This is a genomic window from Staphylococcus nepalensis (assembly GCF_014635045.1).
Lineage (GTDB): Bacteria > Bacillota > Bacilli > Staphylococcales > Staphylococcaceae > Staphylococcus > Staphylococcus nepalensis.
Genome location: NZ_BMCF01000009.1, coordinates 1 through 109,958, shown reverse-complemented (window position 1 = coordinate 109,958; position 109,958 = coordinate 1). Strand labels below are relative to the sequence as shown.

Annotated in this window: 106 protein-coding genes, 1 rRNA gene and 1 pseudogene; 38 read left to right on the top strand and 70 right to left on the bottom strand. The window is 32.6% G+C overall.

The genetic code is table 11. From position 1 onward, the window contains the following. Window positions 1–660: 660 nt before the first annotated feature. The 3 genes from perR to IEU88_RS12180 all read right to left on the bottom strand — a co-directional run bounded on the left by perR (window position 661) and on the right by IEU88_RS12180 (window position 2,620). Window positions 661–1,113, bottom strand: coding sequence for a peroxide-responsive transcriptional repressor PerR (perR, locus tag IEU88_RS12190; RefSeq protein ID WP_096808978.1), 453 nt, complete (start codon window positions 1,111–1,113; stop codon window positions 661–663). A gap of 94 nt (window positions 1,114–1,207) precedes the next feature. Beyond that, on the bottom strand, window positions 1,208–2,158 hold the full coding sequence (locus tag IEU88_RS12185) for a phosphoglycerate dehydrogenase (RefSeq protein ID WP_103373318.1): 951 nt from the start codon (window positions 2,156–2,158) through the stop codon (window positions 1,208–1,210). Between the two features lie 6 nt (window positions 2,159–2,164). After that, window positions 2,165–2,620, bottom strand: coding sequence for a peroxiredoxin (locus tag IEU88_RS12180; RefSeq protein ID WP_103373319.1), 456 nt, complete (start codon window positions 2,618–2,620; stop codon window positions 2,165–2,167). 82 nt (window positions 2,621–2,702) lie between these two features. Between IEU88_RS12180 and IEU88_RS12175 the strand changes: the two genes are divergently transcribed. Next, entirely contained in the window at window positions 2,703–3,992 is a 1,290-nt protein-coding gene (locus tag IEU88_RS12175) for a glutamate-1-semialdehyde 2,1-aminomutase (protein WP_103373320.1), read from the top strand. Window positions 3,993–4,067: 75 nt separating this feature from the next. Then, a complete protein-coding gene (locus tag IEU88_RS12170; RefSeq protein ID WP_096808969.1) occupies window positions 4,068–5,162 on the top strand; it encodes an FUSC family protein in 1,095 nt (364 codons plus the stop codon). 104 nt (window positions 5,163–5,266) lie between these two features. Here the strand turns inward: IEU88_RS12170 and IEU88_RS12165 are convergent, their stop codons facing one another. From IEU88_RS12165 to mutY, 3 genes are all read right to left on the bottom strand, one after another. Next, window positions 5,267–7,003 carry an ABC transporter ATP-binding protein gene (locus IEU88_RS12165; protein WP_096808967.1) on the bottom strand — a complete coding sequence of 579 codons (1,737 nt, stop codon included), beginning with the start codon at window positions 7,001–7,003 and terminating at the stop codon, window positions 5,267–5,269. Window positions 7,004–7,201: 198 nt separating this feature from the next. Then, the gene (gene ntdP, locus IEU88_RS12160; RefSeq protein ID WP_096808965.1) at window positions 7,202–7,744 is read right to left on the bottom strand and encodes a nucleoside tri-diphosphate phosphatase; all 543 of its coding nucleotides are present in this window, start codon (window positions 7,742–7,744) and stop codon (window positions 7,202–7,204) included. Between the two features lie 66 nt (window positions 7,745–7,810). Further along, window positions 7,811–8,857, bottom strand: coding sequence for an A/G-specific adenine glycosylase (gene mutY / locus IEU88_RS12155; RefSeq protein WP_103373321.1), 1,047 nt, complete (start codon window positions 8,855–8,857; stop codon window positions 7,811–7,813). Between the two features lie 123 nt (window positions 8,858–8,980). Between mutY and IEU88_RS12150 the strand changes: the two genes are divergently transcribed. Next, on the top strand, window positions 8,981–9,958 hold the full coding sequence (locus IEU88_RS12150) for a metal-dependent hydrolase (RefSeq protein ID WP_103373322.1): 978 nt from the start codon (window positions 8,981–8,983) through the stop codon (window positions 9,956–9,958). A gap of 106 nt (window positions 9,959–10,064) precedes the next feature. Here the strand turns inward: IEU88_RS12150 and IEU88_RS12145 are convergent, their stop codons facing one another. From IEU88_RS12145 to IEU88_RS12115, 7 genes are all read right to left on the bottom strand, one after another. Continuing rightward, window positions 10,065–10,919: a sugar ABC transporter permease gene (locus IEU88_RS12145; protein WP_176579746.1), complete on the bottom strand. Its 855-nt coding sequence runs from the start codon at window positions 10,917–10,919 to the stop codon at window positions 10,065–10,067. Window positions 10,920–10,928: 9 nt separating this feature from the next. Beyond that, window positions 10,929–12,461, bottom strand: coding sequence for an ATP-binding cassette domain-containing protein (locus IEU88_RS12140; protein ID WP_103373323.1), 1,533 nt, complete (start codon window positions 12,459–12,461; stop codon window positions 10,929–10,931). Window positions 12,462–12,476: 15 nt separating this feature from the next. Beyond that, entirely contained in the window at window positions 12,477–12,791 is a 315-nt protein-coding gene (locus IEU88_RS12135) for a YfhH family protein (protein WP_096808958.1), read from the bottom strand. Further along, window positions 12,769–13,587: a recombination regulator RecX gene (recX, locus tag IEU88_RS12130; RefSeq protein ID WP_096808956.1), complete on the bottom strand. Its 819-nt coding sequence runs from the start codon at window positions 13,585–13,587 to the stop codon at window positions 12,769–12,771. The genes IEU88_RS12135 and recX overlap by 23 nt, the downstream gene beginning before the upstream one ends. A 444-nt stretch (window positions 13,588–14,031) precedes the next feature. After that, window positions 14,032–14,844, bottom strand: coding sequence for a monofunctional peptidoglycan glycosyltransferase SgtB (gene sgtB / locus IEU88_RS12125; RefSeq protein ID WP_096808954.1), 813 nt, complete (start codon window positions 14,842–14,844; stop codon window positions 14,032–14,034). A 297-nt stretch (window positions 14,845–15,141) separates the two neighbouring features. Beyond that, window positions 15,142–15,660 carry a type 1 glutamine amidotransferase domain-containing protein gene (locus IEU88_RS12120; RefSeq protein ID WP_096808952.1) on the bottom strand — a complete coding sequence of 173 codons (519 nt, stop codon included), beginning with the start codon at window positions 15,658–15,660 and terminating at the stop codon, window positions 15,142–15,144. A gap of 88 nt (window positions 15,661–15,748) precedes the next feature. Further along, window positions 15,749–15,919, bottom strand: coding sequence for an SE1561 family protein (locus tag IEU88_RS12115; RefSeq protein ID WP_096808949.1), 171 nt, complete (start codon window positions 15,917–15,919; stop codon window positions 15,749–15,751). 177 nt (window positions 15,920–16,096) lie between these two features. Between IEU88_RS12115 and yfkAB the strand changes: the two are divergent. After that, window positions 16,097–17,257: pseudogene (gene yfkAB / locus IEU88_RS12110) on the top strand (radical SAM/CxCxxxxC motif protein YfkAB). A gap of 150 nt (window positions 17,258–17,407) precedes the next feature. Here the strand turns inward: yfkAB and IEU88_RS12105 are convergent. The 3 genes from IEU88_RS12105 to IEU88_RS12095 all read right to left on the bottom strand — a co-directional run bounded on the left by IEU88_RS12105 (window position 17,408) and on the right by IEU88_RS12095 (window position 19,564). Next, window positions 17,408–17,929, bottom strand: a complete 522-nt coding sequence (locus IEU88_RS12105) for an acyl-CoA thioesterase (protein ID WP_096808945.1) — start codon at window positions 17,927–17,929, stop codon at window positions 17,408–17,410. Window positions 17,930–18,104: 175 nt separating this feature from the next. After that, window positions 18,105–19,346 carry an aminopeptidase gene (locus IEU88_RS12100; RefSeq protein ID WP_096808943.1) on the bottom strand — a complete coding sequence of 414 codons (1,242 nt, stop codon included), beginning with the start codon at window positions 19,344–19,346 and terminating at the stop codon, window positions 18,105–18,107. Between the two features lie 14 nt (window positions 19,347–19,360). Beyond that, a complete protein-coding gene (locus tag IEU88_RS12095; RefSeq protein ID WP_096808941.1) occupies window positions 19,361–19,564 on the bottom strand; it encodes a DUF1128 family protein in 204 nt (67 codons plus the stop codon). Between the two features lie 132 nt (window positions 19,565–19,696). Here IEU88_RS12095 and IEU88_RS12090 point away from each other — a divergent pair, with 132 nt between their 5' ends. From IEU88_RS12090 to IEU88_RS12080, 3 genes are all read left to right on the top strand, one after another. Next, complete coding sequence (locus IEU88_RS12090; RefSeq protein ID WP_096808938.1) at window positions 19,697–20,161, top strand: low molecular weight protein-tyrosine-phosphatase; 465 nt, start codon at window positions 19,697–19,699, stop codon at window positions 20,159–20,161. Between the two features lie 6 nt (window positions 20,162–20,167). After that, window positions 20,168–20,452, top strand: a complete 285-nt coding sequence (locus IEU88_RS12085; RefSeq protein WP_096808936.1) for a YtxH domain-containing protein — start codon at window positions 20,168–20,170, stop codon at window positions 20,450–20,452. 305 nt (window positions 20,453–20,757) lie between these two features. After that, window positions 20,758–21,849 (top strand): YihY/virulence factor BrkB family protein, encoded by a 1,092-nt coding sequence (locus IEU88_RS12080; protein ID WP_103372574.1) that lies wholly within the window; start codon window positions 20,758–20,760, stop codon window positions 21,847–21,849. Between the two features lie 72 nt (window positions 21,850–21,921). Here the strand turns inward: IEU88_RS12080 and vraR are convergent, their stop codons facing one another. From vraR to map, 5 genes are all read right to left on the bottom strand, one after another. Then, window positions 21,922–22,551, bottom strand: coding sequence for a response regulator transcription factor VraR (gene vraR, locus IEU88_RS12075; protein WP_096808931.1), 630 nt, complete (start codon window positions 22,549–22,551; stop codon window positions 21,922–21,924). Beyond that, window positions 22,541–23,584 (bottom strand): sensor histidine kinase VraS, encoded by a 1,044-nt coding sequence (gene vraS, locus IEU88_RS12070; protein WP_096808929.1) that lies wholly within the window; start codon window positions 23,582–23,584, stop codon window positions 22,541–22,543. Before vraS ends, vraR begins: the two co-directional genes overlap by 11 nt. Next, complete coding sequence (vraT, locus tag IEU88_RS12065) at window positions 23,581–24,282, bottom strand: cell wall-active antibiotics response protein VraT (RefSeq protein WP_096808927.1); 702 nt, start codon at window positions 24,280–24,282, stop codon at window positions 23,581–23,583. The genes vraS and vraT overlap by 4 nt, the downstream gene beginning before the upstream one ends. Before the next feature lie 16 nt (window positions 24,283–24,298). After that, window positions 24,299–24,685 (bottom strand): hypothetical protein, encoded by a 387-nt coding sequence (locus tag IEU88_RS12060; protein WP_103372573.1) that lies wholly within the window; start codon window positions 24,683–24,685, stop codon window positions 24,299–24,301. A gap of 104 nt (window positions 24,686–24,789) precedes the next feature. Continuing rightward, window positions 24,790–25,542 (bottom strand): type I methionyl aminopeptidase, encoded by a 753-nt coding sequence (gene map, locus IEU88_RS12055; protein WP_103372572.1) that lies wholly within the window; start codon window positions 25,540–25,542, stop codon window positions 24,790–24,792. A gap of 177 nt (window positions 25,543–25,719) precedes the next feature. Here map and IEU88_RS12050 point away from each other — a divergent pair, with 177 nt between their 5' ends. Next, complete coding sequence (locus tag IEU88_RS12050; RefSeq protein WP_096808922.1) at window positions 25,720–26,706, top strand: FUSC family protein; 987 nt, start codon at window positions 25,720–25,722, stop codon at window positions 26,704–26,706. Between the two features lie 100 nt (window positions 26,707–26,806). On the opposite strand, the gene gatD is transcribed toward IEU88_RS12050, so the two are convergent. Together gatD and murT are read right to left on the bottom strand one after the other, a co-directional pair. Further along, on the bottom strand, window positions 26,807–27,532 hold the full coding sequence (gatD, locus tag IEU88_RS12045) for a lipid II isoglutaminyl synthase subunit GatD (protein WP_096808920.1): 726 nt from the start codon (window positions 27,530–27,532) through the stop codon (window positions 26,807–26,809). Beyond that, complete coding sequence (gene murT / locus IEU88_RS12040) at window positions 27,529–28,848, bottom strand: lipid II isoglutaminyl synthase subunit MurT (protein WP_103372594.1); 1,320 nt, start codon at window positions 28,846–28,848, stop codon at window positions 27,529–27,531. Before murT ends, gatD begins: the two co-directional genes overlap by 4 nt. A 171-nt stretch (window positions 28,849–29,019) precedes the next feature. Here murT and ftnA point away from each other — a divergent pair, with 171 nt between their 5' ends. Further along, on the top strand, window positions 29,020–29,526 hold the full coding sequence (gene ftnA, locus IEU88_RS12035) for an H-type ferritin FtnA (RefSeq protein WP_096808915.1): 507 nt from the start codon (window positions 29,020–29,022) through the stop codon (window positions 29,524–29,526). A 487-nt stretch (window positions 29,527–30,013) separates the two neighbouring features. Continuing rightward, window positions 30,014–30,568 (top strand): 3'-5' exonuclease, encoded by a 555-nt coding sequence (locus IEU88_RS12030; protein ID WP_096808913.1) that lies wholly within the window; start codon window positions 30,014–30,016, stop codon window positions 30,566–30,568. Window positions 30,569–30,600: 32 nt separating this feature from the next. Here the strand turns inward: IEU88_RS12030 and dinB are convergent, their stop codons facing one another. The 7 genes from dinB to gatC all read right to left on the bottom strand — a co-directional run bounded on the left by dinB (window position 30,601) and on the right by gatC (window position 38,446). Further along, the gene (gene dinB, locus IEU88_RS12025) at window positions 30,601–31,671 is read right to left on the bottom strand and encodes a DNA polymerase IV (RefSeq protein ID WP_096808911.1); all 1,071 of its coding nucleotides are present in this window, start codon (window positions 31,669–31,671) and stop codon (window positions 30,601–30,603) included. 199 nt (window positions 31,672–31,870) lie between these two features. Next, window positions 31,871–32,425: a DUF3267 domain-containing protein gene (locus IEU88_RS12020; RefSeq protein ID WP_096808910.1), complete on the bottom strand. Its 555-nt coding sequence runs from the start codon at window positions 32,423–32,425 to the stop codon at window positions 31,871–31,873. A 202-nt stretch (window positions 32,426–32,627) separates the two neighbouring features. Then, complete coding sequence (gene rlmD, locus IEU88_RS12015) at window positions 32,628–33,989, bottom strand: 23S rRNA (uracil(1939)-C(5))-methyltransferase RlmD (protein ID WP_103372595.1); 1,362 nt, start codon at window positions 33,987–33,989, stop codon at window positions 32,628–32,630. 138 nt (window positions 33,990–34,127) lie between these two features. After that, on the bottom strand, window positions 34,128–35,045 hold the full coding sequence (locus IEU88_RS12010; protein ID WP_096808906.1) for a diacylglycerol kinase: 918 nt from the start codon (window positions 35,043–35,045) through the stop codon (window positions 34,128–34,130). 199 nt (window positions 35,046–35,244) lie between these two features. Continuing rightward, window positions 35,245–36,672 carry an Asp-tRNA(Asn)/Glu-tRNA(Gln) amidotransferase subunit GatB gene (gatB, locus tag IEU88_RS12005; protein WP_096808904.1) on the bottom strand — a complete coding sequence of 476 codons (1,428 nt, stop codon included), beginning with the start codon at window positions 36,670–36,672 and terminating at the stop codon, window positions 35,245–35,247. Between the two features lie 12 nt (window positions 36,673–36,684). Next, window positions 36,685–38,142 (bottom strand): Asp-tRNA(Asn)/Glu-tRNA(Gln) amidotransferase subunit GatA, encoded by a 1,458-nt coding sequence (gatA, locus tag IEU88_RS12000; protein WP_103372596.1) that lies wholly within the window; start codon window positions 38,140–38,142, stop codon window positions 36,685–36,687. Between the two features lies 1 nt (window position 38,143). Then, window positions 38,144–38,446, bottom strand: a complete 303-nt coding sequence (gatC, locus tag IEU88_RS11995) for an Asp-tRNA(Asn)/Glu-tRNA(Gln) amidotransferase subunit GatC (RefSeq protein ID WP_096808899.1) — start codon at window positions 38,444–38,446, stop codon at window positions 38,144–38,146. Window positions 38,447–38,830: 384 nt separating this feature from the next. Here gatC and putP point away from each other — a divergent pair, with 384 nt between their 5' ends. Next, window positions 38,831–40,366: a sodium/proline symporter PutP gene (putP, locus tag IEU88_RS11990; RefSeq protein WP_103372597.1), complete on the top strand. Its 1,536-nt coding sequence runs from the start codon at window positions 38,831–38,833 to the stop codon at window positions 40,364–40,366. 91 nt (window positions 40,367–40,457) lie between these two features. On the opposite strand, the gene IEU88_RS11985 is transcribed toward putP, so the two are convergent. From IEU88_RS11985 to IEU88_RS11940, 10 genes are all read right to left on the bottom strand, one after another. After that, window positions 40,458–41,669, bottom strand: coding sequence for a CamS family sex pheromone protein (locus IEU88_RS11985; protein WP_096808896.1), 1,212 nt, complete (start codon window positions 41,667–41,669; stop codon window positions 40,458–40,460). A 12-nt stretch (window positions 41,670–41,681) separates the two neighbouring features. Beyond that, window positions 41,682–43,685 carry an NAD-dependent DNA ligase LigA gene (gene ligA, locus IEU88_RS11980; RefSeq protein WP_103372598.1) on the bottom strand — a complete coding sequence of 668 codons (2,004 nt, stop codon included), beginning with the start codon at window positions 43,683–43,685 and terminating at the stop codon, window positions 41,682–41,684. Between the two features lie 3 nt (window positions 43,686–43,688). Further along, on the bottom strand, window positions 43,689–45,893 hold the full coding sequence (pcrA, locus tag IEU88_RS11975; RefSeq protein ID WP_103372599.1) for a DNA helicase PcrA: 2,205 nt from the start codon (window positions 45,891–45,893) through the stop codon (window positions 43,689–43,691). Next, window positions 45,890–46,582, bottom strand: coding sequence for a heptaprenylglyceryl phosphate synthase (pcrB, locus tag IEU88_RS11970; protein WP_103372600.1), 693 nt, complete (start codon window positions 46,580–46,582; stop codon window positions 45,890–45,892). Before pcrB ends, pcrA begins: the two co-directional genes overlap by 4 nt. A gap of 301 nt (window positions 46,583–46,883) precedes the next feature. Beyond that, window positions 46,884–47,186 (bottom strand): YerC/YecD family TrpR-related protein, encoded by a 303-nt coding sequence (locus IEU88_RS11965; RefSeq protein ID WP_019469593.1) that lies wholly within the window; start codon window positions 47,184–47,186, stop codon window positions 46,884–46,886. A gap of 85 nt (window positions 47,187–47,271) precedes the next feature. Then, window positions 47,272–48,567 carry an adenylosuccinate lyase gene (gene purB / locus IEU88_RS11960; protein WP_096808889.1) on the bottom strand — a complete coding sequence of 432 codons (1,296 nt, stop codon included), beginning with the start codon at window positions 48,565–48,567 and terminating at the stop codon, window positions 47,272–47,274. Window positions 48,568–48,914: 347 nt separating this feature from the next. Next, complete coding sequence (locus tag IEU88_RS11955) at window positions 48,915–49,100, bottom strand: NETI motif-containing protein (RefSeq protein WP_103372601.1); 186 nt, start codon at window positions 49,098–49,100, stop codon at window positions 48,915–48,917. Further along, window positions 49,097–49,675: a DUF2179 domain-containing protein gene (locus IEU88_RS11950; protein ID WP_096808887.1), complete on the bottom strand. Its 579-nt coding sequence runs from the start codon at window positions 49,673–49,675 to the stop codon at window positions 49,097–49,099. Before IEU88_RS11950 ends, IEU88_RS11955 begins: the two co-directional genes overlap by 4 nt. Window positions 49,676–49,744: 69 nt before the next feature. After that, window positions 49,745–50,581, bottom strand: coding sequence for an NAD(+) synthase (gene nadE, locus IEU88_RS11945; RefSeq protein ID WP_096808886.1), 837 nt, complete (start codon window positions 50,579–50,581; stop codon window positions 49,745–49,747). Further along, a complete protein-coding gene (locus tag IEU88_RS11940) occupies window positions 50,574–52,043 on the bottom strand; it encodes a nicotinate phosphoribosyltransferase (protein ID WP_096808885.1) in 1,470 nt (489 codons plus the stop codon). The genes nadE and IEU88_RS11940 overlap by 8 nt, the downstream gene beginning before the upstream one ends. 245 nt (window positions 52,044–52,288) lie before the next feature. Between IEU88_RS11940 and IEU88_RS11935 the strand changes: the two genes are divergently transcribed. Beyond that, the gene (locus IEU88_RS11935) at window positions 52,289–53,356 is read left to right on the top strand and encodes a nitric oxide synthase oxygenase (protein WP_103372602.1); all 1,068 of its coding nucleotides are present in this window, start codon (window positions 52,289–52,291) and stop codon (window positions 53,354–53,356) included. Between the two features lie 41 nt (window positions 53,357–53,397). Next, entirely contained in the window at window positions 53,398–54,207 is an 810-nt protein-coding gene (locus tag IEU88_RS11930) for a prephenate dehydratase (RefSeq protein WP_103372603.1), read from the top strand. 206 nt (window positions 54,208–54,413) lie between these two features. Here IEU88_RS11930 and IEU88_RS11925 read toward each other — a convergent pair whose 3' ends face one another. Together IEU88_RS11925 and IEU88_RS11920 are read right to left on the bottom strand one after the other, a co-directional pair. Then, a complete protein-coding gene (locus IEU88_RS11925) occupies window positions 54,414–55,973 on the bottom strand; it encodes an SLC13 family permease (RefSeq protein ID WP_096808882.1) in 1,560 nt (519 codons plus the stop codon). A 130-nt stretch (window positions 55,974–56,103) separates the two neighbouring features. Continuing rightward, the gene (locus tag IEU88_RS11920) at window positions 56,104–57,192 is read right to left on the bottom strand and encodes a glycosyl hydrolase family 28-related protein (RefSeq protein ID WP_103373135.1); all 1,089 of its coding nucleotides are present in this window, start codon (window positions 57,190–57,192) and stop codon (window positions 56,104–56,106) included. Between the two features lie 138 nt (window positions 57,193–57,330). Here IEU88_RS11920 and IEU88_RS11915 point away from each other — a divergent pair, with 138 nt between their 5' ends. From IEU88_RS11915 to IEU88_RS11905, 3 genes are all read left to right on the top strand, one after another. Further along, a complete protein-coding gene (locus tag IEU88_RS11915; protein ID WP_096808880.1) occupies window positions 57,331–57,882 on the top strand; it encodes a cysteine hydrolase family protein in 552 nt (183 codons plus the stop codon). A gap of 54 nt (window positions 57,883–57,936) precedes the next feature. Next, on the top strand, window positions 57,937–58,863 hold the full coding sequence (locus IEU88_RS11910) for a manganese-dependent inorganic pyrophosphatase (protein WP_096808879.1): 927 nt from the start codon (window positions 57,937–57,939) through the stop codon (window positions 58,861–58,863). A gap of 148 nt (window positions 58,864–59,011) precedes the next feature. Then, complete coding sequence (locus IEU88_RS11905; protein WP_103373134.1) at window positions 59,012–60,391, top strand: aldehyde dehydrogenase; 1,380 nt, start codon at window positions 59,012–59,014, stop codon at window positions 60,389–60,391. Between the two features lie 58 nt (window positions 60,392–60,449). On the opposite strand, the gene pglS is transcribed toward IEU88_RS11905, so the two are convergent. After that, a complete protein-coding gene (gene pglS, locus IEU88_RS11900; RefSeq protein ID WP_096808877.1) occupies window positions 60,450–61,487 on the bottom strand; it encodes a 6-phosphogluconolactonase in 1,038 nt (345 codons plus the stop codon). A 349-nt stretch (window positions 61,488–61,836) separates the two neighbouring features. Between pglS and IEU88_RS11895 the strand changes: the two genes are divergently transcribed. Further along, window positions 61,837–62,253 (top strand): YolD-like family protein, encoded by a 417-nt coding sequence (locus IEU88_RS11895; protein WP_096808876.1) that lies wholly within the window; start codon window positions 61,837–61,839, stop codon window positions 62,251–62,253. A 365-nt stretch (window positions 62,254–62,618) separates the two neighbouring features. Here IEU88_RS11895 and IEU88_RS11890 read toward each other — a convergent pair whose 3' ends face one another. Beyond that, a complete protein-coding gene (locus tag IEU88_RS11890; protein ID WP_017723456.1) occupies window positions 62,619–62,789 on the bottom strand; it encodes a hypothetical protein in 171 nt (56 codons plus the stop codon). A gap of 439 nt (window positions 62,790–63,228) precedes the next feature. Here IEU88_RS11890 and IEU88_RS11885 point away from each other — a divergent pair, with 439 nt between their 5' ends. Next, complete coding sequence (locus tag IEU88_RS11885) at window positions 63,229–64,269, top strand: C45 family autoproteolytic acyltransferase/hydrolase (protein WP_103373735.1); 1,041 nt, start codon at window positions 63,229–63,231, stop codon at window positions 64,267–64,269. Between the two features lie 93 nt (window positions 64,270–64,362). Here IEU88_RS11885 and IEU88_RS11880 read toward each other — a convergent pair whose 3' ends face one another. The 3 genes from IEU88_RS11880 to IEU88_RS11870 are packed head-to-tail and all read right to left on the bottom strand — an operon-like array spanning window position 64,363 to window position 66,343. After that, complete coding sequence (locus tag IEU88_RS11880; RefSeq protein WP_103373734.1) at window positions 64,363–65,214, bottom strand: DUF4097 family beta strand repeat-containing protein; 852 nt, start codon at window positions 65,212–65,214, stop codon at window positions 64,363–64,365. Beyond that, on the bottom strand, window positions 65,211–65,771 hold the full coding sequence (locus IEU88_RS11875; RefSeq protein WP_096808873.1) for an HAAS signaling domain-containing protein: 561 nt from the start codon (window positions 65,769–65,771) through the stop codon (window positions 65,211–65,213). The genes IEU88_RS11880 and IEU88_RS11875 overlap by 4 nt, the downstream gene beginning before the upstream one ends. A gap of 50 nt (window positions 65,772–65,821) precedes the next feature. Next, a complete protein-coding gene (locus IEU88_RS11870; protein WP_096808872.1) occupies window positions 65,822–66,343 on the bottom strand; it encodes a hypothetical protein in 522 nt (173 codons plus the stop codon). 163 nt (window positions 66,344–66,506) lie between these two features. Between IEU88_RS11870 and IEU88_RS11865 the strand changes: the two genes are divergently transcribed. Continuing rightward, window positions 66,507–67,067 (top strand): thioredoxin family protein, encoded by a 561-nt coding sequence (locus tag IEU88_RS11865; RefSeq protein ID WP_103373598.1) that lies wholly within the window; start codon window positions 66,507–66,509, stop codon window positions 67,065–67,067. 77 nt (window positions 67,068–67,144) lie between these two features. Here IEU88_RS11865 and pmtD read toward each other — a convergent pair whose 3' ends face one another. The 7 genes from pmtD to IEU88_RS13730 all read right to left on the bottom strand — a co-directional run bounded on the left by pmtD (window position 67,145) and on the right by IEU88_RS13730 (window position 71,380). After that, entirely contained in the window at window positions 67,145–67,873 is a 729-nt protein-coding gene (gene pmtD / locus IEU88_RS11860; RefSeq protein ID WP_096808870.1) for a phenol-soluble modulin export ABC transporter permease subunit PmtD, read from the bottom strand. Next, complete coding sequence (gene pmtC, locus IEU88_RS11855) at window positions 67,873–68,745, bottom strand: phenol-soluble modulin export ABC transporter ATP-binding protein PmtC (RefSeq protein WP_103373597.1); 873 nt, start codon at window positions 68,743–68,745, stop codon at window positions 67,873–67,875. The genes pmtD and pmtC overlap by 1 nt, the downstream gene beginning before the upstream one ends. An 18-nt stretch (window positions 68,746–68,763) precedes the next feature. Next, window positions 68,764–69,426, bottom strand: a complete 663-nt coding sequence (pmtB, locus tag IEU88_RS11850; protein WP_096808868.1) for a phenol-soluble modulin export ABC transporter permease subunit PmtB — start codon at window positions 69,424–69,426, stop codon at window positions 68,764–68,766. A gap of 15 nt (window positions 69,427–69,441) precedes the next feature. Next, the gene (gene pmtA, locus IEU88_RS11845) at window positions 69,442–70,329 is read right to left on the bottom strand and encodes a phenol-soluble modulin export ABC transporter ATP-binding protein PmtA (protein ID WP_103373596.1); all 888 of its coding nucleotides are present in this window, start codon (window positions 70,327–70,329) and stop codon (window positions 69,442–69,444) included. After that, window positions 70,326–70,706 (bottom strand): PSM export ABC transporter transcriptional regulator PmtR, encoded by a 381-nt coding sequence (gene pmtR, locus IEU88_RS11840; protein WP_096808866.1) that lies wholly within the window; start codon window positions 70,704–70,706, stop codon window positions 70,326–70,328. Before pmtR ends, pmtA begins: the two co-directional genes overlap by 4 nt. 147 nt (window positions 70,707–70,853) lie before the next feature. After that, window positions 70,854–71,048: an SE1626 family protein gene (locus IEU88_RS11835; RefSeq protein WP_096808865.1), complete on the bottom strand. Its 195-nt coding sequence runs from the start codon at window positions 71,046–71,048 to the stop codon at window positions 70,854–70,856. A 233-nt stretch (window positions 71,049–71,281) separates the two neighbouring features. Then, window positions 71,282–71,380 (bottom strand): Trp-rich small protein, encoded by a 99-nt coding sequence (locus IEU88_RS13730; RefSeq protein ID WP_096808864.1) that lies wholly within the window; start codon window positions 71,378–71,380, stop codon window positions 71,282–71,284. Between the two features lie 199 nt (window positions 71,381–71,579). On the opposite strand from IEU88_RS13730, the gene IEU88_RS11830 reads away from it, so the two are divergent. Beyond that, window positions 71,580–72,872, top strand: a complete 1,293-nt coding sequence (locus IEU88_RS11830; protein ID WP_103373305.1) for an aminotransferase class I/II-fold pyridoxal phosphate-dependent enzyme — start codon at window positions 71,580–71,582, stop codon at window positions 72,870–72,872. A gap of 46 nt (window positions 72,873–72,918) precedes the next feature. On the opposite strand, the gene IEU88_RS11825 is transcribed toward IEU88_RS11830, so the two are convergent. The 3 genes from IEU88_RS11825 to groES all read right to left on the bottom strand — a co-directional run bounded on the left by IEU88_RS11825 (window position 72,919) and on the right by groES (window position 75,752). Next, window positions 72,919–73,386, bottom strand: a complete 468-nt coding sequence (locus IEU88_RS11825; RefSeq protein WP_096808862.1) for a DinB family protein — start codon at window positions 73,384–73,386, stop codon at window positions 72,919–72,921. Window positions 73,387–73,792: 406 nt separating this feature from the next. Next, complete coding sequence (gene groL, locus IEU88_RS11820) at window positions 73,793–75,415, bottom strand: chaperonin GroEL (RefSeq protein ID WP_096808861.1); 1,623 nt, start codon at window positions 75,413–75,415, stop codon at window positions 73,793–73,795. A gap of 52 nt (window positions 75,416–75,467) precedes the next feature. Beyond that, complete coding sequence (gene groES / locus IEU88_RS11815; protein WP_096808860.1) at window positions 75,468–75,752, bottom strand: co-chaperone GroES; 285 nt, start codon at window positions 75,750–75,752, stop codon at window positions 75,468–75,470. Between the two features lie 175 nt (window positions 75,753–75,927). Here groES and mroQ point away from each other — a divergent pair, with 175 nt between their 5' ends. After that, window positions 75,928–76,671, top strand: a complete 744-nt coding sequence (gene mroQ, locus IEU88_RS11810; protein WP_096808859.1) for an intramembrane glutamic endopeptidase MroQ — start codon at window positions 75,928–75,930, stop codon at window positions 76,669–76,671. Between the two features lie 206 nt (window positions 76,672–76,877). Here mroQ and IEU88_RS11805 read toward each other — a convergent pair whose 3' ends face one another. Continuing rightward, window positions 76,878–78,644, bottom strand: a complete 1,767-nt coding sequence (locus IEU88_RS11805; RefSeq protein WP_103373160.1) for an SdrH family protein — start codon at window positions 78,642–78,644, stop codon at window positions 76,878–76,880. Window positions 78,645–78,835: 191 nt separating this feature from the next. Here IEU88_RS11805 and IEU88_RS11800 point away from each other — a divergent pair, with 191 nt between their 5' ends. The 6 genes from IEU88_RS11800 (at window position 78,836) to agrA (ending at window position 83,916) form a co-directional block, all read left to right on the top strand. Further along, window positions 78,836–79,465: a nitroreductase family protein gene (locus tag IEU88_RS11800; RefSeq protein WP_096808857.1), complete on the top strand. Its 630-nt coding sequence runs from the start codon at window positions 78,836–78,838 to the stop codon at window positions 79,463–79,465. A gap of 160 nt (window positions 79,466–79,625) precedes the next feature. Then, window positions 79,626–80,411 carry a carbon-nitrogen family hydrolase gene (locus tag IEU88_RS11795; protein WP_103373159.1) on the top strand — a complete coding sequence of 262 codons (786 nt, stop codon included), beginning with the start codon at window positions 79,626–79,628 and terminating at the stop codon, window positions 80,409–80,411. A 745-nt stretch (window positions 80,412–81,156) separates the two neighbouring features. After that, the gene (locus IEU88_RS11790) at window positions 81,157–81,726 is read left to right on the top strand and encodes an accessory gene regulator AgrB (RefSeq protein WP_103373158.1); all 570 of its coding nucleotides are present in this window, start codon (window positions 81,157–81,159) and stop codon (window positions 81,724–81,726) included. Window positions 81,727–81,728: 2 nt separating this feature from the next. After that, window positions 81,729–81,866 carry a cyclic lactone autoinducer peptide AgrD gene (gene agrD, locus IEU88_RS11785; protein WP_103373157.1) on the top strand — a complete coding sequence of 46 codons (138 nt, stop codon included), beginning with the start codon at window positions 81,729–81,731 and terminating at the stop codon, window positions 81,864–81,866. 25 nt (window positions 81,867–81,891) lie between these two features. Further along, complete coding sequence (gene agrC, locus IEU88_RS11780; RefSeq protein ID WP_103373156.1) at window positions 81,892–83,187, top strand: quorum-sensing sensor histidine kinase AgrC; 1,296 nt, start codon at window positions 81,892–81,894, stop codon at window positions 83,185–83,187. 12 nt (window positions 83,188–83,199) lie between these two features. Beyond that, window positions 83,200–83,916, top strand: coding sequence for a quorum-sensing response regulator AgrA (gene agrA / locus IEU88_RS11775; protein ID WP_096808852.1), 717 nt, complete (start codon window positions 83,200–83,202; stop codon window positions 83,914–83,916). Window positions 83,917–84,119: 203 nt separating this feature from the next. Here the strand turns inward: agrA and IEU88_RS11770 are convergent, their stop codons facing one another. From IEU88_RS11770 to IEU88_RS11745, 6 genes are all read right to left on the bottom strand, one after another. Continuing rightward, the gene (locus IEU88_RS11770; RefSeq protein ID WP_096823774.1) at window positions 84,120–85,085 is read right to left on the bottom strand and encodes a carbohydrate kinase family protein; all 966 of its coding nucleotides are present in this window, start codon (window positions 85,083–85,085) and stop codon (window positions 84,120–84,122) included. Beyond that, complete coding sequence (locus IEU88_RS11765) at window positions 85,086–86,567, bottom strand: sucrose-6-phosphate hydrolase (RefSeq protein ID WP_103373155.1); 1,482 nt, start codon at window positions 86,565–86,567, stop codon at window positions 85,086–85,088. It lies immediately after the preceding gene. 78 nt (window positions 86,568–86,645) lie between these two features. Continuing rightward, window positions 86,646–87,608: a LacI family DNA-binding transcriptional regulator gene (locus tag IEU88_RS11760; RefSeq protein WP_096808849.1), complete on the bottom strand. Its 963-nt coding sequence runs from the start codon at window positions 87,606–87,608 to the stop codon at window positions 86,646–86,648. A 371-nt stretch (window positions 87,609–87,979) separates the two neighbouring features. Then, entirely contained in the window at window positions 87,980–88,204 is a 225-nt protein-coding gene (locus IEU88_RS11755; protein ID WP_096808848.1) for a sulfurtransferase TusA family protein, read from the bottom strand. A gap of 27 nt (window positions 88,205–88,231) precedes the next feature. Next, window positions 88,232–89,326 carry a YeeE/YedE family protein gene (locus tag IEU88_RS11750; protein WP_096808847.1) on the bottom strand — a complete coding sequence of 365 codons (1,095 nt, stop codon included), beginning with the start codon at window positions 89,324–89,326 and terminating at the stop codon, window positions 88,232–88,234. A gap of 204 nt (window positions 89,327–89,530) precedes the next feature. Further along, window positions 89,531–90,172: a redox-sensing transcriptional repressor Rex gene (locus IEU88_RS11745; RefSeq protein ID WP_103373154.1), complete on the bottom strand. Its 642-nt coding sequence runs from the start codon at window positions 90,170–90,172 to the stop codon at window positions 89,531–89,533. A gap of 151 nt (window positions 90,173–90,323) precedes the next feature. Here IEU88_RS11745 and IEU88_RS11740 point away from each other — a divergent pair, with 151 nt between their 5' ends. Further along, window positions 90,324–92,252 (top strand): ABC-F family ATP-binding cassette domain-containing protein, encoded by a 1,929-nt coding sequence (locus tag IEU88_RS11740; protein ID WP_096808845.1) that lies wholly within the window; start codon window positions 90,324–90,326, stop codon window positions 92,250–92,252. Between the two features lie 343 nt (window positions 92,253–92,595). Then, window positions 92,596–94,188: a MutS-related protein gene (locus IEU88_RS11735; protein WP_103372893.1), complete on the top strand. Its 1,593-nt coding sequence runs from the start codon at window positions 92,596–92,598 to the stop codon at window positions 94,186–94,188. A 272-nt stretch (window positions 94,189–94,460) separates the two neighbouring features. On the opposite strand, the gene IEU88_RS11730 is transcribed toward IEU88_RS11735, so the two are convergent. The 5 genes from IEU88_RS11730 to tsaE form a co-directional block, all read right to left on the bottom strand. Continuing rightward, complete coding sequence (locus IEU88_RS11730) at window positions 94,461–94,883, bottom strand: VOC family protein (RefSeq protein ID WP_103372895.1); 423 nt, start codon at window positions 94,881–94,883, stop codon at window positions 94,461–94,463. 292 nt (window positions 94,884–95,175) lie between these two features. Beyond that, on the bottom strand, window positions 95,176–96,204 hold the full coding sequence (gene tsaD / locus IEU88_RS11725; RefSeq protein ID WP_103372896.1) for a tRNA (adenosine(37)-N6)-threonylcarbamoyltransferase complex transferase subunit TsaD: 1,029 nt from the start codon (window positions 96,202–96,204) through the stop codon (window positions 95,176–95,178). Next, window positions 96,197–96,661: a ribosomal protein S18-alanine N-acetyltransferase gene (gene rimI / locus IEU88_RS11720; RefSeq protein ID WP_096808841.1), complete on the bottom strand. Its 465-nt coding sequence runs from the start codon at window positions 96,659–96,661 to the stop codon at window positions 96,197–96,199. Before rimI ends, tsaD begins: the two co-directional genes overlap by 8 nt. Further along, window positions 96,634–97,296, bottom strand: coding sequence for a tRNA (adenosine(37)-N6)-threonylcarbamoyltransferase complex dimerization subunit type 1 TsaB (tsaB, locus tag IEU88_RS11715; RefSeq protein ID WP_103372897.1), 663 nt, complete (start codon window positions 97,294–97,296; stop codon window positions 96,634–96,636). The genes rimI and tsaB overlap by 28 nt, the downstream gene beginning before the upstream one ends. After that, window positions 97,277–97,738 carry a tRNA (adenosine(37)-N6)-threonylcarbamoyltransferase complex ATPase subunit type 1 TsaE gene (tsaE, locus tag IEU88_RS11710; RefSeq protein ID WP_096808839.1) on the bottom strand — a complete coding sequence of 154 codons (462 nt, stop codon included), beginning with the start codon at window positions 97,736–97,738 and terminating at the stop codon, window positions 97,277–97,279. The genes tsaB and tsaE overlap by 20 nt, the downstream gene beginning before the upstream one ends. A 654-nt stretch (window positions 97,739–98,392) precedes the next feature. Here tsaE and ilvD point away from each other — a divergent pair. The 9 genes from ilvD to ilvA all read left to right on the top strand — a co-directional run bounded on the left by ilvD (window position 98,393) and on the right by ilvA (window position 109,362). Further along, window positions 98,393–100,081: a dihydroxy-acid dehydratase gene (ilvD, locus tag IEU88_RS11705; protein WP_096808838.1), complete on the top strand. Its 1,689-nt coding sequence runs from the start codon at window positions 98,393–98,395 to the stop codon at window positions 100,079–100,081. Window positions 100,082–100,093: 12 nt separating this feature from the next. Further along, complete coding sequence (gene ilvB / locus IEU88_RS11700) at window positions 100,094–101,884, top strand: biosynthetic-type acetolactate synthase large subunit (protein ID WP_096808837.1); 1,791 nt, start codon at window positions 100,094–100,096, stop codon at window positions 101,882–101,884. Further along, the gene (gene ilvN, locus IEU88_RS11695) at window positions 101,881–102,354 is read left to right on the top strand and encodes an acetolactate synthase small subunit (RefSeq protein WP_096808836.1); all 474 of its coding nucleotides are present in this window, start codon (window positions 101,881–101,883) and stop codon (window positions 102,352–102,354) included. The genes ilvB and ilvN overlap by 4 nt, the downstream gene beginning before the upstream one ends. A gap of 44 nt (window positions 102,355–102,398) precedes the next feature. Beyond that, complete coding sequence (gene ilvC / locus IEU88_RS11690; RefSeq protein ID WP_096808835.1) at window positions 102,399–103,403, top strand: ketol-acid reductoisomerase; 1,005 nt, start codon at window positions 102,399–102,401, stop codon at window positions 103,401–103,403. Window positions 103,404–103,528: 125 nt separating this feature from the next. After that, entirely contained in the window at window positions 103,529–105,064 is a 1,536-nt protein-coding gene (locus tag IEU88_RS11685; RefSeq protein WP_096808834.1) for a 2-isopropylmalate synthase, read from the top strand. Then, window positions 105,061–106,101, top strand: coding sequence for a 3-isopropylmalate dehydrogenase (gene leuB, locus IEU88_RS11680; protein ID WP_096808833.1), 1,041 nt, complete (start codon window positions 105,061–105,063; stop codon window positions 106,099–106,101). Before IEU88_RS11685 ends, leuB begins: the two co-directional genes overlap by 4 nt. A 17-nt stretch (window positions 106,102–106,118) precedes the next feature. Further along, the gene (leuC, locus tag IEU88_RS11675; RefSeq protein WP_103373572.1) at window positions 106,119–107,489 is read left to right on the top strand and encodes a 3-isopropylmalate dehydratase large subunit; all 1,371 of its coding nucleotides are present in this window, start codon (window positions 106,119–106,121) and stop codon (window positions 107,487–107,489) included. A gap of 1 nt (window position 107,490) precedes the next feature. After that, window positions 107,491–108,066 (top strand): 3-isopropylmalate dehydratase small subunit, encoded by a 576-nt coding sequence (gene leuD / locus IEU88_RS11670; RefSeq protein ID WP_096808831.1) that lies wholly within the window; start codon window positions 107,491–107,493, stop codon window positions 108,064–108,066. 27 nt (window positions 108,067–108,093) lie between these two features. Continuing rightward, window positions 108,094–109,362: a threonine ammonia-lyase IlvA gene (gene ilvA, locus IEU88_RS11665; RefSeq protein WP_103373571.1), complete on the top strand. Its 1,269-nt coding sequence runs from the start codon at window positions 108,094–108,096 to the stop codon at window positions 109,360–109,362. A gap of 472 nt (window positions 109,363–109,834) precedes the next feature. On the opposite strand, the gene rrf is transcribed toward ilvA, so the two are convergent. Continuing rightward, window positions 109,835–109,949, bottom strand: a 5S ribosomal RNA gene (gene rrf / locus IEU88_RS11660). Window positions 109,950–109,958: the final 9 nt, after the last annotated feature.

Genomic DNA, 109,958 nt, shown 5'->3' with positions numbered 1-109,958 from the left:
TGATGTTTGATTAGCTCATAAAATACTAATTTGTGTTATCAATAACACGTTGTTTTTGAATCAACATTTAATGTTGAATTCGGAATTAACGTTGACATATTGCAATTCAGTTTTCAATGTTCATTGATGCGTTACAAGAATTAATTATAACATTAAGTTTTTGTTAAGTCAATAATAAATTTTGTTTATTTTTATTTAACTTTATTTCGTTTGTTAACTCAACATTTAATATTGTATAACCATTCAAAGGTTTTAACAAGTGTCAAATTTACACTTTGTAATTTTTTTTGTTTGGTTTGTTTTTGGTTGCCATCTCGTTTTGACGACTTTTATATAATATCAAGTTTAATCACAATCGTCAATTCAAATTCTAAATCTTTTTAGTTAAATTTTACCTTAGAGATAACTATTTATTTTTAATATGTATTAAAATATTAAAAAGTGTAAGTATTTTGATGAATTATAGGATGATTTTGAGTATATCCATTCAATTAAGTTTCCAAAATGGAAGTATATTGGAACCATTTAACTGCGCTTATAAATCAATTTACTTCTTTCATTTGTTGTTTCTTCTATATTATAGATAAGAAAAAGGCTTCGTTAATAAAACGAAGCCTCACACTTTAGTAAATTAATTTTTATAAATTTTAATCGATGCTATTATTTTTCATTATCTTGGCAATCTTTACATAAACCATAAATTTCCATACGGTGGTGCGTTACATCGAAGTTTGTTACGTGCTGAGCTAACTGTTCAACTTCATGGAGTTGTGGATAGTGGAAATCTACGATCTTGCCGCAATTTTCACATATAACATGATAGTGATTATGTGTGTTGAAGTCGAAACGGCTTGAAGCATCTCCATAAGGTAATTCTTTTACAATACCTATGCCTTTAAATACACGTAAGTTATTATATATAGTTGCAACACTTATATTTGGAAAATCAGGTGAAAGTGCTTGATAAATTTCATCAGCTGTTGGATGCGTTTCTGAAGCAATTAAAAACTTTAAAATGGCTTGTCTTTGTGGCGTTATTCTAATGCCATTATCTCTTAACGATGCTATTGAATCTTCTAATTGATGTTCAACTGTTTCCATCTCTGCACTCATTTCCCTCACCATCTTTCTATTTAATAATAATTATTACTTAATATTAATATAACGGTTGAGTTAAGGAAATGTCAATAACTAAAGCTCATTTCAATCAATATCCTGCTTGAGGGTTAACCACATTCTCAATTAGCTCACGGTTATTGAGAAAATATACTAGATTTCTTTGGAAAATATCAGTTACTTCTTCCTGATTTTCTATCCCATTCCCCGTAATGTGCGCTGTTATTGAAATGTTATCTAGGTTGTAGAGTTGATTATCTGGATTTAATGGTTCATTTTCAAACACGTCTAAATATGCATGTCTTATCAATTTGTCTTTTAAAACGTTAGCTATAATATTTTCATCCACGATAGTGCCTCTGCCTACATTAATAAACAATGCAGTATCTTTCATCGCCTCGAAATGGCTTCTTTGAAGTAAATGAATCGTATCTTTTGTTTCCGGTAATGTGTTTACAACAATATCCGCTTCAGGTAGAGCTGATGTCAACTCATCAATCGCATATACTTGTGAAAAACCGTCTACTGAATGTCCTGAAGTATTGACGCCTTGAACAATTACATCTATTGCATTTGCTATTTTCGCTGTTTTTTGTGCAATACTACCTGTTCCTAAAAATAAAACTTTTTGTCCACTAACTCTTTTACCAGTTAATTTAGAATCATAATATTTATGTTTTTGATTAATGAAAGAAGTGCTCATATGCTTATAATCGTCTAAAATAAAAGCTATGATGAATTCGGACATTTGTTTAGCGTGCACACCCTTCCCATTAGTAAGTAATATGTTTTGGTTATCAATGTACTCTAATGGTAGCTTATTAACCCCAGTGGAATACCAAGCTAGCCACTTTAAATTTGGACATTCCTCTAAGAATGTTTGATCTATTGCACTATCATATCCAAATAAAATATCTAGATCTTTTTTATCGTTATCATTTATTTCCGAAATACCACTCGTAAATACAAAATTTACATTTGGAAAAGTATCAACTAAATCTCCTTCTAATCCATCCAATCGTTTTAAACTGACAGCCTTCATCTAATCTCACCCCAAAATAGCTTTTAGTTCTTCCATTTGTGATTTTACTTTAACCTTTTCAATTACATCTATAATAATACTATTTTCATCTAAGACAAATGTAGTTCTTACTATCCCCATAGATTCTTTACCAAAAGATTTTTTTAATTGATACACACCAACTTCATTAGATAATTGATAATCCTCGTCTATCAGCAAATCAAAATTCAAGTTAAGTTTATTGCTAAAATTTTGGTGTTTTTTCTTTGTATCTCCACTGATACCATATACTTGTGTATCAAGTTTATTAAAATAAGATAAATTATCTCTAAAATCACATGCTTCTGTAGTACAAGTTGGCGTATTATCTCTAGGATAGAAGTAAATTACTGCTTTACTTCCTTTAAGCGTTTCATTAGAAATAATGTCCCCATTTTGATTTTCTAGTTTGAATTTGGGAAATTGATCTCCTTTTTTTAACAAATAACTCACCCTATTTCTTTTTAATATTAATTATATGATACGATAATAAACGAAAATATTAAATTAAAAGAGGTTGATATTAATGAAATTTACTGAAAGTGAAAGACTTCAAAATTTTTCAAATGAATATATATTAGGTGGCGTCAATTCGCCTTCTCGTTCATATAAAGCTGTAGGAGGTGGTGCTCCAGTAATGATGCAATCTGGAGAAGGCGCTTATCTATATGATGTAGATGGAAATAAGTATATTGATTATTTACAAGCATACGGCCCAATTATAACTGGTCATGCGCATCCTCATATTACAAAAGCAATTCAAGACCAAGCTGCACTGGGTGTTTTATATGGTACACCTACAGAGTTGGAAATAGACTTTGCCAAAAAATTACGCGATGCAATTCCTTCATTAGAAAAAATTCGTTTTGTAAACTCAGGGACAGAAGCTGTGATGACAACCATACGTGTAGCCCGCGCATATACTAGAAGAAATAAAATAATCAAATTTTCAGGTCAATATCACGGTCACTCAGACCTAGTATTAGTAGCAGCTGGCAGTGGACCTTCCCAATTAGGTTCTCCTGATTCAGCAGGTGTGCCTCAAAGCGTTGCGCAAGAAGTTATCACAGTACCTTATAATGATATCGACGCATATAAAGAAGCTATTAATTATTGGGGGGATGACATTGCGGCAGTTTTAGTGGAACCGATTGTTGGAAATTTTGGTATGGTCAAACCTAAACAAGGTTTTTTAGAACAAGTAAATGAAATCACACATAATAATGGAAGTTTAGTAATTTATGACGAGGTCATTACTGCCTTTCGTTTCCATTATGGTGGTGCGCAAGATCTTTACAAAGTTTACCCCGATTTGACTGCTTTTGGGAAAATTATCGGCGGTGGCTTGCCAATAGGCGGTTATGGCGGCAAACAAGAGATAATGGAACAAGTCGCACCATTAGGTCCTGCGTATCAAGCTGGAACGATGGCTGGTAATCCATTATCGATGAAAGCAGGTATTGCTTTATTGGAAGTATTAGAACAAGAAGGCATATATGAACATCTCAACGATTTAGGAAAACGCTTAGAGGAAGGCTTGAATGAACTAATTCAAAAACACCATATAACTGCAACTGTTAATAGAGTATATGGTGCATTGACGCTTTACTTCACAAATGAAGTTGTCACACATTATGACCAAGCTGAAAATTCAGACGGAGAAGCGTTTGCTAAATTCTTCAAACTCATGTTACATCAAGGAATTAACCTTGCACCATCCAAATTTGAAGCATGGTTTTTAACAACTGAACACACTAAAAAAGATATAGATCAAACATTAGCAGCTGTAGATTATGCATTCAGTCAAATGAAATAAACTTGAATTTTATAGGGAATCGTTGTATAACAAGTATAAACATTATTTTATTAAATATACGAAGGAGCGGTACATTTGAAATTAGGAGCACGTATTCTGAAGACAGGTATAGCTATTATACTTGCTTTGTTTATCGCTTCTCTGTTCCCTGATGAAGCAGGATTAAAAGCAATCGCTGCAGTCAGTGCGGTAATCGCGATGCAACCAAGTGTTTTTCGTTCCATTAAAACAATTTCAGAAAGAGCAATTGGTAACCTCATAGGTGCATTACTTGCAGTTGTTATGGTTACAGTTTTTGGTAATAATCCAGTAATCATGGGTGTTACCGTTATACTATTAATTGCCATTTTATTCCGTTTTAATTTGGAACATGTAGCTACACTTGCAAGTATAACTGCATTAATAATTATGGGAACACATACTGGTAACTTTTATGTTTCTGCATTTTACAGATTTGTACTTGTTATGGTAGGTGTAATTAGTTCTTCTGCAGTTAATCTTTTATTTTTACCCCCTAAATTTGAGTCGAAAATTTACTATAACGCTTTGAATATTTGTTCAGACATATTTGTATGGTTCAAACTTGTTTTAAATGACACATCTGAATATCATCATATCAAAGAAGATAGAGGCCTAATTAGCAAACGTATTTCGAAGTTAGAGCAAACATTTGAGTATTATGAAGAGGAAAGACCTTGGACTAAAAAGCAAATGTACGCACAAAACAGAAAAAAAATACTCTTCAAGCAAGTTGTTCGAAGTACACGTCAAGCTTATGATGTATTAAAACGAATGAATCGATACCAAAATGATCTTCATAATTTAAATAATGAATTACTACTACAAATTAAATTAGAGATTGATTTGCTAATCGCTTATCATGAACAAATTTTTATCAGTCTTTCAAAAAAAGCACGTTACGACGTTAGCCACTTCGACAGTCAAATTGAGAATCCGCAAAAAAAAGATTTAATGGATGCCTTTCAACGTGAAATTATCAAAGATCCTTACCAAACAACATATTCTTTCGCTAATATCATGCAGATTATTTCATCCATAGAAGAATATCGTTATACTTTAGAACATTTAGATCGGTTAGTTATTAGTTTCTTTTCTTATCATCAAAATGATAATGAAATTGAAATTGAAGAAGAAGATTTCGATTTATAAATAAAAAGAGGCCGGACGTCATATTGTCCTAGCCTCTTTTTTATTATTAACTGGCGTTGTCTCAAAAAGCAACACAATAGATTTTTTGCTCACTTTTCTACCTATTATAAATTTTGAATACTATATAGGTGTTCATACGTTCCGTTTTTAGCTAATAACTCTTGATGCGTACCACTTTCTACTATCTCACCATTTTCAATAACTACTATTTTATCTGCATGTGTAATTGTAGATAATCTATGCGCGACAATCAATGTAGTACGATTTTCACTTAAGATATTCAATGCTTCTTGAATAATAGATTCGCTTTCTAAATCTAGTGCACTCGTCGCTTCATCTAATATAATAATGGGTGGATTATTAAGGAAAATACGTGCTATAGAAATACGTTGTTTCTGGCCACCAGAAAGTTTAACGCCTCTTTCTCCAACTTCTGTATCATACCCTTCTGATAATTCCATAATAAAATCATGTGCGTTAGCCATTTTTGCAGCAGTAATGACTTCCTGGTCTGTAGCATTCGGTCTACCTAATAAGATATTTTCTTTAATCGTATCTGAGAATAAAATATTATCTTGCTGAACTAACCCAATTTGATGTCTTAAACTACCAGTTAAATATGATTTAATATTAGTACCATCTATTTTAATTTCACCATCTGTTACATCGTAAAATCTTGGGATGAGATTAATCAGCGTAGATTTACCTCCACCACTCATACCAACAAAAGCGACAGTTTCGCCCTCTTCAATATCTAAATTAATATGATTTAATATAGTAGATTCTTCATTATTGTATTTGAAACTAACATCATTAATTTCAATACGCCCTTCTTTAATCTCTAAAGGTAAAGCACCCTTTTTATTTTTAATATCATAACCTTCGTCCATCAATTGGAAAACACGGTCCATAGACGCAAAACTTTGAGTTAATGTAGTAAATGAAGAAACTAGTCTACGTAAAGGGCCGAAGAGTTGTTCAAGATAACCGACAAATGCAGCTAGTGTCCCTACTGTAATAGACCCATTGATAGCTAAAACAGCGCCTGAGCCTATAATGATAAGTGGTCCTAAATCTGTTACTGTATTAATCGCTGAAAAAGAATAGGCATTCCATCGTGTATGTGTAAAGGCACGCTGTAAAAAATTACTGTTATGTTTATCAAAATTAGCTGCTTCGTTATCTTCGATAGCAAAACTTTTAATAACTGACATACCTTGTACACGTTCATGTAAAAAGCCTTGTACTTCTGCTAATGCTTGAGATCTTTTTCTTGTTAAGTTTCTTAAGCGTCCAAAGAAGAAATACACTGTTAAAATATATATTGGGAAAATAATGATTGCTGCTAACGTTAATTTCACATCTAAAACAAACATAATAGATAAAGCGATAACGATAGTGATACAGTCAAGCCAAATATTCATTAACCCTGTTAAAATAAAATCTTTGGTCTGCTCAACATCATTAATCACTCTTGAAATAACTTGGCCCGCTTGATTATTAGCATAAAATCTTGAGCTCAAAGCTTGCAAATGGTTATATAACTTTTTACGAATGTCATATAAAATTTTATTACTCGTCCATTGCGCTAAGTATTGTCTTAAAAATTCTATCGGTGGTCTAACAATCACAAAAATGAATATTGCTATACCTAATGCAATTGCTAATCTTGTAAATTTTTCTTCAATAGTGATTGCCCCATTATTAATAATGTTATCAATAACATATTTAATTAATAATGGAATCAGCATTGGAATACCAAATTTTAATATACCAACAAGTATAGTGGCAATGATCCGCCATTTATATGGTCTTACGAATTGTAAATATCTGCGAATCATATAACTTACTCCTCCCTGCTTATTTCAGCAAATGAAACAGCCTTCGTTGAATTTCAACAAGGCTGTTAATACAATTTATCTTTGACTAGGTGATTATTATCGTGCATTTGCTGTGATTTTCAAAATTAAATAATTATTTTGTATTGTTTATACCTATCTAACTATATACGATAAATCACTTAAATACATTAAATCTGCTTAATAATCTCTAATCTTTTTAAATCTTTCACGCCAGACTTTAATAAAATCTGGAGCAAAGGGACCCTTTTTCTGTTCGATCCATTGTTGTAGAATATCTACATTTCTTCTTAAAATAATATCAATATCAGAAGAATAATTCATTTGCTTCATATGTTGCTCATATTCATCTTCATCTAAAAGATGATATTTACCATTAGGATAGACTTTAATATCTAAATCGTAATCAATGTATTTCAAAGCTTCCTCGTCGCATACAAATGGTGAGGATAAATTACAATAATAATAAACGCCATCTTCCCTAAACATACAAATAACATTAAACCAGTACTCAGAATGGAAATACACAATTGCTGGTTCTCTTGTAATCCATGTGCGATTATCACTTTCTGTTACTAATGTATGGTCATTGCCACCAATGACTACATGATCCGTACCCTTTAAAATAGTCGTTTCAGACCAAACACGATGTATATTACCATCATGTTTATAACTTTGAATTTTTATTGTCTGACCTTCTTTAGGTATGGATTCTTTCACCATGCTCCACACCACCTTTTCTTATTTCACACATTGAATTATAACATAATTATGCTTAACAGAACGACCCTAACTGTTGGTTATCAAAAATTTATATATTTTGGACATACTTACTGGAAAATTATAATTCTCCCTATCTTCTAATTTCATCCATACCATATTTTCAGATAAAGTAACTTCTTGTGGATTAACTTGGGTTTTTGCTAAGTACACGTTGATATCCCAAGTTATATGCGTAAATTGGTGTTTCAATGAATAAACAGGTTTATGTTGAAACTGAATATTCGTTGATAATTGTGCGTTTACACTTTCATTACCTGTAGCTTCAAACATTGGGAATTCCCACATATTGTTTAACAGCCTTTGTGTTCGTTTTTCAATAAGATAAGCGCCGTCTGTGTTTTTTATAATATACACATTTTGTTTTATATGTTTTTTCTTCACTTGTGTAGTTTTCACCGGTAATTGTTCAACTGTTCCTTGTTCAAAAGCTTCGCAATGTGCTTGAACGGGACAAAATAAACACAATGCGTTTTTTGGAGTACAGATTAACGCACCTAATTCCATCATAGCCTGATTAAAAGTACCAGCCTTTTCTTGAACATAAGGCGCTAACTCATTTTCAAAAGCTTTTCTTGTAGATTGTAATTTAATATCTCGATCATCATTATTTAGCCTAGACCAAACCCTAAAAACATTACCGTCAACAGTTGCTAATGGCTTATTGAAAGCAATACTCATTACAGCTGCTTGAGTATAAGGTCCTACGCCTTTAAGTTTTCCAAAAAGTTGCGGATCATCTGGGACTTCCCCATTATAGGATTCATAGACATCTTTTATAGCGGTATGAAAATTACGTGCTCTACTATAATAACCAAGCCCTTCCCAATATTTAAGTACTTCATCTTCGTGAGCTTTGCTCAATTCATAAATAGTCGGGAACCTACTGATAAATTTGTGATAGTAATCAATTACAGTTTTAACTTGTGTTTGTTGTAACATAACTTCACTTAACCAAATATAATACGGATTAGTGGTTTCTCTCCATGGCATTTGACGTTGATTTTCTTCAAACCATGTAACGAGATTATTTTTAAATTGCGATTTATTTAACATGTTATACATCTCTTTCTATGCGTCATTCTAAAACTTTTTTTCTTAATTTTAGTATGTTAATTTTATTATTTAGTATATTAGATTATAATAGATATAATATCGAAATGAAATGAGAGGATACTTATGGATACAGGTACGCATATTGTCATGGGTATCGGTTTAACAGCTTTAGCAACACAAGACCCTGCAATGACCGGTTCATTTGCAGCTACAGCCACCACATTAATTATTGGTTCTTTGATACCTGATAGCGACACAGTTTTAAAGCTTAAAGATAATGCCACTTATATATCAAACCATAGAGGGATAACACATTCAATACCTTTTACAATTTTATGGCCGTTACTTATAACTTTATTTATATTTACGTTTTTTAAAAATATTGATACTGGCCATATTTGGTTGTGGGCACAGCTTGCAGTATTTCTTCATGTTTTTGTAGATATATTTAATTCTTATGGTACTCAAGCGCTTAGACCAATTACAAATAAATGGATTCAACTCAGTGTAATTAATACGTTTGATCCAATCATTTTCTCCTTGTTATGTATTGGTATCATACTTTGGATAATAGGTTTACATCCTTACATTTCATTCTTCCCTATTGTTGGAATACTCGTTGTCTATTATATTATTCGCTTTAGAATGCAAGCAATAATTAAGCAACAAGCATTAAAACAAATTAAACAAGAGCATAACCCAGTCAAAGTTTTCGTTGCGCCTACAATGCGTTTTATGGAATGGCGTGTAGCTATTCAAACAGAAGCACATGATTATGTGGGGCGTAGTTACGGCCGCAATATCGTTTTTAGTGATAAATCAAAACGTCATTCATTTCCAAGTAACGATTTAATGAAGTATGTAAAAGACGATAAAAATATCAAAACATTTCTTAACTTTTCATCTATCTATCGTTGGCAAACAAGAAAATTGGATGATGATACAACGGAAATTAGATTAATTGATTTACGTTATTTAAAAAATGGACATTATTCTTTCGTAGCGATTGCTCATTTAGATGAATGTATGAATATTGATCATTCTTATATCGGTTGGGTATTCAGTGAAGATAAATTACAAAAAAAATTATTTGCAAAGTAAACGTTATAAATTAAAAAAATAGGAAGTAATCATGTACTATATCATTGATTACTTCCTATTTTTTAATCTTTTATTAGCGTAAACTGAACTAAATAAAATCAGTTTTCTAATGTTTTTTCATGTCTTTAGATGTTTCAATATGCCCATTCTCTATTTCGTTTGTTGTACTGTTTTCTTTAGATTGATTCATTATTGGAGCAAAAAATCGGAATTTTTTGTATGCTGTTATTCTATACATTGCAAATATCATAATACAAACTGTTGCTACAAAAAATAGGTAATAGAAATGATAGGGGACATTATTCAAACTTAATGCGCCTAAAACGACAGATTGTGAAATACCATCAACGAGATAAAATAATGGGTTTAGCATTAAAATATGAGTGAATAATGTTGAATAACTTGACGGTATGAAAATAATCGGTACAATAAAAAACATTATAAATGATAGGACATACATTATCATATCTACATTTTTTCTAATGACTGTAAATAAACCAATCAGTGTGGAAGTTATCACTACAAAGATTGTAGACATGACCACAAAATACAATGCAGATGGTATAGAACTTTCAATATTTACTGGAGTCATAAAGATAATGAACATTAGTGCAATAAACATTAAGAGATTAGAAATAACAGCTATAACAATATTTTGAAATATTGGGTTTAAATTATACAGTTTAGTAGTAAAATATTCTTTTTTAAACAAATGAACGCTGTGATAAATTGCCATCCAAATAAATATGAAACTTGTTAAAGCTGCTAATCTAAAATAGCCTCGAGCTTGTTTTATTTCTTCTGTACCATTTATTTTAAAAATAAACATTAATATCCATAATAAAAGGATGCTTACAACAAAAGGTATTACAAACCATTTCCATTGTCCTTTTAAGCGATGAAACAAATGTTTACTTAAATATGGTGTGTTTTTATAAAAATTAATTATATTATCTATCATTTACTACACCTACAATTCAATATATATCCATTTATTATTTTTGAAGTCTGCCATAAAATAACCTTCGTCTGATTTAGTTATCCAAAAATTATTATCTATATTAAACTTATTTTTTAATTTTTCCTTATCTTTCATTGGGATAGTAAAACCTGCTAGTTTATTTTGGTCATTAAATATCATTGTTATTGGCTGTTGCGTAATTGGCACAATAAAACGATCATTTCCACCTGCTTCTGGTACAAGTGAATCTGTCACAGTACTGTGTTTTTTATGTAAGTGACTATTATAAAATTCATAGTAATTGCTATAATTATTACTCATAAATGGTGCAAGTGATTTACCACTGTGTTCCTCAAATAACCCAGCTGGGTCAAAATAACGTATATCTTTTTTACTAACTTTATAAGACTGGTTATCAACAGTAACTTTATAACTTTTACTGTTTTCCCCAGTAATTGTAATAAAAGCATATTTAGTCGCTTTTAAATCTTTATCACTTTCCATGTTTTCAAGTTTGATTGAATCGTCTAAAACAATGCCATAAGCTAGTTTTTCTTCATAAGGATTTTTCGATTGATTTTGTATAGAAGCTTGGTCTTCGTTCTGACCAATTTTAATTTTCCCTATATCGTTAAACATTAACAACGCCGTTAAAACCATTCCTAAAATAAAAATACTAACCCATATCCAAATTCTTACTAGAACAACAGGGGGTTTGACGTGATTATATCTATCTACACGTTTGAAGTTATAGGTTAATTCAGGTGTACGTGTTCTATTTTCTTTCCAATCTAGATCAAAATTCTTTTTTTCATCATCTGTTTTTAAAGAATTTCTATCTCTTTCATGATCTTTAAATAGAGGGATAACTTGTTTAATGGAGCCTTCCATTCTAAATTGTCCATGAGAAATCCAAGCTATATAATTACTTGCTTTTGTAATTCTTTCTACATTGTCATCTATCATAACAATGGTTAAATTATTGTTTATGTATTCATTTGATAGCTCAATTGCTTTTTCAAAATATTCATCAGTTAAATTTTGCAGTATTTTATTAAAAATAATAATATTTGCTTTCGAAGTGCGAGAAAGCGTAAAAAGTAAACGCGCATAAGCTTCATCTGAGAGTTCACATATAGGTGTATCGCTTTGTTCTTCTATATGAGCATATTTTAAAACCTGTTCGACTTTATGAGTATTTGTTTTATAAGGAAATAATGTGACTGCATGTGATACATAATCTACCACTGAAATATCTTGCAAATATTTATCATCTATATCTGCATAAAACACATCCATTTTGCGAATAACTTTCCCCTTATCAGGCTTAACTTCACCGCTTAATATACGTCCTATAAGTGATTTTGAAGAACCAGGTTCACCAATAATGCCTAATGATTCACCTTGATAGATATGTAAGTTAATATTATTCAATTCTATATTCTCTGCATCATAACCAAAAGGCTGATACCATTTTTTTGACTTTTTATCTCTATAATAGTGCGTTACATTAAGTAACTTTAAAATAATTGAACTACCCATGCTATCTTCATCCTTCTACAGTTTTAATAATGCTAGAGGCAAACCTTCTTCTGGTTCTGAACTATTAATTCTGAACCCCCATGCAAAAACGCCTTTAAGCCGTTCTACCTTAAAATAATTTCCAGTTCCGTCATTTAATTGATATATTTTACCAAGTTCTACTTTATTTCTATCTATTAAATAACTCTCAGCTATAATGGCTTTACTAGCATATACATCATACTCATTATATATACCGTTCATTTCTGCTTTACGCATTTGTTCTTTATACCCTTGAATTTCATGACGTAATTCTATTTCGCTCATTTCACTCAATTTCTTCCGTTCCATCTTCTATACCACTCTCTTCTAGTTTAGATTTTATTTTATCATATTGGTAACCTTTTCTCATAAGCGTTTCAATTGTTTTATTAATTATTTTTTTACCTGAATATTTTTTTGAAAATTTATTATACGCTTTCTCTAACTCATCTTGTAGCAATATATCTAATGTTTCTTCGGATTGTGAGAAATCCAACGCTTCTATAACTAGGTTAATGGTGTCAAACGTATAACCCTTTTGCATTAGAGATTGTGTTAGTTTTTCTTTTCGTTTTATTTGAGGGCCCTTCTTCTGTTTTAAAATTTTTTTAGCTACTTTTAAAATGTCATCTAACGGCTGTTCCTCAATATAAATAAGCGCATATTCATCAATTAATTTTTGTTCGATACCAGCTTGATGCAATTTTTGTTTGAAAATCTCAGGACCTTTGTCTGTCGTTAAAATCATCGTATTTTTCAAACTATTAGCATAATCTTTATGATCTATTAGTTTTTGTTTATGACAGTATTCTAAAACATTTGCAATAACAGGTTCAGATATATCTTTTTTAGATAAATGTTGCGCTACTTCGTGTTCAGTTCTTTTTCTATAAGATAAATACTGAATAGCTATATTGATAGCTTGTCTATATTGTTCATAGTTTTGAATTTTTTCCATATCTTGTGCTTCAACTATTTGGTCTTTTTTGAGGTTGAAATAGACAAAAGTATCAATATCGATACCCATTTCAAATTCATCATCTAAATATAAATTAAAACGTTCTTTATTATTTTTTTGTACTTCAATTTTTGTGATTTTCGGCATTGTATTCACTCCACTTATAAGAATAACTTATATCGATTATGAATGGAATTATAGTGGTTTTTATATTTAAACATCTACTGAAAAATATGTACTTAATTAAATTATAACATTAAAAAGAAGCGGAACAGAAATCACTTTTCTCAAAAAATGGTTTCGTTGTCCCGCTCCATTAAGGATGGCTAAAAAAGAATAACGTACTGGAGCCTTACATTAAGAGAGGCTCATCTGCACAGCGGATTAAATGAGCTAAAATCCAAATCAAATCATAAATAGTACCAAGAATTAATGAGGACATATGAGTCAAACCACATGGATACACGGTGCTTTAGCATAAATAGCGTTAAAACGGATTGATATAAATTTTTCCTTTATTGTCATTTGATCTGATGCAAATACTAGAAATCAAAACATTACTTACGCTTCAATTCAGAACACCTATGCTGTTTATACACCTAACTCTAATAAAGCATTTTTATATTGATCATTAGAGATATACCCCTGTTGTTTCATCTTTTCTAAATCTATCTTTACTCGGTTTATAAAATTGTTTGACATGTCATTAATATTATAAACACTGGGTGCGTTAATTTTACTTGCTAATATAGCACTTTGTAATACTGAAATTTGAGGCAAATTTTGATTATTTTTATCTGTAGTGACTCCAAAATAATAATTTGCGGCTGCTTCAACTGAATAATTATCACTTCCAAAGAATATATTATTCACATAAAAACTGAGTATTTCATCTTTGCTGTACGCTTTTTCAACACGATGTGCAACAAATAATTCTTTGAGTTTACGTGTTATCGATTGTTCATTATCATAAAAATAATTTTTTACTACCTGCTGTGTAATTGTACTTCCACCTTGTACATTTCTATCGCTCAAAGTAGAGAAAATAGCACGTGATGTTCCCTTAATATCAAATCCATGATGCTTATAATATCGTTCATCTTCCATAGCTATAAAAGCGCCTTTAGTATAATCTGGCATATTAGATACAGAAACAAAAGTATCTTTATCTTCAATATTTTGCAAATCATCAACGTCTGCTCGAGACGATAACGCATACATAGCACCTATAAAAATGCCTACTATAACTAATAGTAGAATTAGGAGTTTAAAAAACAGCCCTTTTCCTCTTTTTGTCTTTTGTGATTTTGTGACTGGTTGAAAATAAGTATTGTATTGAGGTTCATTTACAGTATGAGTTTGGGATTTTTTGTGTGTTTGCTTATAACGATCGCTTCTTTTCATGCGGTAGCTCCTTTATATTGCTCTCATATCATTATAAGTGAGTTTATCAATTGTTGGAATTTTTATCTATAGTAAATAGTAAAAATCAGTCCAAGGGTGTATGAGTATATCGTTTTAAGGTTTTATAATAAATAGTTTACTCATCTTTAGGTATATTAACATGACACGCTATTACTTATAAATTACATTTATCAATGAAACGCCTAAGAGACAACAAAAAAGTTAACTCATTCATATAATGAGTTAACTTCTAATTCTAAACTATCTATTCAAACGAATGTTGCTTAATTTAATAAATTAAGCGTTTAGTTGATCTACAATTGCTTTATTAAAATCATCTAAATCGTCGGGTGTACGACTTGTAACAATATTATTATCGACTACTACAGATTCATCGACAACTTGAGCACCTGCATTAGCAAGATCTTTACGAACGTTTAACACCGCTGTTAACGTTCTGCCATTTAAATCATCAGTATCAATTAATATTTGTGGTCCATGGCAAATTGCGAATGTTGGAACATCATTTTTAGTGAAGTATTTAGCAAATGTACCGTATCTACCTTCTGAATCACCACGTAAATGGTCAGGTGAGAAACCGCCTGGTATTAATAAAGCATCATAGTCTTCTGCTTTAGCATCAGCAATACTTACATCTACTGTTTCTTTTGCACCGTGTTTACCTACCACTTCACTATTAGCCTCGTTACCAATAATAACTGTTTCATGTCCTGCTTCTTCAATTGCTTCTTTTGGACTTGTTAATTCCACATCTTCAAATTCATTAGTTACAATAATTGCTACTTTTTTAGCCATGAATTATCACCTTTCTCTATTTGCGTTCTATAAAGTGTTTAGACTAAAATTTAAATTTTAAACATATCTGATTGAATTTCGTTAACTATTAATCTGACGTATGAGATACTGTCTTAACTTTTTCTTCTAATTGATCCAACAAACCAATCCATTCATCTATATCTTCTACTTTAACTTCATCAGGGTTCACATGATCAATATCATCAATAAATTTCTCTAATCTTTTCTTAATTTGATCAATTGTTTGATTTTCATCCATAATATTTGTAACTCCTTTTTTTCATATATTCTTATATTAACATGGATTTGACAAATTTTGGTAATGTCTGAATAATATTAAACTGAAATAAAAACATCACGTTTTAGAAATGATGATACACATAGTTACGGATCACTTTCCTAATCACAACGAAACCATTATAAAAGGATGTTAAAAATGACTAGTTCAAACTCTGCTTTACCTCATTTTAAAAAGCCTATATCTATATCTCACGGCCCTTGGGAAGCCTATAATGACTTTTCAGAACATAATCAATTAACATTAAGTAATATTGAATTTACAACCACTAATTTATTCAATATGCGTTGCAGCCATTGTGCAGTAGGTTATACGCTACAAACTTCAGACCCTACGCCATTGCCAATGGATTTAATTTATCGTCGATTAGACGAAGTGCCCAATTTAAAAACGATATCCATAACCGGTGGCGAACCTATGTTTTCAAAAAAATCTATTAAAAATGTAGTTAAACCCCTGTTGAAATATGCTTTTGACCGTGGCATATATGTACAAATGAATTCTAACCTAATATTGTCATTAGATAGGTATCTAGAGATTGCTGAATATATAGATGTAATGCATATCTCTCACAATTGGGGAACAATTGATACGTTTACTGAAGTGGGTTTTGGTGCTATGCAAAAACAACCACCTTTAAAAGCAAAGCTAAAGTTATATGATCAAATGTTATTAAACACTCGTACACTTTCCGAACAAGGTATGTTTATATCAGCAGAAACCATGTTAAATAAAAGTACACAACCTCACTTAAATAAAATACATAATGAAATTGTTTATGATATGAAATGTCAGAGACATGAAATACATCCGATGTATCCTGCTGATTTTGCAAGTCAACTAGAAGTACTATCATTGAGAGAAATAAAAGAAACTATACATTATCTTTTAGATCATCGTCATCCAGGTACATGAATGCTTTTCGGGACGCTACCAATTTATCCTTGTATTAGGGATGAGGAGGACCAAGCCCTACTTCAAAAGCTTAGAAATGCTCAAAACGTTTCATTGAGAAATGATCCAGATGGGAGAAATAGACTAAACGTCAACGTATTTACTGGTAATATTATTGTCACAGATTTTGGGGATGAAAACGGCACGCTATCTAATATTAAAAATGACAAACTAACAGATGTATTTAGCACATGGCTAAAATCGCCCTTAGCTCAATCCATCAACTGCCATTGCGCTCAATTTAGTTGTTTAGGTCCCAATATACTTGTTAAAAATATGTATTACCCTCAATCAGATTTTAAAGAAAATGAATCAAACATGCGTCGTATATATACTATGGATTAAATAAAGCTGCAATTCAATAAGTTAAATAAAGAGAGCATATCATTTGAAATGTCATAACCTAATCCATCACTCATGACATTTAACTTGATATACTCTCTTTGTTTGTAAGCAATTCGCTTTTATATGTAACTCTCACGGATTTAATACACTTCATTCTATATGTTGTACATTAGCTAAAAATTCAATTGTCTCTTTACTTTCTTGTCTTCTTTCTTTGCGGCGTTTCACCCTTGCTAATGCTGTTTCATGAAACCATGTTTCCGTTTTTGTTTCTGGATAGACTTGTGGCACAGATATTGGTTTGCCAACATCATTCAATGCAACAAATGTTAAAAAGCTAAGTGCTGCTAAATGTCTTTCATTTTTCAATACATCTTCAATTGTAATTTGCACACAAACCTCCATCGAAGAAGTACCTGCATATGACACCATAGCTTCATATGAGACAACGTCTCCTGTTTTGATTGGTTTTAAAAAATCTACGGAGTCTGTAGATGCAGTCACAACTTGTGCGTTACTATGTTTCATTGCGGTAATCGCAGCGATTTCATCTATATTTGCCATAAGCATCCCACCAAACATAGTATGATGATGATTAGTGTCTTGTGGAAATACTTGTCTTGTTTTAATGCTTCTAGATTTTGACATTGCTTTACTATTAGTAGTTCCCATAAAATAACCCTTCCCCTTTTAAAAGCTTAGATAAAACGTATTAAATGAAAGGAGTGGGACAGAAATCGCATTTTTCTTAAACAATTTCATTGTCCCGCTCCAGCAGGCATGAGTAGAAAAAGAATACAAGCGTTAAGACGCTTGCATAAGAACTACTCGTTTTCGTAAATTAATTTTAATCATTAGTCCAATTACCATTTTCAAAAATCAATTCTTGATCACCATTTTCCAGAATACCATAAATAGTTAAATCTGGGCTGCCAATCATAAAGTCTACATGGATTAACGAATCATTCAAACCATGTGCTAGTTTTTCTTCTGTAGTCATGGTCGTGCCGCCTTCAATATTAAAACCGTATGCTGAACCTAATGCAATATGACAAGACGCATTCTCATCAAATAATGTGTTATAAAATATCGTATTACGGTTTGATATTGGAGAATCATCTGGAACTAAAGCCACTTCACCTAAATGTTTGGCTCCTTCGTCTGTATTTAATAAATCACGTAGCACATCTTCACCTTGTTCAGCAGTAAAATCAACTACTGCACCATCTTTAAATGTCAAGGTAAACCCATCAATAATATTGCCATTATGACTTAACGGCAATTTGTTTGTCACGTACCCATTTACATTTAAACGATCGGGCGCAGTAAATACTTCTTCTGTTGGTATATTAGCAACAAATGCTTGTCCGTTTTCGGTATAACTTGTTGCATCTTCCCATATATGTCCTTTAGGAAGGCCAATTTTTAAATCAGTCCCTTCCGAAATATAATGTAAAGTTTTATAATTCTTATGTTGTAATTTATCAGCATGTTTACTTAAATTAGCAATATGTTCTTCCCAGTTTGTTACTGGGTCATTACCATCTACTCTGACAATATCTAGAACTTCATCTATAAATTTAACATATGCTTCTTCTACAGATAAATCTGGATATACACGTGCCGCCCACGCTTTAGAAGGAAAAGCAGCTACACACCAAGGAAATTGGTTTTTTTGACTTGCTTCCATATACCCTTTATATGCCGTAGCATATTGCTTTTGAAATGCAGATAATTTATCCCTATCAATACCATTTAATAAATCTGGGTCTTGCGTGATAAGCGCCAAGTTAGCTGCACCACGTTGAACGTAATCCATACGTTTAGCCACTTCGTAATCTTTAACCTCATTAAGTTCGAAATGCTCAACTGGTTCATATTCAAATTTCAAACGCGATAACCGATCATCGCTATACTCAACTTTCACATCAGAAGCGCCTCTTTTATATGCAGCTTCAACTATGTAATGTGTTAATTCCAAAGCATCTACACTTGAACGTATAAATACTGGTTGTCCTTTTTGTATATTCATACCTACTCCAGCTAGAAGCTCGGCGTATTGTTTCAATTTATCTTGTAATTGAACCATGTTTCAACACTCCCTTATTTACGAATTTGTCCAAGTGCGTCTGCAATTGCTGATGCTTCGCTTGGTGTAAATGACGCTTTAGATGTAACATAATCATATACTTCTTTCACTTCTTGTTCATCTGCAGATTTATACTTTTCAGGGTCAATTAAACTTTGATTAACTAAATTTAAACGTTCCCTAATTTCACCGATCATTTCTTCATTGTTCTTTGTCATTACGCTCACCTCTTTTTTATTCATTTTATCAAATTTACTAACCTTGTAAAACTTTTATCCTAATTCCTCTTTAGAAATGATTGAAAAAGCATTAAAATGGGAAATAGGATTATATAATTTGGAGGTACACACATGATTACAGTTGCATTTGTTTGTCTTGGAAATATTTGTCGATCACCTATGGCAGAAGCTATTATGCGACAAAGATTAAAAGATAGAGATATCAATGGTATAGAAGTAACTTCAAGAGGTACTGGTAAATGGAATCTTGGCCAAACACCCCATGAAGGGACACAAAAAATACTAACAGAACACAATGTCCCATTTGATGGCATGATAAGTGAGTTATTTGAATCAGATAACGACTTTGATTATATTATTGCCATGGATCAAAGTAACGTAAATACTATTCAAAGCATTAATCCAAATATTAAAGGACAATTGTATAAATTGTTAGAGTTTAGTGATATGGATGAGACTGATGTACCTGATCCTTATTATACAAATAATTTCGAAGGCGTATATAAAATGGTACAATCATCTTGTGATAATTTAATTGATTTCATTATTAAAGATGCTAATTTAAGAGAGGAGTAACACATCATGCAAAACAAATTAATTCCAGGTATATTATTAGGTGCTGTAATCGGAGGCGCAGCAACACTCGCTGACAAATCTACACGCCAATCATTAAAACAATCAATTAAAGATATTAAAGAAGGCAATCGTTCTCAAAAACCTTCAGCTATTTCAAACATTAAAGATGAAGTCGTATACTGGAAAGATGCAATTGAAGAGATTAGACGCAACAATCCAGAATTAGAACGTTCTTTAAAAAATGCCAAAGACACTTTTGTTGAACGCAAAAACAATCGATTAAATGACTAACGCAAATAGCACTTCATTACTAAATTAATATAGTATAGGTAGAGCATAGCTGATGACTAATTTTAAATCCTATCCTAACTAAAAGATTATTGAAACTATCATCACGCTAACAATGGGCGAGAACAAGAAATCAACTTTCAAATTTCGATTTCTTTCTCGCCCTTTATATATTGATTATTTTCAGCATTTTATTTTTAAAAATTTACTATATCTTAAAAGAATATAGCAACACATATTTACCTTTTATATAATTTAAAGTATATTAAACTGTATACTTTAAATATCAATACATAAGGAGATTTGATATGTCTAAACACGATAAAACTACTTCTAATTTTCTAAATGAAATCAAAGATGATGAAGAAAATAAGAAGCAAAAACACAAGAACGATCAAATTGAACGTGATCGTGTATATATTACACCTAATGAATTTAAATCTAAAACACCAAAAAAAGACAATCAAGCATTTTTTGTATCACGTATCAATAAACCAGCGAAATATACTAAAGATTCGAATTTTTTCTCTTATTTAGTATACAGAATTGGAAAAGATGATGCATCTGGTTTATCAGCACAATTATCGTATTATTTCATGCTATCATTATTTCCAATGCTACTTTTCTTATTATCTATCGTCCCATCTCTCGGCATTAACCAAAAAACGATTAGAAATATGATTAGTGATCATGTGCCGCAAGATTATGCACCTCAAGTAACATCAATCGTTGGTGATATTATGAATAATGCAAGTGGCGGCATTTTATCTGTCGGATTAATTTTAGCACTCTGGTCCGCATCTAACGGTATGACAGCTTTGATGAACTCATTTAATGTGGCCTATGATGTGGAAGATAGCAGAAACTTTATTGTCTCCAAATTATTAAGTGTTCTATTCACGCTTGCGTTAATCATTGTATTACCATTAGCAATCATTTTGCCAACATTTGGTGAACAAATTAGTTCATTACTTTTTGGACCAATAGGTTTAGGCGATCAAATCAAATGGGTATTTAATCTAGTTCGTTTCGCTTTACCTGTCATTGTAGTACTCATTGCATTCATTGTCCTTTATACATTAGCGCCAAATGTTAAGATTAAAATGCTTTCAGTTATACCAGGCGCTATATTTGCAACTATCGTATTTTTAGGTGGTTCATATTTATTTGGTATTTACATTTCAAATTTTGCTAATTACTCTAAAACATATGGTAGTATCGCCGGTATCATTATACTCATGTTATGGTTGTATATTACTGGATTCATCATTATTATCGGTGCGGAAATCAATGCAATTATGCATCAAAGAAAAGTTGTAGCTGGAAAAACACCAGAAGAAATAACAATTGCTCAAATTGAAGACGACCAAAATGATGATGACTACCAAAAAGACAATTAATTTGATTATAATAAACATAAAAGCTAAAACCTAGGCAGAGCTCGTCGTATTTCTGCTTAGGTTTTAGCTTTTTTATTGTATTAAATTATGTTGGAATGCATAAATAACAGCTTGTGTTCTATCTTGTACCTCTAATTTGCTTAATACATTACTCACATGTGTTTTAACCGTCTTAATCGTAATGTGGGAAGCGCTAGCTATTTCTTGGTTTGAATATCCTTTTGCAATTAATAATAAGATTTCCATTTCTCGCTCAGTTAACATTTCATACAATTCAGCACGTTGTTTCATGCGATTTCTCATTTTAACTAATACTTCAGCTTCAAATACAGACTCATTGTGATATGTTTTACGAATAGCTTCAGCAATGTCACTCGCACTTGTCGTTTTTAAAATATAACTATCGACACCTGAATCTAAAGCGCGGTACACTTCATTATCTTCAATATAACTTGTTAACATAACCACTTTAATATGCGGCAAATCTTTTTTTATTTGTTCTGTTGCTTCTACGCCATCCATATCATCCATTAATAAATCCATTAAAATTAAATCAGGATGTAGTTCATGTGCTTTTTTTATTGCATCTTTTCCTGATTGCCCTTCTCCAACTACTTCTATGTCTGATTGTGTAGATAAATAACTAGAAATTCCGATTCGAACCATTTCATGGTCATCAACAAACAATACTTTAATCGGCATTTGAATCCTCCTTATTTAATGGGGCCTTGACTTCAATTCGCGTGCCTGAATCTGGCAGAGATACGATATGGAAAGTTGCACCAATTTCAAGGGCGCGTTCTCGCATATTTTTCAAACCATAACTTTGTTCTACCTTATCATCTACGTTAAAGCCTTTACCGTCATCTTGTATACGTAATAATAAATATTCTTCTCTATTAAATAATTCAATTGTAACTTTAGTACCTTTCGAATGTCTTAATGTATTTGAAATTGCCTCTTGGGTAATCCGAAATAAGTGATCTTCAATACCTTTGGGTACTTTGAAGTCTTCAATATCGTGTACGACTTTCATGGGTACTTTTTTCTGCAAGTCAACAACTAAATCTTTGATACCTTGGCCTAGTGATTTATCCTTCAAACCAATTGGTCTTAAATGTAATAGTAATGCGCGCATTTCTAATTGTGAATCTTGAACCATTTTTTCGAGTACTGGAATTTGTTGATCTAAAGGCGCTTGTAATTCAGTTTCTTTAATTGCTGAAAGCATCATGCTTGCTGCAAATAATTGTTGGCTTACAGAATCATGTAGTTCACGAGCCAACCTTTGTCGTTCGTCTTCTATTATTTTTTTAACTTTCACGTCATTCATATTATATGATTCGTTTGTTAAATTTTGCGTTTTCATACGCAACTTGTGAACTTCTTGATTAAGTGGTACCAGTGCTTGATATAATTCAATGGTTTCATTGTACAACTCTATATTTTGGTCATTGATACCTACTGTTTGGCCTTCTATGGAGCGCTCAATTTGATCTTGTAACCAATGATTCTGTTGATTAATTTTATATGCTAATACAGATCCAACGATGATACAAAGTAATATAACTAACAAGTTTATAAATAATAAAACTGGTATGCCAAATATTTGTGTGTAAATCATGCCTTGGAAATATATGATATTAACAAATACTTTGTCTATAAAAAACATGGCGAAAAAAGTACTATATACTAATATCAACATTGACCCTATTGCTCTTATGTAGTGATTCATTTATAAATCACCTCAACATCACCTATAAATGTTGATACATAAATATTAACAGCATAGTTATCTTCTTTTGTTTCTTCTACGACCTTAATATTATTATTTTCTACTTTATATGAGGTCTCGTTAACATAGGCATTACCATAAAGTGTCGAAAAATGTAATTTAATATTGTAATTGAGTGGTACAATTATTTGCACTTTACCTAAAATATGTCTAATAACTACGGTGTTATGCTCTCTGATATTGGCAGCTTTAGACATATCTATGTGAATGTCACCGATGCCATGTTGAATTTGTAAATCCTCCCATTTATACACATAAACAGGTGTCCGTTGTTCGCCAAACCATTTTTGTTTGATAAACTCCGGAGATTCAACAGCTTCTTCAGTCGCAATAACCTTTAAAGGCTTAAACCTATAAAATATATACCTAACAATTAACACAATTAAAAAGACAAATAATATGATAATCGTATACTTATTGGATAATAAGGTAAAGGCGATGAGTAATACGCCTATCCAAAATGATAATAGTCCTCGTACTTTATGGAAATATAAATAGCCCACATAAACTAAAATACAACCTAATAACAATACAAAAATAAAACCAATTTTTTCAAAGAAAATATAATAGAAGTTAGCTATTATCATTAATGCTGTAAACACAATTAGCATCTCAGTTGATATATATTTATGAGTCATGTTTCGCCACCTTTCTTCAAGCGACTAAACTAATGCGTTCGATTAAATCACATTCTGTTTCAACATTCACTTTTTCTTTTGCTTGTTGTGACAAATCGGCTACAATTCGAGCGTAGTCTGCTTCCATTTCATTTAATTCGTTTTTAATATGTTCAATATCATGATGCTCTACCTCTTGAGCGCATTCGATATATGTTTCATCTAATATATCAATATATTTATTCTCTAAAGACAATGTCAAATGATCGATTAATTTTCCTACATACATTTTTCTTTCGAATAGATATTTTATGTACATTTCTATACTTCTTAATTTTTTATCAAGATATTGTCTGTATTCAATTAAACTTGAATAAAATGTTTGTTTAGTCACTTTTTCTAAATAAGTCGTAATATAATTCATAGAATCACCTCATGATTGATTAAATTCTATTATAAAAAATATCCGGAACCATTAGTATAGGCTCCGGAACCATCTTATATTAGGACTTTAGACCGAAACTTATTTTAATCTATTTTAGTAGTTAAAACTGGTCCTTCTTTTGTGACTATCACCGTATGTTCTATTTGTGCAACAAAACTTTTATCTTGCGTTTCAAATGCCCAGTCATTTTTGCCTTCAGTTACAAAAGTTGCATTAGTAGAGATAAATGGTTCTACTGCAATAACTGTACCTTCTTTTAGTAATGTTTTGTCTTTTGGATCGTAATAATTTAAGACATGACTTGGTGCTTCATGAAGTGATTGCCCTACACCATGTCCAGTTAAATTTTTAATCACTTTCAAATCATTTTTCCGTGCGGTAGCATGCACTGCTTTACCGATTTGACTTAATTTTGCGCCTGGTCTAACTTTTGTCATAGCTTGTTCAAACGCTTCTAAAGCAACATCACAAACTTTTTGTTTTAAAGGATTATCCGCTTCACCTACAACAAATGAAATACCAGTATCTGCATAATAACCATTTTTCAATGCAGAAACATCGATATTGACTAAATCACCTTCACGGATTTTTCTTTTTCCAGGTATACCATGCGCAACTTCTTCGTTCACGCTTATACAAGTTTGGCCTGGAAAGTTTTCATCATGGATTGGTGCTGAAATTGCATCATGTTCTTCAAACAATGCTTTAGCAATGTCATCTAATTCTTTAGTAGTGATACCTGGTTTAGTAGCTGCTTGCATTTTATCTCTTACTAATGCACAGATATAACCAATATCTTTTAACGCTGTTAATTCTTCTTCAGTTTTTACAATCATTTTATCCCGTTCCTTTTTGTAAATTATATTCTTTCTTATTATAGCAGACTTTTTTTGATATAATAAATTAGAAAATTTTTATCATATATAGTTTAACATTTTAAACTGATAATGACATAACCACTTTTACTATTCTGGTTATTTCGATTAATGTATAAATTTAATAGGAGTTTTTTTATGAATGACATCTGGTATAAAAAAATTGTAGGCGCTAGAACAATTAAAACTGGCTTAGCGACCTTTTTAACAGCCTTCTTTTGTTTGGCTTTAAACTTAAATCCGATTTTTGCAATTTTAACTGCAATCGTTACCATCGAACCAACTGCGAAAGCATCTTTAAAAAAAGGGTATAAGAGGCTTCCTGCTACGGTTATTGGTGCATTATTTGCAGTAATATTTACGTTTGTTTTTGGTGATCAATCTCCATTCACATATGCATTTAGCGCAACATGCACAATCATTTTATGTACAAGATTAAATTTACAAGTAGGCACAACCGTAGCGACATTAACTGCTATGGCTATGATCCCTGGTATACATGATGCTTATTACTTTAATTTTTTTTCCAGATTATTAACGGCTATCATTGGGCTTGTTACGGCGGGATTAGTAAACTTTATTATCTTGCCCCCCAAGTATTATGACCAACTAGATGACTCTATTAATTTAACTGAGGAAAAAATGTATGCATTATTTAACCAGCGAATGCGTGAACTCGTAATGGGCAAGTTTAATAAAGGAAGCACGTATCATCAATTAAATTCATTATTAGATTTAAACCAAAAAGTAGAAACATTATTATCTTACCAAAAAGATGAACTCAGTTACCACAAACACCATAATTCTGAATGGATGCGATTAAAGTCATTAACAACTCGCACCCATACAAACCGATTATTTATAACGCATCTATCCAATTTAGTTTACTTGCCTAAAGATACTTATGTTACTTTTACAAAAGATGAAAAAGTTGCCATTTTAAGCATTGCACAAAGTATACATAAAATTCATAGTTCTGGGCACTTCGAACGTCAACCCAAATCTGCATCGTTACTTAAATCGACTGTTAAGGGTCTAGATGAATTTGATAAAAATCAATTAAAAAGCCATATCGTATATGAAATATTATTGATTTATAGAATATTAAATAATCGTTTTGCCTAAACCTGTTTTTTTATAAAATTGTCATTACATAAACTAGAACATTAAAAGCCAAAAGCTGATTTGAATCAATCAACTTTTGGCTTTTAATATTATGGTAATGCTATTTGCTTTGCTGTGAAACACGTTCTATGATCACATTTTTTGCTGCTTCTTCCTCAGTATTATCCACATTTTTTGGTTCAAAAACAATCCCCTTACGATCACAGGCCTTTTCTAATAAATAGTCAGTAATTTCATGATTTTTAGGTAATATGGGACCATGTAAATAGGTGCCAAGTAAGTTTTTATAATGTATGCCTTCTTTTGCATCTTCATCATTATTACCATACCCATAAGTTACTGAACCCAGTGTTCCAAAATCATGATATGTACGCCCACCATGATTTTCGAAACCGACTATAGTACCAAAAGTATCGCTTTCTATAACAATATCTCCAGTTAAGCGATCTTTTTGTGATTCTGTATAAAAATCTAAAATATTTAAACCTTCTAACGCTATACCATCTGGCGTGATATATTTACTTCCTAAAAATTGATATCCTCCACAAACAGTTAATCCAGGCATACCATCTTCAATTGCAGCTTTCAAGCTCTCTTTTATCTTGCTTAGTTCTTGAGTTGCTAATGCTTGTTCTCTATCACTGCCACCACCAATGAAGAAAATATCACATTCTTCAAACGTCACACCTTCTGTTTGATTGATATCAATTACATTTAAAGTGATATTTCGTAATTTTGCACGCTGTTTCAAAGCAATAATGTTTCCAATATCACTATATAAATTTAATTTATCAGGCATAAAGTGATAAACCGTTAACTCATTCATTTTGTTTTATCCTCCTCAAAAGAGTGATTTAATTGTTTTAACATAGGTGATAGCGAAGTATAATTAGGGATTGCCACAGTAAAACTATTTGCATAGTTCATTGTTTTGGCCGTCGCTTTATAAATATCTTTTTCTAAAATAATAGGTGCTTCTACCCCTGCTAATTTTAATCTTAACTGTAATTCTTCTGCGCGAGTACCAGTAACAATAATGGTTTCGATTTGTTGATTTACTAATTTTTCAAAATCTGCATCATAAATCCATGAAGTATCACGGCCATCTGCAGCGTAATCATTTAAACTTATAACGTAAATTTTATTCCCTTCGATTTGTTCTCCTACTGAAAGACTTGCATTCATTCCAGCAGGGTTTTTAGCTAAATTAATCATCGCCTCTTTTTTACCCTTTTTGAAATATTGCATACGCCCATTATCGGAAGTATAACTTTCAAAACCCTTTTGAATAGATTCATCATTCAACCCTAATTCTCTTAACACAGTGTAGGCAGCAATTGCGTTATATGCATTAAAATCACCTGCAATTTTCATATTAAATGTTGTAGTACCAACATTTAGGTTGATAAAAGGTGCCAAATCAAATTGTGTCACCTCATACTTTGTTTCTTCTCGCTTAAAACCACATTCACAATAATAATGTCCTAACTGGTTGTAGTGAATATAATCATAATGTAGCAAACGACCACAATTAGGACAATATCTGCTTTCATTCATTAAACTTTGCTCAAAATTGTGCGCGTTCTTTTTCATACCATAATAAATTACAATATCGCTAGCTGTCTTTAACCTACTTACAAACGGATCGTCAGCATTTAATAATAATTTAATCCCTTTATTATTAATTGCATTTGCAATATTATTTACCATAATATCGATTTCCCCAAATCTATCCATTTGATCACGGAAGAAATTCGTCACAACCATCATTGTTGGTGTAACTTCATTTAACACTCTCGGAATAGAACCCTCATCTATTTCAATAACAGCAATTTTAGTTTCTTTTTTTATTTGTAAAATAAATGCTGATGTAATACCTGCAGCCATATTTGCACCTTCATTATTATGTATGATTTCAATATGATTCTCTTTTAAAGTATGGCCAATTAAATTTGATGTAGTTGTTTTCCCATTTGTACCACTTATAAATACAATCTCATCTACATGAGACGCCAATTCTCTTAATATATTTTTATCCACTTTTCTAGCAACTTGACCTGGTAAATCAGTGCCCTTTTTTCCAGCAGCTCTACTCACTTGTCTTGCCAGTTTTGCTAAGCGGGTTGCAGTCCATTGTCTCATTTATTTCCTCCTCTACTATTCACTAAAATATTATAACACGATTAAGTTGTATTCCAAACAATTCTCAATGCAAAAGACTCCATCTTTTTTTCAGATTATAATAATTATTATTTACGAATGAGAATAACTTTGCTATACTATTTAAAAACTAATACATGGAGGCTATTTCTTATGTTAAATAAAGAATTATTAGATGCATTAAACGAACAAATGAATCACGAATATTTTGCTGCACATGCATATATGGCTATGGCTGCATACTGTGATAGCAAGTCTTACGAAGGCTTTGCGAATTTCTATATCCAGCAAGCCAAAGAAGAAAGATTTCACGGTCACAAAATCTATGACTATATTAATGATCGTGGCGAACAAGCAAAATTTGATTCTATCCCAGCACCTAAATCTGAATTCTCAAGTATTTTAGAAACATTTGAAGATGGTTTAGCACAAGAACAAGACGTAACACGTAGATTTTATAACTTGTCTGACCTAGCCAATAAAGATAAAGACTATGCTACTATTTCATTTTTAAATTGGTTCTTAGATGAACAGGTGGAAGAAGAATCAATGTTCGATACACATATTGATTATTTAAAACGCATCGGCGATGACAGCAATACATTATATTTATATGAAAAAGAATTGGCAGCACGTTCCTTTAATGAAGAGGAAGCATAGTTCAACCATGCCATTATTTACTCGTAAATTCAGTTTGAATTGAATACAAAAGAGAGTAAACAGAAATCATATTTTATAAAATGATTTCCTTGCACACTCGGCAAGAATGATTAGAAAAAAGCATGCAAAAACAAAGACTCACGCATAAGTGCTACTAAATTCAGTACATTGCATGAACTTAACCTTAATACTAAGCTTCATAGATGAAGAAGTTGCTCTTTAGAACTAGCGCTTTAAAATTTGCACTTAGATCTAGTTTTTAAAGAAGTGCGTTTTTATATTTTCTTTCCAGTCATCTATTGCCAATATGATATCTAAGGCTGACACATTATTTATGTTTCAGCCTCTTTTCGTTATTTTTAATACTACGAATATCAAAGCATCAACAAGTACTGACATAGTTGAAAACAGTATGACTCGCTTGACTTCAAAAACAGAATTATATAAAGTCATATCATATTCATAAATGAGAAAGGAATCTTGCTTCATGACCGCCAATGCTTATATTGCTTTAGACTTTGAAACTGCGAATGGAAAACGAACTAGTATTTGCTCAATAGGTATGGTTAAAGTTATCAATCATCAAATCACAGAATCTTTTTACACACTTATAAATCCTAATGACTATTTTTCCAAACAAAATATAGCTGTACACGGTATCCAACCGAATGATGTCATAGATGCACCTACATTTGACTTAGTGTATCCCTATATGATGCAATTCATCGAGAATCTCCCAGTCGTTGCTCACAATGCGGCATTCGATATGAATGTATTATATGAGAGCATTAAAGCGATAGGACAAGACACACCTCCAATGACATATTTTTGTTCTTTACAACTATCTAGAAGAACAATCAATAATCATCGTTATGGATTAAACTATATGATGTCTTATTACAACCTAGATTTTCATGGTCATCATGATGCTTTAAACGATGCTAAAGCATGTGCGATGATAACCTTTCGCTTATTAAAACACTATGATGATTTAAATAGCATGCTCAATATATATGGCAAACAATTGCAAGATAAAGATTGAAATAGAAATGGTGTCTGTTAGTGGCGCTTTAGTTAAATGTAATCATAAATCGTCATATTCTCATATGTTGCTTTTTCTAGATTGCCTACTGTGACTCCCACCAATCGAATAGGTGTTTCCGATTCTTTTAATTCTGTATACAAACTATAGGCAATATTATATATATCTGTCTCATTTTTAACTGGGTCTCTTAAACTTCTTTGCTTAGACAGTGTTTCAAACTTAAAGGTCTTTATTTTAACTGTTACGGTTTTTCCAGATTTTTGAATTCTAGCTAACCGCTCAGCTGTTTTACCACATAACTCCCATATTTTTTGGAGAATTTGTTCGTCATCGTTCATGTCAGTAGCAAATGTTCGTTCTGTTCCAACTGATTTTCTAATTCTTGTGGGTTTAACTTCGTTATAATCTATACCTCTTGCTTTATTGTATAATCCATGACCACGCTTGCCAAATAAACGGATTAACTCTCGCTCACTTTGATTATACAAATCTTGTCCATTATAAATTTGATGTTCATGCATTTTTTCTTTCGAAGCTTTACCAACCCCTGGAAAATCGCCAATATCTAATCCCATTAATATTTCATGAACATTGTTATAATCGATAACAGTGAGACCATTGGGTTTGTTCATACCACTTGCTAATTTAGCTAAAAATTTATTATATGATACACCCGCTGAAGAAGTTAATTGTGTTGCTTCGTAAATATCTCTTCGAATATATTGAGCAATTGTAGAAGCAGGTAAATCTGGCCGTACAAGATGTGTTATATCTAAATAAGCTTCATCGAGTGATAAAGGTTCAACCTCTTCTGTATAGCTCTTAAAAATGTTCATTATCGTATTTGACGCTGTTTTGTATGCTTCAAACCGAGGTGATACGTAAAAACCATCAGGACATAATTTATGTGCTTGCGCTGTGGGCATTGCAGAGTGAACACCATATTTTCGAGCTTCATATGATGCTGTTGATACAACGCCTCTCCCACTTGCTTTTCCACCAACGATGACTGGTTTACCTTTTAATTTAGGATTATCTCTGATTTCCACTTGAGCAAAAAAATAATCCATATCAATATGAATGATTCTTCTTTCTGACAATGCACACACCTCCCTTGTAACATCTTAAATTAATATCATTGGTATTTATCTTACATTCTTAATAATTTCCTTACATAAAATATGCTCATTAAAATGAACACAATTAAAAAAAGAGTTAGCTATCACGATGTAAATACGATATCTGTTTAAACATTGATTACGTATTTACCAGTAATACTAACTCAAATTAATTTACATTCTACGATTTGGTATCAGTTTGTAACTGATTAGAGGGATTTTGGGTAAAATATATGATGCCATCTTCTGTATCTTCAATATATTGAACATTAGCATTTAAAACTCCGGATAATAAATATATATCCCTAACACAGTATCCAATATGGAAACTTGCAATAAAAATAATAGATGAATAAGTAGCAACAGAAAATAGGGTAAATAAAATTAACGTAATAATTAATAAAGGTGCTAACATAATCATGCTATATTGCCATTTTTTAAAATACACTTGAGGCATATGTGACTTTATTAAACCATATTTAATGCGATAAGTAGGCTTTTGTCCTTTTGACAACAAACGAAACATCAGATTATGAACCAATTCATGTAATAAATAAATAACAGTAAATCCTAATATACCATAAATTAAATTAAATAAGATATTTTGCTCTATTACTGAAGCAAATAAATAAGCAAATTTATACGATAACAATATGCTGATCATTACTACTGTAAATTGAAATAATAAGAAGCCTTCTAATAACTTTTTATTAGAAAACAAATCAATTTTAAACATTAGTCACCCTCCAAGCGCTTCGCTATTACCTAGAGTATACAACGATTTAACCCACTATGAAAGAGGAATGCTAGAAAGTAAGTTACTTGTAATTGAATTTTAACAAACCTTCTTACTTTGCAATACTCTGCAATATTGAGCAAACAATAAATTAATTAACTTTACACAATGTATTGCAAGAAATGCAACACATAATCATTTGTTAAATATGTTCAAATTGAGCAACAGTTTCAACATGTGTTGTATGTGGAAACATATCAACTGGTGTAATTTGTGTTAACTTATATTGTTTTGCTAAATGTTGTGCATCCCGTTGTTGTGTTGACGGGTTGCAAGATATATAGACGATTTTTCTTGGATTTAATTCTAAAAGTGTTTCCAAAAAGGTATCGTCACAGCCTTTTCTAGGTGGGTCAACCATCACTACATCTGGTTTAATTCCTTGTGCTTTCCATTTTAAAATAACTTCTTCTGCCTTTCCACAGACAAAAGTAGTATTTTCATATTGGTTTATGGTCGCATTTTGTTTTGCATCTTCAATGGCTTCTGAAACGACTTCTACGCCATAAACATGCTTGGCTTGTGGCGCCATATATAACCCAATCGTACCAATGCCACAATACGTATCAAGTACGATATCTTCACCGTTCAACTCTGCGTATTCTATTGCGCGTTGATATAATTTTTCAGTTTGTATCGAGTTAATTTGGTAGAAAGATTGATCACTTATTTTGAAAGTAACGTCTGATAAAGTATCATGAATTGCATCTTTACCATATAAAGTATAAGATTCTGATCCCATTATTACGTTGGAATGTGTATTATTAATATTGTGTTTAATACTTGTGATATTAGGAAACGCATCAACCATTTTTTGGACAAGTAAATCGCTCTGTTTAAATTTTTTCCCGTTTGTCACAAAAATCACCATTAATTCTCTTGAATAGTGCCCAGTTCTTACTACAACATGTCTCATAAGCCCTTGCTTTTTATGTTCGTTATAAACACTTATATTTAATTCATTAAACCAAGCTTTTATTTGATTCATCATTTGTTGATGCAGTTGATCTTGAATTAAGCATTCATCCATATCTATAATGTCATGACTTCTCTGTCTATAAAAACCGGAAATTATTTTTCCTTCTTGGTTTTTACCTACGGGCACTTGAGTTTTATTACGGTAATACCAGGGGCGCTCCATTCCCACAGTGTCGTGGATGATTGTATCTTTAAAGCCGGCTTTCCTATGGAACAAATTAATCACTTGTTCTTTTTTCATATTTAATTGCGCTTGGTATGTCATGTGTTGTAATTGACAACCCCCGCATTTGTAATAGTATACACATGGTGGTTCAACACGATCGCTGCTTGGCTCTTTTATTTCTATTAATTTTCCAATGGCAAAATTCTTTTTAACTTTGATTACCTTAAATGTAATTATTTCATTTATTAACGCGTTAGGTACAAAAATAGGATAACGATCTAATTTAACAACACCGTGTCCTTCATGTGTTAAATCAACCACTTTTCCCTCTAATCTTTCATTTTTTTGTAATGTTTTCATCTTGTCACTCCACATAAAAGAGGTTAGGATACTTTGTGTCATTACCTAACCTCGTAGTTTATTATTAATTTTTTGACTATTTATTTTAACTTAAAAGCAAGAAATAATTCAAGTTTGCTTTTATGTGTTTCGTAAATCTTATTGTTCTACTAATTCTTCGTTTTTCATATCACTAGGTGTATATACTTCAATATGTTGTTTTAAATTCAAGAAATTACCTGGTAATTTACCCCCATATTCACCGTCTACATTCAATTGCATATCTATAAATGATGATATATTGATTGATTTCGCTTTTTTATAGTGTACTTTAGGATGCTTGATGTGCTCACCTCGTGAAGCAAGTGTCATAATATGACCTAATTCAGCTAAATTAGCTTTTTCAACTATAATTAAAGTAAAATACCCATCATCTAATTTAGCATCAGGCACTAATTTTTCAAATCCTGCCATAGAATTGGTCAAACCTAAAAGAAACAACAAGGCTTCTCCTTGAAAAACTTCACCATCATATTCAATACGAATATCAACAGCTTTCATTTGTGGTAACATTTCAAACCCTTTTATATAGTAAGCAAATGGACCAACGATGGATTTTAACCTACTTGGTGTTTCATAGGAGACCTGTGTTAATTGCCCTCCAGCGGCTAAATTAATAAAATATCTACTATTCATTTTCCCAATATCCACACGTGTTGAATGACCTTCTATAATCACATCAATTGCACTCATGATATCATTTGGTAAATGTAAAGCACGACCAAAATCATTTACAGTGCCCATTGGAATTATCCCTATATTAGGCCTATTCGGATATTCAGCTATACCATTGATGACTTCATTTAATGTACCATCACCACCTGCGGCTATTAGAACATCATAATTTTGTGTTAAACAGCGTCTAGCTTCTGTTGTCGCATCACCAATTTTTTCAGTTGCGTAGGCACTTGTTTCAAAACCGGCCTTTTCTAATTTGATTAATACATCTGGCAATGTACGCTTAAATAATTCTTTACCAGATGTTGGGTTATAAATGATTCTAGCTCGTTTTCTCATATTTTATCCCTCAACTTTTTATACTCAGTTTCTATATTAAATGATTTAGTTAAATGATAAAAGTAATTAGGCTATTTTTTAAAAGAAAATATAGCATCCTACTCAATAATAAAGAACCTGTAGATAGCATTGCTCTACAGGTTCTTTCAAAATTAGATTTTCAAATTTTAAATCTCGAAATTATAGATTAATCATTTGATTATCTTTTGTCTAATTCTTGTTTTAACAATTGGTTAACTAGTTGTGGATTAGCTTGGCCTTTGGATGCCTTCATAATTTGACCAACTAAGAAGCCCATTGCTTTACCTTTACCGTTTTGGTAATCTTCTACTGATTGTGGATTGTTATCTAATGCTTCGTTAACAAATTTAAGTAGTGTTGCTTCATCAGAAATTTGGACGAGGCCTTTATCTTCCATAATTTGTTTTGCGTCGCCGCCATTTTCAGCTAATTCTGGGAATACTTTTTTAGCAATTTTACTACTCATTGTACCGTCTTCGATTAATTGAATCATACCAGCCAAGTTTTGTGGTGTTAATTTTGTATCTAATAATTCAATTTGATGTTTATTTAAATATTCATTAACGCCGCCCATTAGCCAATTTGATGTTAATTTCACATCTGCACCTTCGGCTACTGCACCTTCGAAGAAGTCGGACATTTCTTTTGTTAATGTTAACACGTGTGCATCATATGCTGGTAATCCAAATTGATTCACATATTTTTCTTTTCTTTCATCAGGTAATTCAGGGATTGTTTGACGTACACGCTCTTTCCATGCTTCATCTACGTACAATGGTACAATATCCGGCTCAGGGAAATAACGATAGTCATCTGATCCTTCTTTAACACGCATTAAAATTGTTTTACCTGTTGATTCATCAAAACGTCTCGTTTCTTGGAGGATTTCTCCACCATTTAACAGTTCTTCTTCTTGACGTTTTTCTTCGTATTCTAAACCTTTACGTACGTACGTAAATGAGTTTAAGTTTTTAAGTTCTGCTTTGGTACCGAATGCTTCTTGGCCATATGGACGTAAGGAAATGTTAGCATCACAACGTAATGATCCTTCTTCCATTTTACAGTCAGAAACGCCAGTATATTGAATAATTGAACGTAGTTTTTCTAAATATGCATATGCTTCTTGTGGTGAACGGATGTCTGGCTCAGAAACAATCTCAATTAATGGTGTGCCTTGTCTATTTAAATCAACTAAAGAGTAACCATCTTTATGTGTTGACTTACCAGCATCTTCTTCCATGTGTAAACGCGTAATACCGATACGTTTTGTTTCACCATCTACTTCAATATCGATATAACCATTTTCGCCTATAGGTTGGTCAAATTGTGAAATTTGGTAGGCTTTAGGATTATCTGGATAAAAATAGTTTTTACGATCAAATTTTGATTCTGTTGCAATATCCATATTTAATGCCATTGATGCTCTCATAGCCCAATCAACAGCGCGTCTATTGACTACTGGTAACACACCAGGATAAGCCAAATCAATTACGTTTGTATTTGAGTTAGGTTTTGCCCCAAAATGAGCTGGTGATGGAGAAAACATTTTTGATTCTGTTTTTAACTCAACATGGACCTCTAGTCCAATAACTGTTTCAAAATGCATGATTTCCACTCCTTATAATTTTTCATATTCATTATGCAAATTAAATTTCGTTTCATATTGGTAAGCGATACGATATAACGTTTTCTCATCAAATGGTTTACCGATAAATTGTAAACCAATTGGACGCCCATTCGCTTTTCCACAAGGAACAGAGATACCTGGCAAACCAGCTAAGTTGACTGGTGTTGTTAGTAAATCATTCGCATACATTGTAAGTGGATCATCAATTTCTTCACCTAAATTAAATGCAGCTGTTGGTGTCGTCGGTCCTACTACAACATCATAATTTTCAAAAATACGATTAAAATCATTTTTAATTAAAGTTCTAACTTTTTGTGATTTTTTGTAGAAAGCATCATAATATCCAGAACTTAAAGCAAATGTACCTAAGAAAATACGGCGTTTAACTTCTTCGCCAAACCCTTCACTTCTCGACATTTTATATAATTCTTCAAGTGATTTTGCTTCTGGTGAATGATAACCATATCTAATACCATCGAAACGAGATAAGTTTGATGATGCTTCAGATGATGCAATTACGTAATAAGAAGGGATACCATATTTCGTATTAGGCAGTGATACTTCCTCTACTGTAGCTCCTAATTCACTTAATGTTTCAACTGCTTTTTTCACTGATGCTTTTACTTCTTCAGAAACGCCTTCTCCTATATATTCTTTTGGTAAGGCTACTTTAAGACCTTGAATGTCTTTACCGATTTCTGAAGTGAAATCAGCATCTTCGATTGGTGCGCTTGTAGAATCGTTTTCATCCACACCTGTGATTGCTTCTAACACTAAAGCATTGTCTTTAACGTTACGTGTCAATGGTCCGATTTGATCTAATGAAGATGCGAATGCTACCAATCCAAAACGAGATACACGGCCATAAGTTGGTTTTAAACCAACAACGCCACAGTATGCTGCTGGTTGGCGTATTGATCCACCAGTGTCTGTGCCTAAACTAAATGGTACTAATCCTGCTGCTACTGCTGCTGCAGAACCACCAGATGACCCACCAGGCACAGCGCTATGATCAAATGGGTTTACAGTTTTTTTGAAATAAGAAGTTTCTGTAGAACCACCCATTGCAAACTCATCCAGGTTTAGTTTTCCAATTAAAATCGCTTGTTCATTGTGTAATTTATTCATAACTGTAGATTCATAAATTGGTACAAAGCCTTCAAGCATCTTACTAGCGCAAGTTGTTTCTACGCCGTCAGTAATAATATTATCTTTAATCCCCATAGGAATACCAAATAGTTTTCCTTCCATTTGGTCTTTAGCTTGTAATTCATCTAATTCTTGTGCTTTTTTAATAGCATTTTCTTTATCTAATGCAAGAAATGATTTGATTGTTGGATCAGTTTCTTCGATAGCATCATAGATATCGTTCACTACTTGTGAAGGTTTAATTTCTTTATTTTTTATTAGTTTAATTAAATTTTCCACAGATTCATAACGGATGGTCATCTTAAGCGTCCTCCTCATTCATGATAGATGGTACTTTAAATTGTCCATCTTCCGTCTCTTTAGCATTTTTTAATGCAAGCTCTTGAGGAATGCCCTCGATTGCTTCGTCTTCTCTTAACACGTTTTGTAAATCTAATACGTGATAAGTTGGCTCAATAGCACTAGTATCTGCTGTATCTATTTGATTAGCAAAATTTAAAATACTTTCTAATGTATCTTGCATTTCTGTTGTTTCTTCTTCGGTAATTTGAAGTTTAGCTAAATTAGCAATATGCTCTACTTCTTCACGTGTAACCTTAGCCATTAAATAAAAGCCTCCTTGTTTACTCATTCATTATAAAATTGTATCAAAATTTCGTTCAAAAATCTAAACTTTTCAACAATATCAACAAATAACCTCGTTTTATTTTAAAATCCTTGAGGAGGTTGCTTCACATTAAGTAACTTAAATAATGAATATCATACGCGTCACTTTTATATGATTAGATTAAACGTCGTCATTGCATAATAAATCATACACTTTTATAAAACTTGAAATCATGTTTTCAATAAATGTAAGGCTTTATTTTAGATTCCATATGTTATTTTTGTAATTTTCTGAAATTTTTCCACTCTATTTATAAATTCCATTGTATAATCATTCATGTAACACAATTTAATATGACGGAAATAAGGGAGTTGAGCAATTATGTTGATTCTAGGCACATCGTTAGCCAATCAAGTTCATGCAACTTGGCAAACGTATATTATGATTATTGTCTACTTTATCATTTTACTATTTATTGGTTATTACGGTTATAAACAGGCGACAGGTAATTTAAGTGAATTTATGCTCGGAGGCAGAAGTATAGGTCCCTATGTTACTGCGCTTTCGGCGGGTGCATCAGATATGAGTGGATGGATGATTATGGGTCTTCCAGGTTCTGTTTATAGTACAGGATTATCCGCTATGTGGATTACCATAGGCTTGTCACTAGGTGCTTATGTTAACTATTTTGTAGTTGCGCCGCGACTTCGTGTTTATACTGAAATTGCTGGAGACGCCATTACACTACCAGATTTCTTTAAAAATCGGCTCAATGACCGTAAAAATTATCTAAAAATTATTTCAGGTCTCATTATCGTTGTCTTTTTCACTTTATACACACATTCTGGCTTCGTTTCTGGAGGAAAGTTATTTGAAAGTGCCTTTGGTTTAAATTATCATTGGGGGCTTGTTATTGTTGCCGCTATAGTTATTTTTTACACATTTTTTGGCGGTTATTTAGCTGTTTCAATTACTGATTTCTTCCAAGGTGTTATCATGCTAATCGCAATGGTTATGGTCCCTATCGTAGCGCTTATCAAACTTAATGGTTTAGATACCTTTAGCGAAGTTGCCACTATGAGACCTACTAATATGGACTTGTTTAAAGGAACAACATTTTTAGGTATCGTTTCATTATTTGCTTGGGGATTAGGCTATTTCGGACAACCTCATATTATTGTTCGATTTATGTCTATTAAGACACATAAACTTTTACCAAAAGCTAGACGCTTAGGGATAAGTTGGATGGTGGTTGGCTTATTAGGAGCAGTAGCAGTTGGTTTAACTGGTATTGCATTTGTTCCTCAATATAATATAAAAATGGAAGATCCTGAAACGTTATTTATTATTATGAACCAAATATTATTCCACCCACTTGTTGGAGGGTTTTTATTAGCAGCTATCTTGGCAGCAATTATGAGCACAATTTCATCACAATTATTAGTTACTTCTAGTTCTTTAACGGAAGATTTTTATAAACTTATCCGAGGCGAAGATAAAGCTAAAACACACGAAAAAGAATTCGTCCTGGTTGGCAGATTATCCGTTTTGTTAGTAGCTATTATTGCAATCTGGATTGCTTGGTCACCAAATGATACGATATTAAACCTTGTTGGCAATGCTTGGGCTGGGTTCGGAGCTGCATTTAGTCCTTTAGTTATACTTTCACTTTACTGGAAAGGCTTATCCCACATCGGTGCATTAAGCGGTATGGTTACAGGTGCTTTAGTTGTTATTATTTGGATTGCATGGATTAAACCGTTAGCTTCATTTAATGAAATATTTGGCATGTATGAAATCATTCCTGGTTTTTTAGCCAGTGTCATTGTCACTTATGTAGTAAGTAAATTCACGAAAAAGCCCGGCCTTTTTGTCGAACGTGATTTAAATAAAGTAAAACAAATTGTTAAAGAATAAGTTTTCAAATAATATCGTTTCATAATTAAGAAGCCACACAATGTAATCATGAAAAGTATTACAAAGTGTGGCTTTAATTGTTTGTCACATATTAATTATTATTTTTATAAATGTGAACCTGTGGCTCTTTATCATCTTTAGATTTACTTATTAAAGCTTTGGCTTTATTACCATCTTTAATGTGGATTTCATATTCGCCTATATCATCAAAGTATTTTTCAGCTTGTTCAGTTATATATTGTGTGATACCAATTGTTTCTGCTTCGCCATAATAATCAATAGGTACATCGACCGTTAATTGTTTTGCTTTTTTATTATCAAATTTAACTGTACCCACTGCTTGCGTAAAGTTATTAAAATATGTCTGTAAATCATCATTAAATTGTTTGAAATTATTGTTTAGGTTTTCATCAACTTTACCCGCTTCTTCAGAAGGTAGTAACGCCGTTTGTTGGTTAATATCCTTCCATTCATTAATACGCGTTTTGCCATCTTCAACCGTAGTACCCGCTATAAATTCCCCAGGGACAATTGAATTTTCCCCAGATTGCTTATAGATTGCAAAATGGATAGGTATCTCTTTTAATTCTTTATGTTCTCTGAGTCTAGAAAGAATTTCTCCTGCCATTTGCTTGCCTTGCTTTTTAATTTCTTTGTCATCTAAATCTTTACTATACGTTTCGCCATCTTTTTCTTTTTGGTAATAATATGTACTATTCATAGCTAATCCGATAGTCATACCCTTGATGTTTTTACCTTTCGTATCTCCACTCGCATAAAAATCTTGCTCTAAAATATTAGAAAGATATGCTGGTGTATTTTCAGCAATTTTTTCTGGATCGGTTTCCCCTTTATGCGATGGGTTAAGACCTAAATTTTCGTTTGCTTTCTTTTCTTTACGTTCATCTTCGTCCATAGCATCTACTTCAGATTTAGTATATTTAGGGCTCAAATAAGCATTAATTGTGTCTTTATCTAAATATTGACCGTCTTGGTACAAGTAATCATCAGTAGGAAAGACTTCTTTACTTAATTCTAAAAGACCGTGTTCAAAGTCTTCACCATTATAACTATTTGCCATATTATCTTGTAACAAACCACGTGCTTGGCTCTCTTTAAACGGTAAAATCGTTCTATAATTATTGCCTTGTACATTTTTATCAGTAGCAATTTCCTTTACAGAGCCAGACTCTTCTTGTTGTTTATTATCATTTGACTGTTCTTTATTGTTCTCATCATTATCGTTACCACATGCTGATAATACAAAAATTGCTGAAATAAATAATATAATCGTTCTTTTCATGCATTATCTCCTCTATCCCTCTATTTCATTTTGTTTTTTGACAAAGTCATCTTCTGTCCACACTTCTGTTCCAAATTGCTCAGCTTTCATAAGTTTAGAACCAGCATCTTCACCAGCAATCACTAAATCTGTTTTTTTTGTAACACTATTTGTAACTTTAGCACCATGAAGTTCTAACCACTTGGAAGCTTCATTTCGAGTCATTTGATATAACTTACCGGTTAAAACAATTGTCTTATTACTAAATTCTGGATGTCCAGCTAAATCACTTATTTTAATACCTTTATAAGTCATATTAACATTTTTTTCTTTGAGTTTATTGATAAGCGCACGAATGTCTTCATTTTCTAAATATGTCACTAACGATTGAGCTAATTTGTGACCCACATCATATATTTCAATTAACGAGTCTTCTGTAACATCAAATAAAGTATCCATCGTGCCATATTTTTCAGCAATAACTTGACTTGCTTTCACGCCTAAATGTCTTATACCTAAACCAAATAGTAAATGTTCTAATGAATTCGACTTAGCTTTTTCGATAGCATTTAATAAGTTGTCTACCTTTTTTTCACCCATTCTCTCTAATGGTAGCAAATCATCTTTAGTTAAGTAAAATATATCTGCAACATCTTTAATCTTATGATTTTCATAAAGTTGCTGAATAATTTTAGTACCTAAACCATCGATATTCATTGCTTGACGAGAAACAAAATGAATCATGCCTTCTACAAGCTGTGCTTGGCATTTTGGATTAATACATCTCAGTGCTACTTCGCCTTCAATTCTAACAAGTTCATGGTCACAGCTAGGACAATGCGTTGGCATATGATAAACTTCAGCGTTTTGAGGTCTGCGATCTAATACGCTTTTAATGACTTCCGGTATAATATCTCCTGCTTTTTTAATAATTACACTGTCACCAATTCGAATATCTTTTTCGTGTATCAAATCTTCGTTATGTAAAGAAGCTCTAGACACAGTTGTGCCTGCAACCTTTACAGGCTCAAGTATTGCTGTTGGTGTAACAACACCTGTTCTACCAATACTCAATTCAATATCTAATAAGTTTGTGATAACTTCTTCTGCTGGGAACTTATATGCGATTGCCCAACGAGGAGATTTTTGTGTGTATCCTAATTCATCTTGTTGCTCTAAATCATTGACTTTAATAACGATGCCATCAATATCGTATTGCAGTCCTTCACGCGCTTCTGTCCACTTCTCAATATACTCTAAAACTTCTTCAATTGTTTGAAGCCGCTCACGCTCTTGATTTGTCTTGAAACCCAATTCGTCTAATTCATCTAAAGCATCACTTTGTGTATTGGCATTAAACTGTGTAAAATCATTCACACTATATAAGAAAACACTTAATTTCCGTTTTGCTGCAAGTTTAGAATCTAATTGTCTAAGCGATCCAGCGGCAGCATTCCTAGGGTTGGCAAAGGGTTGTTCATCATTTTGAGCTTTAGCTTCATTTAAATCAAAGAAAGATTTTCTAGGCATATACGCTTCACCGCGAACTTCGAACGTTCTAGGTTCATTTATTTTCAAAGGAATCGCATGTATCGTTCTTAAATTTTCAGTAATATCTTCACCTGTTATACCATCCCCGCGTGTTAAACCTTGAACAAATCGTCCATTTTCATATTTAAGAGAAACCGCTAAACCATCAATTTTTAATTCACACATATACTCGACTTTACCAATTTGTTCACGTACACGTTGATCAAATTTTCTCAAATCTTCTTCATTAAACGCGTTGCCTAAACTAAGCATTGGTGTATCATGATTCACTTTTTCAAAAGTTGATTGTGCTGCACCACCCACTCTCACAGTAGGTGAATCCACTGTTTGATATTCTGGATGGTTTGTTTCAATTTCAATCAACTCGTGCAATAATTTATCGTATTCACTATCTGGTACAGAGGGATTATCTTGTACGTAGTATTCATAGCTATATTGATTTAATAATTGATGCAATTCATTAACACGTGATTGTATGTCAGCCACATTTTATTCCCCTTTCTTTTCGATAGGTGCAAACTGAGCAAGCAGACGCTTTGGTCCTTCTGATTTAAATATAATATCTAACTCTACAGAGCCATTTTTTTCATTTACATTACTTACCATACCTTCACCCCAAGATTTATGGATAACTTTATCACCGACATGCCAATTCGTATTTTGTTGTGATTGCTTAGAAGATGCAACACGTTTACTATGACTTCTTTTTTCAGGTTGTTTGGTTGCTGATTTAAAGTGATTGTTTTGTGTTTTAACTGCCGCTTTATTTTCATTTTCCAATAAATCTTCAGGTATTTCTTGTAAGAATCTTGAAGCCATATTAGATTGTGGTCTGCCAAAAAGCATTCTTGAAGTAGCATGCGTTAAATATAATGTTTGTTCTGCACGGGTAATCGCTACATAGCAGATTCTTCTTTCTTCCTGCATTTCATGATCATCATCGCTTTTTATCGCTCTGATATGAGGGAATAACGACTCTTCCATCCCCATAATAAACACGATTGGGAATTCTAATCCTTTGGCTGAGTGCATTGTCATCAATGTTATGCCATCTTCTATTTGCGCTTCGTCTATATCAGCAACTAAAGATAAATCGGTTAAGAAATTAATCAATGACTGTTCTTCTAGTGGTGTATTTTCTTCATAGTCTTTGGGAACCGACATAAATTCATCTATATTTTCTAGTCTACTTCTTGATTCTAGTGTTTTCTCACGTTCTAACATATCTCGATAACCTGATTTAACTAATACTTCTTCAACAATTTCAGTAATCTCTAAAAACTCTTGTTGTTTAATCAAATTTTGAATCGTGTCATAAAAAGTTATACATTCTTGTGTTACCTTTTTAGATAAACCGATAAAATCTACTTCTGCTAAAGCGTCAAACATACTAATATCATTTTGATTCGCATAAGCTTGAATTTTATCTACTGAAGATGGACCAATACCACGTTTAGGTACATTAATTACACGACGCAAGCTAATATCATCATTACTATTAGCTATTATTCTCAAATAGCTTAATAAATCTTTAATTTCTTTACGATCGTAGAATTTTTGACCACCGACCATCGTATAAGGCATATTAGATTTCATAAATGTTTCTTCAAGCACACGTGATTGTGCATTTGTACGATACAAAATTGCCATATCCTTAAACTTTTTGCCGTTGCGTTGATGTTTCATAATTTCTTTTACTACATATTCTGCTTCATCTCTCTCAGTCGTAGCTTCGTAGTAATGGATTTTATCTCCAGATGTGTTGCCAGTCCACAACCCTTTAGGTTTACGCTCTGAGTTATTTTTGATTACTTCATTTGCTGCATTTAATATATTTTTAGTTGATCGGTAATTTTGTTCTAAAAATACCGTTTTTGCTTCAGGATAATCTTCTTCAAAGGACAGTATATTTTGAATATCTGCGCCACGCCATCCATAGATAGATTGATCAGAATCTCCTACTACACATAAATTTTTAAATTTAGCTGCCAAAAGATTTACTAGCGTATACTGTGCTTTATTTGTATCTTGGTACTCATCTACGTGTATGTATTGAAATTTATTTTGATAATATTCTAATACATCAGGTACACGTTCAAACAAACGAATTGTAACCATTATTAAATCATCAAAATCCAAAGCTTCGTTTCTTGATAATTGTCGTTGGTAACCTTTATAAACGGTAGCGACCATTTGTTCATGATATGTCTCAGCTTCTTTTTGTGCGTCTTCCGGTGTTTTTAATTCATTTTTCAAATTACTTATAGCGCCAATAAACATTCTCGGCTCAAATTTTTTGTTATCTATATTTTCTTGCTTTAAAACGTCTTTAATAACTGATTTTTGATCAGTAGGGTCAATAATTGTAAAATTACGTTCAATACCAATTCTATCTGCGTCTCTTCTAAGAATTCTTACACACATTGAGTGGAAAGTGGACATCCAAATAACTTGCGCAGGCTCACCCACTAAAGATTCAACACGCGCTTTCATTTCTTTTGCTGCTTTGTTTGTAAAAGTAATCGCTAGAACATTATAGGGAGACACGTCTTTTTCATCAAGCAAGTAAGCTATACGATGGGTCAAGACACGTGTTTTGCCTGAACCAGCACCTGCCATAATAAGAAGTGGCCCTTCTGTAGTTCGTACCGCTAGGCTTTGTTCATCATTCATCTGATTTACTAATGCATTCATTTATGTGACTCCTTTACCTTAACTGTTTTTAGTGCTTTTTTAATATCTTTGTAAACAATATCACCAACGATAATCGTATCAGCAATTGAAGCCATTTCTTCCGCTTCTTCTTGGTTACTAATACCCCCACCATAAAACAACTGGGTATCAGTCAACATGCTTGCTGCTGTTTTAACTTTTTCGCTTTCTCCATATGTACCACTATACTCAAGATACATAACTGGTAATTTATACATTGCATTAATCATTTGAGCGTATGCTTCAATATCGTCCTCTGTTAAATTAGTGTTAGCCTGTGTAAGCTGAGCAACTTTACTGTCTGGGTTCATTACAACGTAGCCTTCAAAAACAACTTCATCAAAATCAATCATGTGACCAAATGATTTTAATGCGTCTAAAAGTATGCCATTATGATATTTTACGTTTGCGCTGTTTAGCACAGTTGGTACAAAATAAAAATCAAATCCTGGCATCACACTTTCTACATTTGAAATTTCTAGAGCTAAAGGTAGTGGATACCTTCTTACTCTACTCATTAATTGAATAACATTATCTTCAGTAACACCGTCTGTCCCACCTATAATAATTGCATCGGTTTTAGACATACAAATAGCGTCTAAATCATTATCAGATATGGATTTGGCAGGATCTAATTTGAAAATATGTTTCCATTTTTTAATGTCATACATGATATGTTACTCCTTTTTTTAGCATACATAAGATTATATCATTTTTAATCAGCGAGTTCTAAAATGATGTAAGAAAATATAGTGTATTTTAACAAGTTGTATTAACGTATTATTTTCATCACTACGCCTTATATACATTTTAATAAACTATATATAAAATAAACATCTTTGTACCTATTTTATCAATACACTTTAAATTAACAACAGAAAAAAGCTGCCAACAAAGTGAGTTACTTTGCCAACAGCTTTTCAAATGAAATGATGTAAATTACACGCTATGCTACGATTATTGAGTTATGAATTAATCGGTCGTTTCAATATTCATGCGATCTAGAATCATTGTGTACGCATCATTTCCCCATTGTAAAGATCTTTTAACACGGGAAATTGTTGCGGTTGAAGCCCCAGACTCTTGCTCAATTGTCGCATAAGTATAACCTTGTTTAATCATTTTTGCGACTTGTAATCGTTGTGATAATGACTGAATTTCATTCACTGTACATAAATCGTCAAAGAATTGATAACATTCTTCTCTATTTTCTAATGTAAGAATAGCATCAAATAATTCATCTAATGCTTTTCCTCGTAATTTTTCTATTTGCATCAAAAACAACCCCTGTACTTTCAATTTAATCTCAGTTCAACGTACTAATACATTAAAGTGTAACCATTTCATTTGAAAATTTCAATCATTCTAAACCTGCACGGCTAAAAATAGTGTCTACTTGATTTAAATGATGTTTAGGATTAAAACATTCATCTAATTCCTCAGAGCTTAATAACTCAGTAATGGATGAGTCATTTTCAATCAATGTTCTAAATGGTGTTTTAGTTTCCCAAGATGTCATCGCTTTTGGCTGTACTTTATCATAAGCTACTTCGCGTGCTAACCCTTTATTAATTAAGGCTAATAATACACGCTGCGAATAGATAAGGCCGTATGTTTTATCAATATTTGTTAACATATTGTCTTCAAACACAGTAAGTCTTTCTACAATATTTGTAAATCTGTTTAATCCATAATCTAACGCTATCGTAACATCTGGCAACATGATGCGTTCTGCTGATGAATGAGAAATATCTCTTTCATGCCATAATGCTACATTTTCGTATGCAGTGGTTACATATCCTCTGATAACACGTGCGATGCCTGTAATATTTTCTGAACCAATTGGGTTACGTTTATGAGGCATCGCTGATGAACCTTTTTGTCCTTTGGCAAATGCTTCTTCTACTTCTCGTGTTTCAGTTTTTTGTAAATTACGTATTTCTACCGCGAATTTTTCCATAGAAGTGCTGATTAAGGCTAATGTAGCAATATAGTATGCATGGCGGTCTCGTTGTAATGTTTGTGTTGAAACTGGCGCCGCATCTAAACCTAAATGTTCACAGACATATGCTTCGATTTCTGGTGGGATATTTGCAAACGTTCCTACTGCACCACTCATTTTACCTACTTCGATTTCTTCTCTGACGCGTTTGAAGCGCTCTAAATTACGTTTCATTTCTGTATACCATAAAGCCATTTTTACACCAAATGTCGTCGGTTCAGCGTGTACGCCATGTGTGCGTCCCATCATTAATGTATATTTATAGTCTTTGGCTTTTTGCGCTAATACTTCAATAAATCTTTCTAAATCTTTTTCAATAATATCGTTCGCTTGTTTAATTACATAACTTAACGCAGTGTCAACTACGTCTGTTGACGTTAAACCATAGTGAACCCACTTACGTTCTTCCCCTAATGTTTCAGATACTTGTCTTGTAAATGCAACGACATCATGACGTGTTTCTTCTTCAATTTCTTTTGCACGGTTAACGTCAACCTTCGCATTTTGGCGAATTTTTTTTACATCTTCAGCAGGTATATCACCTAATTTACTCCAAGCTTCACACGCTAGTATTTCTACCTCTAACCATGCTTCATAACGATTTTGATCCGTCCATATATTAGACATTTCTTCTCTAGAATAACGTTCTATCATTGAAATAAGCTCCTATCTTACGTAAGTTTTAGTGCACAAACTCCAAAACATGTACATTTAACAATATTTTACGATTAAAGTTCGTGTTTGTTCTTTTCACTATTAGTTTAACAGAATTAGCTTTAAATGTATAAGCCTTTTCTTCCTTCTTTAAGAAATTTTAACATGTTTCATAAAAATAATGGATAGGATTAAAATCCATTTTCATTAAAATGCATTATCTTGTCTTCCTTATATTGTCTGGGATTAATAAACTTAATTTAAAGGGCTTTCAAATAAGCTATGCACTATTCCATAGCATATTTAAGGCTGGAACATATATTGATGTCCCAGCCTCCTTCAAGCATTTATTCTTGCAATTTTCCAACAAATTGAATTTCCTGTCTATATACTTCATAAGTACCATTTTTATTTTCTTTGTAAATTGGTTTTTCAAAGCGCTTAACAGGCATATAACCAGCGTCTCGCATACGTTTTAAACAATCTTGAATAGTTTCGTTTTCGCCAACCTTGAATTTTTGTTGTTTCTTCATATACTTTCCACTTTATCTGGATCATATTGTTTGAGTTTTTTACTTCGAACGCCTTTAACCCAGAAACCACCGTGGATTGTTCTTGGCTCGTATGCGATAATAAAGGCTTTTTCGTCTATTTGCTTGATTGTTTCAATCAGTTTTAATTCAAAACGTCTCGGGGTTAAAATTTGCAAAATTAACCTTGCGCCATCTCGGCCATATGCAGTATTGTGCGTGACGCCATAACCTAAATCTCTCAATTGTTTTGGTAAATCTAACTCATGTTCAGAAGATGTTACATTAACTACTGTATAGCCCAGTGCTAATTTTTCTTCAATTTTCATTCCTACTATGATACCAATTGAGAACCCAAAAGCATATGCAAAGACATTCTGAATTTGGTCTAAACTAGACATAACCATACCTAAACCAATAACATATACTAAGACTTCTAGGAAACTTACTACTGCTGCAACATAGCGATAACCTTTAAGTGTTAATATCGTTCTCATTGTTAAGCATGTCACATATGCAACATTAATAATAAAAATTGCTAAAACCATTAACCATGGATTAGATGTTATCACTGACATGTCCATTTTCCTTTCTGTCACATTAAATTCAAATTATTTTATCAGTAAGTTACTATTTTGTCACTAAAATTATTCGAAATTTGTTTGGTTTTTTGGCCAAGTATATCTTGTATATGCTAATTCTCTTTTATGTGCATTTTTAATATAATGACTTTCGATGATTGATTTAGCTTCGCTTGGAACAGGCTTTCCTTCCAGATAGTCATCAATATGATTATAACTAACACCTAATGCATCTTCATCTGGCACTTGTGGTTTATTTTCTTCTAAATCAGCAGTTGGTACTTTTTCATATAGATGTGAGGGAGCGCCCAAATATGCGAGTATTTGACGGCCTTGACGCTTATTCAAACCAAACAGAGGCGCTATATCTGCTGCCCCATCACCGTATTTAGTAAAGAAGCCTGTTAAATTTTCAGCTGAATGGTCAGTACCTACTACAATACCTTGTGTATTGGAAGCAATTGAAAATTGTACTTTCATACGTTCACGCGCTTTTTCGTTTCCCTTTTGAAAATCTGTTAATATAATGTCTGCATTTTTTAACGATTGAACACTTTGATCCACTGCAGGTTTAATATTCACAGTGAATATTTCATCAGGCTGTATAAATTCCAAAGCATCTTCCACTTCGTCCGCGTCACTTTGTTCGCCATAGGGCAATTTGACCGCAATGAATCGACAATCGATATCTTTCTCTTTTAATTCATTAACTGCAATTTGGCACAATTTACCAGCTAAAGTTGAATCTTGTCCGCCTGATATACCTAACACCAAGGATGTGATAAAAGAGTGAGATTGAACGTAGTTTTTTACAAACTGAATGATTTGACGTGTTTCTATCTTGCTATCAATTGTAGGCTTCACTTTCATTTCTCTAACAATAATATCTTGAATTTCACTCATTTTCTTCCTCCATCTCCTTAACCTGTTCTGCCACTTCAAATATACGTTTATGTTTATTTTCCCAACATTCAGTACTTAAATCAACTGGATACTCTTGTGGGTTAAGGTGACGTTTATTTTCATCCCATAAGTAAGATAGGCTTTCCGTTAAATAAGCTTGTGCTTCTTTTTCACTTGGTAAATCGTATACTAATTTACCATCTTTGAAAATATCATGGTGTAATGCTTTTGCTATAAAAGATTTTATAAATTTCATCTTATAAGTGTGAACAGGATGGAATAATTTAAGTGGCGACTCGTTATAAGGATCTTCATGAGCCAGTGTAATATAATCGCCTTCAGCTTTATTTGTCTTTTTATTAATAATACGATATACATTTTTCTTACCAGGTGTAGTTACTTTTTCTGCGTTATTAGATAATTTTATACGGTCTACATATGATCCAGAACTATCCTCAACTGCTACCAACTTATAAACAGCGCCTAAAGCAGGTTGATCATAACCTGTGATTAGTTTTGTCCCTACTCCCCATGAATCAACCTTTGCACCTTGAGATTTTAAACTCGTAATTGTCTGCTCATCTAGATCATTCGAAGCGATAATTTTAGCATCAGGGAAACCAGCTTCGTCTAGCATACGACGTGCTTCTTTCGATAAATATGCTATGTCTCCGGAGTCCAAACGAATGCCGACAAAATTAATTTTATCACCTAATTCTTTAGCAACTTTAATTGCTGTTGGCACACCTGATTTTAACGTATGGTAAGTATCAACTAAAAATACACAATCTTTGTGACGTTCTGCATATTTTTTAAACGCTATATATTCATCTCCATAAGTTTGAACCATGGCGTGTGCGTGTGTCCCTGAGACTGGAATACCAAATAGTTTTCCGGCACGTACATTACTTGTTGAATTGAATCCTCCAATATATGCAGCTCTTGCGCCCCATAAAGCTGCATCTGCTTCTTGTGCACGTCTTGTCCCAAATTCCATCAAATTGTCATTGGGCGCTACTTGTTTAATTCTACTAGCTTTTGTAGTGATGAGCGTGTGAAAATTTACAATATTTAATAACATTGTTTCGATTAATTGCGCTTGGATTAAAGGCGCTTCAACTCTTAATAAAGGTTCATTACCGAAACACAACTCGCCTTCTTGCATAGAACGAATATTACCAGTAAATTTTAAATCTTTTAAATATCCCAAAAAATCTTCTTGATAACCAATGGATTTCAAATATTCAATATCTGAATTTGAAAAATGAAATTTTTCGATATAATCAATAACACGTTTTAACCCATTAAAAACCGCGTAACCACTATTAAATGGCATACTTCTAAAATATAAATCAAATATAGCATAACGTTCGTGAATGCCATCATTCCAATAACTTTCTGCCATATTTATTTGATATAAATCATTGTGTAATACAAATGTATCATCTTCAAATTGGTACACCGCTATCTCTCCAATCGGCTTTTTCATTAGTTTAACACAAAATAATAATCGTTTATATCTGAAACAAATATATATGTGTATATAAATACAACGTTTTTGTAGGGGTATTTACATTTATAAATCATTAGTTATTCATAATGATAGTTTTTACATTTTTTCAAATAGTAGCGACAAAATAGTGACAATTATTTTAGTAAGGATTAAAAATATACAAAATACCGTATAATATGTTATGAGGTGTTTATATGTTAAACGAAGCTAAATCTTTTGTTAAAACGATGTATAGAGAACTAAATTATAATGAAGATAGTATATCAAAACGCATTTATCAAATTGAGAAACAAATTAATGCCACAGGCACGTATGAACATACAAATGAAGAACTTATTTATGGTGCTAAAATGGCTTGGAGAAATTCCAATCGTTGTATTGGCCGTGCTTTTTGGGACGCTTTAACAGTAAATGATGCAAGGCACATCCAAACTGAAAATGAATTTATTGACACAATTGAAAGCCATATTCAAATTGCTACAAATAAAGGTAAAATAAAGCCATATATTACAATTTTTTCATCTCATCATCCACCCCAAATTTTTAATAATCAACTTATAAGATATGCTGGATATGAAGATGTTGGCGATCCAGCTGAAAGGAAAGTTACACAATTAGCGGAATATCTAGGATGGGAGAGCAAACATACTCATTTTGATATTTTACCATTAATTTATCAAATGCCTGGAGACAAATTAAAGTTTCATAATTATAATCCTGAGTTAATTAAAGAAGTACCTATCACTCATGAGCAGTTTCCAAAATTAAAAGAACTTGGTTTAAAATGGTATGCAGTCCCTATCATATCTAGTATGGACTTGAAAATTGGGGGTGTGACATATCCGACTGCCCCATTTAATGGTTGGTATATGGTAAATGAAATTGCCGTGCGTAACTTTACGGATTCATATCGATATAATTTATTAGAAACTATTGCAGAAGCATTTGAATTTGATACACTAAAGAATAATTCTTTCAATAAAGACAGAACATTAGTCGAATTGAATTATGCAGTATATCATTCATTTAAAAACGAAGGTGTTTCAATGGTTGATCATTTAACTGCGTCAAAACAATTTGAAAGATTTGAAAAAAATGAACAAAAACATGGAAGAATAGTTACTGGTAAATGGTCTTGGTTGGCGCCCCCATTATCTCCTACACTTGTATCTAATTATCATCATGGATATAAAAATGAGATAAGAGATCCTAACTTCTTTTACAAAAAACAATCATCTACTACAGGCTGTCCCTTCCATTAACACTTTAAAATTACACATATCTTAATAAGGGGTAACGTCAAATGAAATTATATTATTTAGGACCAAAAGGTACTTTTTCATATTTAGCTGCACAAAAATATAAATCTGATTCAGAAATTGAATATGTTTCAAAATCAAATTTATATGAAGTGGTTGCTTCTGTATCAGAAGATGATAATAGTATCGCTGTAGTACCAATAGAAAACTCAATTGAAGGCACTATAAACATTGTTGCTGACGCCTTAACACAACAAAATATTTATGCTCAAGGAGAAATTCATTTAGATATTCAATTTGCTTTATATGGATTAGAAAATGCTACAGTAAACGATATTTCTAAAGTGTATTCCATAGGACCTGCAATTAGTCAAACTAGCAAATATATTCAACAACACGATTTCACATATGATTATGTAGATAGCACAATACAGAGTTTAGAAAAAATCACTAATCATGTTGGCGCTATAGCGCCTTTAGGTAGCGGAGAGACTTACGGTTTTCAACCTATTGAACAAAATATTCAAGATTTTCCTCATAATGTCACGCGTTTCTTAGTAGTCAGCAATCAACCACAACATTTAGATAACGCCAGTGATACCATGCTATTAATCACACCACAATATGATAAACCAGGTTTGTTGGCGAGTATTTTAAACACGTTTGTCCTTTTCAATATCAACTTATCTTGGATTGAATCCAGACCTTTAAAAACACAATTAGGTATGTACCACTTTTTTGTACAAGCAGATACTGGATTAACTGAAGATTTATCAAAAGTGATCAAAATCTTAAATACATTAGACTTTCAAGTCACTGTGATTGGATCATTTAATAAATTAGGGCACGCTTAATACAAAATAGCTCCTATAAAGGAAGACCGAGACACAAAAACGGTGCCTTAGGCATGTACACCTACTTTTTAAATTAGTAGCACTTATACATCATTTTTAGCTTATGTAATTCTCTTAAACTAAAATACTTTTGCATAAAAAAAGAGACCCCACTGGGTCTCTTTTTGTTAGGTTGGCGTAACACCGTTATTTTATAAAAATGCGATTTATTTTAATGGTAATGGTTTGGTTACATCTATACCTAATACTGGAGGCACTAAGAAATAAACAACTAACACGATAATAACAATACTTAATATGTTGACCCAAAAACCAACTGATGCCATTTTTTTAATACTGATTTTTCCAGTACCGAAGACAATTGCGTTTGGCGGTGTTCCAACTGGCAGCATGTACGCACAGTTAGCTGCCATCGCTGCTGGGACCATCAGTAATAGTGGATGCACATTTACAGCGACAGACAATGTAGCAAGTATTGGTAAAATCATAGTTGCAGTCGCAGTATTGGAAGTAATTTCTGTTAAAAACAGCACAAATATTGTAATCACAAGCACTATAATTAACGGGCTCACACCTTCGATTAGCTTTAATTGCTCGCCTAACCATTTCGCTAAGCCACTTTCAGAAATACCTTTAGCAAGTGCTAAACCACCACCAAAGAGAATTAACACGCCCCACGGTAAATCCTTAGCAACATTCCAATCAATAATACGGGTATGTTGTTCTTTATTTTTAGCAGGTATCAAAAATAACAAAACAGCAATAAACATTGCAATCGTACCGTCCGCTACTTCTGAAGTAAGCGACCAATTTTTCAATAAAAACTCTCTGCTGATCCATAATAAGCTGGCTAAAATAAAAACAGCTTGAACTACTTTTTCTTCATATTTCATTTTACCTAATTCATCTAGTTTTTTTCTAATTAAATTTTGACCGCCTGGTAATTCTTTCATATCATGTTTGAAAGCGACATAGCGCAAATATAGCCACACTAAAACAAGTAATATAATAACGGTTGGCACACCAATTATCATCCATTTAGCAAAACTGATTTCTTCACCAAAAGCTGATTGATATTGCCCTTTTAAAATAATGAGTGGCGGTGTCCCAATAAGTGTACCTAAACCACCTATCGTACCCGCATAACCAATAGCTAACACCATAGATTGTTCGAATTTACTAATGCTCGTGGCATTCATTTGTTCACCTTTTAACTCATTAGCCTCTTTAATAATTGCCAAGCCAATTGGAATCATAATCATAACCGCTGCTGTATTTGAAACAAACATAGATAAAAAGCCCGTTGCAATCATAAATCCTAACAATATTTTCCCTGTGCTTGTGCCTAAAATACTAATAATTGTTAAAGCTACACGTGTATGTAAATTCCATCTTTCCATAGCGATCGCTAAAATAAACCCACCTAAGAATAAGAATATAATATCGTTGCCATATTGAGCAGATACTTCTTCTGGACTGAGCACATGACCAACAGGTAATAAAACGAGTGGCAATAAACTAGTTGCTGCAATCGGAATCGCTTCAGTAATCCACCAAATAGCAATCCAAATTGTAATAGCAAGCACGAAAACACCTTTATTTGATAAATTTTCAGGCTGAAAAATCAATAATGTTAAAATAAATAGTAGCGGTCCTAAAATTAAACCTACAAATTGCCCTGCATTATACGGTTTCTTTTCTTTGTCTTTAGAAAAGAAAGTTAAATACTGAGAACGTCTCATTTCCCCTTTGCTTTTATCACTCATAATGTTCCCCCTTATTTCAGATGTTTTCTGAATTTTCTTAAATTATCACTCTATAACATAATATAATTCTAATTAGATTTCAATATTATATATTAATGTTTTAACTCAGAAATGTGAAACTAAGCGACGTTTAAATTGATTTCACATTCACTTTTTTAATTTTTATATTTCCTTGACTTAAAAGTTGCAAGTTCTGTATATCTTTCAAATATAAGGTTTGATGACTATAACCAAAGTTATTTTGAGCGATTAAAACACGATTGTGCTTTATATTATTGTAACTTTGGATACGAATTGCATCTTTAGCCATATAACCCAAAAATTGGTTACGATAAATATATAAATTCTTTCCTGCTTGCGTCGGCCTTACATTCCCTTTGAGATCTTGTGCATTTTTGCCATCTTTGACTGCTAAAAAACGTAAACCGCCCACGCAATTTTTAAATACATTATGATGCACAAATATATCTTTAGATTTTAAAGGTGTGAGCGCGTATTGGTTCATGCCTTCAAACGTATTAAATCGAATATGAATATTTTCGTAAAATTGATTATACCTGCTTGCATGAGAGCCAATCGCCCTGTTCCATGCATCCATATGAGGCGTTTTAGAACCTCCAAAATAGCAATTTTCAATCACTACATTTTTAGTTATTGTCCCATCAGTAGCGCCAAACTTAGGAAAAGCGCCTTTTACTTGGATATCTAGTTGTACCGCTTCAGAAAATGGGCGTGTACCATTATTATCATTAAATCCTAGGAATTGACATCTATTGATATATAAACCGTTGATTCCACATGCATCAAGTGCGTGACCCCCAACCACATCTTTAAATGTGACGTTTATGATTTGAATATCTTCTGCGTGCCCCATACACATTGCAGTATTGTTATACGGATATTGATACCCATTCATATCAAATGTACCTCCAGCAATATGTATATGCCCATTACCATCATATCCATAATAAGATTTTAACCAGTTTCCATTTTTCAATAATGTATCTTTACCTACTCTTTTTAATACCGCTTCATCATCCAGTATTAAGGTCGTGGAATCATATATTACCAGTGGTCTATGTATATGATACTCCCCTTTAGGGACATAGATTGTAGTATGTTTGTGTTTTTTAGCATATTTTAATGCTTTTTGCATTGCACGTGTATCTGCTCGTTTGTCCTTTCCTTTCAAACCAAATTGTTTAGCATTAATCCGCATTAATCCACCTTCCTTCTCAATTTCATACTCTATAATAAACTAATACAAAGTTTCTTAAACGCTTTATTTGCATCTTTATTGATTTAACTACTTAAGATATAATGGCTGTAATCTAAAATTTTGGGAGTGTTACATAATATGAAAAATAGCGCACTTATCATTGTCGACTATTCAAATGATTTTGTGGCTGATAATGGTAAATTAACTTGTGGCCTTCCTGGTCAACAAATTGAAAATTATATTATCGAAAGAATTGAAGCTTATAACAATAAACAAGCTAATATTTTTTTCCTTATGGATTTACATTATGAAGAAAATACGTATCATCCAGAAAACAAACTTTTCCCTCCTCATAATATAATAGATACTACAGGAAGAGAACTTTATGGCAAAGTAAATGATATTTATCAAAATATCCTGTTTAACGATCATGTACATTATTTAGATAAAACACGTTATGATTCTTTTTGTGGTACGCCATTAGATATTATGTTACGCGAAAGAAACATTACACATTTAGAAATTGTCGGTGTGTGTACCGACATTTGCGTACTCCATACTGCTATTACTGCATATAATTTAGGATATTCTATTTCAATCTCTCATAAAGGCGTGGCGTCGTTTAATCCAACGGGCCATCAATGGGCTTTAGACCACTTTAAAAATTCTCTAGGTGCTGAAGTAGAATAACAATACAAAATCATGATAAAATATAACTAAATATAAAATAAGGAGAATTTAAACATGGCAAAAACTTATATTTTCGGTCATAAAAATCCAGATACAGATGCAATTTCATCAGCGATTATTATGGCAGACTTTGAACAACAAACAGGAAACGCAGAGGCAACACCTTTTCGATTAGGTGAAATAGGTCCTGAAACACAATACGCATTAGATCAGTTTAAAGTTTCAACGCCAGCATTATTAAGCGATGACTTAAATGATCAAAACGTCATTTTAGTGGACCATAATGAATTCCAACAAAGTGCTGATACAATCGATAAAGCATCAATCAAACATGTAGTCGACCACCACAGAATTTCTAACTTTGAAACTGCAGCACCTTTATACTACCGTGCTGAGCCAGTAGGTTGTACTGCAACAATTTTATACAAAATGTATAAAGAACGTGGATTTGAAATTAAACCAGAAATCGCTGGTTTAATGATTTCTGCTATTATTTCAGACAGCTTATTATTTAAGTCTCCTACTTGCACACAAGAAGATATTGAAGCTGCGGAAGCATTAAAATCAATTGCTAATGTTGATTTAGAAGCGTATGGTTTAGAGATGTTAAAAGCTGGAGCCTCTACAACTGATAAAACTGCAACTGAACTATTAAATATGGACGCAAAATCATTTAACATGGGTGACTATATTACACGTATTGGACAAGTTAACACTGTAGACATTAACGAAGTATTTGAACGCCAAGAAGAATTAGAAAAAGAAATGTTAGAAGTTAGTACAAATGAAAAGTATGATCTTTTTGTATTACTTGTAACTGATATAATCAATAGTGACTCTAAAATTCTAGTTGTTGGTGCAGAGAAAGATAAAGTAGGTTCTGCGTTTAATGTTCAACTTGAAAACAATACCGCTTTCCTTCCAGGTGTTGTATCACGTAAAAAACAAGTTGTACCACAAATCACGGAAGCTTTGAGTTAGTTCAACACAATAATTTTAAATAACTATGTTAAATTGAAAACTTAAATATTTTACTAAACAGCAAAACTGGGACATAATTGTTATGTTCCAGTTTTTTATCAACTATTTTGAGCTATCTAAATCGCCAATATACTAGGAGGAATAATATTTGAATTTAATAGAACAAACTTTCCACAATAGTAAACAATATTTTAATACTCATGAGACTAAATCTCTTAAATTTAGAAAAAAACAACTTAAACAGTTAAGCAAAAGTGTTAAAAACTATGAAAATGAATTACTTGAAGCTTTTCAAAAAGATTTAGGTAAAAACAAAGTAGAAACATATGCAACAGAAATTGGTTATACATTAAAAAGTATTAAATTAGCTCGGAAAGAACTTAAAAATTGGTCAAAAACCAAACAAGTAAATACGCCATTATATATGTTTCCTACTAAAAGCTATATTATGAAGGAACCTTATGGCACAGTCTTAATTATCGGTCCTTTCAACTACCCTTTCCAATTGCTCATAGAACCATTAATTGGTGCTATTGCAGCTGGTAATACTGTTATACTCAAACCTTCTGAATACACACCAAACGTATCAGAAATAATAGAGAAAATAATTACAGATGCATTTGCCCCTGAGTATATTAGTATTATTCAGGGAAACGCTGAAACTACACAATCTTTACTTCAATTACCTTTTGACTATATTTTCTTTACTGGTAGTGAACAAGTTGGCCGCATTGTTTATAAGGCAGCAAGTGAACATTTAACACCTGTTACTTTAGAACTCGGCGGAAAATCCCCGGCCATCATTGACGAAAGTGCTAATATCAAAGTGGCAAGTGAACGTATTAGCTTTGGTAAATTTACGAATGCAGGCCAAACTTGTGTTGCACCGGATTACTTACTTGTAAATCGTAAGGTCAAAAATGAGCTCATTAGCGCGTTAACAAAAACAATCACTGAATTTTATGGAGAAAATATACAGGAAAGCCCAGATTATGGCCGTATTGTAAACGAGAAGCATTTTAACCGTTTAAGTGAATTGTTAAATATCCATAAACCTGAAATAAGTTTTGGCGGTCAAACAGATGCTGATGAAAATTATATTGCACCTACTATTTTAGACGGCATTACCATCAATTCAAAAATTATGGATGATGAAATTTTCGGTCCATTATTGCCAATTATAACTTATGACGATTTTAACGAAGCTATTGATTTAATACGCACTAAACCTAAACCGCTCAGTCTTTATTTATTTAGCGAAGATGAAAACAGTTCAGAACGTGTCTTAAACGAACTATCCTTTGGTGGAGGCGCAATAAACGATACTTTAATGCATTTAGCAAACCCAAACTTACCATTTGGTGGTGTTGGTGCTTCTGGTATAGGAAAATATCACGGTAAGTATACTTTCGATACATTTAGCCATGATAAATCATATATTTTTAAATCTACACGGCTTGAATCAAGCTTACTTTTCCCACCTTATAAAGGGAAATTCAAGTATATTAAAGCCTTTTTCAATAAATAATATTAAAATATAAAAGTCCGAAAACTAAAATTTAGCTTTCGGACTTTTATATTTTTTATTATTGTAAAAACTGAACACAAACACCTTCTGGTGCAGTGTATTGACCATCAGATTTTTCTAATTTTCCAGTCACTTTATCTCGTTTAAATACAGTTAGCTCATAACCATCTTCTTGGTGTGCACAAACTAAGAAATCATCTGTCTCAGTAATATTAAAATCGCGGGGAAATACTCCTCCACTAGCCACTATGTCTACTAAGGAAATTGTGGCTCCGTTATCTCCTATTTTAAAAATTGCGATACTGTCATGTCCTCTATTACTAATATATAGGAAGTTTTGATCATGAGATAATCTTACCGCAGCTAACTTTGTAGCACCTTCAAAATTTTCAGGAATCGTTGCATGGCGTTCAATTTCCGAAAATTCACCATTCTTGTACTGCATAACACTTACAACATTAGATAATTCATGAACTACATAAGCAATTTCACCATTTTCATGAAATGTAATATGTCTTGGTCCATCACCTGGTTCAAAGTCAAATACGGCATATTCGCTATAACCTTCTTCACCAAATTCATATGTTATAAGCTTATCAGTACCTAAATCCATTGCTACAACATACTGTTCATCTGGTGTGGTATCTAAATAATGAACATGAGGTTGCTCTTGTCTTTCTAGAGGACCTGTAGGATAATCATGTGCTAATTCTTGGATTAAACGAACCACTTCACCCGTAATTGGATTTGCTTCATAGATACGAGCAAGCCCTGCACCATAAACCGCTTCAAAAACATATTTACCATCTGGCGATACTGAAACATAACATCCGCTACCTTTTGTGGAAGCTAAACATTTATTGATAAGACTGAGTTTGCCATCTTCTCCTATTTTAAGACTTGCAATGCCACAATCTTCCCCTTCTCGTGTTACAGCATATAAAAAAGCGTCATGTTGATTTACATATGTCGACGCTTCTAATTCATAACCCGTTTCCACTTCAGTAATCGTCCCCGTTTGTTCATCTAATTCAAAGCGGTAGACGCCCTTACCTTCTTTTTTTGTATATGAACCAATATATCCTATTGTTGTCATGTAAACCCCTCCATATTATGATACTTTCATTTTAATAAATATTACGAATAAAAGACAATATAATGTTTTTTATTGATAAACATGCATATACATCGTTTAAATAATGTTTCTTCATAAAAACTCACCTTGCTTATTAAACCAAATGCTTATGTCATCCTATCATTTTCCATGATACATTTTAAACATTTCTTTAACCGTCTCCATTAGTTGAAAAACATTGTCATACTTATGATACCACTTTCAATGAAAATTTACCTATTACCTACTTTTGACAATAGATTTATAAATTTTTGAAGAATAACTTGCACAAACACGAACGAATGTTCTATTATGATATTGAGGTGATTTGATGCATTCAGATAAATACAATAATAAAGAAACAGATTACAGAAAAATTCCAAGAGAAAAACTAAACCCTAATATTCCACAAGGGCGTGGTATGGTTAAATGGGCCCCGTTCGCTACATTACCTGAGCAATTTGAAGCTATACAACAGCATATCGTAGATCAAAATAAAATTGACCGCCCTATTTTATCAGACGATCAATTAAATGAACTCAATAGTCAATTACACTATGCTTTACATAAAAATACACTTATCCACATAGAATATTACCAAGATGGTTGGTTAGAACATACCATCCTGAAAATTAAAAATATAGATATGGTTCATATGACGTTAAAAGGTCATGCATGTCATAATAACGAAATCGTTAAATTGTCTTTATTTGATATCATGCAAATCTCGCACGACACTAGGCATTAACCTTACTTCACATAGATTGAACCTATAAATTGCTTAATTCCTTCAATCAGATAAGCATTAACAATTTCGTTGAACGTTTTGAATATGTAGACATTCATACTGTATATGGAAGTCAGAAAGGAAACTATGTTGTCTTTTTAATTTTTTCTTCCTTAAGTAAAGAAGTTTAGGAAAAATCATACAAGAACTAGAGCGTTTGCATAATAACTGTCGGCCTTCATAAGCAGTAACCTTTTTAAAGATTAAAAGATTTATGCAGTGACATTTAATACCAGTCATCTAACATTTGTATCATACATAGCCTTGATTGTTTATCAGTATTTCAGACAAAAAAATAGAACACTCTAGGGTGTTCTATTAGTAAATTAATTATTTGATTCAATATCTGAAACAATTTCTTTTGTTTTACTTTCGATATCTTCAAAATCTTTTTTGAAAATATAAGCAAATACTACAGCACCGATGCCTGCTGCTAATGATACAGTAAGGATTGTACCAAATACAAATTTAAATAAACCTTTAATAAAATTCCACATTCTGTTTCACCTCAATAATTTATTAACATGTCTAATATTTATGATAGCACATTTAACTACATCAATAAATATATACCCATTTCCAAATATACTATTCTAAATATTTTTAATGTAATATTCCATATTCAAGACATAAAATAAATTATTATTAAATCTAAATCTGTTAAAACAATCGACACGAATATACTCACTACTATTTGAAGTTGACATTATACTACTATAAAATAATTGTAGATGTTAATTACCCCACCAAGTTGATATAGCATCTCTTAATTTTCCATAATAATTTAACATACTCATCACCTCATTCAACTAACATACAAATTTAGTTTTAAAAGTTATCCTTATCATAACTGTCGAAGTAACATAATACAATTAACGTGAGATTACAATGAAGTGACATTTTTGTAAGATTACACTTTAATATAGGAGTTTAGAAATGCAAAATATACAATCAGATATTTTAACACATCGTGGGTCCCACTTTGATTTAGGCGTAAAAACCGCCGAATGGATGCAACAAACGCCCATGCTTAAAAATAGAGAAAGCGAATGGAAAAAACGTATGCCTCGTTTTGATATCCATATCAAAGAGACTTACGATGTTTTTCAAACTTATGCACCTCAAATTTGGGAAGAGATAAAAGGGATGCAAGAAGTTTTAAATCTTCCTACTAACCAAATGATACTTAATTTTGGACATTATCGTTTTACCCCGTTAAAAAATAGCGGCTGTACTGTATTCTTAGGTGAAGATTATATGGTACGCAATTACGATTATCACCCTGCTACATATGACGGTCGTTATTTACTATTTCAACCAAATGATGGCGGGCTAGCGCAGATTGGCCCAACATCTCGTATAACTGGGAGAATGGATGGTATGAACGAGGCCGGTCTAGCTATGGGTTACAACTTTATGCATCGTAAACATCCTGGCGATGGCTTTGTTTGTTATATGATAGGCAGACTCATTTTACAGTATTGTAAAAATGTGTCAGAGGCAATTCAACTTTTAAAGGAAATACCACATAGAAGTTCTTTTAGTTATATTGTCATGGATAAGCAACTCGCGTCTGCTATTGTAGAAGTTACACCGCGTTCAATTGATGTGCGCTATGATTCTACTTGCACGAACCATTTCAAACTTTTAACGCATGAAAATAGAAATTACACAAAAGAATCCGAAGAACGTTTAAAACGACTGGTCAATCATAAACCAACAAACTTAAATAAAGCAGACGCTTTTCAACTATTTAATGATCCACAGTACCAAATATACAGTAAATTGTTCAGAAGCTGGTCTGGCACTATACATACAAGTATGTATGAACCACAATCTTTAACTGCACAGATTGGAATAGGTCAAAATAGCTTTCCTACGAAAATAGATTTTGCAAAATGGCTTAAAGGCGATACGTTGTCTACCTACACTATTGCAGGTCACCTAGACACCGATTTAACATTTGCAACTTACTAAGTATTCCATATAAAAATATCTCCCTCTAAAGTTTTCACTTTTTTAGTGTCTACTTTAGAGGGAGCATTTCAATCCCTAAGCCTCTTTAAATTATTAATCGATATTAATATCTCCGTCATTTGTATATAACTCTAGAATATTGTCTCCGTTTCCTACTCTATCGTTCACAAAACGACTATTATTGATATTTGTTGTACCATGAACAGGGTATAATTTTAATAATATATTATTAGGTGCTTGTTTATAACTAATATTAATATCACCCTTTTTCGTAGATGCTTTAAAATTTGAATTAACATCTATATCTGATAAATATATATTACTGTGATTGGCTAACAGTACAGATTTCTGAATTAACGAGTTTTCACTTAATATTCTTGCATTTTCAGTTTTAATATCAGCATTTATAACTTCACTGTCATCGAGCTTTATTTGTGAGTTTACACCTTTATATAATAATTTTTCAAATTTAGTTTTGTCTATATTTACTTTACCACCATTTTTATTATTTTTAGATATTTCAGCTGATTTTATATTTAAATTCTTAATGTTAATAGAATTATAACTACTTGACAACTTAAGTTTATTTAATTTTTCTTTAGGTAAGGTGATTATTAAATGATCGTCAAACTGTCTAAAGGGGTTGAAATTTAAACCGTAGTGGTTTTCTAACTCCTTAGTTTCTTTTACCTTTAAAGTATTATCCACTTCTTTTATGTCAATATTTCTTTTACCTTTATATTTTATCGAAGTTTGGCCACCTGATTTAATTAAGACTTTACAATTTTCAGTCAATACATCTAAATTTTTAATATCATTCGTATTCAACACCTTATTAACAGTGTTCAATTTTTCATTTTGCTTTTCAAAACCGAACCAGGCAATACTTCCTATTAGGAAACAAATGATAAACAGCCCTAGTCCGCCTATAAATAATCGCTTCATAGATCTGCACTTCCTTTAATTGTTCGGATATTCCATCTTAGGTATTTTAAAATCAAGCGATAAACAAGCTGGCTCAACTTAGCAATAATCACAAACAACACGATACCTAATCCTGTAAAAGAAAAAGCAAAAAAATAATTACTAATTGCAAGGCTCATCATATGATTTAGTAATCCGTGAATAATTAATAATATGGGGCTGATTGTTAAGAAAAAAGCCACAAGCAATAAACCAAACATAAATACAGCCAATACCACCATTGGTAACAAAATAATAACTAACGAAAGAATCCCCATACCAAGGGATGCCATAATAGCTTTGACAATATTTTTAGCATTTGGTCTATATTCTGCAGAAACGATTGCATTTTTTACCATAATCTCTTTACCGATTTGCTTTGGGGATTCTAACGCGCCAATAATTTGATACTCATTTTTACCGTCACTTTCTTGTTCAAAAAAATATTGTTCATACTCATACATGATCTTGTCTCGCTCATTACGAGGTAGATTATGTAATTCTTGTTCTAGAGCATTTAAAAAAGTGATTTTATCCAAGTTATCTACCACCATTCAATTCGTAAAATTGAACCAAATTCTATTGCAATTCAAAAAATAACATACCTAAATGGAATGTCATTTTTAAAGTTACTTCTTATTGATTTCAATTTTTTTATTTTATTATCTTTATGAATGAGAGATAATTTTATTTGATTATCTTTATCCACATAAATAGTAGCCTTAAATCCATTACGCAATTTTTTCTCAATAAAATTTTTACCCAGATAGTTTTTTACATTTTGTATACGATTGTTAATTGAGGTGTTGAAATTCGTATTGATGCTCTGATCACTTATTAAAGTCATTGATTTAACCGTATCATTACTTTTATCAACTTTATAAATCAAGTCTGGCTGTGATTTTGTATAATAAATTTGATATTTTTTTAACATCACATCATCATTTTTAATATAATTACGAATATCAATCTGAGAATTAACCTTATTTTGATTAATCGTTAAACATGATAAATTTGTAGTTTGTTCATTTTTTAAATAATTAATTAGCATCCAAACCATTGCGGCCATTAATAAAAAAATAATAAATACCAAAGTTTTATGTCGTTTCAAAGTAGCTTACACACTCCATTATACGTAAACAATATAGCATACTCAGATAGTATTTTCATTTAAAACATATGATGAAACTTATCATTTTTCTGAGTATTAAAAATTTTCTTTCACTAACAATTGTTGCTATAATAATACCTAATAAATTAAAGGGGGAAAAACAATGACAAGTTTAGAAACTTATTTCAAAAACAGTCAACCGCTTGATCAATACATTGAGGATATGACTGAAAACCAAGAAAATGTACTATCTATTTATAATTCATTCTCAATTCCTCAAGATGATGAACGTCTTGAAAAAATTAAATCACTACCTTATAGCAAGGTGCTTGTTATCACGGAAGATTGGTGTGGAGATGCCATGATGAATCTTCCTATTTTGAAACATATAAGTGAAGCACTTCATTTTGAAGTGAGAGTATTTCACCGTGATGAAAACACAGATTTAATAGATCAATACTTAACGAACGGTACAGCTAGATCCATTCCAATTTTTGTTTTTCTTAACGATGAATTTGAACAACAAACTGTTTGGGGACCTCGTTCTAGACACGCACAGAACTTTGTTGATGAAACACGCTCAAAGCTACCTGCAAAAGATGACCCAACGTTTGACGATAAAGCTGCAGAAACACATGCAATTATCTCCAATCGTTACAAAACAGATTCACAAATGTGGAAATATGTCTACGACTCAATTTTAGATAAATTGATTACTAAATAACTAAAGACGTATGGATTGCGCTAATATAACCGCAATTCATACGTCTTTTAAAAAAATTTTAATTTCGGTTATTTATATTAAATATCTTTCTTAGATGCATAGAACAAGTTGATGATAAATAAAATAACAATAGAAGCTGATGTTATAAACCATTGCCAATTAGAAAACGTATAATCCCCAGTAGTTGTTTTCGATGTTAAATAACTAAATGGGATATATTTTAATGCATCTTGAATATTGTCTCCAATTTTTGGAATCATTGGTAAAAATGGTTCCGCAAACGGCACAATTAATACTAAGAAAATACCCAAAGTAAAGATAAGCGCTGTTTTAGGTACGATTAGCGCAAATAAATATAATAATAAACCAAAGAATAGATGAAACATTAAGAAAAACCAAAGTAATTCAAAGATTTTTTCAGTTTTAACATTTTCACCGTCTACAATACCTTGAACAATTAAAATGAAAATCACAAGTATCGCTGTTATTAATATTGCTATTAATATAATAGAAATTACTTTTGCAATAACATAACCTACACGGCTCGATGTCTTATTCATATACAATTGTATTGTTCCTTGAGATATATCGCGTGTAATGGTTTTAATTACAAAAAGCAAGCCCATAATTGAAAAGAACCAACTACCTATCGCAAGTAATGTATTTCCATTCATTTCGTCAGATTGTTGAACAAATAGAATTGTAAATCCAATCATTGGCAAAATAGTCAATAGTAACGCTAAATAAGTCAATGGACTTTTAAAAATACTAATCAAGTCATATTTTACAAGTTGAATGCTATTCATTATTGGCCGCCTTTCTGATTTATATTAAAGTAAGTATCACGTAAAGAACTTTTACGTGTTTCAATATATTTAGGGAATATTGATTTACTAGCCAGTCCTTTGAGAATATTTCTATAATTTTTTTGTGCTTTCAATATAATTTCTCCACTCTCTTTTTGTGACTGTAAAACATCAAAATGTTCATTTAAGTAAGCTAACCCTTCATCAAAATCTTCTAATTCAAGATGTAGCACTGTAGAATCAGTGGGTGCGCCTTCTTTCATATCTACATCTTGTACAAAGGTACCATCCCGTAAGAATACAGCTCTATCACAAATTAATTCGATGTCTTCAAGTTTATGACTAGAGATTAATATTTTCATATCTAGTTCTTGTACGAGTGATTGAATAGTTGTTAAAACATCTATAGAACCATCCGGATCCATACCATTTGTTGGTTCATCTAAGATCAAATATTTAGGCTTATTCATCAAAGAAACTGCAATTGCTAACTTTTGTTTCATACCCATTGAATATTTTTTTATTTTCTTTTTTATATAATTGCGCATTCCAAAAGCATCAATGATTTGGTCAGCGTACTTTTTATCGAAGCCTTTGCCTAACACATTAGCGAACAGTTTCAAATTATATAAGCCAGACTTATTATCGTATAATTTCGGATGTTCAATTAAGTAGCCTATATTTTCTTTATTACTTAATTGTACCTCTCCTTTGTAATTAACAATATTGCCATTCATGACCTTCATCAGTGTTGTTTTACCTACACCATTTTTTCCTATTAAACCTACAATTTGACTATGACCGAAGTCAAAATCAATATGGTCTAATACATTATTGCTACCATACGTTTTCGTAATTTCTTTTAATTGCATAGTACGCCTCCTTTAAAATTAAGTTAATTTTCTATATTGAATTATATAATTTATCACAAAAAATATAATGCTTAGAGCTAAAAAGCCATAGTTAAAGCTATCTTTAAAATACTTAAAATGCTCAAAATTATAATTGAATAATAAGGAATATCCAATAATCATTATCGCAATTAAAAACGGAATAAAAATCAGCATACCTAATATATAAGGAATGAAAGAAATATATTCTGACTTTTGTTCAGTGTATTTCTTAAACCCTATTGGGATTGCAAATAAATTAATTGCAATATATGAGAAAGGCAATGTGAAATTAATATTAATTGCATCCTTTGAAAAATCATTATTTGTTGCACCATATAAAGATAAAATACCGGCACCAATTAAAGTGAAAATAATTACTGTGAGATAGTTGGCATTAAGTAAAGACAGTTTAGAAACTGGCAAACTGGCAAAAAAATGATATGCATGTTTATGTCCTAATTTACTATTAAATCGAAAGACATGACCAGAATCTAACACTGAAATGGCTACTAAAATCATTCCAAGTGTAGAGTATAATACTTTAGCTAAATTGGTATGATAGTCCAACACAAGCTGCAATGGAGACGCAACGAGTAAAACGGTATAAATAGCAATTGTCCATTTACGCAACTTAAGATTTCGAATAAGTAAATTTTTCATCTTAGACCTCCCGTATTATTCGTTTTCATAACGATCGTACTCATTATTTCGGGTCCCTTTTTCGAGATAAACCATTAAATCTTCAATTGTAGGAGTAGTAATTGTAACAGAATTCCCGAATATTTCATAAAATACATTGGCTTGTGTGGTTAAAGCAGTATATCCTGTTTTATTTCTTTCAAAATAATGTGTGAGTTGAACTAACTCTTCATCAATTTGTTGAGGATCACCTTTAACAATTTGAAATTGCTTTAAAATATTATCTAAAAAATCACCTAAAGCGATGTGGCCATCTTTAATGTAAACTAAGTAATCCGCGATTTTCTCTAAATCTGAAATGATATGTGTGGATATAAAAACGGTTTTTCTTTCGTCAATTAATTCTTTTTGTATTATATCTAAAACTTCATTTCTAATAATTGGGTCTAACCCAGAAGTTGGCTCATCAAATATAAATAATTCAGCTTGATGGCTAAACGCAATCGCTATAGATAATTTCATCTTCATACCAGTTGAAAAAGTTTTAATTTTTTTATTAAAAGATAAACCAAACTTTTCAATGTAATACTTAAAGGTCTCATGGTCCCAACGGCTATAAAAAGGAGCAATATAATTTTCAATTTTTTTAATTGTCCATTTATCATTAAGATATAATTCTGAATAAACAAAACCAATTTTATCTTTAATAGCTACAGCATTATTTTTCATTTTTTGATTAAAAATGAATATATCACCATCATGAGGTTCAATTAAATCCATAATCAACCTAATGATAGTTGTTTTTCCTGCGCCATTAGCACCAATAAATCCCGTTACAAAACCTTGAGGTACACGAAAAGTAATATCGTTCAATTGAAATGCTTTATGTTGATAATGAACATTTTTCAATTCTATAACATTCATTCTTCGTCCTCCTCATAGATTAAAGTAAGGATCTCTTGTAATTCAGACAATGACATCCCTATTGTCTTAGCTTCTTTACTCATCGATTTAGCTAAAGACTCTATGACTATAAACTGTTTTTCTTTTAATATTGAACTATCTTGTTCTTTTACAAATGTACCTTTACCTCTAATAGTAAAAACAAAACCATCCTTTTCCAAATCTTCATAAGCACGTTTTGTGGTAATCACACTCACACTTAAATCTAATGCTAACTCTCTCATGGATGGTAAATGTTCTCCAGGAACAACGTAGCCTTTTAAAATATTTTCTTTTATTTGTTGTTTAATTTGCTCATAAATCGGTCTTTCACTACTATTTTTCAAAAGTATTTTCATTAACGTCCTCCCCCATAACTGTATATACACAATATATACAATATACACACAGTTGTAAAGAAAAATTTGTAATAAAATTAAAAACGAAATAAAAGCTATAAATAAATGTATTTACTATGCGATACACTCATTTATAGCTTTTTAAAATTATTTCTTTTTATTATGTTGATTATTCCTTTTTCGTCTATCATTACTTCTATTTATAAATGCACAAACCATAAACATAATCGCGGCAATTAGTAATTTAATTCCAGAATTTTCATGACCTGTAGCTTGTAAATAGTAGCCAACAATAAATAATATGATAGCAATAATCACAAATATTTTTGTTAAATGTTTCACTATACTCACCCCAAATAACTACATTGTACCAAAGTTTTCTTTTAATTTCTAAAAGCATTACATTAGTATAATGCGTATTTACCATTTTCTAGTTACTAATTTCTATTACGCGCAATAAAATATATTGTTTGCAGTTTCTACTTTACGATGATAAAATATATATTGCATCCACGGATTATACTACACAACCCCAAGTCTGGTACCGCAGACTTGGGGTTTTTGTGTAAGGCCACCTATTTGTTTTTCCATTTGTCTTCTAACCAAACTCGAAATACAACAAGCAAGCCACCTGTTAATAACGTAACTATGATTTCTTGCCACCACGTAACCATACTACACCCCCCACAGAAAAAAGTACCATGTAGGAATTTGATGGCCTATTTATATTCTAACATAAAATAGAACATGTGTTCGTATAAATAACTATAATTTTACAATTTTCTTATAAAACACGTGCAACACTTTAATTTTAACCTATTTCAAGATAATATAGATATATCATTTAAAAAAGTAAAGAGAGGTTGACCAACTATGAATCCTTTAGCTTTAGATTTAAACGAGCAATTATCTAAATCCAGCCCAGAAATTGCTGACATGCTTTCTGATCTTGGAAAGTTAATGTATTATCCAAAAGGTATTTTATCACAATCAGCTGAAGCAAAAGCTACTGAGTATAATGCTACAATCGGTATGGCAACATATAAAGATAGTAAAATGTATGCTGAAACATTAAACGATATGTTCAATCATTTAGAACCAGATGAAATTTTCCCCTATGCTCCACCTCAAGGTTTAGAGACGCTGCGCGACTTGTGGCAACAAAAAATGTTGAAAGAAAACCCTGATTTAAATTCTAATGACATGTCTAGACCTATCGTTACCAATGCATTGACACATGGTTTATCCCTAGTTGGAGATATGTTCGTTGATAGCGGCGATACGATTTTATTACCATCACATAATTGGGGTAATTATAAACTTGTATATAGTACAAGATACAGCGCTGAAATTGAAACGTATGACATCTTTGATGAGAATGGCCATTTTACTACTGAACAACTTGTTCATACATTAGAACAATACAATAAAGAAAAAGTTGTTTTAATTTTAAATTATCCAAATAACCCAACTGGTTACACACCTACAAAAGATGAGGCAACCATCATAGTTGATGCAATTAAATCACTTGCTGAACGTGGGACAAACGTAATTGCGTTAGTAGATGACGCATACTATGGTTTATTTTATGAAGATGTTTACACACAATCTCTATTTACTGCATTAACGAATTTACATTTATCAAACTTATTACCAATCCGTTTGGATGGCGCTACTAAAGAATTTTTTGCATGGGGCTTAAGAGTAGGATTTATCAGCTTTGGCGTTGAAGACGATACTACCAAACAAGTTTTAGAAGCCAAAGTAAAAGGATTGATAAGAAGCAATATTTCGAGCGGCCCAATGCCATCACAAAGCGCTGTTAAATATGTTCTTGAAAATCATGATGAATTTGATAAAGAGATTCAAAATAATATTAATACGCTAAACGATAGATACCGTGTTACAAAATCTGTTGTTTATGATGAAAAATATGCAGCATACTGGCAACCATATGATTTTAACTCTGGTTATTTTATGGCGCTCCAAGTTAAAGCCGTTAACCCAGAACAATTACGTAAACATTTAATTGAAAAATATTCAATCGGCATCATCGCATTAAATGATTCTGACATTAGAATTGCTTTCAGTTGTGTTGAAAAAAATGATATACCTCATGTTTTTGATTCCATTGCAAAAGGCATTGAAGATCTACAAAATGCTTAACAATAAAAAAGAGATGAAATTGCTAAAAAGCAATTTCATCTCTTTTTTATTGTTGTTGTTTCAAGACACGTGACATTTCTTCAATTTTACCGGCATGTAACGGGATATGAATCGCGTTTAGTACTAATAATTCATCTAATGTACTACAACCTGCAATCGTTTCAGTCAACTCAGCTTCTAATTCTTCATCTGTAAGTTTTCTAGAACGTTCAGGCAATGTTTGTAACGTATCTAATATCTCATTAATATCTGGTACTGTTTCGTCTTCCCAGTTTTCCGGTGAAGAACCATAACCAAACAGTTTTGTATATTTCTCTATATCCACTGTATTTTTATCATATAAAGATAAAGCTGTTTCGAATATAGTTAATACATGACCATATTGCCAATGTATCGTGTTTGGAAATAAATCAATTTTATCATCTAACACTTGATCATTATTCCAATTTTCATAATTTGAAATAAGATAATTAATGCCCATATCAATCACATCGTATACTGATTTTTTTGTCATAATTAAACTCCCTCCACAATTAGATATATCATACGTACAAGACACTCCTTTAACGTTTCAAGAGTTATCTAAAATGTACACTCACTCTCTACCCTTTTATTTATTAATTATTCATTTCATCTAAATTTATAATTAAATTTCAAATAATTTTAATTTCCTAAATCGTCCTGTTTCTACACATTTCTCACCATTACTACTGATAAAATTATCATATGGATAGCCAGGGTATGATTTATTTCATGTTCTTATTTATTAAAGCATGTTTCAGGATTAAAATTAAAAAACGTTTCTCAAAAGTTTGATAATCTAATGAGAAACGTCAATAAAGCATTATTTTAAAATTTTTACGTAAAATGATGTCATGTCAACAACCTAAATATTGATATAACAGCCTTGAATGGTTATTTTACATCATACCTGGCATACCACCCATGCCTGGTTGTGGGTCATTACCGCTTTCTTCTGGGATATTAGCTACAACTGCTTCAGTAGTTAAGAACATTGCTGCAACACTTGCTGCATGTTGAAGCGATGAACGTGTCACTTTTGTTGGGTCCACAATTCCAGCTTCTAGCATATTAACCCATTCGTTAGTTGCCGCATTAAAACCGACACCTACTTCTGAATTTTTAAGTCTTTCAACTATAATTGAACCTTCTAGACCAGCGTTTATTGCTATTTGACGAACTGGTGCTTCTAAAGCTTTCAGGACAATATTCACTCCTGTAGCTACATCGCCATCAGCTTCAATTTTAGATACTTTATCATAAATATTCATAAATGCTGTGCCACCGCCTGCTACGATACCTTCTTCCACAGCAGCTCTAGTAGAGTTTAAAGCATCTTCAATACGTAATTTGCGTTCTTTTAATTCAGTTTCACTTGCTGCGCCCACTTTAATTACTGCAACGCCACCTGCTAATTTAGCTAAACGTTCTTGTAATTTTTCTCTATCAAAATCTGAATCAGTTTCTTCAATTTGAGCTTTGATTTGGCTTACTCTTGCATCTATATTATTTTGATCGCCATCACCATCGACGATTGTAGTATTGTCTTTAGTAACTTCAGCTTTATTTGATGTACCTAACATATCAAGTGATGCATCTTTTAACTCTAAACCTAAATCATCTGTAATAACTTGCGCACCTGTTAAGATTGCTAAATCTTCTAACATTGCTTTACGACGATCACCAAATCCGGGTGCTTTTACAGCTACTGCAGTAAACGTGCCGCGCATACGGTTTAAAACAATATTTGTTAATGCGTCGCCCTCTACATCATCAGCTACAATTAAAATTGGACGATTAGATTGAACTACTTGTTCTAATAGCGGTAAGATATCTTGGAATGATGAAATCTTTTTATCTGTAATTAAAATGTATGGTCTTTCTAGCTCAGCAACCATTTTATCGGAATCAGTTACCATATATGGTGATTGATAACCTCTATCGAATTGCATACCTTCAACCACTTCTAGTTCTGTGTTAAAACCACTTGATTCTTCAATAGTAATAACGCCATCATTGCCAACTTTTTCCATTGCTTCAGAAATATATTTACCGATTTCTTCATCTGCTGCCGAAATAGAACCAACTTGTGCAATTTCATTTTTATTATCCACATTTTGTGAAATTTCATGTAATGCTTCAATTGCAACGTCAACAGCTTTATCAATGCCTTGGCGTAAACCAACTGGGTTAGCACCACTTGTTACGTTTTTCAAACCTTCTTGAATCATTGCTTGTGCTAATACAGTTGCAGTAGTAGTACCATCGCCAGCAATCTCATTTGTCTTATTAGCTACTTCTTGTACTAATTTCGCACCCATATTTTCATATGGATCTTCTAATTCAATCTCTTTAGCGATTGTTACCCCATCATTTGTAATTAATGGTGATGTATATTCTTTATCTAATACAACGTTACGTCCTTTTGGTCCAATTGTAACTTTGACAGCATTTGCTAATTTGTCTACACCTCTAAGCATAGATTGACGTGCATCTTCAGAGAATTTTAAATCTTTAGCCATATTTCTCGTACCTCCATGTTGTTAGTATTTTATAAAGTTAATTTTTTATTTTCTATTCAATAATTGCTAAAATATCGTCTTCATTAAGGATTAAATAAGTTTCGTCTCCACGTTTAACTTCAGTACCGGCAAATTGTTGAAATACAACGTTATCGCCTTCGTTTACTTCAGGAGCAACTCGAGAACCATCTTTTAAAATACGCCCTGCACCTACTGCAATTATCGTACCTTCGTTTGACTTCTCTTTAGCGCTATCTGTTAATACGATACCACTTTTTGTTGTTTGCTCTTGTTCTATTTTTTGAATAATTACTCGGTTACCTAATGGTTTTAACATTGATTGTTCCTCCTTAGAATTAAAAATCTTTAGCACTTAGTTAATCAGAGTGCTAATCTACTTTCTATAATAATCAAAGTTGGTCAATATTTCAAGTTAAAACCATCACTGTTTATTTTGTATGAAAAACTAATTTGCGCTAAAATAGAGTATAAACTATTTTTGGAGGTTCATTATGTCTCGTTTGTGGGTATCCATATTGACATTAATTATTTATGGCCTTGCACAATATGGTGTTTTATTTTTTCATATGGCAGGCTTTTTTAACAATCTAAGTGGTAAATCATTAGCATTTGCTAATATTTATACACAAGTAACTTTATTTATTATTGCAGCATTTATCATCATTATTATCAACAACTTTATTTCTAATCCTACACAGCTTGAACAACAGCATAAGGAAAAGAAACGTTATGCAATTTTATGGTCATTAATTGGATATGTATGTGTTATGTTTTATCAAATTATTGCCGGCATTATCAATATGTATGTTCTAGGTGGCCCTAAATCAAGCCCTAACACTGAACAATTAATGAAAGTAGCCCAAGAAATACCTGTCTTTATTATTTTAATCTCAGTAGTAGGGCCTATTCTTGAAGAATATGTATTTAGAAAAGTTATATTCGGTGAATTGTATAACCTTATGAAGGGTAGTAAAGCGTTACGATTCATTGTAGCTTCAATCGTAAGTTCTATTATTTTTAGTGCTGCGCATGGCGACCCTGCTTTCTTTATAATTTACTTTGGCATGGGAATGATTTTTTCAGGTTTATATGCTTTTACAAAACGTATATGGGTGCCAATTGTTGTACATATGATGCAAAACGGTTTTGTAGTTATCATTCAAGTTTTAGTAGGGCCAGAAAAAATAAAAGAATTACAAGAAACAGCTTCATTTATCTTTAATTTAATTATTTAGATTATTGGAGTGACAAAATATATTAAGAAAAGAGCCTGAGACAACGATTGTCTCAGGCTCTTTATTGATATCAAAAGCATGTGGTTAAACCAAAAACATCATTGTTTCAATTTTGATATCCACGCTTAGGAAGGATAACGAAACTTTTTCTAGATTAGGTTTTTCTTTCATCTCTTTTTTTATGTCAATTCAATTAATGACTGTATTTATTTTATTTTGCTGTTTTTACGATGAACAAAATATCCAACCAGTACACCTACAAAAATTACAATAATCGCTGTGATTAAAGCAAATAAAGTGCGTTCAAATTTGATATCAATGGTATTTTGGGCATCTCTTTTTGTAGTCTCGGTTATTTCTTCATCACTACTTGAGTGATACTCATATTTGCCTGAAGCATTTTTGGTTTTTGGATTTTTCAAATCTGGCATTGAACCAATTTCTCCAGTAATCAATGCTAATACTTGATTATCTAAATTTTGATAATAATCTTGTGATTTTAACGGGTTAAAATACTGGAACTTAAAATAATTTGTGCCTTTTTGTAACTCGTTTAAAAAACTATTATCATCAAATTTGTGTGGTCTAAGCATTGATAAAATTTCTTTGTTCGAAACATCATCTTGATTATCGTTTAATTGTTTTGCTTGATTCACAACAAAAGGATTATATTTGAAAGATCCAGTAGACATTTGGCTAAATCTGTTTAAAATTTGATGTTCATTATTTATATTTGAGGATGCTTGTTTTGTACTTTCATTAGCTGGTAAATTACCATAGTTTAATTCGCTATGTTGGTTATTCGAATGAGACCTTTGTGTAATGTTGTTTTGCTGACCATTAGACTTTTCATTTTCAACTGATCTTTGCACATTAGGTCGTGATGGGTTTGAAGGCCTATTTGGTTGTATTCGTTGATAATTATCACCGATATCGCCCTTATCATCTTCATTATTAGGCTTCGAAGGGTTATTAAGATTATTGGAGTTAGACGACTGACCTGAGGAAGTTGAATTACCTGCCCCTTCGTTTGTATTACCTACGCCATTTGGATTTGTTGTGCCCTCGCCATTCGAGTTGTCTGGGTTGGTTGGCGTACCTCCACCACCATTATTTGGTTGTTCCGAATTGTTTGAATCATCTGCACCTTCATTGGTGTCGCCAGATTCATTCGGATTTGAGGTGTTTCCATCATTCGGTTTATCTGGATTTGTTGGTGTATCTCCGCCACCATTATTTGGTTGTTCCGAATTGTTTGAATCATCTGCGCCTTCATTGGTGTCGCCAGGTTCATTCGGATTTGAGGTGTTTCCATCATTCGGTTTATCTGGATTTGTTGGCGTACCTCCACCACCATTATTTGGTTGTTCCGAATTGTTTGAATCATCTGTGCCTTGATTTGTGTCATCAGATTCATCCGAATTTGAGCTATTATTGTCATTTGAATTATTTGAATCGCTCGGCATACCTCCGCCGTCATTACTTGGTTGATCCGAATTTGTATCGTCACTTATATCTGAGTTTGAAGTACTATCATCGTTTGTATTATCTGAATTGATCGGTATATGTTCATCATTTGATTCATCTGGATTATTGGATGTGCTTTCGCCATTATCGTTTGGTTGATTCGAATTTGTTGAATCATTTGTGCCTTCATTTGTACCATCATTTACATCTTGATTTGGTATATCCGTTGAAGCATTATTTATATTAGCAGTTGCTTCATCAACATTCGAATTTGTATTTTCTGTATTATAGTTTGTTGCATAAAGGTCAGAAACTGAAGGCATAAACTTTGAATTTACCGCCTTATTTTTATCGCTAATATCTTTGGCTAAATTCATTGATAAATTGTTATTTTTGTTAGTATCTTTATTTTCTTCTTCGGCTAGAATAGGTTTAGACATTAAAGTAGCTCCTACAGCAAAAGCGAAGCCAGAAACTAACAGTTTATTTGTTTTATACCTTTTCATTCTCTCACCTCCGATTATTCATTTTACATTCAGTTTTATTATATTAGAAAGCATACTTTTTTTCATTAGTTAGATGCTTTTTGAAAGGAAAAAGTAATAAATCTGAAATTTTTTGTAAAAACCCTATTTACAAACTCTGATATAATATTTATACTAGGTATATAATTTGAATTATTAAAGGAGCTATCATAATGGGAATTTTCACTAAAAAATCAAAAGATTTAGATGCATTGCAAAATGCTATAGAAACTAGACGCACAGTATATAGTTTAGATAAAGAAATTTCAATTTCTGATAAAGAAGTTGAAAATATAATTGAACACGCTATTAAACATGTACCATCTTCATTTAACTCACAATCAACACGCGTTGTATTATTATTGAATAATAATCATGATAAATTTTGGGAAATCGCAAAAGAAGAACTTAAAAATGTAATGGGCCCTGACCGTGATTTCCAACCTACTGCAGACAAAATTGACAACTTCAAACATTCACATGGCACTATTTTATTCTTTGAAGATGAAGAAGTAATCGAAGGTTTACAAAATCAAATGCCAAACTACGCAGAAAATTTTGCGGTTTGGTCTAATCAAACAAATGCTATGCACCAATTCGCAATTTGGACAGCATTAAGTACTGAGGGCATTGGTGCTTCTCTCCAACATTACAACCCTCTTGTAGATGTAGCCGTTGCTGAAGCATTTGATATTCCAAAAACTTGGAAACTTGTGGGACAAATGCCTTTCGGTAATGTCCGTGAAGAAGCTGGCGAAAAAGAATTTAATGATGTAAGCAAACGTTTCCTTATTAGAAAATAATTAAACTCATATGCTAGTTAATAGAATTAAATTTTTATAATTTTTATAACTGACGGTAAGTTGTTAAACTTCCCTGTCAGTTTTTTTTATTAAACAAATTTTGAATTTTCTAAAAATATTTAGTATATTAACTTTAATACTAAATTAAGGGGCGATAGAGATGAATATAGAAGTCTTTCAATTTAAAATTGAACCATCTAATGTTTCATTAAATGAAGAAACAATTAAAAATTGGTTTTCTAAATATGTGACATCAGAAACAGATGTTGTCGTATTACCAGAAATGTGGAATAACGGTTATGCCCTACCTCAATTAAATAAGCTTGCTGATCAACAATTATCACGAAGCTTTGAATTTATATCAAAATTAGCGATACAATATCATGTTGATATCGTTGCGGGTTCTGTATCAAACAGTATGAAAGAAGATATTTATAATACTGCCTTTGCAGTATCTAAACACGGTTATCTCATTAATAGTTACGATAAAGTACACCTTGTTCCTATGTTAGATGAACCACTCTATATGAGTGCAGGTAATGCTGTTCCTGAACCCTTTTCACTTTCGAATGGAGTAAAAATTGCACAAATCATTTGCTATGATTTACGTTTTCCTGAATTACTACGTTATCCAGCACGTAAAGGCGCAGAAATAGCAATTTATGTAGCACAGTGGCCAAGTGTTAGATTAGATCATTGGGTTGCGCTGTTGAAAGCACGAGCAATTGAAAATGATATGTTCGTTATCGGTTGCAATAGTTGTGGTGATGATGGTAAAACCGAGTATGCGGGCAATTCTATTATTATTAATCCTAATGGCGAAGTGATAGACCAACTCAACGATAAAGAAGGACAACTAAGTTGTTCTTTAGATTTAAATGAAGTATCTAAACAACGTGAATCAATACCAGTTTTTAAAAATTTGAGACCTCATCTTTATAAATGAATATAAAAAACCGTGAGCTTGGGAGGGACTCACGGTTTTGTAACTTATTATTAAGGGAATGTTTTATACAGTTATTTCTCTATCTATTTTTGGGGATGTTATTAATTATGAAAAAAATTAGTGAATTTATCGATTAAAATGATAAATTGAATGATGTTTACGATAGCTTACATGTTTAATTTTAATTTGTCTCTGTTATAGACAATGTTAAAATTGAATTGGATTTGAGACTGGGAAAGGTCTACAAATACAAATAAGGGATTTGCTTAAAGAATTAAGCGAGTTGTGTACTTATTTAGTACTATTTTACGAAATCACTAGCTATTGCTGAAAAGGTTCTTGTCACTACATCAGCCTCCTCTTGTCCGTATTCAAAGAACTGAAAACGATAACTAAACTTGTAACTTCAATAACTATACGAAGAAAGCACAGTTACAATTTTTAGTTGTATTAATTAGACTCCTGCTCATAAGTCTAATCAATATAGTCATTTAAACGATTCAGTTAAAATGACTCAAGCAATGTTATCACTTCTTTGTGATACAATTATATTTAACCATATATCTGTTTAATTGCGTGAGATATTCCCTAACTCGTAATATTTCATACTTATTCGTTAAGAATTGTATGTTAAAATAAAGAAGATAAGAATTTCAAACAGTTAGGAATTCAAAATATACACTTAAGCAATGAGACGCCTAAAATATAATTAAAATTGTATAATACGAGTGAGGAGAGAAAAGCCATGTTAAAGGTAATTGACAACAAAATCGAAAACTTAGCACGAAGCTTACAAAAACGCAACAACTTAGATCATATAGAATATTTAAAAATGCGTTTAGGCATGCAAGTTTTTGTAAACAATTTTTTTAAAACGGTTGTAATTTATGGCGTTTCTATCCTTTGTCATCTATTTTTATACACACTAACTGTCCACTTATCATTTTTTATAATTAGGCATTTTGCGCACGGCGCGCATGCTAGAAATTCTTTAACTTGTTATTTAGAAAGTCTGATTTATTTTATTTTACTACCTTGGTTAATCGGGTATATACAAATATCATCTTTGGTAATGTACCCCTTAGCTGTTATAGGTTTAGTTATAATTATAATATACGCACCATCTATTACTAAAAAGCAACCTATTCCAGAACGGCTAAGAAAAGGTAAGAAGATGAAGGCAACAAGTGTAACGTTACTGTTGTTGGTAATTTCAATCTTTTTAAATGAGCCTTATCAACAACTAATGTTACTTGGAATTATTATTATATCTATCTTGCAACTCCCAATATTTTTTCCTAAGGAGGATGATTAATTATGAATATTTTTGGATCAATTTTAACAATTTTCGCGAAGTTTTTTGCTTTTATAGGTGCTATTTCAACTGTCAACCCTTGTGGTGGCTACGTAGATGAACCTGAAGTACCTAAAGAATTAACAAACCTATACGAATAATAGTTGGTTAGAAAGTGTGTATAATATGTCAGCGTTAATTTCAGTATTTTTATCATTATTGCAAGTAATTATTTTATTTTACAATTTGAAACTTTTTAATGGCATAAATTATACTAAAAGGGATTATATTTCAATTATTGGGATAATAATCCCTTCTACTGTTTTATTCGTATTTGTGAATACACAAGCAGTAGTATTTCTTTTTGTTTGTAGTTTAGTATTTATGTATTTTAAAAAGAAATTTATGGGTATAGTTTCTGTCTTAATTTGCTTTTTCATTTTATATATGGCTAATTTTACAAGTTTATGGTTAAGTACTTTGCTTGTAGATTTGGTGTCAATTGATAATGCTTTCACTATATTTTTTGTAATCATATTTACAATTGCTTCAATCATTTATACGTACATTGCTAAATTTTTTATTAAACGCTTATCTTTTTCAGATTTATCGTTAAACAAAATATATTTAACGTTAGTTAGTTTATTTTTATTAACGATTTTAGGGTTAATGTATTTTTATTTACCACAACAAGATGTAACTTTTGGTGATGCTAAATTTATTTCAATTATGTATGCAGTCGTAATTGTTACTACTGCGATTTTAATTGTTACCATTTCTTTTAGTATTATTCGCCAAATCCAGTATAAGCGTAATATGCAAGAAATTGAAAATTATTATAAATATACGTTGCAAATCGAAGAAATTAATAATGAAATGCGTAAATTTCGACATGATTATGTTAATATACTTTCAACTTTATCTGATTTTATAAGAGAAGATGATATGGAAGGCCTACGTAAATATTTCAATGAAGAAATTATGCCGATGCAAGATAATATGCAAATGAAGTCACTCAAAATTAATGGTATTGAAAATTTAAAAGTTCGTGAAATTAAAGGTTTATTAACTACTAAAATTTTACAAGCACAAGAAAAAAACATTAGACTAAGCATTGAGGTGCCTGAGCCAATTGAAAAAATTGATATGCCGATTATCAACTTAAGTAGAGTGATTGGTATATTACTAGATAATGCGATTGAGGCATCAGAAAAAATTGAAGAAGATCCTTTAATTCGTATTGCTTTTATTAAAAATGAAGACGCATCTGTGACATTTATTGTTATGAATAAATGTAAACCAGATATGCCTAGGGTACATACATTATTCCAAGAAAATTATTCTACAAAAGGTAAAAACCGAGGATTAGGTTTATCTAACCTAAAAGAAATAACCGATGCAACTTCCAATGTTTTATTAGATACGACCATTGATAATAACTATTTTATTCAAAAAGTAGAAATATTAAATTCAGATTCATAAGGATGTGTATATATGAAAATATTCATTTGTGAAGATGATGAGAGACAACGTGAAAATTTGGTTTCTATTATCAATAATTACATCATGATAGAAGAAAAACCGATGGAAATTGAAGTAGCAACCTCTGATCCTTATGAGGTATTGGAACATGCAAAGGAACTTAAAGATATCGGTTGTTACTTTCTAGACATACAATTAGAAGCTGATATTAATGGTATTAAATTAGCGAGCGAAATCCGAAAATATGATCCAGTCAGTAATATCATTTTCGTCACTAGTCATAGTGAACTGACCTATCTGACATTTGTTTATAAAGTTGCGGCTATGGATTTTATTTTCAAGGATGATCCTGATGAATTGAAATCAAGAGTTATTGATTGTCTTGAAACTTCTGAAACACGATTGAAATTACTTTCTAAAGAAAGTACTGTAGAAACAATTGAATTAAAACGGGGAAGCAATTCTGTTTATGTACAATACGATGATGTAATGTTCTTTGAGTCTTCCTCTAATTCTCATCGTTTAATTGCCCATTTAGATAATAGACAAATTGAATTCTATGGTAACTTGAAAGCAATCGACAATTTAGATGAACGCTTTTTCAGATGCCATAATAGTTTCGTTATTAACAGGCACAATATTGAATCTATTGATTCTAAATCACGTATTGTTTACTTTAAAAATAACGAACACTGTTACGCTTCCGTACGTAATGTAAAAAAAATTTAATACATACTAAACTTAGCTATGAAAAATCAATGACGATTGATTTTTCATAGCTATTTTTTATAGTTGTAGAGATTGAGACACAAAATGGTATGCTTTCTTTAAAGAGAGCATATCAAAATGAATTGTTTTAACCTTAATGTTTACTATATTGGTAATAGCTTATTGAATTAAATATATACTCATTTCGTTCTAAGCCTTTGTTTTTAACCTTTTAATGCTTGTTCTACCTCATCCAAAGTGGGGATACTACCGATTGCACCGTATTTGGTCGTAACTTTTGCAGCTACTATATTACTAAATTGCAGCATTGTTTCGCCTTCAGTTTTCAAAGCTTCTATAGGGTTATTGATTTGAGATACTGATAATCTATTAATTAATGCACCTATAAATGCATCGCCAGCACCTGTTGTATCTACTGCTTGTACTTTATATCCTAAGTGACTAATGACTGTGCCATCTTTTAAATGAATTTCAGCACCATCTCTACCTTTAGTATAAATGACCGCTTCAACAGTGCCTTGGAACAGCCATGCGATCGCTTTTTGTTCATCTTCAAATCCTGTTACAAATGTTAATTCTTCGTCAGAAATTTTCACAATATGTGTTAATGGTAGAAACTCATGAATGGCTGCTCTACAAGCCGCTTCACTGTCCCATAATGGTAAACGTACATTAGGATCAAAAATAATAGTACCATTTACTGATTTAACCTTATCTATTAATGCTTTATGCGCTTGTTTCATTGGGCTGTCTACCAAATCTACTGAACAAAAATGTAGCATATCATTTTCCGATACTGTGATATGTGCTATATTGTTAGCATCATACAACATATCTGCAGATGGTTTGCGATAAAATGAAAAATCTCGTTCACCGTCCTTAGTTAAACTTACAAATGCTAATGCAGTGTTTGCTTCATTTGTACGCTGAATATAATCAGTTTTGACACCAATCTCTTCTATTGTCTCAACAATTAAATCTCCGAATGCATCGGTGCCTAATTGCGTTATCATTTCAGCTTGTCCGCCCAATTTTGTCGTCGTACAAGCAACATTGCAAGGAGCGCCCCCTACCTGCCTTGTAAACCCTTCAACGTCTTTTAATTTTGAGTCCTTCTGGTCAGGGATAAAATCTATTAGTGCTTCTCCTATTGCAAGTAAACGTTTCATTTATTTATCATCCTTTAAATCATATTTTGTAAAATTAAGAAATACTTGTCCAGATTCCGTAGAAGCTTTTATACCTATGGCTTCATCATCCGTAAAAATTCTTGAAGTCATCACACGCTCACCATCATTACAGAATAGTTCAATACTTGAAGTATCAACAAATAATTGCAATTGAGATAAAGGCTTATCTAAATAGGTACTTCGTGTTTTTCCATCAACTGGTTCTGGCAATGTACCACTTTCACTGCGATCCAATGTGATTTTTCTTGTTTTCGTATTATAAGTGATGAGTGTCGATTGTAATTTAGATGCTCTGATTTCAAAATAGATCTCAGTAGCTTCATTTTCTAAAATATCAATGATTAACTCAAATTGTTTACCTTCATATGGATACAAAAAACGTGTAAATTTATTTGCATAACCTAGCGCTGTTTCCTTATTAGATCTCAATTGTTGAAGGGCCTTAATTGGACGTTGCTTTAAATTGCCTTGCTCAATGGACAAAATACGTGGGATTGTTAAACAATGTGCCCAATCATCAGAGTCAGAAGGATAATTTATTTCTGGCAAACCCATCCACCCTATTAGTATTCTGTTTCCAGAAGCATCTGTAAAAGTTTGTGGTGCATAAAAGTCAAAACCATAATCTAATTCATGAAAATCTCCATGATTCATATCTAAATTTTCGATATCGTATTGGCCCATGATATAACCAGATTGATATATATTTCTAAATTTCTCTCCTTCTGGTTCAACACCTTGTGGACAGAATAATAATAAATCAAAGCCATCTAAATTAAAATAGTCTGGACATTCCCACATATATCCAAAGGCATCTAGTTTTGTTTGAATTTCACCTTGAAACGTCCAATTAACAATATCTTTGGATTGATATTGGAGTATTCGGCCGAACCCTTCCTCATTTTGAGCAGCAATAAAGGCATAATAAATCCCATCTTTAACATACACTTTTGGGTCTCTAAAATGCTGTGTATAACCTGACGGAGGTCCCGATATCACAGCTTTAGGAAATTTATGTACTTCACCGTTTTTATGCACTTTAGCTATATGTTGTGTTGATTTTCGATTCCAGTCTTCATCTCTGTGATTGCCAGTATACATATAATATAAGTTATCTTGATAAACAAACGCACTGCCACTATACACTCCGTGACTATCATCTTTTGTATCTGGTTTTAATGAAATACCTTTATCGGCAAAATTGATTAAATCTTTACTTGTATATGTATACCAATATTTCAAACCATGAACAGGTCCTAAAGGGAACCATTGATGAGAAATATAATAGTCTCCGTTAAAATAAATAAGTCCATTAGGATCGTTTAATAGTCCTGTTTTCGGTTGTATATGAAATAATTGTCTATATTTGGATTGATTAACACGTTCTGTTAATTCATTTATTGTATCTTGATCCATATCTTCATAACGTTGATAACGTTCATCTCTTGTCCATTCACGCACTGTTTTTCCTCCTATTGCAAATTCTTTCGGATTTTGGTACCGGTTCCACTTAATATAATTTATCATACCATCGATTGTTTATATTTTAAATGACAGACTGACATCAATTAATATTTTAGACTCTGCTGGAACGTGTTGAATCAGTTTCTCTAACTGGTTCATAGCTACTTCACCAGCTTCTTCAAAGTGATATAGCACAGTTTGGATTGATGGGGAGACAATTTCAGTAACTGGATCGCCACCAAATCCAACAACCATTGGATTAAACATTTGATTTGATTGTTCTGAAATCACTTTATGCACTGCTAATGCAATAGAATCTGTCGCGCCTATAACTACTTCTAAGTCTGGCGATGCATTAAGTGTTTTCTTTACATCTGGCATTGCTTCTTTAAAATTGAATGAGGTTAATGTCATTTGAGGCATTACACCATTTACTTTCAAACCATCTATAAGCCCTTCTTTCCTCTGTATGCCAACTGCCTCATCGCTTTCTGTAACGCCAAAAAACTGAACACACGTAAAACCCTTTTCTCCAATATATTTTCCTACTAAATAACCAGCTCGATAATCGTCATGAATAACACAATTCAAATCAGTATGTGCTTGCCCAACGATGATGACTGGTACATCTATTTTATTAATCACTTCTAAATGTCGGTCAGTGATTTCTGTAGCCATAAAAATGATGCCATCTACTTTGCTTCTATTAAAGGTTTCTAACGCGTCTATTTCTTTTTCAATATCTAAATTTGTGTAATTAAGTAATAATCTATAATTTAAATTATCACAAATTGTTTTAACACCCTGAATAGTTTCATCAACAGCAAAAGAGTTCATACGTGGGATAATCGCACCTACCATATTCGTCCTTCTTGCTCTTAAACTTTGTGCAAATTGATTGGGTTGGTAGTTATTTTCACTGATAATTTTATCTAATTTTTGTTTTGTTTTATTACTGACTGAACCATTATTTAGATACCTAGAAACTGTACTTTTAGATACACCAGCAATTTTTGCAATGTCTTCAATGTTTTTCATAAATTTTCACTCTCATTAATTTGCTATTGTAAACATCATCTATTTTATCATATTGCAACCGCTTTAAATACTATTTAAAAATAAAATGAACTATGTTGGCTAAGAAACGCTTGTGCTTAAGATATTTGTTTCAATAAACGCCTGCCAATATAATAAACCATTGTGCTATCTATATTTAATTATCATAAATTGTCTTCAAAAATTGAACACTTAACGTAGAAAAACACCTTCGTATAAATTCATTTTATTATGAATCCAACGAAGGTGTTTATATATTATTTAAAAATTGGCTTTATTCACTTGGAATAAACCCAGATTTTTATTTCAATCATGAACATCTATATTTCAGTCCGACTATTTATTGAAAAGCATTATGCCTTTTGAACTGTAATTGTCCATGAAGCATCATCTAGCTGTTCGTAATTAGTCACTGGATAACCTTCTTCAGCTGCCCAGTTTGGAATCGCTTCTGTTGCTTGCGTGCAATCAAAGTCAATTTTTAACTCCTCACCATTTTCCAATGTACTCATTTTCTTTTGTGCTTCAATTAAAGGGAAGGGACATACCATTCCTACTGTTCCTAATTCATGTACCATAATTAATTCCTCCTTTAAGTTAAAATCTTAAGTCGTTTGAGTTTGCGTTGAAACTGTATGCTTCGCAGATTTTTCTACTTTTTGTGCTTTTTTCATTGGTTTGATAAATATAAAGTAGCTCATGAACCATGCACCTAATATCATGGAAGCAAGTGCTATCCAACCTTTCCACGACATTGTAGCTGTTTCTACTAATCCGTTTCCTATTGAACAACCGCCAGCTACTGATGCACCAAAGCCCATGCAAACACCGCCAATAATGCTGTTACGAATTGTTTTCTTATCTGGTAATCTCCACTTAAATTCTTTGGATCCTTTGGCTGCAATATAAGAACCAGCAAAAATTCCTAAGACAAGGAAAACACCCCAATCTAAAAGCTTAAGGTCTCCAGTTACGAAAAATTGAACTAAGTTTGCAGATGGCGTTGTGATTCCTAAACCATACATTCTTCCTGTAGATTCACTGACAGGCCATGCTAAAAGTGCAATGAGACCAACTGCTATAGCTGCTACAAATGGATGATATTTTTTCTCAAATAAATAATGACGAACGCCTGTAAATTTTTGCTTTAATTTCGGAACTGCAACTTTTGGTTTTGGTTTACGCAATGTTTTCACAACAAATGTGATAGTTATAATCGTTAATAACAAAACCCAAACCCAAGTTGGAATACCAGTTGTTTGTGACATACTAGTATTTACATTAGTTGGTTTATTAACCCCGTCCATTAAAGGTAACAATAAACCAAATTTAGTAGCAGCAGAAGTAAATGCATATGCGATAAGTGCTAACCAACTTCCAATCAATCCTTCTCCAGCTCTATACCATGTCCCAGTGGCGCAACCACCAGCTAATATGATACCAATCCCAAAAATAAATGAACCTATTACCGTTCCAATTATTGGATATGTTGATTCTGGAATTTGTACTAATCCAGTGGAAGTCAATATTAATAAGCCAATACTTTGTACAGATATCGCTATTAATAATGCGTAGAACATTTTGTTACTTTTTTGAATATACATATCTCTAAAACCGCCAGCAAGACAAAATCGTGTACGTTGCATGACAAATCCTAGAAGCGCACCCACGACCAATCCACTGATTATTAACCACGTCATAACATTACCTCTTTTCCGATAAAATCAATATGAATTATCATATTAGATTTATATGGAAATTTCAACCTTTAATGATTAATAATTTAAAAAAAGTATAAATTCACTAATTAAATATGAAACTATTTGGAAAATAAAAAAGCTTTTTATAAATGTATCGTCATGATTGGTGACTTACATCTATAAAAAGCTCAGTGCTTTAAAATCTTATTTATTACTGTAGTTTTTCATAAAGAATAATAAAGATTGTAGCTCAATTCCCAAATCAATATGGTGGACTTGAACATCTACTGGTGTATACACACGTGTTGGTGTAAAGTTGAGCACGCCTTTAATGCCAGCATCAACCAAAGTATCTACAACTTGTTGTGCAGCATCTTCAGGCGTTGTTAAAATCACAACATCTATTTGTTCTTGTTTTAATATATCAGTAGCCTTCGAAAATGGACTCACAGTAACTTGCCCAATTTCAGTACCGATCACTTCATCTCGTATATCAAAAGCTTCCGTTATGGTCATTTCATCATGAATAGAAAAGTTATATGTTAATAATGCTTTACCTAGGTTTCCTACACCCACGATGGCGATTTTAATTTCATCATTTTCACTAATTTCATTTTTGAAAAAATGTAATAAACTGTCAATATTATAGCCATATCCTTTTTTGCCTAATTCACCAAAATAAGAAAAATCACGACGTATTGTTGCAGAATCAATATTTAATCCTTCACTAATTGTTTTAGAATTAACTCTGTCTATACCTTTAAATTTTAATGTATTGACAAATCTATAATATAACGGTAAACGCTTCAATGTGGCACGAGGAATCTTTTCGCTTTGGTTAGCCAAGATCTTGTCCTCCTATACTATGATCTATTACTAATTAATCTTATAATTACTACAACATTATACATTAATACATGCTAAAAATAAACACTGATAGTTTTAACAATGCTTAGAATACGGTAGAATGATAATGGATAGAGAGGTGCAAAATCGGATGATATTATTACAACTAAATGATATAACAAAATCATTCGACGGAGAAGATATTTTTAATGACGTAGATTTTGAAGTTAAAACAGGCGAACGTATTGGTATAGTCGGTCGCAATGGTGCTGGTAAATCTACTTTAATGAAAATTATTGCTGGCGTCGAAGATTATGATAGTGGCCATGTTTCAAAGAGTAAAAATTTAAAACTCGGCTATTTAACACAGCAAATGACATTAAATACAAATCAAACTGTTATTGAAGAAATGTCTAAACCATTTGAGAGTATGAAACAACTTGAAAATGAAATGAAAAAAGAAACAGATTGGTTAGCGCAACATGCAAATGAATATGATACAGAAGAATATAAAACACATATTGACCGCTATGAATATTTATCAAATGAATTTGAACAACAAGATGGATATCAATACGAAAGTAAAATCAAAACAGTGCTTCATGGTCTGAATTTTACTGAATCAGATTACAACCGCCCTATTAATGATTTTAGCGGAGGTCAAAAAACAAGACTTTCACTAGCCCAAATGCTCCTTAGCGAACCTGATTTATTATTATTAGACGAGCCTACGAACCATTTAGACATGGAGACCACGCAATGGTTAGAAGGGTATTTGAATTACTTTAAAGGCGCTATTGTAATCATCAGCCATGACAGATACTTTTTAGATAAAATTGTAAACCAAATCTATGATGTTGCACTCGGAGATGTACAGCATTATGTAGGTAATTACAAACAATTCATTGAACAAAGGGATAAATATTATGAAAAACGCATGCAAGAATACGAACGTCAACAAGCTGAAATAAAACGCTTAGAAACTTTTGTAGAAAAAAATATTGCACGTGCTTCAACTACTGGCATGGCAAAAAGTCGTCGAAAAATGCTCGAAAAAATTGAAAGAATCAATAAACCAATGATTGATGCCAAAAGTGCGAATATCCAATTTAACTTTGATAGAAACACAGGTAACGATGTTTTCCATATAAAAAATTTAGAAATTGGCTATGAACAAGCTATCACTAAGGGGATTAATATTGAAGTTTCTAAAGGAGATCATATAGCCATTATTGGGCCCAATGGTATTGGTAAATCTACATTAATCAAGACAATTGCAGGCATTCAGCCTCAATTAGCTGGGCAAATTACTACAGGTGCCAATTTAAAAATAGGTTATTATGATCAAAAACAAGCTGAATTCAAATCAAACAAGACGATTCTCGATTATCTATGGGATCAATATCCCTCAATGAATGAAAAAGATATTCGGGCAGTGTTGGGTCGTTTCTTATTTGTCCAAGAAGATGTCAAAAAAATTATCAACGATCTTTCGGGTGGTGAAAAAGCCCGGTTACAATTAGCGTTACTCATGCTCGAACGCAACAACGTCCTTATATTAGATGAGCCAACTAACCACCTTGATATAGATTCGAAAGAAATGCTCGAACAAGCATTAGATCATTTTGAAGGAACCATATTATTTGTTTCCCATGATCGTTATTTTATTAATCAACTGGCAAATAAAGTTTATGATTTAGATCATGAGGGCGGCACAATGTATCTAGGTAATTATCAATATTTCATTGAAAAAAAAGAAGAAAATGCAGCTATCCAAGCCAAAAAAGAACAAGAAACTCCGACGCAATCTGAAGTAACCACCACGCAAAATAATAATTATTTTGATCAAAAACTTCAAAAACGAGAACAGCGGCAAATCGAAAGGCAAATCGAACAAGTTGAAGCTGATATAGAAAACTACGAAAGTAAAATTGGTGAAATTAACGAACAATTAACCTTACCAGATATATATAGCAATCCTGAAGAAGCAAGTCGTTTAGCCAAAGAAAAAGAAGAAAGCGAACAAAAATTAGAACAAGTGATGTCTAAATGGACAGAATTACAAGAAAAGTTAATATAATTATGAACTACTCAAAAATACGGAATGATTTTATCATTTTCCGTATTTTTTATGTTTTTTTACACTCGAATTATTAACAGCGATAAACCTTATAACGAGAGCTGTCCACAGAGTTATCCTAGTTATCCACAAGAAAAAAGCAATACCATTTTGTATTGAATTTTCAGATAACAAGTCATATCCACACACATACACACTACTTATCCACAGGTTGTACACTAACTGTTGATAAGTACGCACGTTCCCTATTGACATCTAGCAAAGTTTATTTAATTTAACTAATTGTTTATTAATCCATTTAATGACATAATTATTGTAATCATTAAAAAGAGAGATCGGTCCTATGTTACCGTTATTTTGGTTTTTTATTGCTTTTATCATCGCTGCTTTCCTCGTGTCTATGATGACAAATATTGTGACAAATAAAAAATTAAAGCATGATATCCAGCTCTTATGGTCAAAGCAAAAGCCTCTAGAGAATTTTGTTCGGCCGAACCATATATATAGTTATCAGTTTGATACATATCAATTTCAATATGATAAAAACGCATTAGTAGATGATAAAACTTATTCAGATTTAAACATTAACGCTATGTTTGAGAAAATGAACTTTAATTTTACTGCTATAGGGGAAATGAGATTATATGCAACCTTAAGAAAAATGTTTACAATCAGTAACCAAAGCTTAATACATAAATTTAAACATGATGAATCATTTCGGATACAACTTTCTATACATTTAGCAGAAATCGGTAAAGCAATTTATCCAACATTCCCGGACCAACTATATACGGTTAAACGAAATAATTGTTTTATGTTATGCACGTATTTCCCTTTGATTTTTATTATTTTTTCTTTTTTCAATCCTGGTTTAGGCATATTACTAACGATACTTAGTGCCATTTTTAATATGGTTTTAAGCGGGGTGCTAAAAAAGACATTCAATCAAGATTTAAATTCAATATTTTATACATCAATGGTTATTAAAAAAGCGTATGCGCTACAAAAAATTGATGGCGTCCCTACGATAGATGTTGATTTCAGTCATTTTAAAACTGCTCGTAAACTGAGTGGATTGTTAGGAAAAGTTAATACGTCTGAAGATGCTATGGTATTTGCTTTTTTATTTAAAACTATGTTTATGCTGGATTACCACATTTTTCACTTAATACAAAATAGTTTTAAAAAATACGAGTCCGAAGTGATGTCATGTTACGACTATATAGCAAATATTGATAATCATTATGCTGTGGCATTATGGAGGGAAACATTAACACAATATACATTTCCAGAAGAAAACGAAGCAAGCACACTGGAATTTGAGGAAATTACACATCCCCTACTTGATTACGCAGTGCCTAATGATTTAGAGATCAATAGTCATATTTTACTAACTGGTTCAAACGCTTCCGGTAAGTCTACTTTTATGAAATCTATCGCGTTAAATCTTATATTAGCTCAAACAGTATATACCGTGACCGCAAAGCATTTCAAATTTAAACCAGGTTTAGTTTATACTTCTATGGTTAATCAAGACGATATATTATCTGGCGATAGTTATTTTATGACCGAGATTAAATCAATAAAGCGTTTATTTGATATACAAACAAATAACTCGGTTTATTGTTTCATAGATGAAATTTTCAAGGGAACAAATACTACAGAAAGAATTGCAGCTTCTGAATCTGTTTTAAATTACTTAGGCCACTGTAAACATTACAGAGTGATTGCTGCAACTCATGATATTGAATTAACTTCATTATTAAAACACAATTATATAAATTATCATTTTAATGAAATCATTTCTGACAATGGAATTACTTTCGATTACAAAGTGAAATCTGGCAAAGCAGATACGAGGAATGCTATTGAACTATTAAGAATTATGGATTTTCCTGAACAAGTTTATTCACGTGCTCAGGCGTCATCCTCTTAAAATGATTTCATGGTGTAAATTAAGTTTTTACGCAATATTGTTTAATCTTAAAACCAAAGGCGAGATGCAGAAATCATATCCTTCTAAACCAATGTATCTTATCCTAGCAAACCTAACTGAAAACCATACAATTATTGAATTTTTTATAAATAATGAGAGACCGATGTGGTCTCTTTTTTATGTAAAAGAAGCTTAGTAAAGTGTAGTAAATAAGCGAAACCTCTTTACTAAGCACTGCACGTCTTCATAACCATTTGACGTATTTAAATTTATTATTCTGCATTAATTATCCAAGTTACGCCAAATGGATCATTGAACATACCATAAAGATTAGACCATTCTGTCTTACCTAAAGGCATTGTTTCTTCACATCCTGCTATAATCGCTTTATTAAAAAAGTCAATCGCAAGTTGTTTCTCCGCTTCATTATGATAGTCAAACGTAAATGTTACAATCGCACCACTATTATCAATTTTTTTATTTTTCCATGTATCACTACAATAGAATGTTTCTCCTAAAATTTTGAAGGACGCATTCATTGTAAAGTTTTTATCGACTTGATATTCTTCAGGCATATCCGCAAACATTTCATGATCTCCGCCTACACGCTGAATATCTGTTGCACCTAAATTTTTTTCGTAAAAATCTAATGCAGCTAAACTATTTTGAAAGTTAAAATACTGAACTGATTTCATTTCAAAACCCCCTTTTTTTAATGCGTGAATCCATAAAAAAACACTAAAATACTTATACCCCATTTCTCACACTTAAACATTTTAACTTAGTATGCTATACAAAATTACTTTTTACTTAAAAACAAGATCTAATTTACTTCAATACAAATTTTTATATCAAATTTAAATATTAAAAAAGCAGAAAATGAAACCAACCATCAAGTTGATGTCATATTTCTGCTTATCTAGTTACTTTTCTCTTATTTGACCGAAACAAACGTAGAAATACATGAGCTATTATATTTTTAAATAATTATTTAACTATTGAAAATTGTTCTATATCCATATTATTAAAACCATTTAATGACATATCTCCTGTATAACCTGCTTGATATAAATAATGCGCTGCTGCGCCAATCATTGCTGCATTATCTGTACACAGGCTTGGGCTTGGAATACGCAAGTTAATACCATGCGTGTCACATACTTCAGTTAATTTCGCCCTTAAACCTTTGTTACTTGCAACGCCTCCTGCTACAATTAACTGTTTCACATCATAAGCTTCACAAGCTGATATTGATTTTCCAACCAATACTTCTACAACACTATTTTGAAAACTAGTTGCTACATCTTCAGGTTTGATTTCACAATTTTTTTGACGTAAATTATGCAATTTGTTAATCACTGCACTTTTTAACCCACTAAAACTAAAATCATAACTATTAGCGTCTAACCATACGCGCGGAAAGCCATAACTATCTTGACCTTTTGCTGCTAACTGATCAATTTGTGGCCCACCTGGATAACCTAATCCAATCGTTCTCGCAACTTTATCATAAGCCTCTCCAACTGCGTCATCTCGTGTTTCTCCTATGACTTCAAAATTTAAATGGTCTTTCATATATACAAGTTCTGTGTGACCTCCCGAAACAATTAAAGCCATTAATGGAAATTGTAAAGGGTGCTCTAAATGATTAGCATAAATATGACCTGCAATATGATGCACGGGTATCAAAGGTTTGTCGTAAGCAAAAGCAAGCGCCTTTGCAGCATTGATACCTACTAATAAAGCACCTATTAGTCCAGGTCCTTGCGTTACTGCAATTGCATTGATATCCTTCATTTGTAATTTTGCTTCTCTTAAAGCTTGATCAATTGTTGTAGTGATACCTTCAACATGATGCCTACTCGCAACTTCTGGTACGACGCCACCAAAACGTTTATGACTTTCAATTTGACTTAACACAATATTGCTTAAAATTTGCGTTCCGTTTTTTATAATACTTACACTAGTTTCATCACAACTAGATTCAACTGCTAAAATTAACGTTTGATTATTCATTTAAATTCACCCACATCACTATCGCATCCTCACCTTCACCGTAATAATTTTTTCGCTTACCGCCATATTGAAAACCTAAATTAGTATAAACATGTTGTGCTACTTCGTTATCTACACGTACTTCTAAACTCATAATTTCACATTTCGTTTGTACGTAGTTCATTGCATATTTTAATAATAATTGTCCTAACCCGTAACCTCTATAAGCCTCATCTATTGCTACAGTTGTAATCTGAGCTTGATCAATCACAATCCATATACCAATATAACCAACAATTTCCTCATTAAATTCTATTATAAAATAGTGCGCAAATTCATTTTTTTCTATCTCATGATAAAAAGCGTCTATTGTCCAACTACTGTCATTAAAGCTATTTCTTTCTATATCAAATACTTGTGGTACATCTTTTATAGTCATCAAACGTATATTTAATTCTTGTTCTGTTGGTTTAACCAATTTCTCTCGGCCTCAGATAATTTAATATAATTGGGTTTAAATTGATGAATATCGGCAGTAGTTTCAATAAGTTTTTTCATATATTTTGCTTTAGGTAAGTTAGGTATACCCTCACTATCTAATAAGTCTTTTAATTTTTCAGTGTCTATACCCACAAATACATATGGTTTGCCCATACGATGTAATAAATCAAGGAGCGTTTGTATTGGTAAATATTGGTCTTCTTTAACTTTCACTAAATTATTTGCTTTATATTCATAAATACCTGTATATACTGCTTCTCTCCGGGCATCAAAAATAGGTACAATTAAACGTTTATCATCTTGCACAGTGGCAGCTAACGCTTTGAGCGATGAAACACCGTATAATTCAGCATTCAATGCGTATGCTAAAGTTTTAGCAACTGTTACACCAATTCTTAATCCTGTGTAAGAACCTGGTCCTTGAGCTACAATAATCGCGTCAATATCTTCTTTCGCTATTTGGCTTTCACCAATCGCCTGTTGGATAGCTGGCATCAATTGAGTAGAATGATTCTGCTTTATATTTGAATTTATTTCGCTAAGTACGTTATCATCTTGCATCACTGCAACAGATAAAGGTTGATTCGATGTATCAATCAACAAGCATTTCATGTTCAACAGCCTCCTTTATTTTTAGATAATGTTGACCAACGGCTTTTATTTCTATGTCTCTTTCAGTTGGGCTTACTGTTTTAATATTAATAATAAGATGCTCAGGTGGTAAAAATTCTGTTATAAATTGACTCCACTCTATCAATGTGATTGCTTTATCTTCAAAATATTCATCGAAACCTAAATCTTCTTCGCTATCTTCTAATCTATAACAATCCATATGATGTAATTTTAAAGTTTCACCTTGATAAGATTTAATGATATTAAAAGTTGGAGAATTAATATTACGTTTGACCCCCAGTGCTTTACCAATAAATTGACTTAATGTTGTTTTTCCCGCACCTAGATCACCGTTCAATAATATGATATCTCCGGCAGATAGATGTTTCGTTAATATTTCACCAAATTGCTCCATATTTTCCAATCCTTTAATTTTAATCATATTCCTCTCCTTTTTTTTAGCGACACTTCCAAATTAATTTGGATTCGTATCGAGCTTGCTTCATGTAACCTGCTTAACTAAGCAATTTTTTAGTCATACTTACTACAATGGAACGACAAATTTATTTTTTTAAATATGTTTGTTGTCCAACCCGCTCCATTTAAATATTATTTAAGTTTAAATCGACTTATACTTTATATAAATGAATATATTCTATAAAAATGATGGTACGCTCAAACATTTGATTTTATTAAATTAACTATTACAGTTTAACAAATTTTTTAGTATTTTACTTCAAACTAAAATAAGTTCTAAGTATTTAAAATTGTGTGAATTGAGAGAAAATTTAAAAAATCATTGACAGTATGGCTTCAGTATAGTAAATTTAATTTATCGAATTTTTAGACAATTCAATTTAACAAATAAAAACAAACCATTCTATCGGAAAGGAGCATAATAAAATGACCAAACATACAACGCAATACCAACCAACAACTTCAAATATTTTAGTCATTTTATTATGCTATTAGGACTGGAACTTTAGTAAAGAATCTACTAAATGTTTAAGTCCTATTTCTAGTTGAATGGGACTCAAAAGCGTCCCAATTATTTATTGGGACGCTTTTTTATTTTCAAATTTATGGGGGAATTAATATGAGAAGCGATATGATCAAAAAAGGAGATCATCAAGCTCCAGCAAGAAGCCTTTTGCACGCAACAGGCGCTTTAGAAAAACCAACAGATATGAACAAGCCTTTCGTAGCTATTTGTAATTCATACATTGACATTGTCCCAGGACATGTTCATTTAAGAGAACTTGCGGATATTGCTAAAGAAGCAATTCGTGAAGCAGGCGCTATTCCCTTTGAATTTGACACTATCGGTGTTGATGACGGTATTGCAATGGGACATATTGGAATGAGATATTCACTTCCGTCCAGAGAAATCATTGCAGACGCTGCAGAAACTGTTATCAATGCACATTGGTTTGATGGTGTTTTTTACATACCGAACTGTGACAAGATTACACCTGGCATGTTATTAGCATCTGTAAGAACTAACGTTCCAGCTATTTTCTGCTCAGGTGGGCCTATGAAAGCAGGCTTATCATCACAAGGTAAAGCATTAACTTTGTCTTCCATGTTTGAGGCCGTTGGTGCATTTAAAGATGGTTCAATTTCAAAAGACGAATTTCTAGATATGGAACAAAATGCTTGCCCTACTTGTGGTTCATGTTCTGGTATGTTTACAGCGAATTCAATGAATTGCTTAATGGAAGTTTTAGGATTGGCTCTCCCATATAATGGCACAGCATTAGCAGTAAGCGAACAACGTAGAGAAATGATTCGTGAAGCAGCGTTTAAACTTGTTGATAATATCAAAAATGATATTAAACCAAGAGACATTGTAACAAAAGAAGCAATTGATGATGCATTCGCTTTAGACATGGCAATGGGTGGTTCAACAAACACTGTTTTACACACTTTAGCTATTGCAAATGAAGCTGGTATCGACTACGACCTCTCAAGAATTAACGAGATTGCAAAGAAAACACCTTACCTCTCAAAAATCGCACCAAGTTCTTCATATTCAATGCATGATGTACACGAGGCAGGTGGCGTTCCAGCTATTATCAATGAATTATTTAAGAAAGAAGGTACATTGCATCCAGATAGAATTACAGCTACAGGAAAAACGCTTCGTGAGAACAATGAGAACAAAGCAATACTAAATAGTGACGTTATTAGACATCTCGATAATCCATATGACAAACAAGGTGGCCTTTCCATCTTATACGGTAACTTAGCTCCAAATGGTGCAGTTATTAAGGTTGGTGGAGTCGACCCTTCAATTAAAGTATTTAAAGGAAAAGCAATCTGTTTCGATTCACATGATGAAGCTGTGGAAGCGATTGATAATCACGTTGTGCGTGAAGGACACGTAGTTGTTATCAGATATGAAGGACCTAAAGGTGGCCCTGGTATGCCAGAGATGTTAGCTCCTACATCTTCTATTGTAGGTAGAGGTTTAGGTAAAGATGTTGCATTAATTACAGATGGTAGATTTTCAGGAGCGACGAGAGGCATAGCAGTCGGACATATTTCACCAGAAGCTGCATCAGGTGGCCCTATCGCTTTAATTGAAAATAACGACGAAATTACGATTGATTTAACGAACAGGACATTAAACGTAGAAGTTTTAGATGAAGTATTGGAATCCAGAAAACAAAACTTAAAACAATTTAAAGCAAAAGTAAAAACTGGTTATCTTGCACGTTATACTGCATTAGTAACAAGCGCTAACACAGGTGGTATTATGCAAGTACCTGAAGATCTCATTTAAGGAGTGAGCATTATGTCTAAACAAACTGAAATACTTGAATACGAAAAGTCAGAAAATTTAGATTATTTAGAAACAACAGAAACAATTGAACCTGAAATGGAATTAGAAAAAGAAACAATTGATGAAATGAAATCTGGTTCAGAATTATTAGTAGATTCGCTCGCAAATGAAGGTGTAGATTTCATATTTGGTTACCCTGGCGGTGCAGTACTCCCATTATATGACACATTTTATGAAGGGAAAATCGAGCACATTTTAGCTAGACATGAACAAGGCGCAACTCACGCTGCTGAAGGGTATGCCCGTGTTTCTGGTAAAACAGGTGTTGTTGTAGTGACAAGCGGACCAGGAGCCACAAATGCGATCACTGGTATTGCAGATGCATATAGTGACTCTTTACCATTGGTAGTTATTACTGGCCAAGTAGCGACAGCAGGTATTGGCAAAGACGCCTTTCAAGAAGCGGATTTACTTTCAATGACGACGCCAATTACTAAGCATAACTATCAAATCAAAAATGTAAATGAAATACCAAAAGTACTTCATGAAGCATTTCACATTGCTAATTCTGGAAGAAAAGGACCAGTTGTCATTGACTTCCCTAAAGACATGGGTATTTTATCAACTAATGTAGATGTTTCAAATGAACTAGATTTACCTGGTTACTCGGTACCTAACAAACCGGATAAAACTGAAATTCAAAAATTACGTGATTATTTGAAAACTTCTAAAAAGCCTATTGTACTTTCAGGAGCTGGTATTAACCATGCTAAAGCAAATGAAGTATTGACCGAGTTTGTTACACGACATCAATTACCTGTAGTAAGCACTTTATTAGGACTAGGAGCAATTCCATATGACAATCCCCTGTTTTTAGGAATGGGAGGCATGCATGGTTCCTATGCAAGTAACATGGCATTAACAGAGTGTGATTTACTCATTAATTTTGGAAGCCGCTTCGATGATAGGCTTGCTAGTAAACCAGATGAATTTGCTCCTAATGCCAAAATTGTTCATATAGATATCGACCCTTCAGAAATAAATAAAATTATCAAAGTGGATTTAGGTATTGTAGCGGACTGTAAAGCAACTTTAGAAGCTTTATTAGATTTTGAAAGCTATTCAATCAGACACGAAGAATGGCTAGAAACATGTTTTAACAATAAATCAGCACAGCCTTTCGCTTTTAAAGAAGACGCTGATGGTACTTTCTCAAAACCACAACGCACAATTGAATATATAGGAGAAATTACTCAAGGTGACGCCGTGGTTACTACTGACGTAGGCCAACATCAAATGTGGGTTGCACAATACTACCCATTTAAAAACCATGGTCAATTAGTAACAAGCGGTGGCTTAGGAACAATGGGCTTTGGTATCCCCGCTGCAATCGGTGCAAAGTTAGCAGAACCTGATAAAACGGTCGTAGCTTTTGTAGGTGATGGCGGTTTCCAAATGACAAACCAAGAAATGGCAATCTTAGAAGAATACAACTTGGATATTAAAATAGTAATCATAAACAATGGTACTTTAGGGATGGTTAAGCAATGGCAAGATAAATTCTTTAATAAACGTTTCTCTCATTCTGTATTTAACGGACAACCTGATTTCTTAAAATTAGGAGAAGCTTATAACGTTAAAGGATTTCTTATAGATGATCCGGCGCATTTAGAACAAAAACTAGATGAAGCTTTCCAACATGATGGTCCCGCGTTAATTGACGTTCGTATTTCACCAATTGAACCCGTTAATCCAATGGTTCCTAGTGGTAAAGCTAACTACGAGATGGAGGGATTATTATGAGACGCACATTTAGAACCAAAGTTATGGACAAGGCTGGTACTTTAAACAGATTAACAGGTATTTTTGTACGTAGGCAATTTAATATTGTCACACTATCAGTAACACCCACTCGAGAAGAAGGAATTTCTAATATTACTTTTGTAGCAGAAATCCCAGATTCAGATGTGTTACGAAATCTATTAAGACAACTCGAAAAACAAATAAACATCATAGAAGTAGAAGACATCACGGATACAAACACATACAACAGAGAATTAGTACTTGTGAAATTAGAAACACCAAGTAATCATCAAGATTTACAAAATATTATTAAACCATATGATGCGCTAGTTTCAGTTCTAAAAAGTGAGGCGCCTTATACGTATCTTCAAGCTTCTGGCCCACAGTATACAATGGACAACTTATTAGACGATCTATCATCATATAACATTGAACAAGTTTCTAGAACTGGTTCAGCAAGTTTAGTTTAAAGCTAAGTACTAAAACGATATTTTAAAACATGGAGGATTTTATTATGACAACAGTTTATTATGACCAATCAGTTACGAAAGATGCATTACAAGGTAAAAAAATTGCAATCATTGGATATGGTTCACAAGGCCATGCCCATGCTCAAAATTTAAAAGACAACGGCTACGATGTCATCATCGGTATTAGACCTGGACGCTCTTTTGATAAAGCAAAAGATGACGGCTTCGAAGTTTACCCTGTAAATGAAGCAGCAAAACAAGCTGATGTCATCATGGTGCTTTTACCCGATGAAATTCAAGGACAAGTATATAAAGAAGAAATTGAACCTAATTTAGAACCAAATAACGCACTTGTTTTTGCACACGGCTTTAATATTCACTTTAATGTGATCCAACCACCAGAAACAGTAGATGTATTTTTAGTAGCACCAAAAGGTCCCGGACATTTAGTTAGACGTACATTTACTGAAGGAAGCGCAGTACCTGCCCTATTTGCAGTCGAACAAGATGCAAGTGGTGAAGCTACTGATTTAGCGTTAAGTTATGCTAAAGGAATTGGTGCAACACGTGCAGGCGTTTTAGAAACATCATTTAAAGAAGAAACTGAAACAGATTTATTTGGTGAACAAGCAGTGCTCTGTGGTGGTACAACAAAATTAATTCAATCTGGTTTCGAAACACTTGTCGAAGCTGGTTATCAACCAGAAATCGCTTATTTTGAAGTGTTACATGAAATGAAACTTATTGTTGACTTAATGTACGAGGGCGGTATGGAAAATATGCGTTATTCAATTTCAAATACAGCTGAATTTGGTGATTATGTATCAGGTCCACGCGTAATTACTCCAGATGTTAAAGATAATATGAAAGCAGTGCTTAACGACATTCAACAAGGAAACTTCAGTGATCGTTTCATCAAAGATAATGAAAATAACTTTGAAGAATTCCATAAATTGCGTGACGAACAACACGGACATCAAATTGAAGCAGTAGGCAAAGATCTACGTGAAATGATGCCGTTTATTAAATCAAAAAGTATTGAAAAATAATTAGTTATATGATGATATCTGGAGAATCAAACTGTGTAAAATATCTTTGATATTTACTGTAATGTGCGATTCTTCAGCCATTACATCATATGTTGCTAAAATTTATTTATTAGGAGATGTTTAAAATGAATAGCCATATTCAAATATTTGATACCACACTAAGAGACGGCGAACAAACACCGGGCGTCAATTTTTCATTCGATGAGCGTCTAAAAATCGCTAAGCAACTTGAAAAATGGGGTGTAGATATTATAGAAGCTGGTTTCCCCGCTTCAAGTACAGGTAGTTTTAAATCTGTGGAAGAGATTTCTAAAACCTTAACAACAACTGCTGTTTGTGGATTAGCACGTTGTGTGAAGAAAGATATTGACGCCGTTTATGAATCAACTAAGGAAGCTGTAAAGCCTAGAATACACGTATTCTTAGCAACTAGCCCTATCCACCGTGATTCAAAACTAATGATGTCTAAAGAAGACGTTTTAGCATCAATCAAAGAGCATGTAGCCTATGCTACAAATTACTTTGAGCTCGTTCAATTTTCACCAGAAGATGCTACAAGAACTGAATTACCTTTCTTAATCGAATGTGTCCAAACTGCTGTTGATGCTGGAGCAAGTGTAATCAATATACCTGATACTGTTGGCTTTAGTTACCCTTCAGAATATGGCAAAATTTTTAAAACACTCCAAGAAAAAATTAAAACTGATCATGAAGTCATCTACAGTGCACACTGTCATGACGATTTAGGTTTAGCAGTTGCAAATAGTATGGCTGCAATAGAGAACGGCGCAAAACGTATTGAGGGAACTTTAAATGGTATTGGGGAACGTGCAGGTAATACGGCCCTTGAGGAAGTAGCACTTGGCCTTTACGTTCGACAAGATCATTACGGTAACCAAACTAGAATAAATCTTGAAGAAACGAAAGACACTTCTGATTTGATTGCTCGATACGCAGGTATTCGAGTCCCTAGAAACAAAGCAATTGTTGGTCAAAATGCATTCAGCCATGAATCAGGAATTCATCAAGATGGCGTCCTTAAGAACCCTGAAACATATGAAATTATGACACCTCAACTCGTAGGCGTTAAAACAACTGAATTACCATTAGGAAAACTATCGGGTAAACACGCATTTTCAGAAAAACTAATTGCATTAGGCTATGAAGTTGAACCAGAAGAACAAAAAGCACTATTTAAGCAATTTAAAACAATTGCCGATAAGAAAAAAGCAGTTACTGATAGAGATATTCACGCATTAATTCAAGGTACTGAGCATGAACAAAATGCGATTTACAAAGTTGAAACATTGCAACTACAATTCGTTTCAAATGGATTACAAAGTGCTGTGGTCGTCATTAAAGATAAAGATGGTCATACGTATCAAGATTCAAGTATCGGTACCGGCTCTATTGTTTCTGTATATAATGCAGTAGATCGTATTTTCAATCGCGAAACGGAACTTATTGATTATCGCATAGAGTCTGTAACTGAAGGAACGGATGCACAAGCAGAAGTACACGTACAAATTAAAATTGGAGATCAAGAAGTTACTGGCGTAGGTATCGATCATGACATTTTATTAGCTTCATGCAAATCATATGTAGAAGCTCATGCTAAATATGTCTCAAATTCGAAAGTGGAAGAAGGTATTCACTCATGAGTTATAAAATTGTTGCTCTACCCGGCGATGGTATTGGACCTGAAATTTTAAATGGTTCATTAGAAATTCTTTCTCAATTAAGTTCTGACTTTAATTTTAATTATGAAATAGAAACCCATGATTTTGGCGGCATCGCAATAGACAATCACGGTACGCCGCTACCCGATACGACACTAAATGCTTGTAAGCAAGCAGATGCCATTCTGCTAGGTGCTGTAGGAGGACCTAAATGGACAGATCCTAATAATAGACCCGAACAAGGCCTATTAGGTATTCGTAAATCATTAGGTTTATTTGCTAACATCCGCCCTACTACAGTCACTAGTGGTACAAGTCACTTGTCACCTATTAAAAAAGAACGCGTTGCAGGTACCGATTTTATCTTAGTCAGAGAATTAACGGGCGGTATATACTTCGGTGAACCAAAACATTGGAATGAAAAACAAGCTTTAGATTCTTTAACTTATACACGTGAAGAAATTGAACGAATCGCAAGAGTTGCCTTTGATTTAGCTCAAAAACGTCACAAGAAATTGACTTCTGTGGATAAAGAAAATGTGCTTTCATCTAGTAAATTATGGCGTAAGGTTATCAATGACGTTGCTAATGAATACCCAGATGTAGAAGTAAATCATTTACTTGTCGATGCTTGTGCAATGCATTTAATTACTAACCCGTCTCAATTTGACGTCATCGTCACTGAAAATTTATTCGGAGATATTTTAAGTGATGAAGCATCGGTTATCCCAGGTTCTTTAGGTCTTTCTCCGTCAGCCAGTTTTAGTGAAAATGGGCCAAGGCTATATGAACCTATTCACGGTTCTGCGCCTGATATCGCTAACCAAGATAAAGCCAATCCATTCGGCATGCTTTTATCACTCGTCATGTGTCTAAGAGAAAGTCTTAAAGAAACAGAAGCCGCTAATAAATTAGAATCGGTCGTTTACCAACTTATTGAAGAAGAAAAAACAACGCGCGACCTCAATGGTAATTATAATACATCAGATATTTTTAAATTCGTTAAACAAAATCTTTAAAAAGGAGGAGATGTCATATGGGTAAAACACTATTTGATAAAGTTTGGAACAAGCATGTCTTAACTGGTAAAGAAGGTGACCCACAATTATTATATATAGATTTGCATCTTATACATGAAGTCACATCTCCTCAAGCATTTGAAGGACTAAGACTACAAAATAGAAAACTTCGTAGACCAGATTTAACATATGCGACATTAGATCATAACGTACCGACAGTAGATATTTTTAACATTAAAGATGAAATAGCGAATAAACAAATCACAACACTTCAAAAAAACGCTACAGAATTTGACGTTCATATATTTGATATGGGATCTGACGAACAAGGCATCGTGCATATGGTTGGTCCTGAAACTGGACTTACACAACCTGGCAAAACGATTGTATGTGGTGATTCTCATACAGCTACACACGGTGCTTTCGGTGCAATCGCTTTTGGTATTGGTACAAGTGAAGTTGAACACGTCTTTGCCACACAAACGTTATGGCAAACCAAACCAAAAAATCTTAAAATCGATGTTACAGGTCAATTACCTACAGGTGTATATGCTAAAGACATTATCTTATATCTGATTAATCAATATGGTGTAGATTTCGGTACGGGGTATGCCCTTGAATTCTCTGGCGAAACAATCAGTAGTTTGTCAATGGAAGCTAGAATGACCATTTGTAATATGGCAATTGAAGCTGGAGCCAAATACGGCATGATGGCCCCTGATGAAACAACATTTGAATATGTTCAAGGGCGCCCTTACGCAACAAATTATAAATACGCAGTTGATGAATGGCGTGAGCTGTATACAGATAAAGACGCAGAATTTGATAAAGTTATTCAACTTGATGTGTCAGATTTAGAGCCGCAAGTAACTTGGGGGACAAGCCCTGAAATGGGTGTGAGTTTTAATACACCCTTCCCAGAAATTGAAGATGTGAATGATGAACGTGCTTATAACTATATGGGATTAGAACCAGGCCAAAAAGCAGAAGATATTGAATTAGGTTATGTATTCTTAGGTTCATGTACGAATGCTCGACTATCTGACCTTATTGAAGCAAGCCACATTGTAGAAGGAAATCAAGTGCATCCTAATATCACTGCAATTGTTGTGCCAGGATCTAGAACCGTAAAAATAGAAGCTGAAAAATTAGGTCTTGATAAAGTATTTAAAAATGCTGGTTTTGAATGGAGAGAACCAGGTTGCTCCATGTGCCTAGGAATGAATCCAGACCAAGTACCAGATGGGGTTCACTGCGCTTCAACAAGTAACCGTAATTTTGAGGGACGCCAAGGTAAAGGTGCACGAACACACTTAGTCTCCCCTGCCATGGCTGCTGCGGCAGCAATTAACGGTAGATTTGTAGACGTTAGAAAGGTGGTTGTATAATATGGATATCCAACCTATTACAACTTATACAGGAAAAGTTGTGCCATTATTTCACGATAATATTGACACTGACCAAATTATCCCCAAAGTACACTTGAAACGTATTTCAAAATCAGGATTTGGGCCCTTTGCTTTTGATGAATGGCGTTATTTAGCAGACGGATCAGACAATCCAGAGTTCAACCCAAATAAACCTGAATACAAAGACGCTTCTATTTTGGTGACAGGTGATAATTTTGGATGTGGATCAAGTCGTGAACATGCAGCTTGGGCCATTAAAGATTACGGTTTTGATATTATTATTGCCGGTAGTTATAGCGATATTTTTTATATGAACTGTACTAAAAACGCTATGCTGCCTATCGTTTTAGATGAAAACGAAAGAGAATATATAGTAGAAACAGGAGAAGTCACTGTTGATTTGCCTAATCAAACAGTGACTGCAGGAAACAAACAATTTCATTTTGACATTGATGAAACCTGGAAAAACAAGCTTATTAACGGACTTGATGATATTGCAGTAACACTTCAATATGAAGATCAAATTCAAGCATACGAAACAGCAAAAACATTTTAACGAAATTTAAATAAAGGTGTGAAATTTATGACTGTAAAAACAACTGTTTCTTCCAAAGATATCGATGAAGCTTTCTTACAATTAAAAGATGTTGTTAAAGAAACACCCTTACAAAAGGATCATTACTTATCACTTAAATATGATTGTAACGTCTATTTAAAAAGAGAAGACTTACAATGGGTTAGGTCCTTTAAACTGAGAGGTGCTTATAACGCAATTATAGCGTTAAATGAAAATGATAGACAAAATGGTATTACATGTGCCAGTGCAGGTAATCACGCACAAGGTGTTGCATATACAGCTAACAAATTAAATTTAAAAGCAGTTATTTTTATGCCTGTAACGACCCCACTTCAAAAAATTAACCAAGTGAAATTTTTTGGAGGCCGTAATGCAGAAGTTGTCCTAACAGGAGATACTTTTGATGATTGCTTGAAAGAAGCACTTACGTATACTGAGAACCATAAAATGAATTTCATTGACCCCTTTAACAACATTTATACAATTGCTGGGCAAGGCACATTAGCAAAAGAAATCATTGAACAATCTGCTGAAGATGATATACAATTTGATTATTTATTCTCAGCAATTGGCGGTGGTGGTTTAATTTCAGGTGTAGGTACTTATTTTAAAGCACATTCACCACAAACTTCTATCATCGGTGTAGAGCCTGCTGGGGCTAGCAGTATGTATGCTTCAGTAGTACTACAAAATCAAATTGTAACTTTACCTGATATTGATAAATTTGTAGACGGTGCGTCAGTAGCAAAAGTAGGCGAAATCACTTATGATATCGCTAAAAATGTAGTAGATGATTACGTTCAAGTGCATGAAGGTGCTGTATGTTCAACTATATTGGACATGTATTCTAAACAAGCGATTATTGCTGAACCTGCAGGCGCATTGAGTGTGACAGCACTAGAACAATACCGTTCAGAAATTAAAGGTAAGACAGTTGTTTGCGTTGTGAGCGGTGGCAATAATGATATTAATCGTATGAAAGAAATTGAAGAACGCTCGTTGTTATTTGAAGAAATGAAACACTATTTCATTCTTAACTTTCCACAACGCCCTGGCGCTTTAAGAGAATTTGTCAATGAAGTCCTTGGACCGAAAGATGATATTACCAAATTTGAATACCTTAAAAAGAGCTCACAAAATACAGGAACAGTTATCATCGGTATCCAATTAAATAATCATCAAGATTTAGATAACCTCAAATCAAATGTAGATCAATTTGATCCTTCAAATATCTATATCAATGAAAATAAAATGCTTTATTCACTACTTATTTAATATTCGACAACGTCCCTCTTCTCCGTTTACGGAGTTAGTGGGACTTATACATGAGCTGAGGGCTCATGTATTCCTTTAGTTCGTCAGCTTCAAACGCTTTCTCATGACAATTGTTTTTCAGTGCTTCACACTGGTAGTTAAGTCCTTTTGGCAAAAAAAAGAGACCTTTCGGTCTCGGCTCATCGCATCCTATATGCTTGCCTGGCAACGTCCTACTCTTGCGGAACGTAAGTCGGCTACCATCAGCGCTAAGAAGCTTTCTTGCCATGAGGCAAGCGCTCGCATCTTTCCTCACTTGCACGCTTTCCTTACTCACTTACCACTTGTAAGCTCGTTTCGTCTTTCGCTTAGTTCGTCAGCTTCAAACGCTTTCTCATGGCAATCGTTTTTCAGTGCTTCACACTGGAAGTTAAGCTCCTTTTGGACAAAAAAAGAGACCTTTCGGTCTCGGCTCATCGCATCCTATATGCTTGCCTGGCAACGTCCTACTCTTGCGGAACGTAAGTCCGACTACCATCGGCGCTAAGGAGCTTAACTTCTGTGTTCGGCATGGGAACAGGTGTGACCTCCTTGCTATAGTCACCAGACAAGTTGAT

Bases quoted from the DNA above. Each gene is read 5' to 3' on its own strand.
- perR (WP_096808978.1), bottom strand. From the start codon at position 1,113: ATGAGTGCAGAGATGGAAACAGTTGAACATCAATTAGAAGATTCAATA.
- IEU88_RS12185 (WP_103373318.1), bottom strand. From the start codon at position 2,158: ATGAAGGCTGTCAGTTTAAAACGATTGGATGGATTAGAAGGAGATTTA.
- IEU88_RS12175 (WP_103373320.1), top strand. From the start codon at position 2,703: ATGAAATTTACTGAAAGTGAAAGACTTCAAAATTTTTCAAATGAATAT.
- IEU88_RS12165 (WP_096808967.1), bottom strand. From the start codon at position 7,003: ATGATTCGCAGATATTTACAATTCGTAAGACCATATAAATGGCGGATC.
- ntdP (WP_096808965.1), bottom strand. From the start codon at position 7,744: ATGGTGAAAGAATCCATACCTAAAGAAGGTCAGACAATAAAAATTCAA.
- mutY (WP_103373321.1), bottom strand. From the start codon at position 8,857: ATGTTAAATAAATCGCAATTTAAAAATAATCTCGTTACATGGTTTGAA.
- IEU88_RS12150 (WP_103373322.1), top strand. From the start codon at position 8,981: ATGGATACAGGTACGCATATTGTCATGGGTATCGGTTTAACAGCTTTA.
- IEU88_RS12145 (WP_176579746.1), bottom strand. From the start codon at position 10,919: ATGATAGATAATATAATTAATTTTTATAAAAACACACCATATTTAAGT.
- IEU88_RS12140 (WP_103373323.1), bottom strand. From the start codon at position 12,461: ATGGGTAGTTCAATTATTTTAAAGTTACTTAATGTAACGCACTATTAT.
- IEU88_RS12135 (WP_096808958.1), bottom strand. From the start codon at position 12,791: ATGGAACGGAAGAAATTGAGTGAAATGAGCGAAATAGAATTACGTCAT.
- recX (WP_096808956.1), bottom strand. From the start codon at position 13,587: ATGCCGAAAATCACAAAAATTGAAGTACAAAAAAATAATAAAGAACGT.
- sgtB (WP_096808954.1), bottom strand. From the start codon at position 14,844: ATGAAAAGAAGCGATCGTTATAAGCAAACACACAAAAAATCCCAAACT.
- IEU88_RS12120 (WP_096808952.1), bottom strand. From the start codon at position 15,660: ATGGCTAAAAAAGTAGCAATTATTGTAACTAATGAATTTGAAGATGTG.
- IEU88_RS12115 (WP_096808949.1), bottom strand. From the start codon at position 15,919: ATGGATGAAAATCAAACAATTGATCAAATTAAGAAAAGATTAGAGAAA.
- IEU88_RS12105 (WP_096808945.1), bottom strand. From the start codon at position 17,929: ATGGGAACTACTAATAGTAAAGCAATGTCAAAATCTAGAAGCATTAAA.
- IEU88_RS12100 (WP_096808943.1), bottom strand. From the start codon at position 19,346: ATGGTTCAATTACAAGATAAATTGAAACAATACGCCGAGCTTCTAGCT.
- IEU88_RS12095 (WP_096808941.1), bottom strand. From the start codon at position 19,564: ATGACAAAGAACAATGAAGAAATGATCGGTGAAATTAGGGAACGTTTA.
- IEU88_RS12090 (WP_096808938.1), top strand. From the start codon at position 19,697: ATGATTACAGTTGCATTTGTTTGTCTTGGAAATATTTGTCGATCACCT.
- IEU88_RS12085 (WP_096808936.1), top strand. From the start codon at position 20,168: ATGCAAAACAAATTAATTCCAGGTATATTATTAGGTGCTGTAATCGGA.
- IEU88_RS12080 (WP_103372574.1), top strand. From the start codon at position 20,758: ATGTCTAAACACGATAAAACTACTTCTAATTTTCTAAATGAAATCAAA.
- vraR (WP_096808931.1), bottom strand. From the start codon at position 22,551: ATGCCGATTAAAGTATTGTTTGTTGATGACCATGAAATGGTTCGAATC.
- vraS (WP_096808929.1), bottom strand. From the start codon at position 23,584: ATGAATCACTACATAAGAGCAATAGGGTCAATGTTGATATTAGTATAT.
- vraT (WP_096808927.1), bottom strand. From the start codon at position 24,282: ATGACTCATAAATATATATCAACTGAGATGCTAATTGTGTTTACAGCA.
- IEU88_RS12060 (WP_103372573.1), bottom strand. From the start codon at position 24,685: ATGAATTATATTACGACTTATTTAGAAAAAGTGACTAAACAAACATTT.
- map (WP_103372572.1), bottom strand. From the start codon at position 25,542: ATGATTGTAAAAACTGAAGAAGAATTAACAGCGTTAAAAGATATTGGT.
- IEU88_RS12050 (WP_096808922.1), top strand. From the start codon at position 25,720: ATGAATGACATCTGGTATAAAAAAATTGTAGGCGCTAGAACAATTAAA.
- gatD (WP_096808920.1), bottom strand. From the start codon at position 27,532: ATGAATGAGTTAACGGTTTATCACTTTATGCCTGATAAATTAAATTTA.
- murT (WP_103372594.1), bottom strand. From the start codon at position 28,848: ATGAGACAATGGACTGCAACCCGCTTAGCAAAACTGGCAAGACAAGTG.
- ftnA (WP_096808915.1), top strand. From the start codon at position 29,020: ATGTTAAATAAAGAATTATTAGATGCATTAAACGAACAAATGAATCAC.
- IEU88_RS12030 (WP_096808913.1), top strand. From the start codon at position 30,014: ATGACCGCCAATGCTTATATTGCTTTAGACTTTGAAACTGCGAATGGA.
- IEU88_RS12020 (WP_096808910.1), bottom strand. From the start codon at position 32,425: ATGTTTAAAATTGATTTGTTTTCTAATAAAAAGTTATTAGAAGGCTTC.
- rlmD (WP_103372595.1), bottom strand. From the start codon at position 33,989: ATGAAAACATTACAAAAAAATGAAAGATTAGAGGGAAAAGTGGTTGAT.
- IEU88_RS12010 (WP_096808906.1), bottom strand. From the start codon at position 35,045: ATGAGAAAACGAGCTAGAATCATTTATAACCCAACATCTGGTAAAGAA.
- gatB (WP_096808904.1), bottom strand. From the start codon at position 36,672: ATGCATTTTGAAACAGTTATTGGACTAGAGGTCCATGTTGAGTTAAAA.
- gatA (WP_103372596.1), bottom strand. From the start codon at position 38,142: ATGACCATCCGTTATGAATCTGTGGAAAATTTAATTAAACTAATAAAA.
- gatC (WP_096808899.1), bottom strand. From the start codon at position 38,446: ATGGCTAAGGTTACACGTGAAGAAGTAGAGCATATTGCTAATTTAGCT.
- putP (WP_103372597.1), top strand. From the start codon at position 38,831: ATGTTGATTCTAGGCACATCGTTAGCCAATCAAGTTCATGCAACTTGG.
- IEU88_RS11985 (WP_096808896.1), bottom strand. From the start codon at position 41,669: ATGAAAAGAACGATTATATTATTTATTTCAGCAATTTTTGTATTATCA.
- pcrA (WP_103372599.1), bottom strand. From the start codon at position 45,893: ATGAATGCATTAGTAAATCAGATGAATGATGAACAAAGCCTAGCGGTA.
- pcrB (WP_103372600.1), bottom strand. From the start codon at position 46,582: ATGTATGACATTAAAAAATGGAAACATATTTTCAAATTAGATCCTGCC.
- IEU88_RS11965 (WP_019469593.1), bottom strand. From the start codon at position 47,186: ATGCAAATAGAAAAATTACGAGGAAAAGCATTAGATGAATTATTTGAT.
- purB (WP_096808889.1), bottom strand. From the start codon at position 48,567: ATGATAGAACGTTATTCTAGAGAAGAAATGTCTAATATATGGACGGAT.
- IEU88_RS11955 (WP_103372601.1), bottom strand. From the start codon at position 49,100: ATGAAGAAACAACAAAAATTCAAGGTTGGCGAAAACGAAACTATTCAA.
- IEU88_RS11950 (WP_096808887.1), bottom strand. From the start codon at position 49,675: ATGTCAGTGATAACATCTAATCCATGGTTAATGGTTTTAGCAATTTTT.
- nadE (WP_096808886.1), bottom strand. From the start codon at position 50,581: ATGAGTGAAATTCAAGATATTATTGTTAGAGAAATGAAAGTGAAGCCT.
- IEU88_RS11935 (WP_103372602.1), top strand. From the start codon at position 52,289: ATGTTAAACGAAGCTAAATCTTTTGTTAAAACGATGTATAGAGAACTA.
- IEU88_RS11930 (WP_103372603.1), top strand. From the start codon at position 53,398: ATGAAATTATATTATTTAGGACCAAAAGGTACTTTTTCATATTTAGCT.
- IEU88_RS11925 (WP_096808882.1), bottom strand. From the start codon at position 55,973: ATGAGTGATAAAAGCAAAGGGGAAATGAGACGTTCTCAGTATTTAACT.
- IEU88_RS11920 (WP_103373135.1), bottom strand. From the start codon at position 57,192: ATGCGGATTAATGCTAAACAATTTGGTTTGAAAGGAAAGGACAAACGA.
- IEU88_RS11915 (WP_096808880.1), top strand. From the start codon at position 57,331: ATGAAAAATAGCGCACTTATCATTGTCGACTATTCAAATGATTTTGTG.
- IEU88_RS11910 (WP_096808879.1), top strand. From the start codon at position 57,937: ATGGCAAAAACTTATATTTTCGGTCATAAAAATCCAGATACAGATGCA.
- pglS (WP_096808877.1), bottom strand. From the start codon at position 61,487: ATGACAACAATAGGATATATTGGTTCATATACAAAAAAAGAAGGTAAG.
- IEU88_RS11895 (WP_096808876.1), top strand. From the start codon at position 61,837: ATGCATTCAGATAAATACAATAATAAAGAAACAGATTACAGAAAAATT.
- IEU88_RS11890 (WP_017723456.1), bottom strand. From the start codon at position 62,789: ATGTGGAATTTTATTAAAGGTTTATTTAAATTTGTATTTGGTACAATC.
- IEU88_RS11885 (WP_103373735.1), top strand. From the start codon at position 63,229: ATGCAAAATATACAATCAGATATTTTAACACATCGTGGGTCCCACTTT.
- IEU88_RS11880 (WP_103373734.1), bottom strand. From the start codon at position 65,214: ATGAAGCGATTATTTATAGGCGGACTAGGGCTGTTTATCATTTGTTTC.
- IEU88_RS11865 (WP_103373598.1), top strand. From the start codon at position 66,507: ATGACAAGTTTAGAAACTTATTTCAAAAACAGTCAACCGCTTGATCAA.
- pmtD (WP_096808870.1), bottom strand. From the start codon at position 67,873: ATGAATAGCATTCAACTTGTAAAATATGACTTGATTAGTATTTTTAAA.
- pmtC (WP_103373597.1), bottom strand. From the start codon at position 68,745: ATGCAATTAAAAGAAATTACGAAAACGTATGGTAGCAATAATGTATTA.
- pmtB (WP_096808868.1), bottom strand. From the start codon at position 69,426: ATGAAAAATTTACTTATTCGAAATCTTAAGTTGCGTAAATGGACAATT.
- pmtA (WP_103373596.1), bottom strand. From the start codon at position 70,329: ATGAATGTTATAGAATTGAAAAATGTTCATTATCAACATAAAGCATTT.
- pmtR (WP_096808866.1), bottom strand. From the start codon at position 70,706: ATGAAAATACTTTTGAAAAATAGTAGTGAAAGACCGATTTATGAGCAA.
- IEU88_RS13730 (WP_096808864.1), bottom strand. From the start codon at position 71,380: ATGGTTACGTGGTGGCAAGAAATCATAGTTACGTTATTAACAGGTGGC.
- IEU88_RS11830 (WP_103373305.1), top strand. From the start codon at position 71,580: ATGAATCCTTTAGCTTTAGATTTAAACGAGCAATTATCTAAATCCAGC.
- IEU88_RS11825 (WP_096808862.1), bottom strand. From the start codon at position 73,386: ATGACAAAAAAATCAGTATACGATGTGATTGATATGGGCATTAATTAT.
- groL (WP_096808861.1), bottom strand. From the start codon at position 75,415: ATGGCTAAAGATTTAAAATTCTCTGAAGATGCACGTCAATCTATGCTT.
- groES (WP_096808860.1), bottom strand. From the start codon at position 75,752: ATGTTAAAACCATTAGGTAACCGAGTAATTATTCAAAAAATAGAACAA.
- mroQ (WP_096808859.1), top strand. From the start codon at position 75,928: ATGTCTCGTTTGTGGGTATCCATATTGACATTAATTATTTATGGCCTT.
- IEU88_RS11805 (WP_103373160.1), bottom strand. From the start codon at position 78,644: ATGAAAAGGTATAAAACAAATAAACTGTTAGTTTCTGGCTTCGCTTTT.
- IEU88_RS11800 (WP_096808857.1), top strand. From the start codon at position 78,836: ATGGGAATTTTCACTAAAAAATCAAAAGATTTAGATGCATTGCAAAAT.
- IEU88_RS11795 (WP_103373159.1), top strand. From the start codon at position 79,626: ATGAATATAGAAGTCTTTCAATTTAAAATTGAACCATCTAATGTTTCA.
- IEU88_RS11790 (WP_103373158.1), top strand. From the start codon at position 81,157: ATGTTAAAGGTAATTGACAACAAAATCGAAAACTTAGCACGAAGCTTA.
- agrD (WP_103373157.1), top strand. From the start codon at position 81,729: ATGAATATTTTTGGATCAATTTTAACAATTTTCGCGAAGTTTTTTGCT.
- agrC (WP_103373156.1), top strand. From the start codon at position 81,892: ATGTCAGCGTTAATTTCAGTATTTTTATCATTATTGCAAGTAATTATT.
- agrA (WP_096808852.1), top strand. From the start codon at position 83,200: ATGAAAATATTCATTTGTGAAGATGATGAGAGACAACGTGAAAATTTG.
- IEU88_RS11770 (WP_096823774.1), bottom strand. From the start codon at position 85,085: ATGAAACGTTTACTTGCAATAGGAGAAGCACTAATAGATTTTATCCCT.
- IEU88_RS11760 (WP_096808849.1), bottom strand. From the start codon at position 87,608: ATGAAAAACATTGAAGACATTGCAAAAATTGCTGGTGTATCTAAAAGT.
- IEU88_RS11755 (WP_096808848.1), bottom strand. From the start codon at position 88,204: ATGGTACATGAATTAGGAACAGTAGGAATGGTATGTCCCTTCCCTTTA.
- IEU88_RS11750 (WP_096808847.1), bottom strand. From the start codon at position 89,326: ATGACGTGGTTAATAATCAGTGGATTGGTCGTGGGTGCGCTTCTAGGA.
- IEU88_RS11740 (WP_096808845.1), top strand. From the start codon at position 90,324: ATGATATTATTACAACTAAATGATATAACAAAATCATTCGACGGAGAA.
- IEU88_RS11735 (WP_103372893.1), top strand. From the start codon at position 92,596: ATGTTACCGTTATTTTGGTTTTTTATTGCTTTTATCATCGCTGCTTTC.
- IEU88_RS11730 (WP_103372895.1), bottom strand. From the start codon at position 94,883: ATGAAATCAGTTCAGTATTTTAACTTTCAAAATAGTTTAGCTGCATTA.
- tsaD (WP_103372896.1), bottom strand. From the start codon at position 96,204: ATGAATAATCAAACGTTAATTTTAGCAGTTGAATCTAGTTGTGATGAA.
- tsaB (WP_103372897.1), bottom strand. From the start codon at position 97,296: ATGAAATGCTTGTTGATTGATACATCGAATCAACCTTTATCTGTTGCA.
- tsaE (WP_096808839.1), bottom strand. From the start codon at position 97,738: ATGATTAAAATTAAAGGATTGGAAAATATGGAGCAATTTGGTGAAATA.
- ilvD (WP_096808838.1), top strand. From the start codon at position 98,393: ATGAGAAGCGATATGATCAAAAAAGGAGATCATCAAGCTCCAGCAAGA.
- ilvB (WP_096808837.1), top strand. From the start codon at position 100,094: ATGTCTAAACAAACTGAAATACTTGAATACGAAAAGTCAGAAAATTTA.
- ilvN (WP_096808836.1), top strand. From the start codon at position 101,881: ATGAGACGCACATTTAGAACCAAAGTTATGGACAAGGCTGGTACTTTA.
- ilvC (WP_096808835.1), top strand. From the start codon at position 102,399: ATGACAACAGTTTATTATGACCAATCAGTTACGAAAGATGCATTACAA.
- IEU88_RS11685 (WP_096808834.1), top strand. From the start codon at position 103,529: ATGAATAGCCATATTCAAATATTTGATACCACACTAAGAGACGGCGAA.
- leuB (WP_096808833.1), top strand. From the start codon at position 105,061: ATGAGTTATAAAATTGTTGCTCTACCCGGCGATGGTATTGGACCTGAA.
- leuC (WP_103373572.1), top strand. From the start codon at position 106,119: ATGGGTAAAACACTATTTGATAAAGTTTGGAACAAGCATGTCTTAACT.
- leuD (WP_096808831.1), top strand. From the start codon at position 107,491: ATGGATATCCAACCTATTACAACTTATACAGGAAAAGTTGTGCCATTA.
- ilvA (WP_103373571.1), top strand. From the start codon at position 108,094: ATGACTGTAAAAACAACTGTTTCTTCCAAAGATATCGATGAAGCTTTC.